Genomic DNA, 114,911 nt, shown 5'->3' on the forward strand with positions numbered 1-114,911 from the left:
GACTTCCTGGGGTGGGCCGGGGACTGCCGGTCAGGCGCGCCCGTGAGGGAGTTGCTGCTCCCTCGCGCCGACTCGCCACCATCTCCCCGGCGATGGACAGAACCTTCTCTGCCTGCGTAGGGGCACCGAGGTCCGGGCCGATCGGGAGCGCAGGCGGGCGAGTTCGTGGTCGGTGACGGCGACGTCGCGCCGGCGTAGGCGACCGGCAAACGCAGGGTCGGCCTGCGCAACAGCATGTCGAAAACGATCGTGGGTGAGAACGCGAGGAACGCTACGGCCGTCGAAGTCGATCGCGTTGAAGACGATCATCCGGGCCGGGGCAGGGAGGGCTCGATCAGGAGCGGGAGCGAGGTGCGGCAGCGGGAGCCCTGCTCTCCGGCCTTCAGGGTGCCGATGCGGTCGGCGTACAGAACGGCGCCGGTCTCGGCGGTGACCGTCGGTGCAGCTCGGGGCAGGTGCCGAAGCCGCCCCCGACGGAGGCGTCGGGGCGGACCAGCAGGGCCCGGCCGGCCGGTTCGGCGGGACCGGTGACGATCCGCGCGACCGCCGCCGCCTCCCCACGAGCGGCAGCGGCCGACGCGGCCGCGAGCACCGGGCGGACCGGCTCACCGGCCGTACCGGCGTGACGAGGACGTCGATGACGCCGCCGCAGGTCAGACCCACGGCGAAAGCGTCCTCGTCGCTGTAGCCGGAGCGCTCCACGACGGACTCGCCGTCCCGCAGCGCCTGCCGACACAGCTCGTCGACGACCCCCTCCACGCACCCCCCGGAGACCGACCCGATCACCGTGCCGTCGGCGACCACCGCGAGTGCGGCACCGGGCGGACGGGGGCGCTGCCGCCGACGGCCACGACGGTGGCCACGGCGACGTCGCGTCCCTGCTCGACCCATCGGTTCAGCTCTTCGGCGATGTCCGGCATGGTCGGTCTCCTTGCCCGGGACGATGTGGAAGGGGTTGCTCCGGGGAGCGGCTAGTGCACGCCCAGCCAGCTCTCGATCGGGTGGAGGGCGAAGAAGACGATGAAGATCACCGTCAGGGCCCACATGAACGCGCCGATCTCCCGTGCCTTGCCCTGGGCGACCTTGATGGCGACGTAGGAGATGACGCCGGCGGCGACACCGGTGGTGATGGTGTACGTGAACGGCATCAGGACGACGGTCAGGAAGACCGGGATCGCGGTGCCCCGGTCGGCCCAGTCCACGTGCCGGGCGTTCATCATCATCATCGCTCCGATGACCACCAGCGCGGCCGAGGCGACCTCCTGCGGCACGAGCGCGGTGATCGGCGTGAAGAACAGGCAGGCCGCGAAGAACAGGCCGGTGACGACGGAGGCCAGTCCGGTGCGGGCGCCTTCTCCGACGCCGGTCGCGGACTCGACGAAGACGGTCTGGCCGGAGCCGCCCGCCACACCGCCGACTGCCCCGCCCGCGCCGTCGATGAACAGTGCCTTGGACAGGCCCGGCATACGGCCCTTGTCGTCGGCGAGCTTGGCCTCGGTGCCGACGCCGATGATGGTGGCCATCGCGTCGAAGAAGCCGGCCAGCACGAGCGTGAAGACGATCATGCCGACGGCCATCGCGCCGACCCTGTCCCAGCCGCCGAACTCCAGCTCGCCGAAGAGCGAGAAGTCGGGCATGGAGACGGCACTGCCGTGCAGTTCGGGGGCTCCGTTGGCCCACTGCTTGGGGTCGATGACCCCGGCGGCGTTCAGGACGGCCGCGACGATCGTCCCGGTGACGATGCCGATCAGGATCGCGCCCGGGGTGTGGCGCGCCTGGAGCATGAAGATCAGCAGCAGGGTGCCCGCGAAGAGCAGGACGGGCCAGCCGGCGAGTTCACCGGTGGGACCGAGGGAGAGCGGGGTGGCCTTGCCCTGGTGGACGAAGCCGCCCTTGACCAGTCCGATGATGGCGATGAACAGGCCGATGCCCATGGTGATGCCGTGCTTGAGGGCGAGCGGGATCGAGTTCATGATCATCTCGCGCAGCCCGGTGACCACGAGCAGCATGATGACCACGCCGTACATCACACACATGCCCATGGCCTGCGGCCAGGTCATCTGGGGAACGACCTGTCCGGCGATCACCCCGGACACCGAGAGCCCGGCGGCCAGGGCGAGCGGCACCTTGCCGACGAAACCCATCAGGAGCGTGGTGGCCGCGGCGGCGAGCGCCGTCGCGGTGATCACGGCCTTCTGGCTGAGGGTGTTGCCCGCGACGTCCTCGCCGCCGAGCAGGATGGGGTTGAGCAGGACGATGTAGGCCATCGCCATGAAGGTGGTGATGCCGCCGCGCACCTCACGCGCCACCGTCGATCCTCGGTGGGTTATGTCGAAGTACCGGTCGAGCCATGACCGGCCGGAGGGGACGCGGGAACCTGCTCCCGCGTCCTCGGCGGTGGTCTTGGGCTCCACGGACTGCTGGGTCATGGGGCCGTCTCCCAAGGTTCATAGGGGCACCCGCGCGGGCCGCTGGGGCGGCTGCGGGATTTGGGATGTGCACGACCCGGGGGACGGCCCGAGACGAACGCATGAGTGGGTGGTGCTTCGGGGTCCGCGAGCGGGGCGGTACCCGGGGAGTGCTCCGGGCGGCGCGGAGTGTGTGACGTTCCGTTGCGCCGCCCGGAGGGTCAGCTCACGCCGTGCCGGTGAGGTGCTCCGGGCGGACCGGCGTGCGGTCGAGCTCCAGCCCGGTCGCGTCCCGGATGGCCGCGAGGACCGCCGGTGTCGACGACAGGGTGGGAGCCTCGCCGACGCCGCGCAGCCCGTACGGCGCGTGGTCGTCGGCGAGTTCGAGCACGTCGACCGGGATGGTCGGCGTGTCGAGAATCGTGGGGATCAGGTAGTCCGTGAAGGAGGGGTTCCTGACCTTGGCCGTCCTGGGGTCGACGACGATCTCCTCCATCACCGCCACGCCCAGGCCCTGGGTGGCGGAGCGTGGACTCCCCGACGCCGCCCCTGGTCCGCGACCCCGGGGTGATCTTGGTGGGTACGCCAGCAGAGGCACCGCCCTGGACGAACGTGGCGGAGCGCTCGGGGGACGGCATCGTCACACCCCCTCGGCCTGACGGGCGGCCGCGAGGCGGACCGCGTCCATGACCTTCTCGTAGCCCGTGCAGCGGCACAGGTCGCCCGAGAGCGCCTCGCGGGTGCCCGCGTCGGCCGGGTCGGGGTTGCGCTCCAGCATCTCGTCGGCGGCGACCAGCAGACCCGGCGTGCGAAAGCCGCACTGCACGACGGCTAAGTCGCCGCGCATCACGCAGCCCCCTCGGCAGCGGGCCGAGCGCCGCGGTACGCCTGCCAGACCCAGGACAGCGTGCGCCGGGCCATGACACCGACCGCGTTGCGGCGATGGCCCGCGGTGCCGCGGACGTCGTCGATCGGGTTGCAGGAGGCCGAGCACAGGCCAGCGAACCGCTTCGCAATCGACGGCTTGACGCTCTTTCCGTTGTCACAGAAGCCGCCCTCGTCGAGCGCGGCGTCCAGGAACTCTTCGGCGGCCTTGGCGCGGACCGGGGTGGGTGCCGCCGAGCCGATGCCGGTCCGCACGGTGCGGGGCGTGGGGTCCAGGGCCAGGCCGAAGGGGCAGACCGCCATCACCATGGCGTTGCGGGGGCCGACCTTGGAGAACTGCTGCGGGCCGCCCCCCTTCTCGATGTGCACGGCGCGGATCAGCTCGTCGGGCGCGAGGGCGTTGCGCTTGACGCCGGTGTGGAAGTCGCCGATCGGGATCGTCCGGGTGCTCCGGGCCGCCGGCTCCGCCTCGCCCTCCGCGCCGGTGGCGAGGAGGGCGGGGTAGGCGTCGCCGCCGGGAGAAGCCGTGCCGAGGTTGCCGCCGACGCCGCCGCGGTTACGGATGTGCGGGGAAGCGACCGTGTGCGAGGCGAGCGCGAGGCCCGGCAGCTCGGCACGGAGATTTTCCGTGATCCGGGTGTATGGGGCGGAGGTCTCCAGCCTCCCGCTGTCCTCGAGGACCTCCCACTCGCCGAGGTCACGGATGCGGTGGAGATCCATCAGGTACTCGGGCCGGTCATGGTCGAAGTTGTTCTCGACCATGACGTCGGTGCCCCCCGCGGTCGGCACCACGCCGGGGCGCTCCGCCTTGACGGCGAGCGCTTCCTTCCAGCTGGTGGGGCGAAGGAAGTCCATGACCGGCTCTCTCCTTCGTCTCGTGGTCGTGCAGATCGAGTCACTCCGTCTGCGGTGGGAGTGGCTCGTTCATGCGGTGTTCACCCGGAGCGGATTCAGTACATCGCCGACTGCTCCATGCGGGTCAGTCACGGAAACCATGAAGGAGTTGGGTGGCCAGAAGAGCCATCTTGTAGATTTGTATGAAGTGAGGTGCTCGGTCACCCCCACCGGTCGTTCACACCCTCGTAGACCGGTTGTGCCCAGCCGCTGCCGAGCGCGGAGATCCTCGGAACCTCGGTGACGGGCCCCGCCTCCCGGTCCAGTGGTGCCCGAAACGAGCATGTGCCACTGGCCAGCCGTCCGCTTCTGTCGGCTCTGGCCTTCGCCGACGGCGAGCCGGTCGCCGAAGACTCGGCATGCTGCCCGTGACTTCCTGAAAGAGGTACAGGACGTTCCTGCTCCCCGTCTTGGCCGGCGTCGTGCTGTCAACACTGCTGTCCCGCCTGACGGTTGCCCGGCCCTACACGGACCGGCTCATCCCCCGCGAAGGCCACGCGGCCGCCCTGACCGAAGCCGCCTACACCCCCGCTGGTCCCCGCCCGACCTGGAATAACCAACCTATGCCGTTCTGAACAAAGGAACGGAACACGGCATGGCACACCAGGGGTGGGGACCACAGGGGCCGAACGGGCCGCAAGGACCGTACGGTCCGCAGGGGCCATACGGTCCGCAGGGGCAGCGCTGATCGTCTCCTTCTGGGTGCGATGCGGCTCACGTACCGGGCGGCGGCCATCCTTGTGTTCGACCTGTCGTTTGGCTTCAGGTGCTCCGCCACCAGCCGGACTGACGTGGTACACCATGCGTTTCGGTTGCTTCGCTGCCATCGCGGAACCTTTCGTGATGGATGGGTGGGTCTTATCTGGTCCTGGAAGGGGTTACGACCGGGGGCAGGGAGCGGGCGTTGCAGCGACGCGCGTGCGGCAAGCGATTGCTCATGTGATCACCGGCGGTGCGGCGGTCCGCGGGGGCCCTGCCCGTCCGACGCCTGCGGCCGTCACGGCCGACGCGCTGCCACGTCCTCCCATACTCGAAACTTTTCGTTGCCGACGACCCATTGTTCCCGTGCAACAGCCCGCCCAACATTTGTCAGGCCGCTAAGCAAATTGGGGCCGAGAGCCGTGAGCGGACAGCCGAGGGAGTGGTGTCGCGATGGGGCGAGACGTCAGCCGGAGAAGGGTTCTGGGTACCAGTGCCGGTCTGGGGGCGGGACTGGCCGCGCTTCCCGCGGTGTCCGGGACCGCGCAGGCGGCGGGCCGGGACGGCGCGGGAGGGGCAGGGGCGGCCACCCGCACCGACGCCGGCGCGTACATCACGTTCCGCCCGGAGCGCGGGGCCTTCCCCCTGGTGCGGGCCCGGCGCGCCGCCCCGGTCCTGGTCGACGCGGACGACCACCCCGGTGTGGTGCGGGCGGCGGGCGACCTGCGGGCGGACATCGAACGGGTCAGCGGCGTGCTCCCGGCCGACCGGCGGGGCTCGGCCCGCGAGGTGGTCCTCGTCGGCACCGTGGGCCGCAGCGCTCTGGTCGACGGCCTGATCGCGTCCGGCAAGCTGGACGTCACCGCGATCCGCGGCAAGTGGGAGACCTCCCTGCAGGCCGTGGTCGAGCAACCGATGCCGGGCGTGGCCCGCGCCCTGGTGATCGCCGGCAGCGACCAGCGCGGCACCGTCTTCGGCGCGTACGACGTCAGTTACGGCATCGGCGTCTCGCCCTGGTACTGGTGGGACGACGTACGGCCGGTGCGCCGCCCCGAGATCTACGTCAAGGCGGGTTCCTGGACCCAGGGCACCCCGGCGGTGAAGTACCGCGGCGTGTTCATCAACGACGAGAACCCCAACCTCGGCACCTGGGCGCCCCAGTTCTTCGGCGAGGGCAAGGCGCCGGGCTACCCGGGCGGCTTCAACGCCGACTTCTACGCCAAGGTCTTCGAGGTCCTTCTGCGTCTCAAGGGCAACTACCTCTGGCCGGCCGTGTGGGGCCGGGCGTTCGCGGAGGACGACCCGGACAACCACGCCCGCGCCGCCGAGTACGGCGTGGTCATGGGCACCTCGCACGAGGCGCCGATGATGCGCGGCATCGAGGAGTGGAACCGCCACGCCGTCCCCGCCGTCCGGGACGCGAACGGCACCGTCGTCACCGCGGGCCGCGACCCGTACGGCGGCACCGGCGAGTGGTCCTTCCGCCGCAACCGCGCCGCCATCGAGGCGTACTGGCGCGAGGGCGTCGCGCGGATGCACCGGGAGGGCTTCGAGGGCGTGGTCACCCTCGGCATGCGCGGCAACGGCGACACCAGCCTGCCGGACGGCGACGCCGTCGAGCTGATGGAGGAGATCATCGCCACCCAGCGGCGGATCATCGCCGAGGTGACCGGCTCGGCGACCTCGGTGCCGCAGGTGTGGACCCTCTACAAGGAGGTCCAGCGCTACTGGAAACGCGGCCTGCGCGCGCCCGACGACGTGACCGTGGTGCTCTGCGACGACAACTGGGGCAACATCCGCATGCACCCGGACCCGGCTGAGCCGCCGCGTTCCGGCGGGTACGGCCTGTACTACCACTTCGACTACGTGGGGGCCGGCCGCAACTACAAGTGGGTGGACACCACGTCGCTGCCGAGCATGTGGGACCAGCTCCACCAGGCCTACAGCTACGGCAACCGCGGCCTGTGGGTCACCAACGTCGGCGACCTCAAGGGCAACGAGCTGCCGACCCAGTACTTCCTGGACTACGCCTGGAACCCCGGGCGGTGGGAGCTGGAGAACATACCGGAGTGGGAACGGCGGTACGCCGCACTGCACTTCGGGGAGCAGCAGGCGGAGGCGATCGCCGGGATCCTCTCCCGCTACGCGCACCTCCAGCAGCTGCGCAAGCCCGAGCTGCTCAACCGCCGCATCACCCTGGACCCCACCAAGGACCTGGCCACCGACGACGACGCGGTGGTCTACGACGACCAGGAAACGCCCTTCCACTGGGGCGAGTTGGAGCGCGCCACGCAGGCCTGGCGGGAGCTGGACAAGGACGCCGCGCGCATCGGCCGCAGGCTGCCCGCCTCCGCCCAGGACGCCTGGTTCGAACTGGTCGGCTACAACGTGGCGGCCACGGCCAATGTGTACTACCTGCGCGAGGCCGAGTTCACCAACATCCTCTACGCCCGCCAAGGCCGCGCCGCCACCAACGACCTGGCGGCCAAGGCGGAGGCCGGCCTGCGGGAGGACTTCCGCCTCCAGGACGTCTTCAACAAGGAGATCGCCGGCGGCAAGTGGAAGGACTTCCAGCTCCAGCCGCACATCGGCTACGGCGACGTGGAGCGCTACGGCCCCAACGCCGGCTGGCAGCAGCCCGAGCTGAACGACGTGGCCATCCCCGACGAGGTCTTCCCGGCGGTCCGGCGCATCGCACTGCCGGACACGGCGGAGATGGGCGTGGCGGTCTCCGGGTCGCAGGACTGGTGGCCGCAGGCCGAAGGCCAGCCGGTGCTCCCCGGGTTCAGCCCGTACCGGACCGGTGACGACCCCTGTGTCGACGTCTTCAACCGCGGCTCGCGGCCGTTCGCCTTCCGGGTGAGCTCGTCGGCGCCGTGGCTGCGGGTGGACCGCGGCCGCGGCACGGTCGGGCAGCAGGTCCGGCTCAAGGTGAGCGTGGACTGGCACCGGGCGCCGGCCGGCCGCAGCGAGGCCGAGCTGACCGTGGAGGGCGCGGGCCGCACGGTGACCGTGAAGGCGGTCGCCGACCGGATCTCACCGCGTGGCCTCAAGGGCTTCGTCGAGGCCGGAGGGTACGTCGCGATCGACGCCGAACACTACAGCCGGGCGGTCGGCACCCGTGACGTGGACTGGCTGCGGATCGACAAGGCCGGCCGGACCGCGGCCGGGATGACGCCCACCCCGGTCACCGCCCCGGCACAGACCCCGGGCGGCAATGCGCCGCGCCTGGAATACGAGGTCACCCTGCTGACCCCGGGCGAGGTCACCGTCTGGGCGTACGTCTCGCCGCGCAACCCGGCGCTGGCCCGGCCGGGCCTGCGGTACGCGGTGTCCTTCGACGACGACGCCCCGCGGACCGTCGACTTCATCGCCGCCACCGGTCCGGACGACGGCGGTCTGAACAGGCGCTGGGCACGCCACACCTCCGACAACGTCAACCGGACGTCGACGACGCACACCGTCTCCCGGGCCGGGGTGCACCGCCTGAGGTTCTGGATGGTGGACCCGACGGTCGTCCTGCAGCGGCTGATCGTCGACACCGGCGGCCTCCCTCAGACCTACCTGGGCCCGGTGGAGAGCCACCGTATCCACTGACCCGGCCTTCCTGCCGCCGGCCCGTCCGGGCCGGCGCCGTCCGCCTCACCGGCATTCCCGCACCAACGAGAGGACCGTCATGAAGCACTTCCGCACGGCCGCCGCCGTCCTGGCGAGCGGTGCCCTGCTGCTCACGGCCGTACAGTCCGCCCAGGCCGCGCCGGACGGCGCCTACCACCACCCCAAGGGCGCTCCCCTGAAGGCCCTCGCCGAGCGGTCCGACCTGCTCTTCGGCACGGCCGTCGACACCACGGCGCTGGTGGAGGACCGTACGTACCGCAAGATCACCGCCCGCGAGTTCAACTCGGTCACCGCGGAGAACGTGATGAAGTGGGAGACCCTTCAGCCGCAGCCGGGCGTCTACGACTTCACCGAGGGCGACGCGCTGGTCGCGTTCGCCCAGCGCAACGACCAGCAGGTGCGCGGGCACACGCTGCTCTGGCACAACCAACTGCCGGCCTGGCTGACCAGCGGTGTCACCGGCGGCTCGATCACCGCCGACGAGCTCCGCGAGATCCTCCGCGAGCACATCACCACGGTGGTCCAGCACTACGAGGGCGAGATCTACCAGTGGGACGTCGTCAACGAGGTCTTCGAGGAGGACGGCAGCTACCGCAACTCGCTCTGGTACCAGCACCTGGGCCCGTCCTACATCGCCGACGCCTTCCGCTGGGCGCACCAGGCCGACCCGGACGTGAAGCTGTACTTCAACGACTACAACGTCGAGGGCGTCAACGCGAAGTCCACCGCCTACTACAACCTGGCCCGTGAACTGCGCGCCGAAGGAGTGCCGGTGCACGGCTTCGGCATCCAGGGCCACCTGGGCACCCAGTACGGCTTCCCGGGTGACATCCCGGCCAACCTGAAGCGGTTCGCCGACCTGGGCATGGAGACCTCCTTCACCGAGGTCGACGTCCGCTCGGTCATGCCGGCCGACGCCACCAAGCTGGCCACCCAGGCCGACTACTTCCGCCGCATGCTGGACGCCTGCCTGGGCTCGCCGCAGTGCACCTCCTTCACCATCTGGGGCTTCGCCGACCAGTACTCCTGGGTGCCCTACACCTTCGAGGGTCAGGGTTCGGCCAACATCTACGACGAGTCGTACCGTCCCAAGCCGTCCTACTTCGCGATCCGCAAGGAGCTGGCCGAGGGCCGCTGATCCGTGCGGCCGTCCCCCGGCCCGCGCCGCCCGCCCGTCCCGGACCGGTCCGATGACTCCTGCATGGGTCCGGCCCGGGTCCAAGCGCCGGACATAGAGGACACAGAGCTGGAGTTGCGGCATTGGAAGGTGATCAGGAGATAACCGAGGCGGGCAGTCTGCCCCGTCACCGCGGCCTGCACCCGCGCGGGCTCCACCCGTGCAGCCGCTACGAGGCGGGCACCGCGTCCATCGTCCACCTGGTCCGGGTGGGCCGGGCCCTTGGTCTCGCCCGCGCCACCTTCCCGCACGCCTTGGGTATCGTCTCCCGGCCGCTCGCCGGCACCCCGCTTACCTGGCGGCTCGTCCTCGGCTGGCACGCGGCCGCCCAGCCCGTGGCCACCGTGAACCTGGTCCTCGAGCAAGCCGTGGCGGCCCACCGGGACGCCCTGAAGGGGGCGGTGGGGACAGCGACGTAGAGGCAGTCACGCGGTTGTGCTGAGGACCGCCGCCCATCATGAGATCCGGCGTCCGCGCAGCGCCTCGGCCGCCTCGTCGAAGCGGTCCCAGGGCCCTTGCCAGCCGACCTCGACGGTGAGTGCCCCCTCGGCCGCCAGTACGGCGAGAACGGCGAGGTCCGCGCTGGCTGGGCCCTCGATGAGGAAGGAGGTCAGCGACTCGGCCGGGCCGATCGTCGCGTAGGGAGTAAAGGCCTCCGGCTCCCCTGGGGCCCAGCCGACGCTCTGCGCCGTGCTGCCACCGGGAACGAGCAGGCCCCACGCCTCGGCCAGTTGCGGGCCGCCGAAGCTGTCGATGACCACGTCGAACCGGTCGCTGGAGACGTTCGAGCCCGATCAGCACCTCGTCGGCGCCGGCTTCGGCCAGCCCCTCCCCGCGGGCGGTCGAGCCCACGGACGCGATCACGTGAGCACCGGCCCGCGCCGCCAAGTGGACCGCGAACCGGCCGACCCCACTCGAGGCCCCAGCGATCAACGCCCTCTTGTCCGGGCCGAGTCCGGCTGCCCGCAGCGAGCGCAGCGCCGCCGGCCCGGCAACCGGCAGGGCAACCGCCGTGGGGGCTTCCCAAACGAGAGGACGTCCAGGACCGCTGGTGCCCAGCCGACCACCGCGTTCAGGACGACGACCCAGAACTGTGCCCAGGCGCCGCGGAGGTCCGAGGGTTGCCGGGTCCGCTGCAGCCGGGCGGTGACGATGGCCCGTCCGACCACCGCACAGAGAACGCCGGTCAGGAGCCGGTTGCCGAACTCGTTGACGCCGTGCAAACCCATCGCGGCCGTGGGCGTCAGTGTTCCGTTCGTGCAGGCCGGCCAGTCGGGACAGCCAATCCGGATCCGGCGATGCGGACGATGCCGCCGATGACGGTGATCGCGACGCTCGCCACGACCGAGGCCAGCGACGCCCGCCGGACGCCGGGCGGCTCGAGCGAGTGACGGGCGGCCGCCCAGGACAGTGGTGTCCGCATGCGCCTGCTGTCCGTCACCGGGCGTCTCCGAGTGCCTGCCGGGCGGCCTCGGGGAATCGCGCACCACGGTCCCGTCCCAAGCGGATCAGGACGATGCCGTAGGTGACGACCCAGACCACCCACAGGAGCCAGCCGGCGAGGCCGAGGAAGCCCCAAGGGCCGGTGTGGTCGATCACCAGAGGGGTGAGGGTGGCCGAGGTGAACAGCAGGGCGGCCGAGGCCAGCCCCAGGAGGTGGTGCCAGGGCCGGATGATCCCCGCGTGCCGGCCGCCGGTGGACAGACCGACGAGTGCTAGGGCCAGGAAGGTGCCGTTGAGGGTGAACAGCGCATCGTGCAGAGCCCACAGTCCGACGGACGCACCGGTGCCGTCCGCGGCCGTCGACGCCAGGGCGAGACGAATTGCGATCACTCCGGCGAACGCGGCGTTCTGCAGGATGATGCCGGCGAATCCGAGCAGCGCCCATGCCTCTGTGCCCGCCCGCTCGGAGCGCCACACCTCGCGGACCGCGCCCGCGCCGAACAGCGTGGCCAGTGCCCAGGCGGCGGGCGTGAGCAGGGAGCCGATACCGACCAGATCGCCCTGCGTGCTGAAGAACGCGTCGACGGCATCGCGGTCGGCTCCGGCGCGCGGCAGACCGGCAGGGACCACGATCACGTTGCCCATGACGATCAGGAAAGCGAAGCCCAGGGCCGCGATCCCGCTGATGCGGGGGAAGCCTGTGGCGGAGGTGCCCGGCTGAGATGGTTGACGTAACATGTATTCACTATAGGTCCCGTAAACCCAATGGGAAGGCCTGATGTGGTGAACGATGAGCCGGTCCGGCGCCGCTACGACTCGCTGCGCCGGACAGCGCAGGCCCAGCAGACCCGTGCGGACATCGCCCGTGCCGCACGGCGGCTGTTCATCTCCCGCGGGTGGGCGGCGACCACCGTCCGGGACGTGGCGCGTGAGGCTGGAGTCTCGGTACCGACCGTCTACGCGACCTACGGGAACAAGACCGGACTGACCCGGGCACTGGCCGACGCGGCCGACCTGTCGGCCGACGTGGCGCAACTGGTCGCGGAACTGGAGGACCCGACTGCCGACCCCGCTTCCCAGCTGGCGGCGATGGCCGCCTTCGACCGGCGGCTGTTCCAGCGCGCGGGCGACATCATCACCCTCGTGCGCGAGGCAGGACGCAGCGAACCGGAGCTCGCGGCCTTCTACCGGGACGGCCGCAGGCGCGCTGACGCCGTCCGGGTCCAGGTGTTCGCCACCTGGCCGGCCGATGCCTTCCAGCACGGGCTGGACGTCCGGCTCGCTGCCGACATCTACGGAGCCCTGTGCAACATCGACGTCTTCACCGAACTCACGGCCGAATGCGGCTGGTCACCCGACCGCGTTGAGCGGTGGTGGGGACAGGCGCTGGTCCGCGAACTCTTGGCCTGACCCACGACGAACTGTGCTGACCCTGGGGTGTCTGCTGCACGATGCCGGCCTCACCTCCGAAGGCAACGGCGATCAGCGCTTCGACCTCGACGAAGCCCATCTGGCCGCCCGCTTCCTCCAGCAGGGCCTGGCGTCCGAGAGCAGTGACGTCGTGTGGAATGCCGTCGCCCTGCACCTGCTGATCGCCCCGGTGGCTGGGTGACCGGGGGCAGATGCCGGGCTGCCGGAGCGCCGAGTGGAGGCAGGCTCGGGGTGCCGGAGGCCCGGATGGACGGCGGCGCGGAGGGGGCCGGAGGCCGGTATAGCCGGGCCGGACGGGCCCCGGGGCCAGCGCCGCGCGGACCGTGGGGGCGGGCGGCCCGGCACCCTCGGCGGAGTCCGTGCCGGGCGGAGCCGGCTACAGCAGGATCCGCCGTGGGACCGCCTCGTAGTCGTCGGCGGTGGGCGGGCCGTCCGTCAGCAGAGCCTGCATCAGCAGCCCGTCCATGGCACCCGCCAGCAGCCGGAGCCGTACGGGGTCGCCGGTGTAGCGGGCGCCGAACTCGCCGACGGCGCCCAGCCAGTCCTGGGTGAGGCCGCGCAGCTACGGGCGGCGGGCGGCCAGCAGATAGAGCTCGAACTCGGCGAGCAGGTGGTCGGGGCGGGTGGCCACCGCGCACATCAGCTCGGCCAGCTCGCGCAGCCCGGCCGGCGAGGCGTCTGTGCCGACGAAAGCGATCCCGCCTAGCGGGCGACAGCGCGAGCATCCAGCAGCACGTGCAGGCCGGCACAGTCGCAGAAGGTCACATCACTCAGGTCGGTCACGATGCAGTGCGGGGAGTCGGCCCAGGTGGCGCTGAGGGCGTCTGCCAGTTGACGGGCGCAGGGGAGGTCGACGTCACCGACGACACTCACATTGCACCGGCCCTCATGTGTGGTCGGGTCCGCAGCGAGCACGGCGATCACCCCTTCCGGCCTGTGGACGTTCACTGCGGTCCCAGAGCTTCCTCCACCGTGAAACCCCCGGCGGTCGGTGCCAAAGTGCGCGAACCTGGACCGGACACTGCACTACCCCGACCAGGACTCGGAAGTCTGCGCCCGGGAGGACCTGGCCCACCAGGCCGGTGCGACCCACCTGCGGCGCCGATCGGATCGATCGGCGTCAAGAGGCGAGGAGCGGACCGAAGGTCTCCCGTGCGATCTCCTCGGCCTGCGCCTGGGTGACCACGCGACCAGGGATACCTGGGTGGTCGTTGATCCAGGTCTGGGCAGAGGCGGTAGAGGTGAAGAAGTTCAGCGCGTCGCAGCACGCCGAGGCCGCGGGCCCGCCGCCGGGTCGCTGCCCGACGAACACCACCGCGTCCTCCGGCTCCCAGGTAGCCGCTCCCTCCCGGATGGTGACGGTGACCGGGGCGCCGCTCACCGGGTCCATGGAGGAGATCACCACATCCGTGTCCAGCATGGCGGGGATGCCGAGCGCGTCGATGGCGCACATCGACCACACCTCCACGCCGCCGTCGATGCGTACACGGTGGCGAGTCGGTACAGCGGAGAACGGGTACGCCGCGCGGATCTGCCCGGCCTCGTCCAGGGTCAGGAAGTCCTCGTCGGCCAGCTCGGCCAGCACCTCTCGGGCCGTCCGGCCCACCTGCGCCGCTACCGGCTCCAGTACCTCCGGACCGGGGGCCGTCCCGGTGCCGGCGAAGTGCCGCAGCACCGCTTGGTGCACCGCCCGCAGGCCCCGCTCATCGGGCGCGCGGCGTCCCCGCCCGGCCCGCCCGACGACATCGAGAGCATCCAGCTCGCAGCAGTCCCCTGGTGCGGCAGCCCCCACCCGCCCCGTACCGGTGAGAGCCTCGCGCAGTGCAGCCACGCTGGGGACACCGGCAACCGTGCCGTCGGCGTCCCGGTACAAGCGGCAGGACACACTCGGCACCGCTCCGGCCGGCGCGAAAGGGTCCACGCCGTCCAGCAGGATGGTCGGCGAGCCGGTCATCCCGCGCGCGGCGGCCTGCTCCTGGCCGTCGACCTCGACCAGCTTTACCTCCGCCGCCCGGCCCGCCAGCGCGGCGTTGACCCGCTCCAGGGCCGGCGCGGCGTTCGGACACTGCGGAACCGTCAGCACCGTGATCCGCATCCTGCTCACCCTTCCTCTCATCGTCTGGCCTCGACGCTAGACCTTCCATCGCACTGGAAGGTCAAGTCGTAGCCTGGAGGCATGCGCATCGGCGACCTCGCGGCGGCCAGCGGGCTGACCCCCAAGACCATCCGCTTCTACGAGCAGACCGGCCTGCTGCCCGCCCCGCCTCGCACCCCCGGCGGCTACCGCGACTACCCCGAGCAGACCAAGGCCCGGCTCGGCTTCATCCGCGATGCCCAGGGCGCCGGCCTCAGCCTCGCCGAAATCCGCTCCGTACTCGCCCTCCGCGACGCCGGTCAGATTCCCTGTGCACACGTCACCGCGCTCATCGACCGGCACCTCGCCGACATCGAACGCCGCCTGGCCGAACTCACCGCCACCCGGGAAGCACTGCGCGGCCTCGCCCGACGCGCCGCCGCCACGGACCCGGCTGCCTGCACCGCGGACGCCATCTGCACCATCCTCACCCCGGCGGACGACCCGCACCATGCTCGTTGAAAGATCCCCACTTCGCTGAACACCGAAGCCAGTGAGGCGAGGAGCGTCCCTGCCCTTTGGCGAGAACCCGACTGCGCTGCGACAGCTGACAGCGGGATTCGCGATGATGCCGGCCAGTGCGACCCGGTCCGGCACCGGGAGCCGCCGGGGTGGCGATGCCGTCGCGCGGGTCGTGCAGGCAGCAGCGGGGCTATCGGGTCCACAGTTCGTCGGGGACAAGGCTCGTGGGCACGACGCTGAAGACTGCCAGAGAACCCGGTTGAGCCCTCTGGGCTGGCTGACGTACTCCGCGGATGACCAGCACCGGGGCCGAAGCCGCTGAGCAAGGATGGGACGGGCCTGGTATCGCGTCCGACAGATCCGTTCCAGGCGTCGTTCCTGCCCAGCGCAGGCGAGTCTCTGGACGCCGTCTGCACCATCGACGTCGAGGTCCGGCTGGCGACGGACGGGTCACGCTGGAGCGCGACCGCGTTCACCCTTGCCGAGGTCGAACGGAGGTCGAACGCCTTATGGAGAAGGGCTTGCGAACCGGCGAGGATCTGGACGGCCGCTGCTTCTGGAGCTCCGACGGCCTCATCGTTCGAGAGCCCGGCATCGACGACATCACGCAGGTGCTGACCGGCCTGCTCGATTGCGGCGACTTCGCCCAGGTCTTTCACCGGCTCGACGACGAATGACCGTCCGCCCCCCCGCCCATTCTGAAACGATCAGTTAGTCCGGACGAACGGCCTGGGGTGGTCGTCCCAGTCCGCGAGCAAGTTTGATGTCGCGTTCGAGGGCATGGACGGGGCGGTGGACGCCATGGCGGGACCGAAAAGAGGGGGAGCCTGGCCGATGAGGGTGCGCTTGCGGTCACCGGCGTCGCGGCAAGGCGGGGTTACAGCCACCCTCGGCCAGGCTGACCATTGGCCGACAGCCCACTGGAGGGCAACGCGTCGTGAGGCGAGTCCATCGGGCCCGACGACTGAGCCGATGCGCCGGCTGAGATCCGCAACGTCCTGGTCGGCCACGACAGACCGACTCGCAACCATGCACAGAAGCCCGGCCCACGACCAGGCGAATACCCCGGGCAGCCGAACATCACCATGCGGCGCTCCCGGTATTGATGAACCACTGGCGCATGCACAGGAAGGGGGTGAACCTCATGTACAACGACGGATACGGTCTCATCCAGTGGCTGATCGACCTCATCGGCCTCAGCTGACGCACATCCGACGAAGCCGGGCCGGTGCAGGGAATTGAACGCCCGGGGCCCGGACGACAACGAGGTCGCAGCATCATTGGGATGGTGCGACCTCCGAGTCGGACCGTGAATCCACTGCCGATCGGACACGGCCGTCCAAGACGGCACGCGGCAAACCGGTCGCCCCGTCGCTGCGGGCTACAGCGGCTACCGCCTGCCGTTCGGTCCGGACCGGATCTGGCGACTGGATCAAGCCGCGGGCCGCCTCCCGACCGCCACCGGCGCCATGCACTGCACGTCGGCGACCTTCATCCCGGGCGCGGCGGCCTGCAGGTCTTCACCGTCCACGAGAACTGGCCGCCAGCGGCAGCCGGGGGCCGGCAGGCGCGACGCGCGCACCGGGGCCGTCCTGTGGTCCGTGCCGGCCGACCGGGGCACCGGCCGAGCCGTCACCGGTGACATCGACGCCGCGCACCCCGGCGCCGAGTCCTGGGCCATCACCGCGGACGGCGTGTGAAACTCCCGTGTCGGTGAGCTGAGGGCCGCCGACTCGGCCTGCTCGGCACCCGCATCCCGGCCGCGGACTTCCTCGCCTGGTGGGACGGGGATCTGCTCCGCGAGATCGTCGACCACGCCTTCGACGAGCGGACCGGCCGCGGGATCGGGGGAAACGGCCTCGGCCACGGCACGGGCACGGCTCCCGTCGCCTGCCACTTCGACGTCGAGCCCGGCACCTACGACGTCTCCGTCCCCCTCGGCGGGGGGCCGGCCGACAGCACCGCGGTCCTGGCCGAAGCCCGGCGCACCATGCCGGCCGAGACCGTCACCGCACCGGGACAGCGTCTCCGCCGCGGCTTCGCGGTCAGCGTCCGCACTCCCGGAAGGAGAGCCCACCGGACCCGCCGGCGCCCCGGCCTCGATCCCGCCTTCGCCGGAGCCGCGCCCTCCGTGACCGAGGTCGAGGTCACGCCGGGGCCGCGCGCTCGCAAGGTCCTGCTCATCGGCGACTCCACGGTGTGCGACCAGCCGGGCAGCCGTACTCCGGCCGGGGCCAGCAGCTGCCGCAGTACCTGAAACGCGGCGCGGCCGTCACCCACCACGGCGACTCCGGCGAAAGCACCGTTACCCATCTCCAGTCTCCAGAACCCCGCGCCCTTCCCGACCGACCAGCCACTCATCCACCGGGGCGACCTGGTGCTGCTCGTCCAGCTCGCCCACAACGACAAGCAGACCGACCGGGCCACCTACCGCGCCCTCTCACCGCCCTCGTCGAAGGAGTACGCGCACGCGGACGCCACCCCCTCCTCGTCACGCCCATCGTCCGCCGCTGGTTCGGCGCCGACGGCACCCTGAACCACGACACCGCTCTGCTGCTCTACGGTCTCGGCGTGGACCATCCGGCGGAGATCCGGGACCTGGCGGCCGAGCTGGGCACACCCCTGGTCGGTCTCACCGCGCTCACCACGGCACGGGTGGAGGAGCTTGACCCCGAGCCGTCCAAGGCCGTCCACCTGACCGCGGGGAAGCGCGACGACACCCACACCTCGGTGCGTGACGTGACCGAGTACGCGGGTTTCATCGTCCGCGCACTGCGCGCCCAGCGACTGCTGTCGAAGCGGGTCGTGCGCTGAGCAGCGGAAGCACGCAGAAGCGCCGCAGCACCCCGTCCTACCCGCCCGGGGCGGTCCCTCCGCCCCGACAAGCCGGTACTCGGGTCGACGCCATGGCCGCAGGAGCGGCTTCCGAGCCCGTGCTGCCCGTGGTGAGGCCGGCCCACGCCCGGTCATGGCGGCGATCCGGCTGCGCCTTGCGGAGGCGCTGGACCTCCAGGCGGAATGCGGACATCCGTTCTACATTGGATTGACCGCGACCGTTCGCCGTCACCAGCGCTCCGGGGCCTGGAGCTGGTGATCAGGCAGTGAGACAGCTCAATGGAGGGATTACGTCCAGTAGTCGCCTTGTTCGGGAGAGGCGTGCCGCTGACACGCCCGACAGCCCTGCCGAGGCGGGCCTCGTGGGACGCCAGCCTGAACGGGCCGCTCTCCTTGAAGCCGTGGCCCGCTTGAGGGCTGGGGAGGGCGGGCTGCTTCTCGTCGCAGGTGACGCCGGGGTCGGCAAGACGGCGTTGGTCGAGTCCGTCCTCCAGGCGGCGGACGTGGCGGTGCTGCGAAGCGGCGGGCGCGTAGGCGCAGTCTCGTACGGCCCGCTGCAGGCCGCGCTCCATGACCACCATCTGCGCCGCTCGGGCGGAGTGGAGGACGGCCGGCCGTCGGAGGTCGCCGGTTCGAAGGATGTCCCGTCGGCGATCAGGACAGCGTTCGAGCGCCTCGCCCGTCGGCGCCCCACCGTCCTGTTCCTCGATGACTTGCAGTGGGCCGACGCGGGGACGCTGACGGTGCTGGCCGAGTGGGCGGTACCGCCGCCCGGAGTCCCTTTGCTGGTCATCGGGGTGTACCGCAGTGACGAACTCCGGCGGCAGCATCCGGTACGAACCTTGCGATCCAGGCTGCGGCGCGCGCCGGGCGGCAGGCAGCGACATGTGCAGCTGGCGCCACTGAGCCCGGAGGACAGTGCCTTGTTGGTACGGCGCATACTGGGCGACGCGGTCTCGCCGGAGGTGTTGAACACCATTCTGCGCCGTTCCCACGGTGTGCCCTTCTACGTCGAGGAGCTTGCGGCGGCGATCGCCGAGTCTCGTACCGAGGTGGGAGAGGCGAGCTCCCCGGTCCGGTTGGTGCCCGAGTCCGTGCGGGACGCGGCTCTCCAGCGTGTCGCGAGACTCTCGGAGCCGGCCCGGGCCCTCGCGGAGCTCGCCGCCGCCGGGGCGTCGGTTCACCTGGATGTGCTTACTGAGCTGGGGACGGAGGAGGCGGTCGAGGAACTGCTCGAGTCCGGCGTGCTGGTGGAGTCTCGGGATCCGGTCAGCGGGGTGGCGGAGGCCGCGTTTCGGCAGGCCCTGGTGGGCGAGGCGCTGTACGCGACCATCCCCTGGGCACGGCGTCGACGCCTCCACGCCGCATTGGCGCAGGCGCTGGAGGGGCGTGGGCAGGCTCCCGCGATCGTGGCTGCGCACTGGGAGGAGGCGCACGAGCCGGCGCGTGTAAGGCCGCTGCTGCTGGCCGCCGCCGAAGCGGCGTGTCAGGTGCACGCCTTCCATGACGCGAAGAACGCGATCGACCGCGCGCTCGCGCTGTGGCCTGCCGGCGAGGACGACGCGGCCCGCGTGCAGGCGGTGAACCGGCTCGGTGAGTGCGCTGAGCGGTGTGGTGAGCTCGCAGAGGCGGCCCGCGCCTGGGAGGAAGTCGCGGCCGCCCACCGCGCTGCGGGGGACCACCAGGCGCTCGCGCGTGTCGAGCAGTCCCTGGCCGGTGTCTACGAGCTGGCCGACGATTGGCCGCGTGCGCTGGAGGCACGGTACCTGGCCGTCGAGGAGTTCGCCCGGGCCGGGGCGAGCACCGAGGCCGCGACCGAACGGCTGGCCGCGGCCGCGCACCTCCAGTACGCGGGGGACCTCACCGCCGCGCTGCGGCTCGTGCGCGAGGCGTGGGCGGACATCGATGCCACGGCGCACGACGTGACCGGGCTGCGGGCGCGCGCGATGGGCCTGGAGGGGTTGATCCGGACCAAACTCGGCGACGCGGCCGCCGGCACCGGGCTGACCCGCCAAGCACTGGACCTCGCCCTGAGCTCCCAGCTCGACGCTCTCACCGCCGAGGTCTACTACCTGCACGCCGACGCGCTCGAACAGCGCACCGACTACCCGGCGGCGCTGGACGCGTGGGCCGAGGCGCTGACCTTCTGCCGCGGTCGCGGCCTGGACGCCGACGCACATGTCTGCCTCGCCTGCCTGGCCCCGGCGCTCCGCCACACCGGTCGGTGGGACCGGGCACTCGACGTGGGCCGGGAAGTCCTCGCCACCGACGACGCGCCGGAAGTGGCGCACATGGTGGCTGCCGGGGAGATCGGTCTCATCCTCGCCAACCGGGGTGCGACGGCGCAGGCGCGCCGCCACCTCGTCCGGGCCGCTGCGTTCTCACGGGCCCACGAGCTGTTCGGGCTCGAGATCGACACGTCCTGGGGCCTGGCACGGGCCGACGATCTGGACGGTCGGGACGACAGCGCCGTGACCCGGCTGCGAGAACTGAATCTCCGCTGCCGCACCCGCGAAGAGCTCCACTACTCCGTGGCCGCGCTGCGCTGGTCATCGTCATACTTCGGCCGCCGGGGGTTCCGCGGCGACCTGGGGGCGTGCACGGACGATCTGGCCCGGATCGCGGCCGCCACGGGCACCGCGGAGGCGACCGGCGCGCTCGCCCACTCCCTGGGCGAGAGCGCCCTACTGGAGGGTGACACCGGCCGCGCCGCCGACCAGTTCGAGCGGGCCCTGGCACTCCTGGGGGCCCTCGTCCTCCCACCGGAAACCGCGGAAACCCAGGTCCGCGCCGGTGTGGCCCTGGCCGCCGCCGGGGAACGCGGCAGGGCGGTCGAGCGGCTCGTCGCCGCGTACCACACGGCCCGGACTCTCGGCTCCCGCCCCTTGGCCACCACCGCCCTGCGGGAGCTCGAAGCCCTGGGCGGCGACGTACGCGTCCGACTCGGCCGCCGGGCCGGACGGCACAGTGACGGCGCAGGCCTGACGCCCCGCGAACGCGAGGTCCTGCGGCTGGTCACGGCCGGGCTCACCAACTCCGAGATCGCCGCCGAGCTGTTCCTCAGCCCCCGCACCGTGGACATGCATGTGCGCAACCTGCTCGCCAAGCTCGGCTGTCACACCCGGACCGAGGCGGCACGCCGGGCCGGGGAACTGGCCCTCCTCGAAACGGTGTCCTGAATACGGCAATCCTGCCGTTCTTGGCACCTTCCACGCCTCCCTACATTCGGTACGCAACGACCTGAACCGGGAGGTGTGCCGGACATGGACACCAAGACCATCGAAGAGACGACCACCACGTGGACCAAGGAGCCGGACCGGGCTCGTAGCGCGCCGGCCGTGACCGCGCGCACCGAAGACGGCCGGGTCACGATGCAGGCCGGTGCCTTCACGATGCACGCCGACCTGCCCGCGCCGCTCGGCGGCACCAACCAGGCACCGAGCCCCACGGTGCTGCTGCTCGGCGCGCTGGCCGGCTGCGCCGCGGCCTTCGTACAGGACACCCTCGCACCGCAGCTCGGGGTGCGGGTCGGATCCGTGGAGGCATCCGCGCGCTGTGAGACGGACGCCCGCGGGCTGCTGGGCATGGACGGCGTGGAGCCGGACCTGCGCGCCGTGGCCCTGGACGTCACGGTGGACTGCCCGGACGGCGAAGACGCCGTCTCCGGGATCGCCCGGGTGTGGCAGGAGCGCTGCCCGATCTACCTCGCGCTTCAGAAGCCCACTGACGTCGCGGTCCGGTTCCGGGCGGCCTGAAAGGAGTGGAGTATCGCCATGTCACTGACAGAACCCGTCCGGACGGACATCCGTGTCCGCAAGGCCGCGGCGGCCGAATCCCGGCTCGTCGCCGAGACACTCGCGGCGGCGTTCTTCGACGACCCGGTGATCGGGTGGGCATGGGACAACCCCGCGAGGCGCCTTCGGATACTCCCGGACTTCTTCGAGCTCTGGGTCACAGGCTGCATGGAGTACGACGATGTCTATGCGACCGGCGACCTCACCGGAGCAGCCCTCTGGATGCCACCGCACGTGCAGCAAGCCTTCGACGACGAGGCCGATGCCTTCGCCGCCGCCGTCGAGCGGGTGACGCACGAGTTCGCCCCGGCCGTACTGCGCTTGCTCACGGCCCTGGACGACCACCATCCGCCCGAGCCGCACTACTACCTGCCGATCATGGGCACGCGCCCCGGTGAACAGGGGCGCGGCACGGGCTCCGCTCTCCTGCACACCGTGCTGGAGCAGTGCGACCGGAACCGGTTGCCCGCCTACCTCGAAGCCACGAGCCCACGCAACCAAGTCCTGTACGGGCGCCACGGATTCCGCGTCGCCGGCGAGATCCCGCTCCCCGATGGCCCCACCCTGCGCGCCATGTGGCGCGAGCCCCGACCGCAGCGTTGACCGACGGTACGGTCGCGGTGAGGCCGGTGGACCCCGATAACACAGCCCCGGGCCGCTGGCCTGGGGCTTCTGTGTGAAGCCGGGGGACGGAAACCGAACCCGTGCTCCGAGCTGGGGAAGCAAGCAGCACTTCAGGTGCGGTACGTCGGTTGAGCTGCGGAAATCCATTTGCGGCTCGGGGTGCCGCGCTGCCGGTCCGTACCTGTGCTGACCCCTCGTTGCCCTATGAATGGCAGGCAGTGACACGGTGGCGTGATGGCTGCCGCAGGCCGGGCGCCCAGGTGCGAGCACGGTGCGTTCGCTGGTTCGGAGTTCAGGCCGCGGATCGGACGCTGGCCGTCGCAGTCGCGATGGATCTTGATCGTGGTCTTCCGGGGCGCGGCCAGCGCGGCGATCTGCTGTTCGTCGGCGTCCCTGTGCCGCACACTGGAGTGAGTGCGCAACCCGGCGAGGTGATGCCGAAATGATCCGGGTCCTCTCCAAAAGCGCTGTTGTTCTCCTGGCAGGGGCCGTGGCGTTGGGGGGAGCCGCCGCTTGTGGCGGGTCCGGTGAGCAGGGGCCGACCGGACCAGGTCCGACCGTCACCAGTACCGAGACCATCACTGTCGAACCGACGCCCTCTCCCACTCCGACGAAGACGCCCACGAAGCCTGCGGAGTCCACGGCACCCAAGACATCCCCGATGCCCGAGCCGCCGCCCTCCCCCACACCCACCGCTGATGCCGCCACCACCGTCGAGAGGTATTTCGCGGCCATCAACGCAGGGGACTACCGTCGGGCGTGGGACCTGGGAGGCAAGAATCTTGACCGCTCCTACGCGTCCTTCGCGGCAGGATTTGCCGACACTGTCCATGACGCCGTCCAGATCACCGAGGTCCGCGGCAGCGTCGTGACCGTCACGCTCGACGCGCTGCAATCGGACGGGACCGTGCGCTCCTTCGCTGGCACGTACACGGTCAAGGGCGGGGTCATAGTCGATGCCGATATACGACGCGTGGACAGCCCGGCGCCGGAGCCCGGCCGACCCTATCCCCCAGGGCCGCCCGCAGGCGTTCCCGACATCGACTGCTCGGACCTATCCGGCCCCGTCGATGTCAGCGGCGGGGACCCTCACAACCTCGACGCCGACGATGACGGCATCGGCTGCGAGTCGAACTGAATCGTCAATGCGGCCGCATGCGACACAAGCCACCATTGGCGATCGATCGACGGCAAGACAGTGAAGACACAGGGGACCAGTACTGCTCTCCGTCCCGGGCCCTACGCCGACTGCACCCCCTCCATATCCCTCCCGGGTGGCACTCAGTTCACGTACGACTGCTATGTCTCGAACAGGCTCGGCAACACCTGGACCCACGGCACCGCCTACTACAGCTCCCGGTACCACAAGGGCTGGATCTACGACGGGAACCTTCCGGACGGCGGCAGCTTGAAGCTGTGTTGACTGTCCCGTTCTGGAACCGAGCGGCAGGAGGCCTCCACCGAGCCGTGACCGGACGCAGGGGCCAGCGCGCGTGCATGAACATCCGACTCCCCCGGGGGATACGCGTATGAGGCCCCGCACCGGCGCAGCAGCGCAGGGCGGGGCCTCACGGCATCCGGGTGGGCGCCTGCGGCAACAGGCGCGTCCGGCGCTCCGGCGGCGGCACCCTCGGCGAAGAACGGCACGCGGTCCCGGCAGACAACCTCGACACCAGGCCGTCCGGCGAGCCAGGCTGCCAGGCTGGGTCCTCCCGGTCCGGGAGGAGATCAGCCGGACCCCGATCCCGTCCTCTCCTGCCCGGCCTGCGGTGCCGAATCAGGCATCGTCGCGACAGCCATCGCGTACCGGACGCTGACCGAGGGGGCGCAGGCGAGAGCCTGCGAGTCGTGTGAACTGGTGACGATCGTCATCGAGCGCGACATGGTCTGGCTGACCTGCGAAGGGATGCACCCAGACTCAACAGCCGATTGCGCCGGCGGTTCGACAGAGTCGGCCCTGGCGATCCCGACGACGCACCGTGTGTCGGTTGCGGCAAGTACGCCACACGCCCCACTCCCCCGACTCCGCCTCTTTACCACGCCATCGCCTGCTCAGGCTGTGACGCACAGTTCTCCATAACGGAGAAGGACTTCGCCGTAGGCTTGGGCATGCATATCGCGTGCAACCGCTGCCGCGCCGTCACGGAGATCCCGGAGACGGTGTGGTGCCCGAGGTGTGGGAAGCACTTCCGTAACCGGGGCATCCAGGAACTCGTCCGCGAGGCGAATCCGCGCAGACACTGAGTCTTCCTGTACGGCGCCGTCGTCCTCGTCGCGGCCTGGAAGCACAGGCGCTCACGCCAATCCGTGCAGCCGGACCTACGCGGTGCGCCGGCGCAGGGTCGACTGGCCGGTCGCTCGTGTTGGCGAGCAACTGGCGGGCGGTCTCCGGATGCCGGTCTTCCCCGCGCTGGGGCCGGATGTCCCGGCCTCCAGGACGGCGGCAATCTCACGGAGCGACAGCGTGTCCTCGTCCGGGAGCCGGCGGGCGCGGGCCGGCCGGGGAGCGGTCTCGTAGGTCGTCATGGCCCGCCCGACGAGGCACCCGTGCGATAGGACGGCGCCACCCGTTCCGAGCGGTGTGGACGGGCCCGGCGTCACCGTGTCCGCGAGGCGCCAGGCGGGGGCGGGCCGGTGGGCTGGGCGGGGCTTCGGGCTGCGGGGCGCGGGCCCAGCCGTGGGCGTGCAGGGTCGCGGTCTCCCAGTCCTCGACGAGCTGGGGCAGGGCCTTCGGTCGCGGTCGGGGTCGCGGCGCCACTGGATGAACGCGCGGGCGGCGGGGCGGCGGGCATCGCAGGCTGGGCAGAGTTCCATCCGAGATCTCCGAGATCTCCGAGATCACCGAGGGATCGGCGGACTGTTGCCGATCTCGCGCCGGCAAAGGCCAGGGAGTCCGACGTCTCGGTGCGTGTCGGTCTCCGGTCAGGTGTCGCACCCGCTGTTACTGCCGGTCGAGGGCGGTAGCGACCTGGTCCATGACGTGCTGCCAGTGTGCCCGTTGCCGCTCGCGCTCTTCAGCGTTTGCCAGGTGCTCCTGGTGGAAGCGGAGCATCGTCCGGGCTCCGTCGGCTGCGGGGGTGAGGGCGACCTGGACCGTGGTGGTGCCGTGGGTGACGCGGATGCGGTCTGCCGGGCGGTAACCGCGCACTTCACCAGCCACTCCTTCGGTCGTCCGGTAGGGGCTGCCTCGTTCCGGGGTGAGGACCGCGCCGGGGCCGAGCCACAGGGTGATGCCTTCGGGACTGCTGATGAAGTCCCAGACGATGGCCGCGGGATGGGGCAGGGTACGGGACACGCCGATCTGCCAGCCGGCGTCCTTGGTGAGTCCTGTGGGCACGACGGTCATCCTTCCTCGGTGTGGCGGGCGCGCAGCGCCCTCACCTTGTGGCGGTTGCCGCAGTGCTCCATGGAGCACCAGCGGCGGCGGCCGGGGCGTGAGGTGTCGACGTAGACGAGGTGGCAGTCCTCGGCGGCGCAGGTGCGGATGCGGTGCGCGAAGGGGCCGGTCAGCAGCTCGACGGCATCCCGGGCGACGGTGGCCGCCAGGTGCGTTCCGGTGGGGGTTCCGGCCCACTGTCGCTTCCCGGTCGGCGTGATGGCGGGGGCCATGGCCGGACGGGCGGCTGCTTCATTGATGGCCTCCAGGTCGCGGGGCGGGTGAGGCTCGCGGCGCGTGTGGGCGATGATCACCCGGAACAGTGCGTCGCGCAGCGCTCGCATGTCGGCCACTTCCGCTTCGGAGATGTCCAGTGTGGGCGTCGGGGTCAACCGCGACCCGTCCGCCCAGACAGCCAGGTCGGCGGGCTCGTGCAGGATTTCGTACCGGCGGTAGGGACCGGGGCCGCCGGTGGTCAGCAGTTCCAGACACAGCGCGCCAGGGTCGAACCGGTAGGCGACGCCGGTACGAGAGTGCAGCGTCAGTCCCTTGGTTGCCGAGGAGTCCATGTAACCACTATAAACGGTTACATGGCATTGAGCTGGAAGCTGGTCATCGACAGCACGAACGCACCCGTCCTCGCGGACTTCTGGGCTGCGGCATTGGAGTACGAGGTGGAAGACCCCAGCGCTCTCATCGAGCAGCTGCTGGCCGCCGGACAGATCGGCGAGGAGGCTGTCACCGAGCATCGCGGTCGCAAGACCTTCCGCGGCTATGCCGCGATCCGCCACCCCGAGGACCCGTTCAACGAGACCAGCGGCGTCGGCCGCGGTCGACGACTGCTCTTCCAGGACGTGCCCGACGGCAAGAGGGGCAAGAACCGCCTGCACCTCGACATCCACAGCGAACCTGGCGGCCGTGACAAGCTGCTGGCCAGGCTGGAGGGCCTGGGGGCGACCCGCGTCCGAGAGGTGAACAAGGGGCCGGCCGGGCACTGGTGGATCATGCAGGACCCGGAGGGCAACGAGTTCTGCGTGGCGTGAGTCCGGCCCCGTTCCGCTGCGAAGCGTTGGTTCTCCGACACCGAGGACGGGTCTCATACGCTGCTCAGAACGCCGATCCGGCCGTACCGTGCGGCGTAGGCCGCAGGGCCTCCGACCCTGGCGCCGTGCGGGGGCCGGGCAACGCGAGCGCCCGGGTGAGAGCGAGCCGATTGCTCATATCGCGCTCGGACCGTCCGTAGAGGTTCACGTGGTCCGAAACAGTGGGGACAGATCCCGCCGGTCGGCGTCGTACCTGCCAGACGCAGACTGCCCCCGGCCCGGCGCGCCTGAGTGGCGATCACCGGCCGCCGGGTCCGCGCACGGCCGGCCGGCCGTGCGCGGCTGTGCCGCTAGGATCGGGCCGTGAGGAGTGCGATGCTGGCCGGGGCCTTCGATGAGCTGGCCGACGACTACGATCACCGGCACCACGAGGAGATCGCGCGGGCCCTGACCGCGTGGGTGGCACCCGGGCCGTCCGACGCGGTGGCCGACGTGGCGTGCGGGGCGGGAGCCGTCGCCCTGCACCTCGCGCGGAGCAGGCCGCGCACCGCCCCGCCCGTCCTGGCCGTCGACCTCTCCCCTCGGATGATCGCGGCGGGCAGGGCCCGTGCCGCCGGCCTGGCCCATGACACGGCGATCGACTGGCGGGTCGGGGACGCCGTGCCGCTGCCGGTTGCCGACCGCTCCCTGGACGTCGTGCTCTGCGCGTCCTCGCTGCACTTCCTGGGGCGCCGGGCGCCGGCCGACTGGCGGCGCGCCCTGAGTCCGGGTGGCCGGGTGGGATTCACCCTTCCCCTGGCGACGCACTTCCGTCCGTCGGGACGCTTCTCCCGTCTCATCGCCGCCGATGTCCCGCTGCCCCGCACCGCGGACGAGGCGAGTGCCTGGGCGGCGGCATGCGGATTCACCGAGGCGGATTCCCGCATCCACGTCCTCGGTACGCGGCGCGTCGTGCTCACTTCGGCGACGAACCCGGACCGCGCGTGAGGGTCGGGACGGGCTTGCGGGCACGTGCCGGACGGTCGAGATAGCTCGTCCGGCGCTCGTCCCAGGCACGCTTCAGCGGGTCCCGCACCGCCCGTGCGCACAGCCCCGCCGGGGTGACCACCCCGAAGTACAACGCGGCCAGGCCCAGGTGCGGCAGCCGCTCAGTCCATCGGGATCGTCGCACGCCAGTCGGCCTCCTCCCGCCACTCGGGCTGGTCCCGCTTGTCCAGCAGGTGGTTGCCGAGGACCAGCAGGTCGATCCGGGTACGCATGAAGCAGGCGTACGCCTCCTCCGGGGTGTGCACGATCGGCTCCCCGCGCACGTTGAAGGAGGTGTTCACCAGTACGGGGCAGCCCGTGCGGTTCCGGAAGGCGGTGAGCAGCGCGTGGAACCGCGCGTTGTGCCGGGCCGTCACCGTCTGCACCCGGGCCGACCCGTCGACATGGGTGACCGCCGGGATCGTGGAGCGCGGCACCCGCAGCAGGTCCGGGCCCGTCAGCTCTTGGCCCGCCGTTTCGCACTCCCGCCGACGGGCCGCGGCGACCTGCGCGGTCAGCAGCATGTACGGGCTCTCCTGCGTCAGGTCGAACCAGTCCTTGGCGTCCTCGGCGAGCACCGCGGGTGCGAACGGGCGGAAGGATTCCCGGAACTTGGTCTTGAGGTTGAGCGTGGACTGCATGGCCGGGTCGCGGGGGTCGGCGAGGATCGACCGGTTGCCCAGCGCCCGTGGCCCGAACTCCATCCGCCCCTGGTACCAGCCCACCACCCGTCCCTGCGCGAGCTCCGCCGCGACCCGCTCCACCAGCTCCCGCTCGCCCAGGCGCACGGCAGGGTATTCACACCCGGTCAGGAACTCCTCGATCTCCCGGTCGGAGTAGCCGGGGCCCAGCAACGCCCCCGACATCGCGTCGGCGCCGCGACCCACATGGGCACGGGGTGCCCCCCGGCGGTGCGACTCGGCCAGTGCCGCGCCGAGGGCCCCGCCCGCGTCCCCGGCCGCCGGCTGGACCCACACCTCGTCGCAGATCTTCTCGGCGAGGATCCTGCCGTTGGCCACGCAGTTGAGGGCCACGCCGCCGGCCAGGCACAGCCGTCGCTCTCCGGTGCGTTCCAGCGCCGTCCGGGCCAGCCGCAGCATCACCTCCTCGGTGACCTGCTGCACCGACGCCGCCAGATCGAACTCCCTGTCGGTGAGCGGACCTTCCGGTTCGCGGCGCGGCCCGTCGAACAGCTCCTCGAAAGCCCGGCCGGCCATGGTCTGCCCGTACTGGAAGGTGAAGTGGCGCAGATCCAGGCGGAACGAGCCGTCCAGCCTGACGTCGATCAGCCGCTCCCGGATGAGCGGCGCGTAACGCGGCACCCCATAGGGCGCGAGGCCCATCAGTTTGTACTCCCCCGAGTCGACCTTGAAGCCGCAGAAGTACGTGAACGCCGAGTACAGCATGCCCAGCGAGTGGGGGAAGCGCAGTTCCGCCAGCGGAACCAGGCCGGTGCCCCGGCCGTGCCACAGCGTGGTCGTAGCCCATTCCCCCACGCCGTCGACGCACAGCACCGCAGCCGACGGGTAGGGGCTTGGGAAGAACGCCGACGCGGCGTGCGAGGCGTGGTGCCGGTAGGCCACCAGCGGTGGCAGCGCCTGTCCGGGCGCCAGCTCGCGCAGCCGCGCCCGTACGTCGTCCAGTGCGCGCCGCTTCCAGCCGGCCCACTGCGGGAACGCCCGGCGGAACACCGGGAAGCCGCGCGGGGCCGTGGCGAGCCAGGTGGCCAGCACCCGGCGGAACTTCAGCGCCGGGTCCTCGTAGAACGCCACGGCCGCCAGCTCGTCGATGCGCACTCCGGCCTCGCGCAGGCAGGAGGCGACGGCATGGGAAGGGAAGCCAGGGTCGTGGCGGCGCCGAGTGAAGCGCTCCTCCTGCGCCGCCGCGAGCGGACTACCACCGGCCACGATCGCTGCGGCGCTGTCGTGGTAGTAGGCGGAGATGCCCAGGACCGGGCGGTCCGGCCCACCGGGGCCGCAGCGGCCGGCGCGCACAGCGCCCGTGTCGGTCCCCATGCCACAACCCCCAGGTCAGAACAGCGGATAGACGGAGGCGTCGTCCTCGGGCTGCGGCCGCAGCCGCGAGGGCGGTGGTGGCTCGGTGGCGGGCCGGTCGTCGGGCGAGGGGCTCGGGGAAGTCCCTGACCGACTCCGGTTACGGAGCCAGGAGGTGAGGCGGCGGACCGCTGACGCGGGCGCCGCGCTGCTGTCGTCATGCATCGAGGGGCTCCTCACGCCAAGTCGAGGCGGTCCGCCAGGTGCCGGGCCACCAGGTCGTACCCGAGGTCGGTGCAGTGCACGCGGTCGATGAACAGCCAGTCCTGCGGCCCGGCGGCCTCGCCCAGTGCCACGTTCATGTCCAGGAAGGGCACGCCGAGACGGGCGCATCCGTCGGCCAGCCGGTGCGCGTAGTCGCGGCCGACCGCCATGGTGGAGATGTCGTTGTGGAACCGGCGGAAGTTGGACACCTCGTCCAGCTCGTCGAAGAGCAGCTTCTCGCGGGGCAGCGGCTCCTCGCGCACCCACGGCGCGAGCGGCTGGAGGACGAAGGTCAGGCGCGCGCCGAGGGCGTCCGCCAGCAGCTTCCACCCGCCCAGGTGGCGGATCGTCAACTCGGTGGCGTGTGCGACCCGCTGATCGGGCGGTGGTACGACGTCGGGGGCGGGCCCGCAGTCGAAGTAGGCGCCGTGGCGGCCCTGCTTCTCCTCGGGCAGCCGGCTGAGCACCAGGTTGTTGACTCCGGACAGCAGCACGATGTCCTCGACGGGCGGCAGTGCGTGCCGGAACAGGGTGAACAGCAGCAGTTCCTGCGCCGAGTTGTGGCTCTGTCCGGCCATGTTCAGCCAGGGCAGCCGGGGTGCGTGGGTGTTCCACAGGCGCGCGGTGATCGTGGCCGCGTCGCTGGTGGCGCCGACGCCGAAGACCGCGGAACTGCCTGCGAGCACCCGCACCGGGCCGTCGGGGCGGTCGTCACCGACCGTCGCCCGCAGTCCCCCGGGGCCCGGGGTGACCCGGAAGCCGTGCCGGTCGGTGGTGTAGACGGGGGTCTTCTCGTTGCCGTACTGGAAGTACCCCAGATAGGGCTGGTCCTCCAGGACGAAGGTGTAGTGCTCCATGTGCGGGGTGAACTCGGCGCGGGGTGACGTCATCGCGAAAGGGCTCCCGTCGGTGCGCTGTGCGTGGCTGTCGTGGGGTCCGTGGTGCTCAGCGGTCCGGGGCCGGGGGCGGCGGCCCGGGCAGGGAGCCGGGGCGGTCCTCGCGGATCAGGTCGGCGTTGACGGCCATGCCGGCCAGTCCTCCGCTGGCGGCGGCCATGGCCGCCTGCTGCATGTTCCGGCCGAGGTCCCCGGCCACGTACAGGCGGGGCAGGCTGGTGCGGCCGCGGTCGTCGGTCTGTACGGACTCCAGGTCCGGGGACCGCAGCCAGGGGCGCAGCGGGGCCACCCGGGGTTCGGTGTCCAGATGCAGGAACAGCGCGCCGTAGCTCGCGGACCGGCCGTCGGCGAAGACGACCTCGACTCCCTCGGGGTGCGGCTTGAGCTCGCTGACCCCGTCGGTGCGCACGGGCACGCCGGCCGCGGTGAGCCGGTCCTGCTCGTCCTGGGGCAGCTCGCGCCGGTCGGCGAGGTAGGTGATGTCGTCGGACCACACCGTCAAGGTCGCGGCCAGGCACTCGCTGGGCACGGTCCCTCCGTACACGGCGAAGCTGCGTTCGCGCACCTCCCAGGCGTGGCAGTACGGGCACTCGAAGACGGACCTGCCCCACAGGTCCGCCAGGCCCGGGACGGGTGGCAGCACTGAGCGCACACCGGCCGCGTACAGCAGGCTGCGGGCGCGAAACGTGCCGGACCGCTCGGTGGTGACCACCACGTGGTCGCCGTCGCATGCGGCCGACACCACCTCGTCGTCGCGGAACGTCACGTCGTACGCGGCGAGTTCGGCGCGGGCGCGGGCGCGGAAGTCCGCGATCGTCGCCCCGTCGTTGGTGAGGACGTTGTGCATGACGCCGGCCGCCATGTTGCGGGCGTCGCCCGAGTCGATCAGCAGGACACGGCGGCGTGAACGGCCCAGGTAGAGCGCACCGTTGAGGCCGGCCGGGCCGCCTCCGACGATCACCGTGTCGTAGAGCTGTGCGTCCAATGGTCACCCCTTGTCGAGAAGGTCACTGCGTTTCGGGCGGGCCGGAGGGGGGTTCTCGCGCAGGGGCGCGAGCACCAGCAGGGCGCCCACGGCCAGGGCGGTCCCGCACACCAGGAACACCGCGGGCACGGAGAGGGCCTCGGCGAGCAGGCCGCCGAGTGCCGCGCCGACCGGCATGCCGCCCCACGCGCACAGCCGGGACACGCTCATGACCCGGCCCTGGAGGTCCTCCGGTGTGAGTCGCTGGCGCAGCGACATCACGGGGATGTTCCAGCCCATCATGAAGACTCCGTTGGCGGCGAGCGCCAGCGCGGCCGGCACCGGGTGGCGGCTCAGGCCCAGCGCGGCGTAGGCAATCCCGGACGCCACCAGGGACCACCGAGCCAGCCGCACGGTGGGCAGCCGGTCGGCGGCCCGGGGGATCAGCCAGCTGCCGGCCACGGCGCCCAGCGAGCCGGCGGCCAGCAGCAGTCCGTATCCGGCTCCGTCCAGTCCCAGCGTGCGGGCGCTGAGCAGAACCAGCATCGAGAAAGTGGCCGAGAACACCACGCCGTACAGGGCGCTGGCGGCCAGGGTGAGCCGCAGGGTGCGATGGCCGAGGACGAAGCGGAGCCCCGCCCGGATGTCGCGCAGCACTCCGCCGGGCGCCTCGCCCGGTGCCGTCTCACGAGGGGTGCGGGCGAGCGGGGCGAGGCCGAGCAGCAGCAGCGCGGCGAGTGCGTACAGCACCCCGCCGGTGGCCAGGGCCACGGCGGCTGCCAGGCCCACGAGCAGGCCTGCCACGGGGGGTCCGACCGTTTCGTTGAGGACGATCTGCGCAGCCGACAGCCGGCCGTTGGCGCGCTCCAGATGCCGCTCGGCGACCAGGCGCGGCAGCATCGCGGGGGCGGCGGTGTCGGCGAGGGTCTCGGCGGTGCCCAGCACGAACGCCAGCGCGTACAGCAGGACCAGCGGACGGTCGTCGGCAAGCACCAGGGCCGCGCCGAGCAGGGCCGCCGCGCGGACCAGGTTGCTGCCCAGTACGATCCGGCGCCGGTCCGTCCGGTCCACGAGGACGCCCGCGGGAAGCGCGAACAGCAGCCAGGGCAGCATGTTGACGGCGGTCAGCCCGGCGACCGTCGCCGGGTCGGGGTGGTGCGCCACCACCAGCAGCGGCAGCAGCGTACGGGTGATGCCGTCGCCTGCGTTGGAGGCGGCCGTCGAGGCCCACAGCCAGCGAAATGGGCGGCCCAGGTCCGCCCGCCCGGCCGGCCGGGCCCCGGAGCGGGAGGTGCTAGCCAAGAACGCTCCCCCCGCTCCCCCCGCTCCCCTCACGCCACGCGCGCAGTCCCAGCAGTCGCTCGCCCAGTTCCGTCAGCTTCGCCGGCCCGTACAGCTCGGCCTCTTCCTTACGCACCCCGCCCTCCGGCGGATGCGGTGGGATGCGGTCCCGCCAGAACCGCACCCGGGCCTGACGCAGGTCGGTGTTGTCCTCCCACGCGGGCGCCATGGTCAGGTACTGCGCCATGCGCACCCGGGCCTCGGAGAGGTTCGGGTGCACGCCGTGCGGCAGCAGACTGTTGAAGATGATCAGGTCGCCGGGTGCGACCTCTGGCGTGGTGACCGGGTAGCCGGTGATGTCCGGGGTGAAGGGGTCGCGGTCGGCGGGCTGGCCGCTCACCCACTTCTCCCACTCGGTGAAGATCTCCGGTACGCACTGGAAGCCGCCGATCTCCTCGTCGCCGTGGGTCAGTGAGAGCACCGCCTGGCAGCTCACCGGCAGAGGATCGGCGGAGGTGTCCACGTCCCAGTGGACGAACCCGTCGAAGGCGCGCGGTCCCCGGTTGGGCGGGTTGACGTTGGCGAAGTCGATGGTGACCCACAGGTCGGTGCGGTCCCATACGTCGGCGAAGGCCTCGTACACCCGCGGGGTCTGCCGGACGTCCCACTGGGCCTGGTGGTTGTACATCTCGACCAGCCCGCTGTGGCCCGGCAGCCGGTCGTTGCCGGTGTGCGGCGAGACCCAGGTCGAGGGATCGTCGGGGTGCATGTCGAGGAAGGAGTACAGGGCCTCGGTGAGGGAGGCGACCGTCTCCGGCGCCACGGCCTGCCGGACGATCACATAGCCTCGGTTGATCCAGTGGTTCCAGTCGGTGGGGGTCAGGACGCGCAGCGGTTGTGTCTTGTTGATGTCTCGCAGTGGGGTGGCGGCCACGGGCACTCTCCTGTGCGGGCGGGGAGCGGGTTGGGGCGGTGGACGGCGGCCGGGGTCACTCGATGATCAGGCGGTGTTCGGGCAACGCCACGGCGTCCAGCTCGGTCTGGGTGAGCAACTCCAGTGCGTCGTCCATGTGGTTGAGGATGGGGCGCCCGCCCCCGTTGGCGCTGGTGTTGATGAGCACGGGCAACCGGGTGCGGGCGGCGACCGCGTGGCAGAGCCGGTGGAGCAGGGGCTGGGTGTCGGCCCGTACGGTCTGCAGGCGGGCCGTGCCGTCGATGTGCCGTGCCTCGGCGAGCTGCCGGGCCCGGTCGGGCCGCACCCGCACCGCGAACAGCATGGTCTCGGTGTGGTCCAGGGGCCCGGTGAAGTACTGGCCGGCCACCTCCTCCGGGCAGATCGGTGCGACCGGCCGGAACCACTCCCGGTGCTTGATGGTTTGGGAGACGTACCGGCGGGCGCCGCTCCAGTGGGCCGAGACGAGCAGCGAACGATGGCCCAGTGCCCGCGGTCCGGTCTCCAGGCCGCCCTCCAGCCAGGCCACGCACCGCCGGTCGGCGAGCAGGCCGGCGACGGTGTGGAGGAACTCCTCGTCGTCGGCCGGGCGGCGCAGGGACAGCCCCAGGCCGCCCAGTCGCCCGGTCAGGCCATCGAGCGGTGGGGTGGTGCCGCGGTCCACCGTGTCCAAGCCCGCCAGCGGTGGTCCGGCGTAGGCCAGCGACGCCCATCCCGAGCGGCCCGGCAGAGCCGGGCGGTCGGCCGGATCGGCGACGGCCAGGGCGGCGCCCAGCGCGATCCCCGAGTCGTCGCAGCAGGTGGGGACAGACACCCTGGTGAACTGGCCGCACTCGGCGAGGCGGCTGTTGGCACTGATGTTGAGCGCGCAACCGCCCGCGTAGCAGAGGGTGGCGTAGCTGGGGAAGCGCCGGCTGATGCCGGTGACCAGCCGTGTCAGGTCCTGCTCCACGGAGGACTGCAAGGTGGCCGCGAGGTCCCGGCATACGCGCTCGTCGGGGGAGGTCCCGACCTGGGTGGTACGGCCGTCGGCGGTGCGGATCTCGTCGGGGAAGACGGAGCCGAAGGAGTGCACGACGTCGTCGTCCGAGGAGTCGGCCAGGCCCGCGTCCAGATATCCGCCGCTGTACGGGTCGTACTCCCACCAGGTGTCGGCGTAGCGCAGCGCGGTGCCGGCCAGCCGGCCCTCGTCGAGCTGTTCGTACAGATCCGGCGAGGCGCGCCGGGTCGACTGCGGGACGAGCATGGCGCGCAGCACGGGCAGCAGCGAGGGGGCGCTCTCTCCCGTGGCCGCCAGCCCGAGCAGCTTGCCGGTGTCGAACTGGCTGCCGTGGACGCGCCGGGCGAGTGCCTCGTAGATCAGGCCGAAGCGGGGTCCGGTGCGGTTGGTGAAGGACATCACCGGAGTGAGCTGGTCGCCGTCGCCGAGGCACACCATGCCGCACTCGGCGTAGTTGCCCGTACCGTCCAGGGCCAGCACCAGGGCCTTGCGGGCGCCGGAGGTGTAGTACGCGAGGGCGGCGTGCGCGTAGTGGTGGCGCACCGCGGTCAGGGTGATGTCGCCGAAGCCCGCGGCCAGTGGCCAGTCCAAGGGTTTGATGACCCGGGTCACCGCGTCGGCGAGGCCCGTGCCGCCGGTGGCCGCCCATCGGGCGTCCTCGTTGACGAGCTCGACCAGCGCCGGGGGCAGCACCTGGCACATCGGCGTGTACCAGTCGGCCACGGCGATCCCGGTCACCGGGCCCGCCGCCCGCTCCCGCAGCTCCGCCAGCCACTTGGCGGCGGCCTGCGGGAAGCCGCCGTTGCCGCCGCACACATGGCGCAGCCCCAGGCGGCGCTCGGCCTCGATGACGCGGTAGCCGGCCGGGTCGGTGAGCGCGGCGCCCGCGTCATGGCCGAAGTGCATGCCGATCGTTGCCATGGAATCAGTCACCCTTCCTGGGTCCGGGCGGGCCGGCGCGGCGGGTCCGGGCCGTGGCTCGATGGCCCGCGTCTCGCGGGGCGGGCCGGTGCGAAATCGTCGAGGGGCCGGAGTCAGGACAGGGTGGCGAGGCTCTGTGCGTGATGGCGCTCCAGGAGACCCTGGACCACCTCGCGCATGTAGGCGCAGTAGCCGGGCGACATCACCTGGATCGAGCCGTTCTCCTCCTCCAGTGCCCCGGCGGAGCCGCCCGAGCAGGTGCCCTGGAGTTCGCAGCCCTGGCAGCCGGGGCCGTTGGTGTAGGCCCGCATGCCGTAGTCCTGGTAGGCGGGCGAGGAGAAGATGCCGCGCCAGTCGTCGATGCTGCCCAGCTTGCGGGCGGTGGCCTTGCAGGCGAAGACGCTGCCGTTGGGCTCGATGGACAGCTGGCGGCCGACCGCCGGACAGGTCTTGTAGTCGGCCTGCTCGGCCCACTTGGCCTCGTCGATGATCATCTGGAAGGTCTGGTACCAGTAGCCGCTGAGCTGCACGCCGCGCTCGCGCCCGTAGTCGACGGCGGCCAGCAGCCGCTGCGCCACGTCGTGCGGGCTGTGCTTTTCGAAGAACTCCCGGGCCTGGAACGACACGATGACGTCCAGGGTGTCCAGGCCGGCCTCGGCGACGAAGTCGATGAGCGGGGTGCCCCACTTGTCCCAGGTGTACTGGGAGAGCACCGTGGTGATGCTGACCGGGACGCCCGCGGCCTTCATGTCGAGGATCGCCCTGCGGACCACGGCCCACGGGGTGCGCTGCTGCTGCCCGCCGCGGAACTCGCCGGTCTCCGGGACCAGGTAGTCGATGGACACGGTGGTGTCGACGCGGTGCCTGGCGAGCGCGGCCAGCAGTTCGTCATCGATGCGGGAGCCGTTGCTGGTGAGGTCGTAGGAGAGGGTGACCCCGTCGTAGCTGTCGCCGAAGGTGCGCAGCACGTGCAGGATGGTGCCGCGCGCCAGGGTGGGCTCGCCGCCGAAGAACGACACCGTCAGATGGCCGCCGCCGTTGGCTTTGCGCAGTTCGACGGCCTCCTTGATGGTCTTTTCGGCGACTTCGCGCGACATGTGCATCGACGGGTTACGGCTCTCGTCCAGGCCGTGGTTCCAGTCGCCCTTGGCGAGGGTGGGGCCCGAGTCCGGGCGGATCGGGTCGACGGCCTCGCGGGAGCGACGCAGTTCGACCAGGACCGGACCGGGTTTCACCGACTCGCCGGAGGTGTTGCGCTCCTCGACGCCGCCGTCGAAGTTGTACGCGAAACAGCCCTGACAGGAGAAGTTGCAGGCGTTGGTGAGCACAAGCTGGATGGAGGAGTGGAACACGCCGCTGCTGAGCGCGTTCTGCCGGCTCTCCAGCAGGCTGTCGATCTCCTTGACCTCGTCGTGCCCGGCCTCGACGAGGAACCGGGCCTCGACGAGGTCGCGCAGCGAGTCCTCGTCGATCCGCTCCCGCAGGCGGTCCCAGCCGATGCCCTGGGAGGCCTCCTTGAGGAGTTCGACGACATCCCGGTCGATCAGCCGCGCATTCCCGAAGAGTGAATGAAAGGCCATGGTCCGGTCGTCGCCCTCGTAGGAACCGAGCTGGCCCCCGAATGACGTGAAATCACGGTCGCCTGCGGCACGCAGGGTTCGGACGTAACGCGAGGACTGGTAGACGGAATTCTGCATGGCTGATTTTTCTCCCTGCGTCTCACGGCTTTTGATGCGGACGTACGGCGCGCTCCTGGGCACGCGACGGCGCGCGGCGTGGACACGGTGTCGATGAAAAGAACCCCGGTGCAAAACCGTTGGACACGGACCTGTCGCGGCCCTCGGACCGGCCCGCGGAACAGACCGGGGCCCGGCCTGCGGGCGGGCCCCGGGGACCTCAGCCGTTAGGCCGATGCACGCTCTTTCTGCTGCTCAGCGGGGGCCGACACGGCCTCCGCCTGCTTGCGGGCGGGTGTGATGGTCGGGGCGTTGCCCTTGTCCGGCGAGACGAACGCACAGGGACGGGACGACGCGGTGACCGCGGGGCGGACGACCTTCTTGACTTCGGCCATGTGGCCTCCTCCATAGGTGCGACACACAACGCGTCCCACTGAAGCAGAAGGGAACTCTGCTGAATAGGACGTCAACCGGTCACCGTTGGAAAGGCGCGTTCGGGCGCTTTTCTCTTGACACCCCGGAAGGAATTGATCTTTCAGTGCTCGACGTGTGCGCTCTCGTCTGCCGATCCACCTGCTATGTCGGCGTGATCCTGTTCTTCCGGGGACACCGACGGACTCCCTTGGGTCACCCCCAAGGAACGGGGTGAATTCCGGTCAGGAGCGAGTGGCGGCGGAGTTGTGGTGGCCGTCAGGCGTCCGTCGCCCGGGCTGCGGACGGACGGCGGACGGCATCGGGACCGAGCGCCCGCGGGACGGGGGCCGGTCCCGGGCCTTCGCCTGCCGATCCGCCAACGGCACCGGCCGGGGCTTCCCGTAGCGTCGGTTCCGTGATCGCCCTCGATGCCCTCGTCCGCCTCTGCCCGCCGCCCGCCGATCCGCCGCCCGCTGTGGACTGGCCGGAGGCCGAGCGTGCCCTCGGTGCGGCCCTGCCCGCCGACTACAAGCAACTCGTCGAGACGTACGGCGACGGCATATTCGACGGCACGATCTGGCTGCTCGTCCCCGTCTCCGCCTACGACGACTGCGACCTGCACACGCAGACGGCGGAACGGGACGAGCTCCTGGCCGACTTGTGGGAGTTCGAGGCGACCTCTACGAAGTGCTGAAGCCGACGGGGCACCGCTTCGCGACGGCCGACCAGACCCTCGGAAATGCCTCGGCGGTGACGCCGTCGGCCACCTCGACGACCTGGTCGGCAGCTGGCGCTCAGTGACGGCAGACGGGGCTGGTCCCGGCTGACGGGCGTCCAGGCTGTACGGCGCATAGCGGCCCGCTCCGTCACCGCGCTCCCCCACCCGGGAGCGCCGCGAGCGCTGTTCGAACAGAGGGTGGACGGCTACCGGACAGGGGTCTTCGCCCGGCCCGAGCCGTACCGCCGGCCCAGGCGTGGTACCGCTCTGGGCCGGCGTTCCCGCAGCTTTCCCGGGCCACCGCAGCCCTCGGCGTCGAGGCGGTCTTGGACGCGCTGTGCCCGCAGACCGACACCAAGGACACCGCTCTCAGCTGGCTGGATCCCGCCTGGGGTACGGCCGTCGTCGAGGGCGTGATGATCAAGGAACCGGAAGGCAGGTACCGACACTCCACCAGTCGACCCGCACGGCGGCAAAGGGGATCACCGGCGCGGTCACCGGCAGCGCGTGCGCGCACGCGCACGCGCACGCACCGAAGGGTCTCCTGGTCGTGGGCGAAACTGTCCTGCCAGGCGTCCGGCCTGCCGAGGGCAAGAACCCACCGCCGCCTCGGTGCTCGTGCGGCCTGGGCTGGGTGGAGGGCAGGTCAGGCCGGTGGGAGGAAGCGGACGGCGAGCAGGGCCCGGTCGTCGGGGAACGCCGCCTCGGGCTGGTGGTGCAGGAACCGGTCGCACAGCTCGGCGATGGCCAGGCCGCTGGTGGTGCGGGCGCACGCGGTCAGCCGTTCCATCCCTATGGCGAGGTCCTCGCGACGGCGCTCGATCAGCCCGTCGGTGTACAGCAGCAAGGTGTCGTTCTCGGTCACGGTGGTGTCGGCCTGTCGATAGCAGACGTTCCGGACGGGTCCGAGAGGTGGGGAGGTCGCGTGGTCGAGGTAGGCGCTGGTGCCGTCGGCGTGGATGAGCAGCGGCGGCAGATGGCCGGCGCTGGCGTAGGTCAGGGCTCGAGTCCGGCGGTCGAAGACCAGGTAGCAGGCGGTGGCCATGCGGTGCGGATGGTAGCGGCCCACGAAGGTGTTGAGTTCGTCCAGGACAGCGGCGGGGTCGGTGCCGCAGCGCGGCACGATGTTGCGCAGCGCGGCGGTGATCTGTGCCATGACGGTCGCTTCGTGCAGTCCGTGGCCGGCGACGTCGCCGATGCTCAGGCCGATGTGATCGGCGTCCACGTCGTAGACGTCGTACCAGTCGCCGCCGACCGAGAGCAAGTCACTGCCCGGGGCGTAGCAGGTGGCCGTCTCCAGACCGGGGAGGTGCGGCAGCTGGGGCAGCAGGCTGAGCTGCAGGCGTTCGGCGACCCGGTGCTCGTGCTCGTGCAGCCCCGCCCGGCGCAGGGCCTGGGCGATCTGCTGGGCCACAGCCGTCACATGCTCGGGAGTGGTGGAGCTGTGTGAGCCGTACACGATCAGCATGCCCAGCTGGACGCCGTCCGCCGCCAGCGCCAGCGGAACCGCGTCCGCGGCTTCACCGGGAAGCGAGCCGTCCGAGGAAGACGGCCGGTCCAGGTCGGTCCAGCCCCCCGCGTATGCCGGAAGACCGCTCTCCTCCGGCTGCAGGGGAGGCACGAGCCGCGCCGAGTGCAGGTAGAGCTCCGCCGAGGTGGCCCCCAGGGCGGCCGGTGCCACCTCGCTGACGACTCGGGAAACCTCCGCGAGCGTGATCGCACCGGCCAGAGCAGCGGTCAGGTCGTACAAGTGCTGCAACTGGGCACGGGCGGCCTGTTCAGCGGTGAGCAGCCGCACCCGGTCCACTTCGGTGGCGCGGCGGAAGGCAACTTCCCGGTTCAGCGCCTCCACCTGCTGGCTGAGCACGACGAACCGGTCGGACATCCCGGCCTCGACAAGATGCAGCTGCAGGGCCGGCTGCGGGCCGTCCCACCAGGTGGCCCGCGCCCCGTGACAGCGGAAGCGCCGCATGCGGCCGTCGGCGTCCTTGATGACCAGCGCGCCGGGCACGGGGCTGCCGCTGCGCAGCCACACGGCCAGCTGCCGGCGCAGCCACGGTGTGTCGTCAGGCCGTAGATCGAACACGCTGGCGCCCGGGCGCAGCCGGTCGTCGCAGCGGCCGGCCGCCGGGTTGGCGGCCAGTACGCGGCCGTCGGCCCCGCAGAGCAGCACCGGATGGGGCAGCGGTCTGGTGATGGCCCGGAAGAGGCCAAGGGTCATGGAGCCACAGCCGGGTCGCCGAAGTACTCGCGGCCGCTCTCCGCCTCGACATCCACGTCGGGGACGAGGTGCACCACCACGCGGCAGCCCGCGTCGCCGCGCGCGATGGTCTCCTCCAGCTCCACCCGCGCATAGCCCAGGTTGCGGGCGGCGATGGTGCCGAAGACGTTGGACGTCATCATGCACATCGACTCCCGGCCCACCACCTTCTCGGCGAACGGGCAGACCCGGTTGCCCAGTACGATCTTCTTCTCGTCATGCTCGATGACGTAGAAGTCACCGTCGATGCGGCGCTTGAGGTCCACGAGCGCCTCGGCGACCTGCTCACCTGCCAGCCGGTCGGCTCCCAGCGCCCTGAGGTACATCTCGTCGATCTGCGTGCCGACGGCCTGCCCCACGAGGCTGATGTAGCCGGACGCCTCCTCCAGACCGATCACCGACTCCAGCGACGTCGCCAACTCACGCACCAAAGTCCGCAGGAACACATCACGGTCCAGTGGAATCTCCACATCCGAAACCTGTTCCATGCCGGCTCCCTCGCCCTCGGGCCACGGTGACAGCGCGACCGGCGGCCTCATTTCGTGTAACGGGACCGATTCTGCCAGCATCCTCCAGCCCGCCACCACCAACACCGTCGACTTCTCAACGGATGTCCCTTCACAGGATCTGCCGGTCACCCGGTAGACACAGATGCTTCGTCAGGCAGGCAGGGGGTGACCCGACAGATGGCTGCCACCGGTTGTGCACAGCGCCAGTCGGCGGCGCCGCAGGGCGACCCGCGCTGGGGGAACCTCGTGAATGGCGGACCGGCCCTCTCGTCCTGCGAGTCGCGTTTCCCCGCGGTCACGGCGGGCATCACGGCCGCCCGGCACTGATCCGCGCCTGCGTCGAACGCTTCTGATCGCAGGGTGGGGCCGATGCCAATGCAACCAGGGGTGTTGCTTCGCGGTCAACTTGCAGATCACCGGCTGACCGCCGCCGATGCCGTACGTGCAGGTGCCGCCGTCATCCGACCGCGTGTCCAGCCAGTACGGATCCTTGTCCATATAGGTGCAATCACGAGCCCGGACAGGGCGAATGCACCCGCACAGGGCAGCGCTCAGCCTTCGGGGAAATGCTCCACCCGATCGGGATTCCCGTTCGGCACGGCCTCTCAAGACCGGCCAGACACGGCTACTTACGCGTGACCGTTGTAGAACGAAGAGCAGTAAGAGGTGCCTCCCTTGACTGCGGCGATCCGCATCCTCACTGTCTGGCCTTCAGGAAGGTCTCCGGTCACCCAAAGGGTCACGTATGGCGGTTCTTCGTTTTCATAATTGCCCCTCGGTGCGGCTCAGTTACCGAGATCATTTTTGTTCAGCGGCTGCACTGTAGTCCATATCGATCCGACACGGTAAGTGCTCCAGGTCGTCGAGTCCTGCGTGAGTGAACCGGCTCGAGGCGCAGGGCGGGTGACCGTGCCAGATCGGCGCCCTCGCGCCGCAGCGCGCTGATCGACTCGGTGAACTGCCCCGGGCGCAGCCCAAGGTCGTCGCCCCATGCATCCAGCACTGCACCGTGTCCGGCTTCTCGGGCCGCCGTCTCGACCAGGGTGAAGACGTGTCGTTGGTGGGATACGTCGCCCGTGGCCGCGATGCGGTCCACGGCACGGAGCAGTACGTCGGTGTCCCAGCCCGGCAGCGGGTGCCGGGCGAGTTCCCACTCCAGGTACTTGTTGCAGGGGCGTCGGTCGAGAGTGAAGAGCAGTTCCAGCAGGAACCGGATGCTGTCGGCGGCATCGAGTCGAGCAGCGAGAGGCTCTCGGGCTTGGCCTTCAGCGGCTCCAGCTGCTTGGTGTTGTTGGGCAGGATGTCCTTCTCGGCCAGCGCGGCCTGGGACTGCCGGCCGTCCCGGTGGTTCTTGACGGAGCGATAGAGCGAGTTGACATAGGCATCGAGCCAGCCACTGGCGTCCTGGAATGCCTCATCGGGACCCAGGCGGGCCTTGTCGGCGAGGATCCGGGCGATGCCTCCGCCGAGCCGGTCGAACACGATCTGGGCACGGGCGAGGGCGTAGCGTTCCCAACCGGGCATCCCGGTTCCACGGAATTCGGTGAGAGTGACGATGACAAGGTCGAGATCGGCGCTACGGTGACCCGCGAACCGGGTGAGATCGGTGCGGGCGTCGTCGGCGACGACCACGTACAGGTCGTGGTCGGAGTACGGGGTCACCATGCCGTCGTGGGCTTGGGACCCTTTGAGGACGAGGCCGACGACGGCTGGATCGGCGGAAGCGAGTTCGACAAAGGCGTCGTAGGTGAGGGGTCGCTGAGCAGCCATGGAGTGGAACTCCGGTGAGGTTTCGACGGGTATGCCTGCTGGGGCGCTCCCGTTATGAGGCACCTTGCACCGTGTGCGGCTGAACGCAGCTGCCACCCGGAAGATCAACGCACCTTTCGACTCTATCGCCCGACCGGCCGTGATGCGGTGGGTTCAGGCGATGCCGGGACGTCGGCAAGGCCCTCGGGCAGCCTCCGGCTTCGACGGACGGCCCAGCTGCGTACGCGGTCTTGACGTGCCGCCGGTGAGCCGCTCCGACATCTGCCACAGTCGGCTGCAAGCCTTCGGGTCGGAGGCCCACGGGCGCAGCTGGCCGCAGGCATGGCGCTGACGGCCTTTCACACCCTGTTGCAGCGATGGAGCGACGGCGACGGTGGCGAAGTTCCCGCCGCACTGAATGACCGGGCCTTCGCCGTCATCGCGCCGGCCCTGGACGCCGTCCCGGGGCGCGGCGCTGTCGGTGACGGCCGGGCACTCCTTTCACACAATCCGAACGAGGTGTCAGGACAAGACGTCGGCCACGGCGGCCGCTTCGCGGGTCACGTCGAACCCGGGCGCCTCGACGGTGCTGACCGGAGCTCCCCTGCGGCCGGCCAGCCGGCATCCGAGGCACTGCGCATGCCCTTGGCGTGCGGAGAGGTCCCGCACCCACATCCCCCGCAGGTCGGCCGGCCGCGCCCCCGGCGGCTTGCCCCAACCGGCGAGGTGCAGGAACCAGGTGACCAGTGCGGCCCCCGCCATGATGCCGAGGCCCAGCCAGATCCCCGGGCGCAACCGCAGATGCCCACGCCGGTCACTGCGGCCCCTGCCGTCGCGAGGAAGAAGCCCGTCCACCCCGCCGCGGTGTGTCCTTCGTCGTGCATGCGCCCGCTCACGCGTCTGATCCCCTCCACGGCCGCCTGGCCGGGCCCCCGAACGTCATGGCCCGTCGGCAGTGCTCGACGTATGATGCCTTAGTAAGTAAGGAATTTATCTTAGGCGCTAAGGGAAATGCAATGGAGGGCAAGCCGCGCCCGGCCGTCTCCTCGGAGGCCATCAATGCGCTGGACGATCTCATCGCGACGAGCATCCTCGGACACCAGGAGTTCGCCCGGAAGCTCGGGCTGAACACCACGGACCTCATCTGCTTCGCCCACGTCCTGGCGTCCCCGGATGCCGCGGTGACTGCCGGCGCCCTCGCCGCCCGCGCTCACGTCACCACCGGCGCCGTGACCGGTATCCTCAACCGCCTCGAGCGCGGCGGGTTCGTCACCCGTGAACCCGACCCCGCGGACCGGCGGCGCCTGCGCGTCGTCCCCGTCCCGGCCGCCGCCGACCGAGTGCAAGCCGTCTACGGCCCCTACTACGCGATGCTCCTGGAGCTCTTCTCGCGGTACACGCCGGAGGAGGCCGCCGTCATCACCGACTGGCTCACACGCGCCGCCACACTGGCCCGAACGTACCTGGACGAGTCGTGCGCCACCTAAGCCTGTCGTTTGGGTCATGCCGCAGACGCGGGGTTCCGGCCCGCACATCTGCCGCATTGTCGTCACTCGCCGACTCCCCCCGCTCGAGCGGGGGGACCCCGCCGCATCGGCTTCCCTCCGCCTTGCACCTGGGCGCACCTGGCTAGTGCACCCTGCCAGGGCTGGGCTGTAGTCCCGCAAAGGGCCGCCCCCAACGGGTGCCGGACAGGACAGAGTTCCGGGCGCCGTGCAACCAGGCCACGCGCTCGTAGAGGTCGTCCTCGCTGAGCGAGCGCAGCATCGCATTGCGCGCCACGGCTTCCTCGCCGGAAGACGGTAGAGCCGCTCGCCCATCTGCCGGGCGAGCAGTTGGATGCGTGCCGCCCGCTCGCACCGTGCGGCGCTGCATTCTTCCGGGCGCTGCGGGACATCGTCGGTGGCGCCCGCGAGCACATCCCCGAGGACGACGGCGTCTTCCAGCGCCTGGCACGCCCTCTGCGCGGCGTACTGGAGCGTGGCGTGGGCGGCATCGCCCATCAACGTCACGCGGCCGTCGGACCGGACGTCCACGGGATCGCGGTCGCCCACGACTCACTCGTTCACGGGAATCGGTATGGAGATCGCCCTGGGAACGGTCCCGTGCCCTCGGCCTCGAGGCCGCTCACAGCGTCTGCCGGGTGGTGTCGCCCGGCTCCACCGCCCAGGGCCCCGCGAGCAGCCCGTCGCGCCAGGCGCTGAGGAAACGGTGGTTGACGCACACGATCCCGCACTGCTCGGCGTATTCCTCGGCCGGGGCCGTGAAGTCGCTGGTGGTGACGACGGCGGCGAGGTCGGCCTCGTGCACGGTGTAGCAGGTGCCGCCGAAGCGCTGCAGTTCCTGCGAGCCGACCTTGTTCTCGTCGTCGTAGCGCTTGCACTGGATGACCAGGCGCCGGCCGTCGGGCGCCAGCGCCAGCACGTCCGCGCCCAGGTCTCCCGCCCCGCCCACGACCTCCACCTGCGAGCAGCCGTCCCGTACGCACAGGTCGGCTATGGCCTGCTCGAAGGCGTCGGCGCTGAGGGCGGCGTAGTCCAGAACCGCGGTCGTCTCGACGGCCGGTCCGCTCCGCTGCGGTGGGACCAGGGCGCGGCTCGTGTCGTCGGTCGCGTCCGTCTCCTCCAGGACGTCCAGCGCGGCGGCCGTTCCCTCCTCCAGGGCCTCGGTGGTACGGCGGGCGAGTCGGGACACGGTGACCCGGGCCCGGTTGCGCCGCCAGGCCAGGAGGAGCGCGAGAGCGCCGAGCGACAGGATCACCACCCAGACGGGCCGCCGCTCGGCCACGTCCACGGCGGCGCGGGCGAGCAGCCCCAGGATCACCAGCATCAGGGCGCTCAGGCCGAAGAACACGGCGGTCGCCCGCAGATCGAACCGGCGCTCACGGTACGGGGCACGCCTGCGGCGTTCGGGCACGGCCACCGACTCATTCCCCCTCGGGCATCGCGACGAACAGCACTGACGGGCATGTGCCCGCGATCTGATCATTTACCGCCCGAGGGAGGCTCCGGTGGCGTGCCGAGGGTCAGAACCCGGCGCCCGGCAGGTCCGGTTCGGCCGCGACGAGGTCGGTGCACGGGTCACGGCGCCGGATCAGCCTGCTGCTGTCGCCGTCGACCAGGACCTCGGCGGGGCGCGGCGCAGATCGGAGCGTCGTTCTCCCGCGGCGCCCGGTTCGGCAAGGCCTCCTTCTCCGGAAGGCCCACTTCGAGGAGGCGCAGTTTGACCTGGCTCTCGGCAGTGGGCCCCGTTGCCGTGGTCTGCCAGCCGTTGTGTGAGGTGCCGACAGAAGTCGTCGGTGCTGGCAGCATCCGCGACCAGGTTCTCGCGACCAGTGCGGTGTCCGAGACTCCTTTGAGGACTGTCGATTCCCCGCCGGCACGTCCTGGCGTGGCCACAAGCCGCTACGCGTGGCTGCTCGGCCTGACGGTTTCCCCTGCCTTTTCAGCTCGCCGCGCTGGTGGCCGTCAGAGAGCAGGATCCCGCCCGGGGCCTGCCGAGGCGTTACCCGCGGCCCGACCGTCACCAGCTTCGGCCCCGGCTCGGGCAGCGACGTCCCCCGGCGACGGGAGTGTCACCGCTCGCCCTGCGAACCGTAGGGCTGCAGGAGCTGGTCGACGGGCGCGTAATCGTCGGTGAGCGGGCGGGCGCCGTCGATCCAGGACATGAGGTCGTCGCCGGTGGCGATCTTCCAGCCGGTCTTCCGGGCGTCCAGCGCTTCCTGGATCGCGCGCGGGTCGACCGGCCGGTCCGAGGCGACCACCACCAGGTTGCCCCCCACGGGGGCGGCAGGCTCGGCGAGGCCGATGTCGGTGGGTGCGCCGAGCAGGGCAACGTTCCGGAACACCTCGTTCAGCGTGGCCGCTTCGGCACGCGCGAAGGCCAGATCACCGTGATCGATGAGGTTGGCGGCGTACAGGCCGTCCTCGTCGAGCACCCGCCGCACTTCGGTCATCGCTTCGGTCGTCGTGAGGTGCCACGGGACGCTGACGCCGCCGAAGGCGTCGCCGACGACGAGGTCACGGCTGCCGGTGTCCAGTCTCCGCAGGCCCAGGCGGCCGTCCTCGACGCGTACGTCGACACCCTCCTCCGGCCTCAGACCGAGTCGGTCGCGGTCGATGCGCACGACGCCACTGTCGATCTCCGAGACGAGACTTCGCGTTCCGGGGCGCGTGGCCGCGAGGTGACGGGGAAAGGTGAGCCCGCCGCCGCCCAGATGGTGGGCAGCGAGTGGCTGACCTTCGGGGAAGGCGGCATCGACCACGGAGGCGATGGCACGCACGTACGTGAACTTCAGGAACGTCGGGTCGTCGATGTCGACGTAGGAATGCCGGAGGCCGTCCAGGACGAGTGTGCGGCCGCTGTCCCGGTCGGGGTCGGCGACGACCCGTGCACAGTGGTACCTGGTTTCGACGTCGCAGCCACCCGGTGCGACCACGGTGGCGAGGCCACCGGCGAGGACCACCAACGTCAGGGCAGGGACGCCGCCCCACTTGCGCATCCGCCATTCAACCAGTGCCGAGCCCACCACCAGCAGTGCTCCCAGCCCGATCAGGATCCCGCTCACCGGCAACCGCGACACGAGGACGAATCCGGTCAGGACGGTACCGAAGATGGCACCGACGGTTCCGACGCCGGACAGCCGGCCGACGACCGTTCCGGTCTCGGCGAGGCTGGTGAGGCGCAACTTGGTCACCACGGGCGTCACCGCGGACAGCAGAGCGCCGGGCACGAGGATCGTCATCGACGCGATCAGCAAGAGCACTGCGGGTGCCCACTCCGCAGTACTGCGCAGCACGGCTGGGGTGAGCGCCACGACCGCTCCCGACACTCCCAGCGAAGGTCCCAGAAGCCGACGCGGATCGACCTGATCGGCCATGCACCCACCCAGCCAGGAGCCAAGAGCGATCGCGGTGAGGGCGATGCCGATCACCATCGTGCTGGTTTCGAGGGTGAGGCCCAGGTAAGGAGCCAGCAGCCGCAAGGCGACGATCTCGACCACCAGGACCGCGGCCGATGAACCGAACACGAGAACGGCAGCAACACGCGGACCCAGGCCGTAGTTACGGGGCGTGCCCTCGGCAACAGGCGAGGAAGACAATCCGGTCACGGACGACATCCTTCCATGCCATTCGTCGACCGAGTGCTGCAGCGGAAAATCCGCACATCGCACAGGGCTTGACGGGCCGGCCGCATGTTTCGCCAGGAGACCCACCACGTACTCGCGCCCGGCGGAGAAGCTCGCCGGTCCTCCAGAGGGACGACCGGCGCCTGCACGGCCGGCTCGGCGAGGTCCTGGCACTCGGCGAGTTCGGCGAGCCCGTGGGCCTGGCCCGGTCGGCCCCACGTGGCCCACGTGCCTCCGACCCCAACAGCCGCCGAGCGGCACGGCATTCCGACCGTCGCGGTCACCGACGCCGACGCCGCGTCATTGTGGTCCTGCCTGACGCGGCCGGGCCGGCGCCCGGGCGACCGGCTCGTCCCGAGGATGTCGTCCGCACGCAGCACCCGTCGATGACGACTGCCACGGAGAGATTCGTGCGGTGGTACACCGCCACCAGCAGCACCCGCTCGGCCCTCAACACCCCGGCCGTACACGGGAAATGCCCTGCCCACGGCCACCTGCAACGCCCTTCAAAGCGTGTTGCAGAACGTCGGAGCATGCGGCGAGGAGGAGGATGTGCCTGCCTGCGACGGCCTGGACCGCGTGGTGAAGGCTGTCGCCGCGCTGCCGTCAGTCGCGAAGGGACTGCCGGCAACCGTCGCATCTCAGCTCTGTGGATCCGATGGTCTCTGGCGAACTCGACCCCCAGTCGGTGCCGCCGGAGCGGGCAAAGGCACGTAGGCACCTCTCACAGCTGTGACACGGGGCGATGTGCAAATGCTTTCAGGCCCTGGAAGTGCTGTTGACGTGCTTCTCAATGGCACATGCTGATCACATGTCTGAAATCCTTTGCAGAAAGTTGCGCGAGACCATCACGTGCCTCAAGGATTCGGAGCATGACAAACCGCATGAAGCGCATATCGCGTCCCGTAGCCCTCGCCGCCGCGACCGCGGCGGGTCTCCTGACGGCCTTGGCCGCCGCCCCGTCCGCCGCAGCGGCCACCGGATCCGCTGTGGCAGAGTGCGTGGAGTACTACCAGAGCTGGCGTTACACCCACGTCCTCAACGGCTGCGGGGACGCCGTCGCCGTCACCGTCGAGTACACGGACGGCCAGTGGGCTCCGTGCCGCGTCGTCCGGCCCGGCGAGCGGGCGACCTTCGCCGGTTACGGAACGAACGGCAACTACGTCACAGGGCTGCGGACGTGCGATCCCGGCCTCGTCACCAGCAGCGGTGCCTGAGCCCTCACACTTCCGATATCCGGTGCAGCGCAGGTCGGCGGCCTGCTGTCCCATCAGCGGACCATGGACCTGAACCCGGCACGGGAGATGTGACCACGAGTCACACCGAGGCCCTGGACGCTTCACCGTCGACCGTGCACGAGCCCGTGAGCCCGGCGACGCAGAGGTGATGCCCGTCCGTTGGATGACCGGTCTGCTCGCTGCGGGACGGCGTGGGCATCCGTGGACGGGGCTGGTCGTTCAGCGCCCGGGTGGGGCAGCCGGGAGCGGCTGGGCGTCACGTCGGTGGGCCCTAGCCGATGGTGGAAGTCGGCGTCGATGTCGCCCGTGATGTCTTCGGCCGGTGGCGGCATCCTGCGTGCCGGCATCGCGACCGGCCCGGCCTCTCCCCCGCCGAAGTGCCCCGCCTGACGGCGCCACCGCACGGAGCGGTTGTGCATCGTGATGGGAGGGGTGCATGTGGTCGGGCTTCGGGGGTATTCGTGCGCCGGTAGCCAGGTTGCTCAGGACGAGGGGGACGGTATGGGATCTGTGGTGCACGAAGACGAGGATCAGTCGCTGACCAGCCGTCGCGTGCTGTCCGCGGTCGCCCTGGAGGGCGGGGAACGGATCGGTGCGGCCCGGGATGCGGCCCGCCGTTTCATGACCGAGGTCCAGGCCCTTCACGGCATCCCCGTGTCGGAGCGATCGATGGGCCTGGCGGAGCTGGTGGTCAGCGAGCTGGTGACCAACGCGCACAAGTACGCGCCCGGCCCGTGTCTGCTGGATCTGGAGGTCAGCGACGGCGCCGTGGAGATCAGCGTCTGGGACAGCGATCCGGCCCTGCCGGTGCCCCAGGAAGCCGATCCGCACCGGGTCGGCAAGCACGGCCTGGAGATCGTCATGGCCGTGTGCCGCAGCTTCGAGATCCGCCGCGAGCCGGTGGGCAAGCGCGTCAAAGCCACGATCGTACTGGCCGACGACCCCGGCGGGCACCCGACAGGCCGGCTGATGTGACCGGCCCCGTTACCGGGCCGCTTCCCAACCTCCAGTGCTGCGCCTCGGTGCCCTGATGCCGCGACGCGTGCTGACCTGATTGCCCAGGTGCCGCCGTCCAAGCCGTGCTCGTGGGGCCCGAGACTTCGCGGGTCGCCGTTTCAGGCGTGTCTGGTAGAAGAAGCCAGACTTCGGAGAAGGCGAGGCCGTGCTCCTGGGGCGCCACACCGCACCGACAGCCCAGCGAGATCAGGCGCCGGTCGCAGGTACCGTCCATGGGCAGGTCTTGCTTCCGCACGCCGGGCAGACGACGGTCTCGGCCGTCCACACTCCGAAGGCGGGCCTGCCGTAACGACGGAAGCGGCCCGCGTACCGGATCTGCCAGGGCTCGACCGGAGGTGTGAGCGGGACGGTCCCGGGCGGGCTCGCCGAGGCCAGCTCGGCGAACAGATCGGGGAGCAGGGCTTCGCCCGCCTCCGTTGGTTGCACGGTCAGACCGTCTGCCGTCCCCGCCTGAGTTCCGTATCTCGGGGCCGCCGCCGCGCGCGGTGGGGGCCGGGGTGGCGTGCCAGGGCAGGAAGGCGCGGGCGACGGCGAGCAGGAGGGCGGCTGCGGGCGGGCTGACGGCGCCTGAGTCGAGGTGGTGGAGGGCGGTCCGCAGGATGCGTTGGAGACGCCGGTCCCGGTCTGTCACCAGTGTCCGGGGGGCCGCTGCCCGCCGGACCGGAAGCGGAGCCGCGAGGCGGGCCGGGACGCGCGCGGCTGCTTCCGAGTCCGCTGCGGCAGGACGCCATTCCCCCGCGGCCAGGAGCTGCCGTGCCCGGCCGGCCTCACGGGTGAGGGCACGCGTCTGCAACGGCCGCCGACCAGAGGCCGCCCCGTGAGCCTGGTGCCCCCTCGACATGGCCCCTCCCTGCCCCTCGTTCGGGGCTGCGCCCCGTCCCCCGCCCTCTGCCGCTGCATCGCCCCCTCAGACTGACCATGCAGGGCAGGGCCTTACGGCAACACCTGGCTCCCGGTACGACCGGATTGTCCGGTGTCTTCCGGCTTGTCGAGTACGAGGGCCGTGTAGCCGACGTGGCGCCCCAGGGACCGGTGGGCATTGATGGAGGCGAGTGTGTCCTGCCAGTCCAGTGCGCTGAACTCCCGAAGGCCGGGCCAGCGCAGGCAGAGGATCCGCCGGCCCGCGCTCGTGGTTGCCAGGCGCGTCAGTACCGTGCCCAGATACATGAAACGTTCAGTGACCGGGCGGGTCCAGTCAACCGTGCGTCGTACGACGAACCCGATGTCGTTCGCATGCTCCAGATAGCGTTCCAGGGGCTCGAACTCTTCGATCTGCCATGCCGTACGCACCAGGCCTTGAGGATCGAGCTGCCGAATCATCCCCGGACTACCTGAGTTCCATGTGAAGTCGACCAGAACGAATCGTCCGCCGGGGCGCAGGACCCGAAACGCCTCGGTGAGAAAGGCACGGCGGCCGGCAGGAGAGAGATGGAAGGCAGCCTCAAGGCAGTACACGCGGTCGAAGGAACCGTCCGTCATGTCGATTCCGTCGATGTGACGGGGCAGGGCTGTCACGTCGGCCACGGCGAAGGTGGTGCGGGGAGCGTCGCCATACCGGGCGCGGGCGTCCGCGATCTGTTGCGCGGTGATGTCCACACCCACCGCATCACAGCCCGCCGCGCCCAGCCGAGCGGTGGTGTGGCCGCGTCCGCAGCATGCGTCCAGTACCCGGTGCCCCGGCCGGGCCTGCAGGAGCGCCAGGCTCCGCGTTTCGAGTCGGCGCTGGAAGAACGCCAGGCCGCCGAGGATCGCGGGCATCGTGGGCCAGGTGCAGTAACCGAGGTTGACCAGGGGGCCCCAGCCCAGGTGTCGGCACAACCGGAAGAACGGGTTGGCGTCGCTGTAGGAGACGGCCAGCCGGTCATGAGTCGTCGCTGCTCCGTCCGAGGGCACAGGCTCGTGCGGTTCCATTCTCGTGCTCCCTGTCCTCGGCCCGCTGCCGGACGCGGGCCCTGGGTGGTCTGTTGCGCTGAGTCGCTGACGTCGCCGCCGCCGCCCGCAGTAGGGCGGCGGCAACGAGCGGGTGCGGTGCTCAGGAATCTGTCGGTGTCATCTCATCCACAGCGGCGGCAGGATCCGGCTGATGAGGGAGCGCGGCGTGCTCGGCTTTCTCGTGGGCTCGCGGGAGCGGAAGGGGTGTCTGACTGTACCCGGCGCCGAGGCGCAGATGGATGAGCTGAGCCAGGTCCGCGATGGTGCCACTGGTGGCGCGCATCAGCTCCATGGGCGGGATGTCCACCCCGAAGCTCTGCTTGATCACGACCAGCAGCTCGGCCGCCATGAGGGAGTCCATGCCGTAGCTGTCCACCTTGCGGTGCACGTCCACGTCGGAGGCGTCCATCTGCAGTACGTCGGCAATCAGCGCGGCGACGTTGTCACGGAGGAAGGCAAGGGCCTCTTCGCGGGGCAGTTGGTGCAGTTGGTGCAGCAGCCCTTCCTTGTCGTCGTGTGCGTGGCTGCCTGCGGGCACCAGGCCGGCCAGCCGGGGCGTGGCCAGCAGCGGGAGCAGATTGCGGGCACGGGCCCAGTCGCAGCGTGCGACCCCAGCCACGTCCGCACCGCTTGGCAGGAGCGTCCTGGAGGCGGTGAACGCCTCGTTCGTGCTGATCATTTCCAGACCGAGGGCCGTCAGTGGGGCGGCCAGGTCGTTGCGGGCCACGTATCCGGCGTCCCCGATCGCGCCCCAGGCGATCGCCAGCCCCGGCCGGCCCTGGCGGCGACGGCTGCGGACGAGGGCTTCCAGGTACAGGTTCCCGGCCGCGTAGGGGGCTTGTGTGCCATTACCGATCACCGTGGCGCCGGATGAGTACATCAGGAACAGGTCGCACTCGCGGTCCCGGGTGAGCCGGTCCAGGACGATGGCACCGCCGATCTTCGGGCGGAGGACCGCGGCCATCCGCTCCTCGTCCAGGTCGAGCAGTGCCTCGTCGTCCAGGTGCATGGCGGCGTGCACGACCCCGCGCAGCGGATGGCCCTGCGCGTCGATCTGGGCCACGACGTCCGTCATGGCGGCCGGATCGGCGGCGTCGGCCGCGTAGGCGTCGGCCTGTACGCCCCGTTCGTGCAGTGCCGCGAGGACCGCGTCGGCCTCGGGAGCGTCGGGGCCGCGCCTGCTGACCAGGGCGAGGTGCTGGGCGCCCAGGTCCGCGAGCCACAGGGCGGTCGCCGCACCGAACCCGCCGGTACCGCCAGTCACCAGGTAGGCCCCCGAGGGGTCCAGGCGGGGCGCGCGGGCCGAGGGCTCGACCAGGGGTGGTTCGTCCAGCGGATCGAAGGCGACGACGACCTTGCCGATGTGCCGGGAGTGCTGCAGGAGGGCGAACGCCTCGTCCACCCGCGCGGCGGGGAACACAGCATGGGGCAGGGGCCGGATGACGTCGTGCAGTCCGGGGTCCTGGAACTGGGCGACGAGGTCGGCGAGCTGGGCCCCTTCGGAGAAGACCTTGGTGAGGTCGACACCGAAGAACGCGATGTTGTTCTTGAACGGCCTCAGCAGGAGTGGCTTGTTCTCGTAGAAGTCTCGCTTGCCCAGTTCGAGGAACCGGCCGCCGGGCTTGAGGAGTTCGAGGCTGCGGGTGAGGGCTTCGCCTGCCAGGGAGTTGAGCACCACGTCGACACCGCGCCCGTGGGTGAGGCACCGGATCTGGTCGGCGAAGTGCAGGGAGCGGGAGTCGAAGACGTGCCGTACGCCCAGGGACCGCAGATAGGTCCGTTTGAGGTCGCTGCCGGCGGTGGCGATGACCTCGGCGCCGCAGGCGGTGGCGTACCGCAGGGCGGCGAGGCCGACGCCGCCTGCCGCACCGTGGATGAGTACGCTCTCGCCGGGCTGCAGGCGGGCCAGGGTGCGCAGGCTGTAGAGGACGGTGCTGTAGGCCACCGGCAGGGTCGCGCCTTCGTTGAACGTCATGCCGTCCGGCAGCGGGAACATGCCCTCGGGCCTGCTCAGCGTGTAGGAGCTCAGCGACGCGGGGGCCAGGCAGGCGACGCGGTCGCCCGGCTTGTATCGCGTCACGCCCTCACCGCAAGCGACGACGACACCGGCGCATTCCATCCCGTAGCCGTCTGCCAGGGGATCGCCCTCTCCGGCCTCGGCGGGCAGCAGATCGGTGGCCCGCATCGTGTCACGGTAGTTCAGCGCGGCGGCCCTGACGTCGACGAGGACTTCACCCGGGCCGGGTGCGGGACGGGGAATCTCCTGCCAGGCCAGTTCATAGGACAGGCCCGGATTGTGGACGCGCAAGGTGAAGGGCAGGTCGCGGGTGGCGGGGCGGGCGGTGGGGCGATGCTGCTCGCGGGGAACGAACCGGCCCTGTCGGGTAAGGACGATCTCGTCCTCCTCCCCCGGCGAGCACAGTTCCCGGGCCAGTCGGCGGGTGTCGGCGTCGATGTTGCCGGAGCGGCGCAGTGACAACCGCCGGCACGGGATTTCGGGCAGTTCGTTGGCCAGGCAACGCGCCATGGCCCAGATTGCCGCATCGGCAGGCTGTTCGGCCTCCAGACCGGTCTCGACGGCCCCGCTGGGGCGGGTCACCAGCCAGAGTTCGGGACGGCTGCCCCGGCGGCGCCGTTCGTCCAGCACGGCCGCGCAGAGGCGCAGTGACTCCGCACGCCGCGCCGTCCGTGACACCACGGCGGCCGGATCGTCCTCCGTCACTTCCCCGAGAAGCAGCACCACGGCTGGTGCCCCGGCGCCGGTGTGGGAGTCGGCGCGTGCCAGGAAGGTCTCCCATTCCTCACGCGTGCGGGGTACGAGTGCGACCCTCTCTGTCTTCCCTCCCTCAGTGAGGTGGCCTGCCAGCGTTGTCGCGAAGGGCAGTTCGCCGGCGGCCTCAGCAGCCACGAGGAAGGCGGCATCGGGGCGTGCGGCAGGTGGCGGCGTGTTCGGGACGTCCTCGTCGCGGGTGGGAACGGTGGCCAGCAGCAGGGATCCGTTGTCGCGCCCAGGGGGTTGATCGTCGCCGATCTGTTCGATGTGGGTGAAACCGCACTGTGTGAGCACGTCCGGCCATTGGGCGCGTGGCAGGAGCAGGGTGTCGGGGCGCAGCGCGGTGTCGGTGTTGCCGTAGGAGCTGTCCAGCAGGCCGAAGAGGGGCAGGAGGAGTTCCGTGTTGTGCGTTTCCAGGGCGAGCAGTGCTCCGCCGGGGGCCAGCAGGCCGGCGACGTGCCGCATGGCCCGGGTGAGGTCCTTGGCGGTGTGCAGGGCGTTGCCCGCCACGACGAAGTCGAACTCACCCGATGCATAACCTTGTTCGGCCGGATCGGTGTCCAGGTCGAAGGTCCGGTAGTCGACGAAGTCGTATGCGGCGAACCGGTTGCGGGCCTTGGGGAAGAAGAACGCAGAGGTGTCGGTGAAGCAGTAGCGCGTTCGCTCCGGGGGAAGGAGCGGCAGCAGCGCGGCGGTCAGGCCGCCGGTGCCGGAGCCGACTTCCAGGATCCGCACGGGCCGCTCTGCGGGCCAGCTGCGGAGGGCCTCCTTCAGTACCACCTGGGCCAGACGGTTGTGAAACCGGCAGAACGGTGCGATGTCGTAGAACTGCTCGAGCATCTTCGTCGGGACATCGTCGGTCAGCAGTTGCATCGCATCGCGCTTTCCGCACAGGAAGTCGATCAGCTGCGAGCCGTGGTACACGGTCAGCGCATGGGCGCCGATGAACTGCGGATGCCGCGCGGCGAACGCGGTGAGCGCACCCCTGAAATCCGGATCCGTGCCTGCCAGGCGGTACCGCCCGCCGGGCTCGGTGCTCAGCAGTCCCCACCGCTCCATCATCGGCCGTGTCGCTCTCAGCAGGCGCAGATGCCGTTCCTCCACGCCGTATCCGACAAGTTCGTCCCAGGTGAAGGAGGCCGAAGGGTCGGGCAGCAGGGAGCGCAGCGCCGTGGCGACGGTGCGGGCCCACAGGTCCGCGGCGTCGGCCTCGACGAGCTCGTACCGCAGCTCTCGCCATGCCGTGCGCGTCTCGACGATCTGAGGCATACAGGCATCGATCACCTGTTCCGGAAGCGGTACGGGCGAGGTGCGGGCGCTGGGTTCGGTGCTTTGGGGAGCAGCGCGCAGCACGGTGTGCTGGGTGGTGATCGGTGTGGTGCGGGTGCCGGAGAAGCGGCGTAGGCGGCAGCCGTCGAGCTGGGCGGTGACGGTACCGTCCACGTCGGCGAGGGTGATGTCCCAGCAGACCTCGCCGGCCGTACGGGACCTTTCCCGCACGGCGATGACACCGCTGGGAGAGGGAGTGGCCCATACGCGGACGGCCTCGATTGCCGCGGGCAGATACGCCTGTCCCTGTGCCGTCAGGTCGGCGAGGAGCGGAGAACCCGCCTGCAGGGCGCCGTCGAGCAATGCCGGGTGTGCGGTGTAGGGCGGCCCGGGATCCGGGTGGGTGTAATGAGCCAGGACCTGCCCGTCGCCCACATGCAGTTCGCGCAGTACGCGGAAGGCCGGGCCGTAGTCGAGCCCGGCGTCCGCGCAGGCCCCGTAGTGGTCCTCGACGCTCAACTGCCGTGTGCACCGCTCGCGCAGCACGCTCACGTCCAGCGGGGCGGGCCTGGAGGCGAGGAGCGTGCGTACGCGGGCACGGGCGTGCGGGCGTGGCTCGTCGGCGTGCTCGGCGGTGCTGGAGATGAGCAGGAGGCCGTCTTCCGGGTTGAGCGACACCTGCGTCCGGACGGCGGAGGCGTCGGCCCAGGGCACGACGAGGGCGCTGCTGATCTCGAGGTGTTCGACTTCCACCGGTGCCTGCAGCGTGAGGCGCCCGGCGGCCAGGGCCATCTCCGCGTAGCCGGTCGCGGGCATGACGACGCTGCCGGCGACTCGGTGATCGGCCAGCCAGCGCACGAGGGCCGGTTCGACCGGGCCGGACCATGAGGGTGTGGGGACGGCGACCCTGCTTCCCAGCAGCGGGTGCAGCAGCGGCGGGTTGCCGCTCCAGTCCTCGGGGACGTTCCAGTGCCGCTCGCGCTGCCAGGGGTAGGCGGGCAGGTCGGTCACCCGGCCGGGCCGGGGGAAGTAGCGGGACCAGTCGGTGTGTGCTCCCGTGGCCAGGAGGGCCGCACGCGTAGCGGCGAGGGCGTCGGGGCCGCTGTGCCCGCGGCGCAGCGTCGGCAGGACCGTGACGGGCGTCTGCGGGTGGGCCGCGGCGATGCGCTGCAGGTACGTGCGCAGCGCCGGGTGAGGGCCGACCTCCACGAAGATGTCCGCGCCGTCGTCCAGGGCTGTCTCCACCGCCTGGGCGAATTGCACGGGGGAGCGCATGTTGTGCCACCAGTGCCTGTTGTTCAGTTCGGTTCCGGCGATCCGGGTTCCGGTGATCGTCGAGTAGAGGGGGACCTCGGCGGGGTGCGGCCGCAGCTCCTTGAGCGCGGAGGTCAGTGCCTGTTCCTGGGGGTCCATGGCACGGCTGTGGAAGGCGTAGTTCAGGCCCAGGTCACGGCAGAAGACGTTCTGCTCGGTGAGCTGCTCGACGAGGGCGGTGAGTGCGGCGGCATCGCCGGCGACGGTGACGTCCTGGGCGCTGTTGACGCCGGCGATCTCCAGTTTCCCGTCGTAGGCCCGCAGTGCCTCCGCCGCCTGCTGGGGGCCCAGTCCGACCGCTGCCATGCGCCCGCTGCCGGCGGTGGCCGCCTGGATCTGGCTGCGGATGGCGATCATTTCGGCTGCCTGCGCGAGGGACAGGGCCCCGCAGGCGTAGGCCGCGGTCACCTCGCCGATGCTGTAGCCGAGGACCGCGGCCGGTTCGACCCCCTGCCCGCGTAGTGTCTCGGTGAGGCACACCTGTAGTGCGAACAGCAGTGGCTGTGCCACTTCGGTGGCCTCCAACCGCCACTGTGCGGCCGGCGAGATCAGGTACTGGGTGACCGACCACCCCAGCAGCGGTGTCAGCTCGGCGTCCACGGTCCGCATCGCCCGCCGGAAGACGGCGTCGGTTTCGAGCAGATCCGCGCCCATTCCGGCCCACTGCGCGCCGTTGCCCGAATAGACGAAGGCCACCCGTCCGCGGTGCACCGCCTGCGTGGCCGCGCCCGTAGGGGACGCGGCCAGGGCGGTGAAGTGCTGAGCAGCTTCTGGCGCTGTGCCCGCCAGGACCGCGGCACGCTGCTCGTGCCTGCCCCGGCGCCGACAGGAGGTGTAGGCGATGTCGTAGTACTCCTCCGCATCGGCCGTGGCCAGGCGTTCGGCCATGCGCGCCGCCGCACGGCGCAGGGCCGGTTGGGTCCGGGCGCTGATCAGAACCGGCAGGCCCTCGGGCGGTGGCGCACACGTCGGCGGCTGCGGGGCGGTCGGTGCGGCGGCCAGGACGATGTGCGCGTTCGCGCCCCCGAATCCGAAGGAGTTGACGCCGACGACCGGGCGTGGCGTTTCGGCCAGGGGCCGGTTCTCGGTGACCACGTCGATGCCGAGCCCGGGGAAGTCGATGGCCGGGTTGAGTTCGCCGGCGTGCAGGGAGGCCGGGATGGTGCGGTGGCGCAGGACCAGCAGTGCCTTGCACAGCCCTGCCATCCCCGAGGCGGACTCCAGATGGCCCAGATTCGTCTTCACCGAGCCGATCGGCAGGGGCCCGGTGATCCGGCGCGTGCCCAGGGCCTGTCCGATGGCCCGGGCCTCCACCGGGTCACCCGCAGGCGTTCCCGTTCCGTGGGCTTCGAAGTACACCAACTCATTGGGCTGCACGCCCGCTTGCGCGTACAGACCGCGCAGCAGGTCCTCCTGCGCCTGGGCGCTGGGCAGTGCCAGACCCATGGTCCGGCCGTTGCAGTTGCTGGCGCTGCCCAGGATCAGGCCCAGGACGCGGTCGCCGTCGGCAACCGCGTCGGCCAAGCGCTTCAGCACCACCATGCCGCCGCCCTCGGCCCGCACGAACCCATCGGCACCGGCGGAGAACGCGGCACACCTGCCGCTCGGCGAGAGGTACGACGCCTGCGAGAAGCCGATGTAGAGACCGGCGGAGAGCATGATGTTCGCGCCCCCGCACAGGGCGGTACGGCTGGTGCCCTCGCGCAGGGTGCGGCATGCCCGGTCCAGGGCCACCAGGGACGAGGAACAGGCGGTGTCGACGGCCATGCTCGGGCCGCGCAGGTCGAAGGTGTGCGACAGCCGGTTCGCCGCGATCGAGGAAGCGCTGCCCGCCATGGAGTAGGCGTTCATGCCGCGCGGAGCGAACACGTGCACATTGGCATAGCTTGCGTCGGAGATGCCGATGTAGACGGCGGTGTCCGTGCCGGCCAGCCGCTCGGCGTCGATCGCCGCGTCGTCCAGCGCCTCCGCCGCGAGTTCCAGCAGCAGCCGGTGCTGCGGATCCATGTGGGCGGCTTCCTTGGGAGGAATGCCGAAGTAGGCGGCATCGAAGCCGGCGATGTCGTCGAGGAAACCACCTGCCGCCGTATAGGACTTTCCCCTCCGCGGCATTTCCGTGTCCACGAACCGGTCCACGTCGAACCGGTCGGCGGGCATCTCCGTGATCAGGTCGCGCCCCTGGAGCAGAGCCTCCCAGAGGCCGTCCATGCCGGTGATGCCGCCAGGCAGACGGCAGGAGACGCCGACGACGGCGATGGGGTCCTTGTCGCGGGCGTCCGGTTCCTGGGGCATGTACTGACCTGCTCTCGGCAGAGGAAGACGAGCATCGATTCAACACGCACCGTAGTGGCATGCACGGTGGAGAAGGTGAGGCACCGCCGCCCGCGGCGGCAGTCCACTCACTTTCGCTCGTTCCGGTGAACGTTCGTAGAGCAAGCCTCACCTGCACTCTTTCGAATGCCGCGCCGTAAAGGGCCAGGTCCGCCGCACCTGGCCTTCGTTGAACCCGAGTAACGTCGCTTGTTGACGCACCGTTACCATCCTGCTGCAGTCACGGAGATGCCTTGTCCGTCCTGATCACCGGCGCCACCGGCTTCGTCGGCTGCCGTCTCGTCCGTGAGTTGCTCGCCCGCCCCGGCGGCGAACCCGTGACCGTCCTCGGACGGGGCAGCCCCGAAAGCCTGCGCGTCCGCACCGAGCGCGCGATCACCTGGCTGGATGCCCCGCCCCTGCCCGACGGCGCCCTGTCCCGGCTGCGCTATGTCAGTGGCGACCTCACCCGGCCCGGCCTGGGCCTGGACGCCGAGACGCGAGCTCGGGTGACCGCCGGACTGACCCACCTCTGGCACAGTGCCGCCTTGCTCAGCCTGGCAGGCGACCCGGTGCCCCTGTACCGGTCCAACGTGCTCGGCACCCGGCACGTCCTCGACCTCGCCGACCAAGCCCCCCACGCGCAGTTGGTCTACGTCAGCACCGCCTACGTGGCAGGTCGACGCCTCACCGGCCATATCCACGAGGACGACCTGCGCGAAGACCACGGCTTCCACAACGCCTACGAGGAATCCAAGTACACCGCCGAAACCATGGTGCACGCGTGGGCGCGAGCAAGGGGCCGAACAGCGACCATCATGCGGCCCAGCCTCCTCATCACCGATCGCGCGGTGCCCTCCGCGCTGCCTGCCCAGCCCCTGGACACGCTGACCGGGATCCTCGACAACTGGTCGCGCTCCTGGCCCCTGCCCGGCAGGCAACCGCGTGGGCTTCACCCTGCCGGCCGAAGCCGCGGGGACGCCTTGCAGGTCCGTGTCACCATCGACTCCGAGGGCGCGCTGAACGTGCTCCAGGCCGACTATGCCGCCCGGGCCATGGTGTGCGCCGCCGAATCCCTCCCCGGCGCCCCCGCGGTACGGACCCTGCACATCACTCATCCGCAGAACACCCCGACAGCCTCCCTGTGCACCGCCGTTGAACAGCGTTACCCGGGCCTGTCCCTGATCCCGGTAACGGATCTGCCCGACCCGACGCGGATCGAGTCGCTCATCGCCCAGCGGGCGGGGGCCCTCACCTACGTGGCGATGCACCGCACTTATGACCGGACACACCTGAGGGCCGTGCTCGGGAACCGCCTCGGTGATCCCGAGCCCATCGACGACGCATACCTGGTACGGGCCGTCGGGCAGGCCGAGGACGCCGCACCGCGGTAACCCACATCCCGGCAGCGCCGATACCCCTGTTCTGGTGGCCTCCGCTCCTGGACGAGGGTTGCCGGCCAACGAATTCACCCCGTGGGCTGCACGGCCGGCCTCGTCCGTCTCGGCCGCCGACTCGGCTGTGACCGGCTGGCTTCGGCCTCCGGCACGGCGGTCGGCATGCGGCGGGCGCCCTCCGAACGATCTCGTCGATCAGCGGATCCACAGGCCTTGAGCGTTGCTCTCCACTTTGGCCGGGGACGCCCTGCCTCAGCACGGAGCGCCGCAGGCTTCGTCGACGTCGGCCTTCACACCGGCCGCTCCCGGCGGCTGCATGCAGGCGCCCTCGGGCGGGGAGGCCGCCACCGCCGCACCCGCATCGTGACCCGTGGGCCGGCCCTTTCGTTGCCATGGAACTATGACGAAAACCGACATTCATGGCTCTCGCCCCGTGGTCGTGGTCGGCGCCGGTCCCAGCGGCCTGGCGACGGCCGCCATGCTGCGCCGCGCCCGGGAGCCCGTCGTGGTCATCGAGCGGTCGGACCGCATCGGCGACGGGTGGCGCGCCCACTATGACCACCTGCGACTGCACACCCCCCGCCGTCTGTCCAGCCTTCCCGGCTTTGCCGTCCCTCGGAGTGCCGGCACCTGGGTCACGCGCGACGACTGGGCCGCCTATCTGGAGCGGTATGCCGCCCACCACCAGCTCGATGTGCGCACCGGTACGGACGTCCAGCGGGTGACCCTCGGCCGGGGACGGCCCGTGGCCGGTTCCACGACAGTCGAGTGGTTCGTCCACACCAGACGCGAGGTCCTGACCGCCCGCGCGGTCGTGCTCGCCACAGGCCGCAACCACACACCCCACGTACCGGACTGGCCCGGTGCCGATTCCTTCACCGGCCGACTTCTGCACTCCAAGGACTACCGTGACCCCGCGTCCTACGAAGGGCGCCGAGTCCTGGTCGTCGGAGCCGGGAACAGCGGCACGGAAATCGCTGTCGCCCTCAGCCGGGCCGGAGCAGCCCGCGTCTGGCTGTCGGTCCGCGCCGCGCCGAACATCGTCCCCAAGAACAGCAGCCGCTGGCAGGCCGCGGGGATCTGGGCGCGCCGGCTCCCTCCCGCCTGGGGAGACGGCGCCACGCGGCTCATCCGCCGTTTGCTTCTCCCGGACCTGTCCGCACATGGGCTGCCGCTGCCTGCAGAGGGCCTGTACACACGGTCAGCGCGGGACGAAACGAGTCCCGTGCATGACCGGGGCATCGTCGCCGCCGTGCTCGACGGCCATGTCCAGCCGGTCGCCGGGACGACCCGTTTCCAGGACGGCTTCGTCCACTTGTCCGACGGCACGGCCCTCGCCCCCGACGTCGTCATCGCCGCAACCGGCTACCGAACCGGTCTGGAGGATCTGCTCGGCGCCGCCGACATCCTGGGTACCGCAGGACGGCCACTGGTCACGGGCGCTCGCACCTGTCCGGACGCGCCCGGCCTGTTCTTCGCCGGCTACGGCAATCCGCTCTACGGGGCGCTCTACCAGGCGGGAGTCGACGCCCGCCAGATCGCCCGCGCGATCAGCCGCACAGACACGCAGGTCCGCTCCCCCTTCCCTCGCCCCCGCTCACGACAGGCGATGCGGCGAACATGACGTCAGCGCACTCCCACGCAGGGAACGACACCACGGAGCGAGTGGCCGTAGTGACCGGAGCCGGACGCGGGATCGGCCGCCGGATCGCCGTGTCCCTGGCCGACAGCGGGCACCGACTCGTCGTCTGTGACATCGACCCGGCGACGGCCGAGGACGTGCTCACCTCACTCGGTCCCGGGCACCGCGCAGTGGTCGGTGACGTCTCCGACGCCTCGGTGTGCCACTCCCTGGCAGAGCACGCCCTGCAACACTTCGGCCGCCTGGATGTCTGGGTCAACAACGCCGGCATCCAGCCCATCGGCCCCCTCGAGTCACAGGCCGCCGCGCTCCTGGACCGTGTCGTGGCCGTCAACCTCAACGCCGTGCTGCACGGAAGCCAAGCTGCGGTGGCGGTCATGAAGGAACGCGGCACCGGTCACCTGATCAACATCGCGAGCGCCGCCGCCGCCAAGCCCATCGCCGGCATGGCCGCGTACAGCGCCACCAAAGCGGGCGTCCTCGCACTGTCCCGGGCACTGCGCCGGGAACTACGCGGCAGCGGCGTGCAGGTGAGCGCCATCCTCGCCGGTCTCACAGCGACCCACATGGCGCACGGCCTGCGCCTGCCCTGCGGGCTGACCCCCCTGCCTCCCGCCGCCGTGGTGGCAGCGGTGGACCGGACGCTGCGCCGCCCGGCCCCCGTGAGCTATGCACCTCGGTGGCTGGGATGGGTCCTGCCCTGGATGAACCTGGTCCCGGCGCCTCTGCTCGACCGGATGGACGACCTGCTCCAGGTGGATGCCATCGTCTGCCGGTCCGTACCGGAACAGCGCACCGCGTACGAGGAAGAGATGCGGCGTTCGATCAAGCCGTCCGACACCTGAGGACACACCTACGTTACCGGCCCGGCCTCGGGACCTGTCCGCTCCGGGCAGGCCCGCGTGCCGTCGTCAGGTGCACCAAAGGCGCCGTACGGATCGGTAGCCGAGACGCTGCCTTGCCACGAGGAAGCCGAGATAGGGCATTTGCTCACGGCTCGTCGGAGTCGAAGCGCGCCGTTCGCCCTCGCGGGAGCGGACACGGCGGTGTGCGCAGGAAGACTGTCCGTTCGTCACGGCGTCCGAAGGCTGGAGATCGTGAACGGCAGTGTCCGCGGCGGCAGTCCCGCGGACCAGCGGTCGTACTGGCTGTTGACGACCAGCAGACGCCCCTTCGTGGTGAGGGCCGCGGCGCTCGGGTGCCGGAAACCACCGGGCGGGACGAGGGATGCGGTCTGCCTTCCCCGGGACAGGTCTTCGTCCAGTTCCAGGACGGCGACCCGCGATTCGGCGTCCGGGTCCGCGTAGAGGTTGCCCTGGGTGACGTAGAGGCGGCCGTCTTGCCAGACCATGCCGTCGCCGCTCAGGAGGGTACGCCCACCGAGGTCGACCTCGTCTGCGACACCGGTGGAGCGGTCGATGCGCCACAGGCGGCCGGTGTTGCTCTGGATGGTGAGCAGATGATTCCCCACGGCCACCACTCCATTGAGGTTGTGCTGGCCGTCGATCCAGTCCACGGCAGTGTCCTCGACGTCGAGCCAGCGCTCCAGCGTCCACCGTCCTTGGCGTTCTCGCGCGCGGTAGACGACGGGCACGAAGGAGTCGGTGATGTAGGCCGTGCCGTCGTCCGCGACGGTGACGTCGTTCATGAACCCGCCGCGCGCACCGCGCAGTTCGGCGAGGAGTTCACGCGTGCCCGTGTCATAGACCCGCATCGTTCCGGTGTCCGCCCCGTTGACATACAGACGCCCCTTGCGGTCCACGGTCATTCCGGCGGTGACGGAACGCCCGTCCTGCCCGTCGGGTGACCAGACCTTCGCCTCGGAGCTGCCCAGGTGGCCTCGGTACAGAGTGCCGTCCTGCGCACTGCCCACGTAGAAGTGGCCGGTGCGGGGGTCGAGGGCCAGGCCGGTCGGGAAGGCACGATCGCCGGGGACGACGTAGTGGTCCGGCAGGGAAGAAGCCCGGGCGGCCGGGGCGACGGGAGGGGCGGGAGCGGGGGTCAGGGTGAGAGCGAGCGCGGTGGCCGTGGTCAGGACGAGACGGCGCTGCCATGAGGTCACCGGCCCCGGTCCGGGCCGTTCGGCGGCCGAGCCGCGCGTGGGCTTACGCATGGGATTCCTCCGTGGCCGTTGGCTGGTCGGACGCCCATCGTCGGTCCTGCGGGCCCGGCCTCCGGTCGCACTGTGGTACCGGGGGTTCAGTTGACACACCATCAGCTCCAGGGGTCGCGCCTCCGTGTGCGCGCCGCGCCGTCAGACGGTCTTGGCCAGGACGCGCAGCGCTTGCTCCTCGGCGGAGCCCGGGGTGCCGGTGTACACGAGCAGACTCTGCTCCGGATCCTGTGGAAAGTGGGTGATCTCGTACGAGAGGGTGAGCGGCCCGAGTTCCGGGTGGTCCATGCGCTTCAGTCCATGCGCCTTGGTGCGCACCGTGTGCAGCGCCCAGTAGCGCCGGAACTCCTCGCTGGCCTCCTTGAGTTCGTCCACGAGCAGCCGCAGCTCGTGGTCCTCCGGGAAGCGGCCCGCCGCGATGCGCAGATGTCCCACGGCCTCCCGGGCGACCATGTCGAGGTCCGGATAGCGGCTGCCGATCTCCTCGTTGAGCAGATGCAGGCGGCAGAGATTGCGCTCGGCCGGGGGCAGTCGGCCGAAGTCGGTGATGAGGCCGCAGGCGGGTCGGTTCCAGGCGAGTACGTCCATGCGGCGGCCGATGACGAGCGCCGGCGCGTCGATCCAGTCGAGGAGCCGCCGCACCCCCGGCCGGACGGTTGCCTCGTGCGGTGTCTCGGTGACCGTCTTGCGCGGCCGGGCGAGCCGGAAGAGATGGGTGCGCTCGTCCTCGTCAAGCCGCAGCGCGTCCGCCACCGCGTCGAGGACGGCGTCGGAGACACTGCGGTTGCGCCCCTGCTCCAGGCGTACGTAGTAGTCGACGCTCACACCCGCCAGATGCGCCAGCTCCTCCCGTCGCAGCCCCGGGACCCGGCGCAGCCCCGAGCCCGAGGCGTAGCCGACGTCCTCCGGGCGGATGCGGGCCCGCCGCGAGCGCAGGAAGTCCCTCAACTCTCCATGCACAACCATGCGTTCATTGTGCCGGTACCTGGGACGGCTGGTCCCTGGGTACGGCGTTCCCCAGGCACGGCAGAGGGGCGAGAGCGCGGCCGGCGGCGGGTGAGCATGGGCGTACAGACGCCCCCGGAACCGCTGGAGTGGACCATGCGTATGCGCACACGGCTGGGTTCGATGACCGCGGCGGCAGCCGCGCTGCTGATGATGGCGGCGCCCGCGGACGCCTCCCCCGCTTCTGAGCCCGACCCCGCGCCGGGCGGACCGCAGCGCGCCCACGAGCCGGACGTGGAGGGGCCGCGCAACATCGACACCCTCTCCGTGTCGGTCACTTCGGACGGCGGTGCGCGCAACGGGCTGCGGGTGGGCTTCCACCGCACCAGCCGGACGGAGCCGGACGGCCCGCCCGCTGCCGCCCGCCGGTTCGTGTTTCTCTTCGACGACTCGCTCGCCTTCCGCCCGGAGGCGTTCCCGGTCTGCCCCCGGAGGGTGATCGAAAGGCGGGGAGTGACAGGCTGCCCCCCGGCCTCGCAGGTGGGCAGGGGCACCGCCCACGCGTATCCCTCGGGTGTGTCGGAGGTCTTGGCCTTCAACACCCGGCATGCCAACGGGCTGCGCGGCGCGCTCGTGGTGATTCCTTCGACCGGCGCGATCCTGGAACTGACGTGGGAAAAGGTCACGCCGTACTACCAACGGCTGGGCTACCGCTGGGCCCTGGACGAAATTCTGCCGCCGACGTCCGTCCCGCCCGGGCAGCGCGTGGGCACCTCCCGTTTCGAGCTGGTCTGGGGCGCGGTTCGCCGGTCGGGCGAGCGTGCCGTCAGCTTCGCCGAGAGCAGGGCGAGGCCCGGCGCGGAGCTGAGGTTCGGGCTCTGGAGCGAGTTCGTCACGGGCCAGGTCGTGCTGCCCCGTGCCACGGCGGTACGTCCGTGAGCGGATCGGGCCTCGCGGACCGGGGCGGAGGACGGCAACGGCGAGGGCGATGGCCGGTGCCCCGACGGCCGTCGGATGCAGGGAAGCGCCGATGCCGATCGTGGCCACCTCGTCCGAAGCGGCCACACCGGCGGACCGGATGGAGGATCCGCAGCAGGAATGGACAGCGGGGTACGAGCGTATCTACCGGCGGCCGGCCCGTGACCTCCCGGCCGCGTGGTCGTGCTGCCCGACACTCCCTGGCCGAAGGGCGGTGCCGTCGAATGCGCGGCGCGGCATCCACTGCGGCTGGACAAGTGCGAGGCGGACCGCGGCGGCGAGCATCGCCGTCCGGTGCCGGCACAAGATCGTCATCGCCGACAGATTGATGATGCCCACTGTGCCGTACGGTCGGACGTCGGGAGGTCGATGTCCGAGCCGGGGACGATCACCGAGACGTGAGTGGCGTGCTCCAGGTCGCTCCGGGCGACCAGGCCGCGGCCGCGCGGGTCATGGGCCAGGACCTGGTGGCCTGCGGAGGCATTGGCCTCGTAGCGGAGGTTCACGGGGGCGCCGTCGAGGTTGCCCACCACGGTGGGGTGATCCTCGACGAGTCGGTGCTGCTGGGTCTCGGTCAGGCCGCCGAAGAAGGCCGCCACCTCGGACGGGGTGGCCGTGGCGGGGTCCGGGAGCTGCCGGCCCAGGGCGTCGTCCGCCAGCCAGGCGGCGGTGCCGGGGAGCGCACCACTCGGTGTTTCCTCACCTCTCGCCGAAGTCCAGCCTGCCGTGCCGCCCGCCGGCAGTGTGGCCAGTACGGCGGTGGCCGGAGCCTTCGTGAAGCGGCGCATCCGTGCGTCTCCCTCTGTCTCGTCGGTGATGACGGCGAGGAAGGTAGGAAGATGCGGGCGGGTGGGGCGTCACTCCGGAGAGCCAAGTCGGGAGTGATACCGCGGTAGGGGGAGGGCGACCCCGCCTCCGTGCCCGGCGCCGAGCGCCGCCGCAGCGAGCGGTACGGGACACCGCGGGTGAATCCGATCCGGGTGGTCATCGGGATCACCGTGACGCGCGCCCTGGGTACGGTGAGGCCACCGGGCTGGCGGCGGTCCCCGCAGGCGCGGTCTCCCGGGCGTGGCCGGACCCCGTCGGCCTGCTCGCCCGCCCGAGCCTCGCCCCCCCCCAGCGGGCGGGCTCAGGTGTCCGTGTGGTCTGCCGCCCACACCGCGGGGGCCGGGCCCGGCCGGGGGCTTGCCTGTGCGGGCCGCCCGGCGAGGCGGCGGCAGGCGGTCCTGCCGCCCGTAGCCGGCGGTGCACGCGATTCGCCGTCCACCGACGGGCGTCGCCGGGGCAGGCCCGGCCGGACGCCGTTCGCCGTCCTGGGTCTCCGCGGGGTTCACGGGGGACCCGGAATGCGAGCGGCCCGGCCGGGCCGGCGTGGACTACGGGGCCATCTCGTAGGCGCCGGACAGTGCCTCGACGCGCTCCCATACGCGGCCGAAGCGGGCCTCGTCGACGACCGGGCGGCGGACGGCGCCGAGCGCCCAGTCCTGCTGCCGTTCTGTGGCGGAGTCCTTGCCGTGCAGTTCGACGGCGTGGCCCGAGAAGTCGCGGACCAGGACGGCGAACAGTTCGTCGAGCACGTCCTCGTCGAGCCCGGTGAGCCGGGCCTGTTCGAGGATCAGCTGACCGTGCACCACGAGCGCGAACAGCTGGCCGACGGCGAGCAGGAGGTCCAGGTCGTGGCTCTGCCGTTCGTCGGGGGCCGCGGTGGTGACGAAGTGGCACAGGGCGTCGGCCTGCTCGCGGAACCGGGCCACGTTGGGCACCGCGGCGTACGCGTCGAAGGCGGGGCGCCAGTCGTGGAACCGGATCGAGCCCAGTCCCCGGGCCGGGCCCTGCCGGAAGAGGAAGGTGTCGTCGGCCGCGTCGAGGCGGGTGGGCACCGCGGGGTGGTCGACCGGGTCGAGCAGGTGGTTCCGCATGAACTTCAGGATCAGTGCGAGATTGACGTGCACCGTGCCCTCGAGCTTGGGCAGGCCCCGGATCTCGATCGCGGCCTGGGCGAAGTAGTTGTCCTTCTCGAATCCCTTGGCCGCGATGACGTCCCACATCAGGTCGATGACCTTCTCGCCCTCGGTGGTGACCTTCATCTTGGTCATGGGGTTGAAGAGCAGGTAGCGGCGGTCGTCCGGGCCGGCCGAGCGGAAGTAGTCGACGGCGCGGTCGCTGAACAGCTTCATGCCGACCAGCCGTACGTAGGCGTCGACCAGCTCGCGCCGCACGTGCGGGAAGGCCGTGACGGGGCGGCCGTACAGGATGCGGTTGTGGGCGTGGGTCACGGCCTCGTACATGGCGTGCTCGCAGATGCCGATCGAGGCGGTGCACAGGTTGAACTTGCCGACGTTGACGGTGTTGAGGGCGGCGTCGAAGGCGGCGCGGCCGGTGTGCAACACGTCCTGGGGCGCCACGGGGTAGTCCTCGAGCCGGAACTCGCTGACGTACTTGGAGGAGTCGACGACGTTCTTGACCAGGTGGTACGCCGGGTGCCGGCTGTCGGCCGCGAAGAAGACGTACCCGTCGGGCCCCTCGACGTCCGTCCGGCGACCGAAGACGGAGACCAGTCCGGCGGCGTTGCCGTTGCCGATGTAGTACTTGGAGCCGGTCGCCCGGAAGCCGCCGTCGCCGTCGGGTTCCAGCAGCATGTCCGTGGAGTAGATGTCGGCGCCGTGGCTCTTCTCGGAGAGGCCGAACGCGAACACCTCGCCCTGCGTGAGGAGTTCGGCCGCGCGGGCGCGGGCCTCGGCGTTGTCGCTCTGCCAGACCGGGCCGAGACCGAGGATGGTGACCTGCCAGGCGTACCAGTAGTCGAGGCCGTAGAAGCCGAAGATCTCGTTGAGGGCGGCGATACGGGCGGTGTCCCAGCGCTGCTCCGGCCGGTCGCCGTCCGCGGCCGGGGTGAGGAAGGTGGCGAACAGGCCCTCCTTGGCGGCGAAGTCGAGGAAGTCCTGCAGCCAGGCGCGAGAGCGGTAGTCCTCGATCAGCCTGCGCTTGCCGCGGGTCTCGAACCAGTCGACCGTGGCGCGCAGCAGCCTGCGGGTCTCGGGGTCGAAGTGCGCCGGGTCGTACGTGCGCGGGTTGAACAGCAGCTGGTCGGCCATCAGGTATGCCTTCCGGGGGTCGGTTCGAGGTGCGTGGGCACGCACCGGGAGGGGTGGCTCACTGCGGCTCCGGCCGCCGGGCAGCCGGGCGGCCGGGCCGGGCGGCCGGCTCTGGCAGTGGGTCGAGGGGGGGTGGTCAGGGCTGGTGGGTGCCGGTCCACGCCGGGGCCGGCGCAGCGGACTCAGGCGGGGCCAGGCCGGTCGGCGCGGAGCCGGTGGAGGGTGTCGAGGACGTCGTCCAGCCAGGCGATGGTCATGCGCTCGAAGGCGATGCCACCGCGCAGGACGACGTGCTGGAGCTCCTGGCCGGTGTCCAGTGGCCGGGGGGCTTCGGGCCCGGTGAAGTCCCGTTGCTCTCCGTTGAGGTAACGCGTGAGCCGGTCGCTGTGCTCCTTGCGGTGGCGTTCGACCTCAGAGACCAGGGCCGCCGGGTCGTCGAAGGCGGCGCCCCGGATCTTCACGGCGAGACCGTGCCGGATGCTCTCCGGTTCGACGGGCCGGTGCAGCCAAGCGGAGAGCGCGGCCCGGCCGGGCGGCGTGACGGAGTACTCCTTCTTGTCCGGCCGGCCTTCCTGCGGCACATCACGGACCTCCAGGAGGCCGTCGCCCTCCATGCGCCCGAGCACACGGTAGATCTGCTGGTGGGTCGCGGTCCAGAAGTACCCGATCGACCTTTCGAACCGGCGAGCGAGTTCGTAACCCGAACCCGGCTTCTCCAGCAGCGAGACGAGGATCGCGTGTTCGAGCGCCATGCCTCGATCCTCTTATGCAACTCGTTGCATAGACAAGTCGCCGCCTCCGGATGAGACACGGGTCACCCGCCGCCGGACACGGCCGCCCAGCGCATAGAGCCCCCGGCGGAGTAACGGCCGCCGGCGGCAGCCCTCGGCAATGCCGGGCCTGACGGCGGTCACGGCGGCGGACGCGGCACGTCAGAGCGCTGCGGACCAGCTCGGCAAAGGCTGGCGCGACCCCCTCCCGGGGCCACGCCGGCCGTGATGGCGTCGGCGCGTCAGACGCCTTGCTGCCCGCCGTCGGCCTCTGCGGTGCGGTGGCCGGCCGGCACAGTGCCTGGCAGGCGGTACCGGCGACGTCCGGACGAGGACGCGGACGCGCGGTGGCTCCGGCCGTGTCGGGCGAGGCGGTGCGAGCGGACGGGCGAGGTCAGTCCGAGTCGCGGGGGTCGAAGGACTCGGTGTCGATCGTCAGCGGCTTGGGGAACGCGCCGGCGACGTCGTCCCAGCGGACGAACTTGAAGTTGGTGCCCTCGCGGTCGCCGTCGGCCGGAGTGGCCTCGCCGTCATGGGTGACCAGCATGCCCTTGGGGAAGGCCCGGCCGAGGGGCACATTGACGACGGTGGAGCCGTCGGAGTGCTGCACGCCGTCGGTGCCGCCGCCGGCCACGGCGAAGGAGCCGACGTAGTCGTTGTCCCCGTCGCGCTCGTACACGGCGAACGTGTCGTCGCCCTGGCTGGAGGCAAGGACGTAACCGGCGCCGTCCTCGCCGTGGTAGACGGTGACGCCCTCCGCGTCGGCGCTCAGACGCTCACCGCCGAAGCCGGGGTCATTGTCCGTGTCGAGGACGCACTCCTCCTCTTCGGCGTCGTATGCCCACGGTGTTCCGTACTCACGGACACGGTCGATCAGTTCGGGGTCCTCGAACTCCTCGTCGTCCAGGTCGATGCGCCACAGGCCGACGGTCTCCTGGGCGGCGTACAGCACGTGTTCCTCCTGGTCGACGGCCATGCCCTCGACCTGCGGGTTCTCACCGGGGTCCGCGCACGGGGTCCAGTGCGTGCCGTCGGGCAGGGTGAAGGCGGCGGGCAGGTCAAGGGTGTCCTCGGTCCGGTAACCGACGCGTCCGTCGCGGTCCTCCAACTGCAGCAGGCGCAGCCGCGTCTCCTCGCGCTGCGACACCACCACGTAGGCGGCGTCGTCGTCGCTGAAGGCCGTCAGCCCGTAGGAGGTGCGCTGCTCGTCCACCTCGGCCTCGTCCGCGGCGAAGACCGGCGAGGCGTCGGCGGCGGTGACGTCCCTCAGCGGCGGCTTGCCCGCCGCGACGGCAGCCGGGTCGATGACGTAGGCGCGGATACGGTCGCGGCCCCGGTCGCTGACCAGCGCGAGATCGGTCTCCTTGCCGTTCAGCTCGAAGCCGTAGACGATGTCGACGTTGTTGAAGCGGCCGGGCTTGGCCTCGTCGTCCGGGGCCAGGGGCGCCGCTATGTGCTGCAGCCGGCGGCCGTCGAGTCCGTAGACATCGAGGCCGGCCTCCTTCAGTGTGCCGATGACGATGCTGCGGCCGGGATTCTCGGGGTCGACCCACACGGCCGGGTCGTCGGCGTCGGCGTTGCCGCCGGCCTCGTCGTCGTACACCGTGGGAGTCTCGACGGCGGCCTTGACGGTCACCGGGACCGTGGGGCCGGTCACGAGGGTGAACGTGGTGGCGAGTGCGGTCAGGGTGCTGAGAGCGAAGGCGCTCACGTTACTCCTCAGTAGGAATGTGGTCGCCAGGAAGGCTATGGGTGCCCTGCAAAGGCAGCGGTACGCCGTCGTGAACGCCGGATAATCTTTTGGGGCCTTGCGTCCACCCCCGCTGGGCCGGCCCCAGAGCGGCACGGGGACACCCTGGCGACGGGCCTGTCAAACGAACGGTTCACCAGGGTGGTTGGTTACCGGCGGGCTGCTGAGAGCCGGCCGTCGAGGTGAAGTCGGAGGCGTGCAGCGCAGTCTTCCAGCTCATGGTCCGGCGGGCCTGGCCCTTGCCGGTGGGATCGAGCGACATCATCACCGTGTAGACGCACTTCAGCGCGGCCTGGTCGTTCGGGAAGTGCCTGCGGGCCTTGACCGGCCCGCGGCCCGCCGGATCGCGCTTCTCACGCCCGAGGTGATCGGTGATCTCGCCCTCCAGGGCGGACTGCTCCGGCAACCGCCTGGTCACCGCCGGAGCAGTCCGCCCTGGCCGGTCAGCCGGAGGCCCTCCGCCTGGACCCGGCTCACCAGCTCGTGGACCAGCCGGCCGTCCACGGCCTCCACCGACCCAGCTCGCCCTGGCCCAGGTCGGCCGCCGGGCTCGCAGGCTTGTCGCCCGGCCGCCCGTCATGACCTGGGAAGAGTCCTTGCAACCGGCAAGGCTGTCAGCCGGCCCTCCCACCACAAGGCAGGCACCAAGCCGCGGCGAACATCACAGCAGCACCGCAGTCGACGCCGTAAGTACGGGTACTCATGCGCGAATTCTGTGTACCACCTACCTTCGCGACGTGCCTACATACCCCACACGGCAGTCGTCAGCATCTGGAGGGAATGGCTGGTGCTGCTGCCTGCTGCTCGCTGTCCTGCCCGTCGTCTGGTTCATCGCCGCCCCCGTCCTACCGGAGCAGGTGTTCTGGTTCCCGTTCTGGTTGGGGGCCGTGATGTGGAACGGAACGGACGGCCAGGGCGGCATCAGCCACTTGCTCGGCTAGCGGACAGAGATCACGACTTTGGGAGCGATTGAGTTCGGAACGTGTTGGCCTGGCTGGTCGGCTGGTGCGTGATCAGCAGGTGACCTGGCGGGCGAGTACCAGTTCGGTGCCCTGCTTGCGGCGGGTCGCCCGCCGGGCGGATCGGCCGGGAGACCAGTCCGGCGATGGCCGGATGGGTCTCGGCGCAGGTCTCGCGACGGCCGGTGAACCGTCGCAGGACCGGCACTGTCCGTATTCGGCGTTGGTACCCCCACGCAGATCCGCCGGGAGGAGTGGTCGGCAGCCCCGGCCGTGGGTGCGCCAACGTGTCGTCGCAACTTGCTCGGCCCTTGCGGATTTTCGCCGCCACGGCCAGGGCGCCTGCCATGATCGTCATCATGGGGATACACATCGCACCGGCCGCGGTGGCCGACTTCCACCAGGTCCTGACTGATCACCCCCGCTACTGGGGCGAACGCGACCTTCGGTCGCTGCATCTTCTTGCCCTGGTGCAGGAGTTCGGTTCCACCTGCTTGGTTGCCCGGGCCGAGGACGGAATCCGCGGGTACATCTTCGGGTTCGTCACCCCGGACGGCACCGGGTACGTGCACCTGATCGCCACGCGGGACGATGCCCGTGGCACCGGTCTCGGGCGTCGTCTGTACACGGCGTTCGCCGAAGCAGCGGAACGCCACGGCGCGCAGAAGTTGAAGGCGATCACGTCTGTCGGGAACACCGGCTCGATCGCCTTCCACCGCAGCCTCGGCTTCGCCACGAAGATCGTCGACGACTACGACGGCCCCGGCCGGGCTATGGCCGTCTTCCACCGAGGTCTGCCGCTCAATGTCTCGCAGCCCTGACACACCAACCGTCACCGGTGATCCCTCCCCAGGTCGTTGGAGCGGCATGGGCACAGAGATGCCCAACGATCCGGCGACGGCTCACCACGGGATTTGGCAGTAGTGATCCGGCGGCAGAGTCAGCCCGAAAACCACCCCGTGTTTCCCGCGTATGCCGACCACGCTCATTACCGGAGGCTCATACACGACCCGGTAGGCGGTGGCGGGCGGTTCGGGCCCGGGGACCGGCGAGCCGAGCCTGGCCGGCCCCGGGTGAGGACGTGCCCGGCGTGAGACACCCCCTGCTGTCTGACTGGGACGGGTGGCCAGTGCTGACTGCCGCTCCTTGACTTCGTTCTGCTTCCCGGGTGAAAGGCTCGCGTGGAGCTGCTCGAACCCGGTAACCCGGTAACCCGGTCGCCGATATCCGAGCCCGCCGGACGCTGTTCCGCCAGGGCAGCAAGCTGACCCGTCCGGCACGAAGAGCAGTTGGCCTGCGGTCCTGGCGCAGATCAACTGCCTGAGCCTCATTCGTCGGCTCTGTGCCTTCGCCGACGAATGCGCCGAAGCGATATGACGGCTGCGACCCTGGTCAGGTGGCCCTGCCGGTATTGGGATGACGTCAACTCGGCATTGACCCCAGGTCTTGTCTCCCCGATCACAAAGTGGTCCTCAGGAGCGGGATGCTCCGTATGAAGCAATCAAGCGGGCCAGTTGTCGGCTCGTCGCCCGTAGTGGTTCGTCGCTGCGGTTGACCTGTGCCGTCACTTCGGCGCCTTCCAGTGCGCTGATGATGGTGGTCGCCAACTCGCGGGCGTCGTGGGCCCGGAAGCCGGAGCGCAGGAGCTTTTCGGTGACCGTCTGCTCCCAGCTGCGCAGTGCGTCGGCACATGCCTGCTGGATTTCGGAGTCGGTTCCCAAGGTTTCCAGTGCCGCTGCCGTGACCGGGCAGCCGTCGGTCCAACCCGACGCGCGCAGCCCTTCGGCGAGCTGCCGGGCGCAGGCCTCAACGCCCGCTCCCGGGTCCTCCTCGCTGTCCAGCGCGTCGCGGAGGACCTCGGCAAACTCCTGGCCGCTGTACTTGATGGCGGCGACGGCAACGGCCTCTTTGCCGCCCGGGAAGAAGTGATAGACGGAGCCCAGTGTGGCCTCCGCCTCCTTGGCGATCTGCTTGATGCCCGTGCCGACATAGCCCTGGCGCTGGAGGAGGCGCGCTGCGGCGATGACGATCCGGTCCCGGGTGCTGGTCTGTCCCATGCGCACACCCTACTGGTTAGAGCGCTCGTTTTAGAGCCGTGTTACATTACCCACCACGCCCTGGGTAGAGCGTTCGTTTTAGTCGCTTCGTCACTCGTACCGCGGAGGTCTTCCCAATGAGCAGCAAGCAGCCCGTGACCGTCATCGGACTCGGCCCCATGGGGCAGGCAATGGTCCACGCCTTACTCGGCAAGGGTCACCCCGTCACCGTCTGGAACCGCACCCTCACCCGTGCCGATTCCCTCGTCGCGCGCGGCGCCGTACTCGCGAAGAACGCCGAAGACGCCCTGACCGCCAATGAGCTGGTCATCCTGAGCCTTACCGACTACGACGCGATGTACGCCGTGCTGGAGCCGGCTTCCCACGCCCTGGCCTGCCGCGTGCTCGTCAACCTCAGCTCCGACACCCCGGAGAAGACCCGCAGCGGGGCGCGGTGGGTGTCCGAGCACGGCGCGGTCCACCTCACCGGCGGTGTCACTGTCCCGCCTTCCGGCATCGGGCAGCCCGAGTCGTCCACCTTCTACAGCGGGCCGCGCGAGGTGTTCGAGGCACACCGGTCGACCCTCGAAGTCCTGACCGGCACGGACTATCGGGGTGAGGACCCTGGCCTTGCCGCGCTCCTCTACCAGATCGGCATGGGCATGTTCTGGACATCCATGCTCAGTTACTGGCAGGCCATCGCCCTCGCCGACGCCAACGGCCTCACGGCGGCAGACGTCCTTCCGCACGCCACCGAGACCATGACCGGGATGCCGGGCTTCCTCTCCTTCTACGCCGAGCGCATCGATGCCGGCGAGCACAGCGGCGACGTGGACCGTCTGGCCATGGGCATGGCCAGCGTCGAACACGTTCTGCACACCAACGCCGACGCGGGCGTCGACACCGTGCTTCCGGCCGCCGTAGCCGCTCTGTTCCGGCGTGGCATGGACGCCGGGCATGCGGAAGACAGCTTCTCCAGCTTGGTGGAGGTGATGAAGACGGCCGGGCCGTAGTCGCAGCTCGACGAAATCTTCTGGTCTGAGCATCATCAGGCAAAACTTGACCGACGCCGAGTGGGTCGTGCTGGAGCCGCTGCTGCCTTCGACCGACAACCGGTGCGGCCGGTGGCGGGACCACCGTCAGGTGATCAACAGGATCCTCCACCGGCTCAGCACCGGGGCGCAGTGGAGAGAGTTGCCCGAACGCTTCGGCCCGTGGCCGTCCGCTGTCCTTGCTCATCACTCCGGGGCAGCGGGCCGACTGCACGCAGTTCGAGCCGGTCCTGGGCAAGATCCGTGTCCCCCGGCTGGGGCTCGGGCGTCCGCGCCGCACACCGAACAGCGTTGCTGCCGACAAGGCGTACAGCAACCGCAAGACGGGCTCCAGCTGTTCAGAGCCGTGGCCACTCGCTATGACAAGCGCGGATTTCCTTCGAACACGGTCAGCTCGGCGAGCGCACCGCGGCGGTCGTGGCCTGACCGATGGTGAAGGTGGCACCGGGCGCGGCATAGTCGACAGCACCGCCGAACCGGGCCGAGGCGCGAGCCACCGCCTGCCGGGGAGTGAGGAAGCGGCCGACATGCGTGACGATCAGCCGACCTGCCCGGGCCGCGCGGGCGGTGTCGCCGGCGTCCTCGGGGGTGTGGTGCACTTGGTCACCCTCGGCCGGTGCCTGTGCGCTCTCGGCCTCGCACAGCAGCACGTCACATCCCTCGGCCAGCTGCGTGAGGCTCGGGCACGGCGCGGTGTCCCCGGAGTACACCAACGACCTGCCGGCTGCCTCGATGCGCACGGCGAACGCCGGGATGTCGTGGACCACCGCCCGGCTGGTCAACCGCAGCGAGCCGATGGCCGCCCGGTGCCCGTCGTGCAGCTCGGTGACGGCGAAAGCGGATTCGATCGGACTGCGGGTCGATGTGTTGGTGAGGAACCCGGCCAGCCGGTCGGCGATTCCCGGCGGGCCGAAGAGGGGTATGGGCGCTGCCAGGCGGATGTCCGCGTACAGGGCGGCGTAGTAGGCGGTGAGCAGGTCCGCGCTGTGATCGGCGTGCAGGTGGGAGATCCAGATCGCGTCGAGCTCGTCCAGCCGCACATGCTGCTGCAGCGGGCCGAGCGTCCCGCTTCCCGCGTCCACCCAGATCCGGGTGTCGCCACTCGTCACCAGATAACCCGAACACGGGTTGTCCACGCTCGGGTACGGCGTCGCGCACCCCAGGACCGTAAGGCGAGGAAACTCATCACCCATCCTGGGATCCTAGTGCCGTATCAGGCAACGTTCGCCTCGTGGTTGGGGACGTGGTTCACGTCGTGGGTCTGTCGGTGTCTGCCAGCATCGGCGGATGCTGAGCATCGGAACGATCGTGATGGGGGCCGCTGATGTGCGGAGGGCCGCGGAGTTTTGGAGTCGGGCACTGGGCTACGTTCCTCGCGATGGTGAGGTGAAGGACGAACTGGGCGGTACTGGTGTCGGCTGACGGCTCCGGTACCGCACTGGCCCTCGACCTCAGTACGACGCCCGTGCAGGAACACCCGAGAATCCACCTGGACCTCTATGCCGACGACGCCGCCGATCAGGAAACCGAAGTGGCGCGACTGATTTCCCTGGGCGCTGAACGCATCGACTGGGACTTTTATCCGGACAACGCCGACTTCGTCGTGCTCGCCGATCCCGAGGGCAACCGCTTCTGCGTCATCGACACCAGTCACAGCTGACGGACCGGGGGGGCTCGGACGGTGCTGCTGTCGGCGCAGGGCATGGCGGTGGCGAAGATCGCCCAGGTCACTTTCACCAGCGCCGACCGGTCCGGGATGTGATCCGAAACCTCAACGCCGACAGCTTCGACTCCCTGTATCCGAAGTACAAGAGCGGGCGGCCGAAGACCTTCACACTGCCCGAGCGCCGCGAGATCAAGAAGATCGCGAGGTCCAAGCCGGCCGAGCACAGCCTGCCGTTCTCGACCTGGAGCCTGACCGAACTGACGGACTTCCTGGTCACCGAGGGGGTGGTCGACGGCATCAGCTACGAGGGCCTGCGCATCCTGCTCCGCGAGGAAGGCGTCTCCTTTCAACGCACAAAGACCTGGAAGACCTCCCGCGATCCGGATTACGCCACCAAGAAGGCGCGCGTGGAGACCTGTACGCGATCGCCGACGGCGAGGTCATCCGGTAGGAGGGCGAACCGGAGGCGGTGTTCTGCCTGGACGAGTTCGGCCCGCTGAACCTGCAGCCGCCCCCGGGGCGTCCGCACGGGGTGCGCACCTGTCCGCCGCCTACGACCTGGCCGAGGACAAGCTCTACGGCCATATCAAGAAGACCAAGAACCGGTCGAAGTCCCTGGAATTCTGCCGCTACCTGCGAATCCTCTACCCACCGGCGGTCCGCCTGGCGATCGTGTGTGACAACCACTCTCCGCATCAGACCACCAAGCGGTGCCGCCGGGTCGCCGACCGGGCAGAGGCCAACAACGTGGAGATCGCCTCACCCCGACCAACTCCTCGTGGCCGAACCGCATCGAGGCCCAGTTCACCGCCCTGCGCTACTTCACCCTCGACGACACCGACCACGCCAGCCACAAGGAGCAGGGCAGCATGCTCCGCCGCTACGTCATCTGGCGAAACGGCCATGCCGACGACCAGCGACCACGTGCCGTGGTCGCCAGGGCAAACGTTGCCTGATGCGGCACTGGTCGTCCGCCCGGGTCGTCGCTGTCTCCGGTGACCGCACCGCTCTGCACGTGCTGACCGGCAGGGCCAAGGGCGGCTACGCGGGGCTGGGACAGGATCGCGCCCCTCCTCGAGCCCGTCTGCACCGCACCGCCCGAGGAAGCCGCCTGGACCGGTGACGCCATGTCCGTCCGGACGGCACACGGCGGCCCCACGCGTACATCCCGGCCGGGGCGGTCGACGAGGACGGGCTGCACCGGCTCGCCCACCCCGGCCTTACGGCGAGGCCTACCGTTACCCCGCGCCGGCTGGCGACGGCGCCTCCGGCGTCGAGCAGTGGCGCTCGCTGACCTGGGCGCAGACCGCCGAGCGCGGCAGAGCGATCGCGGCCGGGCTGCTTGCCCCGTCACCCATCGGTCATGGGCCATCGGCCATCGGCGTTGAAGGATTTCCGCTCGTCCTTGAAGGATTTCTCAAGCCGGTCGTGGCAAGGTGCCGCCGGTCGGTGTCCATGCCGTCGGAGGACAGAGTTCTGGAAGAGGTGACCCAGCCGGGTCCGGAGATGACCGCGGTCCCGGTGCGCGAGTGCGGCGAGAAGCTGGTCGATCTGCGGGCGGTGCGCGCGCTGCGGCTCGCCGGCCGGCTCACGCCGTCGGCGCCGGCCCTCCTGCGGCTGGGAGTCGTGGACCGCCTGGTCACCGCGCAGACCATGCTGCCGGAGGGGCTGCGGCTGCTGGTCCTCGGCGCGTATCGGCCCGCCCTGGCGAGGACCCGGCCCGGATGCTCCGGGCACGAGACCGGTGCGGCAGCCGACCTGACCCTCTGCATGACCGACGGCGCCGAACTCTGGCCGGGATCCGTCGGGTTCTGGCCGGATACGGCGGCGGATTCCCGTACGGCATGCCCTGCGCCCGACCCCGTCGCAGCGGAGCACCTGAGTGTGCTGAGTCAAGCGTTGAGCTTCGCGGGGCTGAGTAACTACCCTGGAGCGTGGTGGCATTGGTCCCACGGTGACTGTTCCTGGGCGTATCAGCGGGGTGTCGGCCATGCGAGATACGGCCCTGTCGATCGCTGAGTGACGGCCCGCCTGTCGGCCACTGCCGCCTCACAGCGTCGTTGAGGGGGACAGCGTGCTGCACTTGAGGCTGCTCGGCCCGGTCGAGGCCGACAGCGGGGACGGCCGGATCGAACTCGGCGGGGCCAAACCACGCGCCCTGCTCGCGGCGCTGGCGCTGGACCCCGGCCAGGTGGTGCCCGTCGACCGGCTCGTCGACGTCGTGTGGTCCGAGGACCCGCCGCCCAGCGCCCGCGCCCTCATCCACTCCTACGTCTCCACCCTGCGCCGCTCCTTCGCCCGGGCGGGACATCCCGAGGTCATCGTCACCCGCGCGCCCGGCTACGTGCTGCGCCCGGAGTCGGTCACGGTGGACGCGGACCGCTTCACCGCTCTGTGGAGGCAGGCCAAGGACCGCACCGCCGCGCGGGACTTCGCCGGGGCTGCGACACTGCTGCACGAGGCCAGGGCGCTGTGGCGCGGCCCCGCCCTCTCCGGGCTGGCGGACTCGCTCCTCGGCGGGGAGGCCCGGCGCCTGGACGAGCTGCGGACCTCGGCCGCCGAGGAGTTCTACGCCGCCGAGCTGGCTCTGGGCCGGCTGGATCACCACGCGGAGCTCACAGCCCTGGTCGAGGCGCACCCGGTCGACGAAAGGCTGCGCGGCCTACTGATGGTGACCCTCTGCCGCCTGGGCCGCCAGGCGGACGCCCTGGCCTGCTACCGGGCGGGCCGCGACGCCCTCGTCGAGGAGCTCGGCATCGAGCCGGGGCCCGAACTCAACGCTCTGCACGCGGCCATCCTGCGCGGTGAGGACGACCGGCTGCCCGAGAGCCCGCTCAGCCCGCCCGTCTCCGGGGGCCACCGGCCTCCGGCCCACCTCCCGCCCGGATCAGGGGACTTCTCCGGACGGTGCGCGGAACTGCGCCTCCTCACCGAGGGTTTGACGGTCAGGGCGAGCGCGGTACAGGTGGTGGCCGGGCCCGGCGGCAGCGGCAAGTCGGCGCTGGCGGTCCACGCGGCACACCAGGTGGCGGGGCACTTCCCGGACGGCCAACTGTTCGCGGAACTACGGGGCATGTCCGACTCCCCGGCCACCACGGACGAGACCCTGGGCGGCTTTCTGCAGGCGCTGGGTGTGCCGGACGGACTGCTGCCCCCCAGCACCCAGGCCCGGGTGGAGCTCTACCGCACCCTGCTCGCGGAGCGGCGGCTGCTGATCGTGCTCGACGACGCCGCGAACGAACAGCAGGTGCGGCCCCTGCTGCCGGCGGGCAGCGACTGTGCCGTGCTGATCACCGCACGGGACCGGCTGGGCGGGCTCGCGGGGGCGCGCCTCACCGAGCTGGACGTCCTGGCGCCCGAGGAGGCGCTCTCCCTGTTCACCACGATCGTCGGTGCGGACCGGGTGCGGGCGGAACCGGACGCGGCGCTCCGCATCCTCGCCGCGTGCAGCCACCTGCCGCTGGCCATCCGTATCGCCGGAGCCCGCCTGGTGATGCGCAGCAGACTGCCGCTGGCGGTGCTGGCCGACCGGCTGGACGACGAACGCCGCCGGCTCGACGAGCTGTGCGTCGGGGACCTCGCGGTACGCACCACCATCAGCCTGAGCTTCCAGGTCCTGGACGAACAGGCCCGGACGGCGCTGGGGCGGCTCGGCCACCTGGGGCTGCCGGACTTCTCCAGCTGGGTCGTCGGCTGGCTGCTGGGAGTGGCGGAGGCCGAGGCGCAGCAGCTGCTGGAGGCGCTGGTCGACACCCAGTTGGTGGGCTTCACGGGCGTGGACACGGCGGGCGCCGACCGCTACCGCCTGCACGACCTGGTACGGCTCTTCGCCCGGGAGTACGCGGAGGAGAAGGAACCGGCCGACGTCCTGCGGGCGGCCGTGGAAGCGCCCCTGCGCGGCTGGCTGGGGCTGCTGCACGCGGTCGCGGCGAGCCGTCCACCGGCGGAGATGGTCTGGCAGCCCAGTCACATCCAGGCGGGTGCTGTGGTGGGTCGTGATTCGGCTGCGACGCCGTCGTGGCCGGACGCGCCCCGCGGCGGAGCCGCACATCGATACGGTCCCCCGCCCCTTGCGCCCCTTCGGGACGCTGCCGTACCGCCGCCGCCCGAGCCGCCCGGCGACTACATCGAGCACGTCTGGCAGCCGCACCCCGCCACCCCGGCCCCGCCGCCCGACCTGCCCCGTGTCTACACCGAGCGGGTCCTCGCCGACGTCGCCGGATGGCTGGCCGGTGAGGAGCCCGCGCTGGCGCTTGCCGTTGAGCGTGCCGCCGCGCTCGGCCTGGACCGGCTGGTGTGCGAGGTGCTGTCGGCCCACACGGCGGTCGAACTCGGCAACAACCGCTTCGAGTTCCGTGAACGGATCACCGGCCTCGCCCTTGAGGCCGCCCGGCGCGTCGGCGACCAGCGCAGCAGGGCCGCCATGCACGCCGAACTCGCCCAGATGCGCTATGCGCAGGACCGGTTCACCGAGGCCCGGGCACACTACGGGGAAGCGCTCGACGGCTTCCGCATCGAGCACGATGTCCGGAGCCAGGCCACCGCGTTGGCCGGTCTGGGCACCGCATGCCGCGAGCCCGGGCATCTGACCGAGGCTCTGCACTTCCTGGACCAGGCCGGCGTCCTGCTGCGGGCCCTGGACGACCACCGCGGCATCGCCTACGTCCACCGGATCCGCGGCTCGGTCCGGCTGGAGCAGGGGGACTACCCGGGCGCGCGGGACGACATCGACGTATCGCTGTGGGGATACCGCAAGGCCGGCAGCCGCCGCGGTGTCGCCCTGGCACTGCGCACCGAGGGCCTGTACCACCGTGCCCGCGGCGACTACGACGAGGCATTGCGTACCTGCGCCGAGTCCGCCGAGATCTTCGCCGGGCTCGGGGACGAGCTGATGCGCTCCTACGCGGTACGGGCCCACGCCAAGGTGCAGTTGCGGCTGGGCCGGGGTGCCGAGGCGCTGCCCCGGCTGGAATGGGCGCTGGGAGTGGCCGGCAGCGCGAACGACCGCTTCGGACAGGCGGTGACGCTGCGGGTGATCGGGCAGCTGCATCTGGCCGAGGGACGTCCCGCCCTCGCACTGAGCTGCCTGAACTCCGCGATGGCCCTGTGGGAGGCGATGGACGTCCAGTTGTGGCGGGCCCGTACCGAGTACGACCTGTCCCTCGTCCACGCCGCGCTGGGTGACACGACCGCCGCCCAGGCGGCCCGGACCCACGCCATGGGCGTCTTCGCGGACCGCGGCGCCCGCGAACACGCCGAGCTGACAGGCCGGTTGGAGGTCGGCGCAGATCAGTTGAAGGTCGATTAAAGGGGGCGCGCCGAGGCTGTGCGGTGCAACGACCGCTCACTCCTCTGGGGGAAAACACCATGCGCAGAACCCTGCGGCGCTTGGTGACGGCGATGACCTGCGCGCTCGCCGTCACCCTGCTCGCCCTCACCACCGCCGTCGTCAGTGAAGTCTCCGCACCCACCACCGCCCACGCCTCGTCGGTCGGCGGGTCGATCAGCCGCAACGAGGTCCTGAACCGGGCGAAGTGGTGGATCGACAACTACGGCGTCATCTACAGCCAGAGCATGGCGGACGCCAAGCCGTCCGTGACCGGCGAGAAGTACCGGCCGGACTGCTCCGGATTCGTCTCCATGGCGTGGCGGCTGCCCAAGGTGAGTGGCAATGACCGCTGGACGGGCAACCTCAACTCGTTCGGCGACACCGCCACCTTCTCCAACCTGGACAATCTCCAGCCGGGCGACGCGATCCTGGGCAAGGACGCCGGCCATGTCGCCCTGTTCCACCGGTGGACCGACTCCAGCAAGACCAGCATGCAGGTCTACGAGGAGTACGACTGGGGCAAGGCAGGCCGGCACGCCACCCACACCAAGTCGTATTACGAGAACGCAGGGTTCGCAGGCGTCCGCTACGACGAGATCGTCAACTCCACCGGCCCCGCCGTCGTCTACGGCGCCATGAGCGACGGCCGCCTCACCTACACCCGGCTCGACACGGAGACCGGCAAGCGGACCCACGGCGCGGTGACCTCCACCGCCAAGCTGGGCTTCACCCCCAAGGCCATGGCGACGCTCAACTTCAACACCGTCCTCGTGACCTCCACCGCCGGCCATCTCTACCGGGTCGACATCATCACGAACAACACCTCGCTGTCCTTCTCCAAGCCGGTCGACCTGGGCAAGGGCTGGACCCATGACCTGCTCACCTACGACGGAAGCGGCCACCTCTTCGGCATCGCCGACGGCACTCTGCGCCGCTACAACATCGGGGCCGCCAAGCCCAGCGCCTCGCACATCACCGGGAACACCATCATCGACACCGGGTTCACCCTGAAGACCCTCGGCTCCACGGGCCCCGACTGGCTGCTGGGCACCACCAGCGCCGGGAAGCTGCTCTCGTACCGGATCGACGGCGCCGGCGACTGGACCCGCTACGAGCTGAAGTCGTCCACCTGGCAGGTCATGGACGCCCTGATCACCCCGGGCGGCGGCGCCTTCTACGGCCACCGTGCCGAAGGCTCCATGCACGCTTACGTCGACACCCTCCCGTACAACGGCAGCGGCGCCGACCTGCGTGGCACGGGCACCGTGGACAGCAGCGGCTGGACGCAGACCCTGCTGTCCGCCCAGCCCCGCACCGCGGCCTAGCGGCAATGCCGTGCAGCGGCAGTCCCGCTGCACCGTTGCCGAGACCCAGAGCGACAGGTTGGACGACAATCCGGTCAGCCGGCTGATCGAACACGTCTGGCCGTCGCATCCGCTGTGGCGTTCCGGTCGGGCCCATCCGCCTGACCGGAACGCGCCGGCATGAGCGCCCCGGCTGGCCGCCTGGTCAACCGGGGCGCTCAGGTCGCGCGTCCACCGTGTGCTGCACCACCGTGACGGGACACCGTTTCCCGCCGCTGCCGTCGGGGTGCCCGGGCGAGCTCCGGCCGCTGCGGAAGCCGGCGCGCGACCGGAAGGGCAACAGCCTCTCAGCTCAGCCGTTGGCCAGGGTCCGGTCGAGGAGGGGCAGCAGGCGGTCCCAGTGGCGCTGCAGCGCGGCAGGGTCGAAGGCATCGGTGTCGGACATCGTGAAGCCGTGGACGGTGCCGGGGTAGACCTCGGAGGTGTAGCTGAGCCCCGCGGCGTCCAAGGCCTGGTTGAGTTCGCCCAGGGCCTCGGGCGACATGTCGCCTTCTGCGTGGCCGAGGTGGACCTGAGCCGTGATCTCGGTGAGACTGTCGGGCCCGTCCGCGCCCACGGGGCAGTGGAATCCGGCGACGGCGGCCACCTTGTCGGGGTGGGCCGCGGCGGTGCGCATCGCCAGGAGGCCGCCGATGCAGTAGCCGGTCACGGCGACCGGTCCGGCGCCGACCTCGGGCTGGGTGGTGAGGAACCTGAGGTAGGCGTCGGCGTCGCGCAGGACGCGTTCGGCGGTATGTGCCTCGATCAAGGGCATCAGCTGGGCGAAGAGCGCCGGCCGGACCTCTTCTCCGATGTGGTCGGGAAGTCCGATCGCCGGTGCCGGGCCGTGCCGGTAGAAGAGGTTGGGGACGAGCACGTAGTACCCGTGCCCGGCCAGTTCGCGGGCCATCGCCCGCAGCGCGGGCCGGAGGCCGAAGCCGTCCGCGTACATCAGCACCCCTGGGTGCCGCCCGCCGCCGTCGGGGAAGGCCGCGAAAGTGTCGGCCTGGCCGTCCGCGGTGGGAATCCGCAGCATCTTGGTGGGCATGAGTTCTCCTGTCGTGGTTGACGTGTCGAGCTGTGATCAACACGGCAGGAGGCGGAGCCCGCGCAGCAGCGCCAGATCCTCGATCCGGCAGTGGGCCGGCGCCGGCCCGTACGGCGCTCAAAGGAGCGCCGGGTCACCAATCTGTGTGTGGCGCAGTGCCGTCCCGGTAGTCATCGCCGGACAACCTAGCCCACCGATCAGGATCGATGCCAGCCTTCCCGGTCCCCAGCGCTGTTCACGAGAACGATCTCGGTCAGTACCCCGGGTCCCGCCCTGGACACCCCGCCGACCGGGGCGAGCACGATGCAGTCGCACGGGCACTGGTCAACGAGGCCGTCGTGCCCAGAACAGCACATGGCCCGCGTCCCCCTCCGGGACGAACTCTTCCCTCTCGACCACCAGGCCACTGACGGTGATCCAGTCCCGACTGGTGCCGGCATCGGCATGGCTCCACCACATCGCGACGCCGCTGCCCAGCCAGTCCTCGTCCGTGCCAGTCCACTCGTGCTGACCAGTGCTGCACAGGAACCAGCCGCCGGGGCGAAGCCACGAAGCGATCTTCTGCAGCAACGGACGCTGTTCGTCCAGTGGGATGTGGATCAGGGCGTAGAGGCACACCACGGCATCGAACGACTCGACCGGGAAGTCCACCGAGGTGGCGTCGGCCCTGATGAAGTCGGCTCGAGGCACGCGTTCTCGAGCTCGAAGGATCTGCGTCTCGCTGATGTCGACGCCGGTGACGTGGTGGCCCGCATGCGACAGATCACGAGCGACGGGCACTCCGCCGCCGCAGCCGAGGTCCAGCACCCGGCTGCTGCCCCGAAGCCGAGCGTTCAGGCTTTCCGTCCACATGCGGTACTTCGAGTCGGAGTCGTACGCCTCGTCATAGCGGACTGAGAGGGCGTCGTAGCCGCGTCGAACCAGATCTTTCGGGTCTCCAAGCGTCACGGTGAACGACGCTAATCCCTTGGTCCGGACCAGACGACCTCTTTTCTCAGGGGTGGGGCCCTCACTGTCGTGAGGGCCCCACTGCGCTCCGGGCGGTATGGGATCAACGCGCGCGGTGGCGAGACGGGTCGTCGGGTCGCGGCACCCGGCCGGTCGGCGCCGGCCGCCGCTGCAGACTACGGGTAGAGCTTGATGCTGTTGATCGGCGTGATGTCGGCCACGCCGACGGTGTAGCTGTTGATGATCAGGCCGGTGCAGTTGGCACCGTTGTACCCGTAGCACAGCCGGGCCTTCGCGCCGGAGTGCTGGTTGTTGAAGACCCACTTCGTGCCGTACTGGTTGTTGAGGTTGTGGGCGCCGTACTGGTACCAGCGGTGGCTGGGTCGGCCGGCGTTCCAGTCGGCCTCGTTCTGGTACATGCAGACATAGCCGACCTTGCAGCCCGCGTAGTCCCCCTGCACCCCCTGTTCACCGGCCTGCGCGGTCGCAGCCGTGCCGGCGAGAGTACCGGTGGCGAGTGCCAGTGCCACGGCGGTTCGCCTCATCTTCTTGAGCATCGCTTCCCCCTCGTGGACGAGTCCCAGCGGCACGGCGTCGCTTCTCCGCGCGCTGGTTGCGTAATCAGCATTCTCACGAGCGGTCCGTGGCGCGTGAACCTGGCATGTGTCAGGTTGACGCCTGTCCTTCACCGAGTCCGAGTCCGCGAGTGGGCAGCGCTTGAGGAGCCAGGTGACGCCGGGTGGCCCGGGCGAGGACAGAGGACGCGGTCACCGCCGCGTCCTTGTTCCGGCCGCCGCGGCCAGCTGGTCGACACCGCGCGGTAGGCGGTGCCGAGCCCCGCCGGAGGTGAGGGCGACCGCCCGCATCACGGCCTGCTCGCACGCTCAGGGCCTGCGCGCGGCCGGTGCGAACAGGCCCTCCGGGTCGTACGAGGCGCGGATCCGCTCGAGACGCTCCTCGTGCCGACCGAAGATCGCGCCCCGCAGTTCATCCGCATCCTCGCTGAGCCCGGCGAAGTTGACGTACGTCCCGCCGCTCGCGAACGGCTTCAGCGCGTCCCACGCCGAGCGCGCCCAACCTGTCCCGGTCTCGTCCAGCGCGGGGTCCTGCCAGCCCGCGTCGAAGCTCACGTTGTAGCGCGCGGACCGGTGCGCGAACGCGCTGTCGTCGCCGCCGACGCGGGCCACCGCGCCGCCCAGCGTCCGGACGACGGTCAGGCTCTCCGGAGTCGGCCGCCGGGAGTCCCAGTCGACCAGGGTCTTGATGGCCTCATCGCTCAGCTCGTCCAGGAAGAGCGACTTCATGAAGTAGCGGCCCCCGTCAGGGAACAGTTCGTCCTGCGAGCTCTGCAGTGCGACGTACGGGACGGTTTCGCTCATGTCGATGAGCGGCGGGCCGAGTTGACGCTGCGGCGCCAGCGCGGCGGTGGCGTCGGCACCCGGCGGGCCCGCGCACATGGCGGCCGCGAACACGACATTCGACCCGTGCAGGTCCTGCGGGATCGCGGGATCAGGAGGGATGCTCCAGAGGGCGAGTTCCGGTGTGACCGTCTCCGGAGTGGCGTCTGTGGCGTCGCGCCACGCCCGCAGGACGGCCTCGGCCCGCTCGTACGGGTGGAGGACCTGCACCGCGGCGACCTCGGGGCCGAGCGGGTGCAGGTCGAACTCGAAGGATACGACCACCCCGATACCCCGGCCTCCGCCACGCGCCGCCCAGAACAGGTCGGGCTCCTGGTCCCGGCTCGCCGTACGCACCACGCCGTCGGCGGTGACGATCTGGAGCGAGCGGAGAGAGTCGCAACTGAGACCGTGTGCCCGCATCACCAGCCCGAGGCCGCCGCCGAGCGTCAGCCCCGCGATCCCGGTGACCGAGACCTCCCCGCCCGGTGCGGCCAGCTCGTGCAACTGGGTCTCACGGTCGAGTTCGCCCCAGGTCACCCCCGCCTGCGCCCGCGCGGTGCGGGCGGCGGGGTCGACGTGCACGCCCTTCATCCGCGAGAGGTCGATCACCAGACCGTCGTCGCACACCGCGCTGCCCGCCACCTGGTGCCCGCCACCGCGGATGCTGACGACGGGACGGTGCCTGCGTGTGACGCGTACCGCCTCGACGACGTCCGCGGTACCGGAGCAGCGGGCGATGAGCGCGGGGCGGCGGTCGATCAGGCCGTTCCATACGGCGCGGGCCTCGTCATAGCCGGGATGCCCGCGGCCGATCACCTCACCGCGGAGCGAGGAGCGAAGCTGATCGGCGATCGCCCGCTCCGCAGCGGCTGTCGATGCGGGCCTCTGCTCGTCCGGCATCGGCGTCACCTCCCCCGGTGCGCGCTGCTGCCCGTCGCTGCCTGTCCTTCCACGCTAGGCCGGAGTCGTCGGACCCGCATGCGGGGCCCGACGACTCCCCGGGAGCACCCGGAAACACCACGGCCGGTCGTCACCAGTGGGCCCGCGGCGCTCCACGGGCGTGCCCGGCCGGGCTCAGGACGGGCGCCGCCCGAAGCTGAGACAGGCGAAGCCCTCGCCCGCGCGTGGCGCCCGGGTCCAGGACCGGGTGGTGAAGGTGCAGAGCCTGCCTCGGGTCAGCGCGAAGCGGGGAAGGGAGAGGCCCAGTTCGGTGTGCAGCGCCTGCAGGAGGCGCCGTTCGTTGTCCGGCTCGGTGTCCTCCGGGTGAAACAGCCGTGCGGGCTCCAGGGCCTCGGGTATCGTGCCGGAGCGCTGGATCTGCGTACCCCGCATGGTGAAGGCGTAGAGTTCCTCGCCGTGCTCGGCCACCGACAGGTGGAACGCGGCCGGCCGGTCCTGCAGGGACGAGATCCTCGGCTCGCGCCACACCACCACCGCGCGGCCGGACGAGGAGGCGGCCGCGGCAGGGGACAGAAACCGTTCGTTCAGGTAGTGGCGGGAGTGGCCGTCGTAGGCGAAGGCCCACCCTTCACCCGTGCGGCCGACTGCGACAACGGCCCGGTCCTCCCAGAGTTCCACGCCCTCCCGCTCATGGGGCTTGGGCGCCCGCCAGGAAGCCCTCTGCGCTTCCACCGGCGCGCTCAGTCCGGCGCCTTCCTCGCCGATCAGGGCGGGCAGGCGGGCGGGGTCGACCCCCTCAACCCAGACACAGCGGTAGCCGTCGAGCGATGGCTGGTTCGCGACCGGCTCGGCAAGCCAGGCGAGGCCCGGCGGATCGAGATCGGGCACCGGCGCGGGAGCGGGGCCCCTCTCCCCGGCCCGCGGTGTTGCGAGGATCTCCCGCCCACGCTCCGGAGTGACCAGCGGACCCAGGACCGGATCGGCGAGCAGACCGATCGGGGCGATCAGCAAGGGCCCCGGCGCCTCCCACAGCGGGAGCGCATCCCGCAATCTCCGCCACGCGGCGTCGCCCGCCCCCCAGCGGGCCGACTCCCGGGCCTCGGCTACGGCACTGCCCCATGGACCGGAAGGCGCGTAGCGATGGGTGCCGGCGCGCATCGTCCTCAGGACGGCCTCGGCGGTCTTCCGGGCCACCCCGCGGGCGGCCATCATCCCCAGCCAGTGGTCGTCCCCGCCCAGCCGCCATGCGCCGCTCGCGGGCCCCATGGCCTGCACGGGCAGAATCTCCGGCAGGTAGCAGGGGGCCGCCGCCAGGTCGCCGTAGTCGAAGGAGCTGCGCGGGGCCAGTAGATGCCGGAGCTGGTTCAGCAGGACGGCGCTTCGGGGCCTTCCGAAGGACAGCGCCTCGTCGAGCAGGGGCAGGGCCTCCTCGTACCGTCCACGCAGGGCCAGCAGGCGGGCCTCCTCCACGTGGGCGTCCTGGGCGCGCGTGGTGGCGTTCACGAAGTCGGGCGTCTGCGCCCGGTCGGCGTGGAAGCCGCGGTACATGGCCTCCATGTACGCGCGAAACGACGGGTAGCGGTCCGGCGGTTCACCGCTCCAGCCCTTGTAGACGTAGAGCGCCCACTCGCCGTCCTGGTCGCTGTCGCCCGGGTCGAGCAGGGCGTGGGACATGTCGGAGTCCGTCTCCAGCCGTAGCGCCCGTTGCCACATCCCGGCCAGCCGGACGTCCTCCTCGCGCGGGGTGCCGCCCAGGTTCTGCTCGTACAGCGGGGTCATGCCGTACGGATCCCGGAACCAGTCGATGTCCGAGGTGCCGCCGAGTTGACAGATCCCGGCCACTTGGTCGACGTGCCACCCGTCGCTCGCGGCCAGGAACTCCCGGTACGAGGGCGGCAGCCGCCGTCCCAGCCGCTCCTCGGCTGCGGCGATCGCCGCCTCGTCCGCCCCGGGCCTGCCAGGATTCTGCTCGCCTTCCTCTTCCTCGTCGGCGTCCGGACGCGGAACCCATTCCTCCTGCCACCGGCCCAGGAACTCGTGCCAGTTGGAAGACTCATTGCTCATGGCTGGATGGTGTCACCCGGCACCGACAACGGTGGCGGCCCGCTCTCACCCACCGGGACGGCCGGGCTCCCGCCGGAGGCGGTACCGGAGCCCGTCACCAGGCTCCAGCACCATGACCAGTGCTCTCCGATTTCCCTTGTGCGCGAAGGGGTCGCCGGCCTTCTGGACGGCCTCGGCGATCCAGGCCACGGCCTCGGGCACGTCGTAGTTGCCGACGTGGGGCTGATCCCGGGCGAGCTGGTGGTTCAGGTTCTTGACCTGCTTGTCGGCGGCGAGCGCCTGGTCGAGGTTGACCGAGACGGTGAACGAGGCGTCCCGGTCGCGGGCCCCGTGTCGTCGAAACCGCTGCCGCCACGAGTTTCGTGACGTTTTGCACACGGCGGCTGTATCTTGGTAACTCGCCTGGTCTGTCCGCGATTTGGCCGGTGTGCCTCACGTCACCCGACCGGTAGAGCGGGACAAATCGGGCACGTTCTGGGTTCAACAATGGTCGGCTCGGATTTTACACGGAACACTCGGAACCGTTCCCGATACGACAGTTCGGACAAAGCGAGCATGTATAGCCATGACCCACTCCCCCGAAGCTCCTGAAGTGCCCATACGCCCGTACACCGTTACCGCCGCCGAGGTCGTCCCCGGCGATCTGCTCGCCCTGTCGCGCGAGGACGCGGCGCAGCACCGGTGGCACGTCGTCACGCACACCCAGCCCGTGGCCCCGGAAGTGATCCGGGTCACGTTGCGGCCTCCGCTCGGCGGGGTGGACCACGAGGAGACGCTGCGGCGCGAGCAGCAGGTCACTGTCGCCGGGCGGCGGCTGGACGTGGCCGCGGTGCCGCTGGTGAACTCCCCCGCCCTCGATGACGTGGAGTTCCGCGACGGGGACCGGGTGACCTCCCTGCGCGCTGTCGACCCGCTGGCCGAGGACGTCACGTACGTCCGCCGCTGGGGCGCCTGGCACCGGGACACGGAAGAGGGCCCGGACGACGGCGTGACCGACGACGATGTGCGCCGGTGGGCCGCCGAGGCAGACCGGGAGGGCAACGTCGTACGGCACGAGCCGCGCCCCGTACGGGAGGCGGAGGCGGCCGGAGCGCGGCGCGTCGTCGTCACCGGACTCGGTGCCGTCACTCCGCTGGGCGTCGGTACGGACGAGTTGTGGCGAGGGCTGCTCGAAGGGCGGCACGGCATAAGGGAGTTGGCGGACGAGGAGTTCGACGGGCTGCCCGTGCGGATCGCCGGGACCGTCCCCGTCGACCCGGCCGCGCTGTTGCCCCGCCAGGCGGCGCGACGGATGAACCGCGCCGCGCAGTTCGCCGTGCTGGCCGCGCGGGAGGCGTGGGCCGACGCGGGGTACGCGGAGGGTGGTACGCGCGAGAGCGGCCTCGACCCGGAGCGGGTCGGGGTGTGCCTCGGCGCCATCCTCGGAGACGCGTCGGTGCTCGTCGGCGGGGACCGGAAACTGCGGGAGAAGGGGCCGCGTGGAGTCTCTCCGCTCACCACGCCCATGACCGTGCCCTCGCAGGCGGCCTCCCAGGTCTCGCTCGACCTGCACATCACCGGCGAGGCGCGGACCGTGACCAGCGCGTGCGCCTCCGGCACCGAGGCGATCGGGCAGGCCGTCGACCGCATCCGGTACGGCCGGGTCGACGTCGTCCTCGCGGGCGGGGCCGAGGCGGTCGTCACACCGGCGATCATGGCGTCGTTCGCCGCCATGCGGGCGCTGGCCGGCGGTGACCCGTCCACGGGCTCGCCGTCGCACCCGTTCGCCAAGGACCGTGACGGTTTCGTCAACGGAGAGGGGGCCGGGGTCCTGGTCCTGGAGTCCGAGGAACACGCGCGCGCCCGCGGGGCACGCGTCTACTGCGAGGCCGCCGGATGGGGGCTGTCCGCCGACGCCCACCACGTGGCGGCGCCCGATCCGTCCGGCGACGGCATCGCGCTCGCGCTGCGGCGGGCGGTTCGGGACGCCGGGGGCCGGTTCGCGGACGTCGTCCACGTCAACGCGCACGCCACCGCCACGGTCGACGGCGATCTCGCCGAGGCGCGGGCCCTGCGGGACGTGCTCGGGCAGCGCGACGTGCCGGTCACGGCCCTCAAGGGTCACCTGGGGCACCTGCAGGGAGCCGCGGGCGGGGTCGAGGCCATCGCCGCGGTCCTCGCGCTGCACCACAAGGTGGTGCCCCCGACGGTCGGGTGCGCGGAGGTCGACGACGCGATCGGCCTGGACGTCGTACGCGGCGAACCGCGTGTCCTCCCGGCCGCCGGCGACCTCGTCCTGAGCAACTCCTTCGGGTTCGGCGGCCACAACGCGGTACTGGCACTGCGCCGGGTCGGCTAGGACTTGTCCGGCCGATCGGGCCCGGAGCCGGGTGACGGGGCTGCCCGGCCCGAGGCGGGGGCACCGTACGAGGGTGTGGAGGTCCGGGTCCCGCACGCCGCCCGTCCTGCCCGGGGGCAACGTGAAATCGCGGAGGGCGGGCAGTAGGGAATCCTCTGACCAGGAGGATGCCATGACCATGATGGACCAGTCGGCCTCGTGCGCGCCGCAGTCGGACTGCCCCTCGTGCGGCGAGGCGGTACACGGGCGAACCGCAGAACCACAGGAGTCCGCGCGAGAACGCGTGAATCGCCGGTGGAACGAGATCCTGCAAGAGACGCGGGTGGCGCAGACCGGTGTCCAGATTCTGTTCGGCTTCCTGCTGAGCGTGGCCTTCACGCCCTATTTCCACAAGTTGGAGACCTTCGACCACGTTGTCTACGTGATCACCGTGATACTCGGAGCCTCGGGCACCGGGGCATTGATCGCGCCGGTGTCCATCCATCGGTTCCTGTCCGGGCAGCGCATGAAGGACCACATCGTCAATGTCGCGGGGCGGCTGATGGTGTGCGGCATGGTGCTTCTCGCGTTGACGATCGGCGGTACCCTCCTGCTCCTGCTCCACGTCGTCGTGCCGAGTCTCCTGGCCGAGTTGCTGGTCGGCGGGGTCATGCTCTGGTTCGGCTTGTGCTGGTACGCGTTGCCCGTCTGGCTGCGTCGACGCTCCGCTCGCCGGGACGAGGCATAGGACCACGTCGCGCTCTTCATGCGCCCGGCGGCGCGACGCGTTCCGGGGCGTGTCCCCGCTCCCGCGGGGCATACGGCAGGCACATCTCACGTCACACCGGGGAGCCTGACATGCTGATCGCCGTCATCGTCGCCGTGTGCGCCGTTCTGCTCGTTCTCGCGTTCGTCCTGCCGCGCCTGTCCCACCATCCGCAGCGCGGAGCCCAGCGCACGCTCGGAGTCGGGTCGCGTGCCGGCGGGAAGGCGCCCGGCATCCTGGGGCGGGCTTTCAGCAAGCCCTTCCGCAGCAGTTCCAGGGCTGTCGGCCGCAGCGGGTCGGTCGGTCGGCGGGCCCGTGGCCGCATGCCCTTCTGACCGGCTGCCGCGGCAGCGGCCGGCTGCCGCGGTGGCAGCCGACCCCGCTCGCGGGTTGTTCGCTGCCTGGCCGGCGGACCCCCGCGAGACGGGTGCGGGCCGGGTCATCGCCTACAGGTAGCGGCGGAGCGGCTGGACCGCGGTTTCGCGAGCCCACCGGAGCACGGAGCGCCGCTTCCAGCGGCCGGCCCGTATCAGTCGGCTGGCCGCGACATCGGCGTCGAAATGGGCGTCAAGGGTGGCGGTGAACTCCTCGTCCAGCACGGCGAGCATGACCTCCTCGTCGTGGTCCATGGAGCGCCGGTTGAAGTTGGTCGACCCTACGAGGGCTGCCGTGCGGTCCACGGTGATGACCTTGGCGTGCATCATCGTCGGCTGGTACTGGTGGATTTTCACCCCGCAGGCCAGCAGGTCCTCGTAATGGTGCTGGCCTGCCAGCCGGCAGACCCGCTTGTCGGTGTGCGGTCCGGGCAGCAGGATCTCCACCGTCACGCCGCGCCGTGCTGCCGCGCACAACAGCTGGATGAAGTAGTCGTCCGGTGAGAAGTATGCGGTGGCCAGCCGGAACCGTTCCTCGGCGGATTGGATCATCACCCGGATCAGGGTCTGCATGTCCTGCCAGCCGAAGCCGGCCGATCCACGCACCACCTGCACCACAGCATCCCCCTGCGGGCGGTGGCCGGTGAACCGGTCGCGGTCGTCGAAGAGTTCGTCGTGGCACTCGGCCCAGTTCTGCGCGAACGCCGCCGCGATGCCGTCCACGGCCGGCCCGCGCACCTGCACGTGCGTGTCGCGCCATTCACCCGGGTTGCGGGCGTCGCCGCACCACTCCTCGGCGATTCCCACGCCGCCGGTGAAGGCGGTCTGCTCGTCCACCACCAAGACCTTGCGGTGGCAACGGTGGTTCTGCTTGAGCGGTGACAGGCCCAGCGGTTTGCGGAACCACGCCACCTGCACCCCGGCCTGGTCCATCTCCGACAGCAGATCCTTGTCGATCAGCCGGCCGCCGACGCCGTCCAGCAGCAACCGCACCCGGACTCCGGCCCGCGCCCGGCCGGCGAGCGCGTGCGCGAAGTCCCGCGCGATGTCGCCCTTCCAGTACACGAACGTCATCATGTCCACCGTGTGCTCCGCGGAGCGGATGGCGCCGAGCATCGCCGGGAAGATCTCGTCCCCGTTGCGCAGGGCGACCAGGTCGTTCCCCTCGGTGGCCGCGATCCCGATCAGGCGCTCCAGCCTGCGTCTTATCCGCGAAGCCCGATCACGCCGGGGCTCATCATCCCTCTCACCCGTCGTGCGGTCGTGGTTCACGGGGTCACCCTGCCCTGTGTGCTCGTCACCGTCACCATCCTCGTCGTCCTCGTCATCCTGATAACCCTCGTCGTCCTGTCTTCCTCGCCGGCTGGTGCGCCACCGCGTGGACCGGAAGGGCCGAGGCGTCCTTCCGGTTCCGTATGACGGCGATCCGGTGCTGCGGCTACCCAGGCCTGTGCAAGTGAGGCCTGTGCGAAGCGGCACCGCCGGCAGTCGGCGATCGCCCCCGACACCCACGGCGGCACTTCGCGGCACGCTCCGGGCAGGGTCCGCCTCCTCGCGGGGTGGTCGTGACCCGGGTGCGGGGATGATGAGGTCATGAAGCCTCGAAGGGGGGCCGGGCGTGGAGACGTTGCTGCTGGTGGGGGTGGGCCTGTGTGTGCCTGCCGCCGCGTGGGTGTGGTGCGGTTCCGGCGGGGAGGACTCGCACCTCGGGGTTCGGGTCGGGGCAAGGACGGCGCGGCTCGAGCGGTACCGGCGCTTGCCGGAGCCGATGGCGGAGATGAACGCCCCGGAGTTCGGGGAGTACGTTGCCGGCCTGTGCCGCCGGGACGGACGCACCGACGTGCGGCGGATCACCGGCGTCAACGGCTTGGGCGCCGACGTGCCCGGCCGTCTGCCGGACGGCCGCACGGCTGTCGTGAAGTGCGTACCGGAGAACGGCGACCGCCCCGTGGCCGGCCATGACCTCCGGGAGTTCCACGACGGCGCTCGTACGCAGTTCGGCGCTGAAGCGACCGTCCTCGTCCTCCTCGGACCACTGTCCGAGCATGAACGCAGGGTCGCCGCTCGCCGTGGTCTGACGCTGATCGACGCCGACCGGCTGGAAGCCTGGGTGAGGGGCACCACGCTGAGCGCCCTGCTGGAACCGGCCGACGGCCGGTCGCGTACCCACCGCAGGCCCGCCCACGACGACTGACGGCGCACGGCGACCGGGCGCGGCAGAGCGCCGGCCGAGCGAGTCGATCACGCCCGGGCGCGGCTGGTGCGGATACGGGCCCGGAGGAGTCCGGCGAGGCGCGCCCGGGCGTCGTCGAGGGCGTCGAAGCCCACGGGTGCCTTCCGTCCGGACGCCGCCGCCCGGTCGGGCCGAGTTCCACGACCGCACGCTCGAACTGGCCCGGGGACTGGCCGAGGCGGGGATCGAGCGGGGTGACCGGGTCGCCGTGCTGTCCAAGGACCGGATCGAGGTCCTGGAGAGCTACTTCGCGCTGGCTCGGCTCGGCGCGCTGTTCGTGCCGCTGAACCACAGCCTGGCCGGACCCGAGGTCACCGGGATCGTCGAGCGTGTCGGAGCGGTGGCCGTCCTCGGTGAGTCGAACTGCTGGACCGGCACGCCGAGCTGCCGGCGTCGGTGCGGATCCGGCTGCCCTTCGACAAGCCCGCCTTCGCGGCACTGGGCGCCCTGGCGGCCGAGCAGGACCTGCCGGACGTCGCCGACACCGACCCGGTCGCCGTGTTGCACACGTCGGCGACCACCGGGCAGGCCAAGGGCGTCACCGTCCACAGCGCGTCGTTCCGGGCCATCGCCCTCGGCTGGCTGGTCTTGGCGCGCCCCACCGACGACATCGTCATGGTCAACTGCTGCCCCCTGTATCACGGCAGCATGGTCGTGTCCCTGACCTACCTGGCGGCCGGTGCCACGGTCGTGCTGATGCCCGGCTTCACCCCGCAGCGGGCGCTGTCGGCGGTGGAGCGGCACCGCGCGACGCACATGTGGCGGGTGCCGCAGATGCTGCGCTTCATGCTCCAGGCCCGGGCGTCCCGCCGTGGCGGCCTGTCCTCCCTGCGGGAGATCCTGTACGGGGCCGCCCCCATGCCGCTCGACGTCTACGCGGACGCGGTCGAACGGCTCGGCTGCGGCTTCCGGCAGGTGTACGGCATGACGGAGGTCGGCGGCCCGTTCGTCACGCTCGGCCCCGACGAGCACCCCTCCCCCGCGGACGTCACCGCCCGCATCCCGCGCGGACACGTCGTGCCGGGCATGTCCGCCCGCGCGGTGGACCGGGGCGGCCGGGAGCTGCCGCCCGGCGAGATCGGCGAGATCGTGGTGCGCGGGCCGGGCGTCATGCGGGGGCTACTGGAACGACCCGGAGGCCACCCGCGAGATCACCCTCGACGGCTGGATCAGGACGGGCGACCTCGGCTTCCTGGACGACGAGGGGCGCATCAGCCTGGTGGACCGCACCAAGGACGTGCTCACCCGGGTGGGCCAGAACGTCTACCCGTCGGAGATCGAGCGCGCCCTGATGACCCACCCGGCGGTCGGGGACGCGGCGGTCGTCGGCATGCCCGACGAGGACTACGGCGAGGCGACGCTGGCGTACGTCGTCCCGGAGCCGGGTACGGCCGTGCTCCTCGCGCATGTCGCGGGGCTGCTCGCGCCGTACAAGCGCCCGCAGCGGGTGGAGTACATCGCGCAGGTGCCGCGCAACCCCGCCGGGAAGATCATCAAGAGGCTGCTGCGGGTGTGAGCGCGTGCGCGGACGGACTGCGATGACCGGGCGCCCTCCGGAGACCGGGCCGGCCGCGACGGACGCGTCATGGCCGGCCCGGGCCCGTGGGGACGGCGGGCGGTGACGTGGCGGCACTGCGCCCGCTCGTGGCCGCGGCCGGGCTCGGGCTGGGCGTCGCGGCCGGCTGCGAGCCGCGTCCGGAGCCGGCCGGGCCCGCCGAGGCGGCCGCCGCCGCGTCGATGCCGGCGCGGCGGCGGCTGGAGTTCCTGGCCGGCCGGCGGGCCGCCCGGCGGGCCGTGTACGCGGTGGGGCTGGACTGCGGCGATTCCCCGTTCGGGGCGGCTTCCGGTGTTCCCTCCGGGCCGGGCCGCGTCGATCTCGCACAGTGCCGGGATCGCCGTCGCCGTGGCCCGCGCCCCCGGCCGGGGCCTGCCGCTCGGCTGCGATCTGGAGCTGCGGCCCCTCCCGCGCGCCGCGGCCCGCCTGGTCCTGTGCGCGGACGAGGCGGCGCTGCTCGACGGCGAGGTGACACCGCTCGGTGCGGGCGCGATGCCCGACGGCGAGGAGACACCGTTCGCTGTGGGCGCTGCCTGGTCGGTGACCGAGTTGTTCTCCGCCGAGGAGGCCGCTTGGAAGGCCCTCGCTCTGCCGGAGGATGTGCGCCGGACCGGACCGGCGGGGAGTCTGCGGGACCTGCGCGCGCCCCACCGGGGCGGCCTGCTGGTCTGCCCGCGCACGGATCCCGCCCATGCCGTGCGGGTGCGGGTGGCGCGCGTGGGGGCGGGGGTGTTCAGCTACGTCCTCAGCCGGGCCGGCGCCCGCGGCTGAACAGAACGCCCGGGCAGAACCCCCGGCCCCGGGGTGTCCGGGCAGAACTCCCCGTCCCCGGGGCGACCGGGGACGGGGAGGCCGTGCCGGGTCAGCGTTCCGACGTACCGCCGTCCCGGTAGGAGCGCCGCACCGTGTCGGCGGCCTTGTCGGTCTTGGCGTCGTACTTGTTGCCCGTCCGCTCGTCGACCATGCGCTCGGCGCCCGAGACGCCCTTGTCGGCCTGATCGGGGTGGCCCTTGGCCATCTGCTTGGCCTTGTTCATCATGTCGCCCAGCTTGCCCATGGTGGGTACCTCCGGGAGTGCGCGTGCGTCGTACCCCGCCGCAGGTACCCCTCCGGCCGTGCGCGAATCACCCCCGGTCGCCCACCCGTGCCGCCATGTTGCCCCGCCGGGTGACGGTTGTCGTGGATGAGCTGGTGAGCGAGGCCGACCTCGTCGGAATCGAAGGTCCGCGACAGGCATGGCTCGGGGTTCCGTCGACGTAGGGCCGCCGGCTGTCGGCCTTTCCGGGCGGCACCGCCAGGTCGGCCGGGAAGTCCGTGAGCTCCTCCCGGGCCGCTCTGAAGAAGAGACGTCGCCGTGGAAGACGCCGGGGGCGAACTGCGGTGCGATGCGCAGGTTGTTGCGCATGACGGTGGCGATGGCGGTGGCCTCGGCGCGGGTGACGGGGGAATTCGCCGGGTCGGCCGTGACCCGGGCGTCGATGCGGTCGAGGACGGTGCCGACGCCAGGGGCCCCGCGCCGGGGTCGACGGGGAGACCGGTCACCCGGGACAGCAGCGCTGCCACCTGGCGTTCGGCCGCCTCCGGGTCGTGGGCGGTGCCGTGCGGCTGGGGTGCGTCGAGCATGGCGAGGAGTTCGACGCGCTCTCCGGCCGGCACGGGCCGGTGAACCCGTCCGACATCGCGTACGTCATCCACGTGATCGTCGGCGCGGGACTCGAAGTGCTCGGCCGCGGCGGCGAAGAGCCGCACGACGTTGGCACGCGGGACGAGCACGCCCTTGGGGCGGCCGGTGGAGCCGGAGGTATACTGCCGGGCCTCGCGTTCGCCGGCCCGCCGCCGGTACCGACGTAGCCACCAGTCGCCGTAGGCCGCCCGCGGTGTTCTCACTCCCCGCACCCCCTCCCCTGCCTGCTCCCCCGCGACGCTCAATCAGGCATTCCGAGCCTCTGGGTGCGGCTCCTTACGGCGATTCCGGTCAGCCGCCGCATCAGGTACGACTGGGGCGACGGCCTCATTGCCATGGGTGCGTTCATGCCCGTTGCCGGCTACCTCGGCCCGGGAGAACCCGCGCCTGCCGCGGCCGCCGCGGCGCGGAACGTGCTGGGGCTCAGGCCCTTGTGGCGTTTGAACGCGGCGCTGAAGCCGAAAGCGTCGGCGTACCCGACGGACCTGGCGATCTGGGCGATGCCGAGGTCGGTGTCGGTCAGCAGCGCCTCGGCCTCGTCCATGCGGCATTCGGTGAGGTAGGCGAGGGGCGGGCAGCCCATCAGCCGGGTGAAGCGCTTGGCGAACAGCGCCCGGGAGACGCCGGCCCGGGCGGCCAGGGAGGCCACCGTCCAGGCTTCGGCGGGCCGGTCGTGGAAGGACTGCAGGGCGGGTGCGAGGACCGGGTCGGCGAGGCCGCGGTACCAGCTGGGCGCGTCGGCGCCCGCCTTGTCGAACCAGCTGCGCAACGTGCACACCAGGGCCCAGTCGAGGAGCCGGTCCATCAGCGCCTGCGAACCGGCCGAGTGATGGGCGGCGTCGGCTGCGGCCGTCTCCAGCCAGGCACAGACCTCGGCGTCCTCCTCGACCACCAGGACGGGCGGCAGGGCACGCAGGAGCCTCTCGTGGCGGTGGCCCGAGGCGCGGTAGGCGCCCACGATCAGCGCGGTCGCCTCCTCCGCGTCGGTGCCCCAGTGGATACCGCCGAGTTCTTCGGCGGTGCACTCGGCGTTCGCGGTGAAACAGGCGATCTCGTACGCGGCGTGGGAGCTGTGCACGGTGGCGGGATGGTCCGCGAGGTGGAACGGTTCGGGTCCGCGCACGATGGCCGTGTCGCCCGCACCGATCGCCCGGTCCGTTCCATCGGGCAGCAGCAGGGTGCCCCCGCCCCGCAGCACGCTGATCATGATGAGCGGCGCGGCGTCGGCGAAGCGGATGGTCCAGGGCACCGTCAGTACGGCGTGGCTGACGACCGACCCCTCGGCCCGGATGCCGCTCAGCAGCGAACTCAAAGGATCCATGCACGCACCGTAGACGATCTCCTATGCTTCGGAGCGTTTCTCCCATGGATCATCTACGTCGTCGAGGCTGTACTGGACTCGTTCAGGACCGACCGAGACCAGCCGGGAGACACCGTGACGCAGCACGGCAGCCATGCCAGGACAGCCCTCGTCGTCGTCGCACACCACCGCACCGATTCCCTCACCGCGCACACGGCCCGCCGTGCCGCCGCCCGGCTCGAAGCCGCCGGCTACCGCGTCGACCTGCTCGACCTGCACGCCGAGGGCTTCGACCCTCGGATGAACGTGGCGGACCAGCCGGACTGGGGGGACAGGGAGAAGAGGTACTCGGACGAAGCGCACGCCCACATGCAGCGCCTCCTCGACGCCGATGCCGTCGTCGCCGTCTTCCCGGTGTACTGGCAGAGCGTGCCCGCCATCCTCAAGGGCTGGATCGACCGCGTGTGGAACTACGGGTTCGCCTACGGCCGCAGCAAGCCCCGCCTCGCCGGCAAGCGCATCCTGTGGCTGGCCCTGGCCGGCGCCACTGCCGACGATCCGGTCGTGGAGGGGATGCAGACCGTCCTCGAGACCAATCTGAGCGAGGGCATCGCCTATTACTGCGGCTTCTCCCGTTCCACCGTCGGCCTGCTCACCGACGCGGAGGAGCGACCGCAGCGCGTCGACGCCGAAGGCAATCTCCTGGTCGGCGACGCGGTCACGGGTGCCGAGCGAGAGGCGCAGTACGCGGCTTTCGACCGCCGTGCACGGGAGTTCGTGGAAAAGTTCGTCGCCGAGGAACTCGTGGCGGCCTGACCGCCGGGGAGTCGTACGTGGCCGTGGACGACCCGCGGGCGTCGGACGGCGGAGGCCGGGCCGGAACCACCTGCTCCGAGGCGTACGCAGAAGGGCCGGGCCGCACCTCGGCAGGAGGCGCGGCCCGGTTCCTCGGCTGTCAGCCGATGCGGGGAGGCATGCGGGACGCGGAGGGACGTCGCCCGACGACGTAATCCTTCGTGCCCCGCCGCGAGCACAGCGTGACCGCGGTCACCGAGAGGATCAAGGCGGTGATGAACCCGACGAGTTGGGCTTTCGCCGATGCGGTGCCGAAGTCGGCCTGGGCGACCATGGCGCCTATCGCCACACCGGACAGACCGGCGATGGTGCGGAGCTGCATGGTCAGACGCTCAGCCCCGGCCCAGTCGGCTTTCAGGAGCAGAATCGCGTTCCGCACTATGGAAAGACCGAAGAGCAGGAGCACCAGGCAGATCATCGGGCCGAAGCCGGACTCGAAGGTCTTGATCCCGGTGTACGCCGCGTAGCAGGCCATTGTCCCACCGAGCAGCATCGCGAAGACCCCCGCGACCGTCGCGATGCCCGGCCGCCGCAGCGCGGAGGCCGGTGCCGGGGTGGGGCGGCGGTCGTAGGGGTTGCGGGGTGGGTCGGTCACGGCGTGGTGATCGCCGCGGAGGGGCGGCAGCACGATCCGCCGCCCGGCGCTCCCGAAGGCGTCCGCCGGCTCCACGAGTTGGCTGCGCGGTACGGTGCCATGACGACCTCGCGCGAGGTACAGCTCGCCACCGCGGTCGGGTACGGCAGCCTCTCCGTCCTCGCGACGCCGGAGGACGACCCCATGTACGAGGCTCGGCGTGAAGGACTGTCCCAGGCGGTGGCCCTCGCCGGGACGACCTGGCCGTTCGGGGACCTGGGTCCCGAGCGGGTCCGGTTCGCCCACCGTGTCCTCAAAGGCATCCCGTCCGACTCCCCCGACCGGCTCGTGGTCCTCAGCGGTCTGGACGTCCAGCTCCTGGAGCGCCACCGGCGGACGTACGACCCGGAAGACCTGCACGAGGCGCTCGGCATCGCGCGGGACGTAGTGGCGCAACTGCCGCCGCACAGCCCGCATCTGCCCCACTGTCTCAGCACCCTGGGGACCGCGCTGATGACGCTCCTGGAGCGAGAGGGCAGCACCCCCGAGGAGTGCGACGAGGTGGTGGAGCTGTTCCGCAGGGCCGCTCCCGGCGATCCGAAGGGACCGGCGGCCGCAGGACTCAGCCTGGGCCTCGCGCTCGTACTGCGCGCCCAGCGCACCGGCCGGGTGGACGACCTGCACGAGGCGGTCCACGTGCTGACCGAGGCGCTCCGAGCGTCCCGGGAACCCGGGCTGAGCGCCGCGATACGCCGGGCCCTGGGCAACGCGCAGCGCGCCCGCTTCACCCTGATCGGCGCTATGCCCGGTACGAGCGTGATCCGGTAGGGAACGTGGCGGATCTGGCGGAGGCTCTGCGGCTCCTGCGGCAGGCCGCCGCACTCCTGCCATCGGGCCACCCGATGCGGCCGGTGGCGCTCAGCGATCTCGGCCAGGTACTGAAGAGCAGCTACGAGCGCACGGGAGGCCCCGAGGAGCTGCACCGGGCGGTGCGAGCGCAGCGCGAGGCGGTGGCACTCACCGCCGCAGGGCACGAGATGCTCGGAGTACGTCTGGTCAACTTGGGCATGACGTTGAGTCTGCGCCACCTGCTGACCCATAGCGGCGAGGACCTGCGGGAATCCCAGGAGTGCCTGCGCCGGGCGGCGGCGCTACCAGGACTGGGCCCCGCCCACCACGCAATGCTGCTGGGCGCGACGGGGATCGCCCTGATGACGAACCTCACGCGTGCCCCCGATCCGGTCTCCCAACTCGACGAGGCCGTGAGGGTGTTCGGGGAGGCACTCGCTCTCACCTCGGAGAGCGACCCGCTGTTGCCCCGTCGGCGCCATAATCTCGCCGCCGCCCTGATGCACCGCTTCATACACACGCAACGGCTCGACGACGCCCGCGAGGCGCGCACGCTGGCCGACCTGGTGATCGCGGCGCTGCCGGCGGACTCTCCCACCCTGCCGCAGGCTCTGGGATTGGCTGCGGGCGCGCGCCTGGCGAGCCCTCGCACCCTGTGGTCGTCGGCCGTCCGGGACGAGGCGGTCACGCTGCTCCGCCGCCAGGTCGCGGCCACCCCGCCCGGTCACCGGGCACAAGCTGCGCATCCACTACACGGCCACGGGGCAGGCACCACAGTGGCGCACGGTGGACCCGATCGGCCTGGTCACCGTACGCGACCGGGGCTACTTGCCGGCCACGAGAGCCGGCGCGGACCGCACCTACCGGCTGTCGCGGGTGCTGGCCGCCGAGGAACTGCCCGAAACGGCACAGCGGTCGAACCGGGTCGATCTGGACCGTATCTGGAGGGAACGCTCCGACCGGTTCCTCTCCGGCGGCGACCACATCACCGTGCTGGTGCGGGTGAACCCGGCACGGCGGGAGGACCTTCTGGACACCGCGCTGGCCGTCCGCGGGGAAGAACCCGACACGGACGGCCGGCTGCGGCTGGAGGTGACCTTTCAGGATTCACGACACGCCGAATGGGCACTGTGGCAGCTCGGCAGGGACGCGGAGGCACTGGCCCCGCGGTCGTTGCGCAGTTCCCTGCGCAACCGCGCCGCCGATATCGCCGCCCGCTGCGGAGACTCATCCCGAGAGTGAGAAGGGCCGGCTTCAACGCCACCGAGTACGTCCGGCTCACCGGACCGGCCCGGTCGGTCGAGCAGGCCCTGGCCGGGCGCCGGGCCTCCGCTGAGCTGCCTGCCCGTCCGCGCTCTCGCCGTCGGCTCGGTCGGCCACGGCGCGTCTCCGCATGCCGCCGACGGACTGGGCGCCGACCGGCGTCCGGGTCGGGACCACGGTGTCCCCGCCGGGCCGGGAGGGGGCCAGGCCGCACCGCCGTCCTCGTCCTCATCCCCCGGCATCGTGCCGCGAGGCGTCCCTGGCGGGCATCTCGGCCGTGCCGGCCCGTGCGGACGGTACGTTCCGGAACTCGACGGTGATCTTCTGGAAGCCCTTGAACATCTGTGTCTCGGCGTACGACCGGTACGCGCGGCGGTCGGCCCGGGTGAGGCTGACCTGGTCGGTGAACGGCGTCAGCAGGCTGCGCGGCCACAGCCGGTGGGCGCGGACCGCGCCCGTCTCCACCGTGAAGACGAAGACGAGTGCGCCCAGATAGAGCCAGGCGAGCAGTCCCAGCACGATGCCGAACATCCCGTACGTGGCGCTGGCGCCGTTCAGGAAGTGCCTGACGTAGTAGGCACCGCCCCACTGCAACGCCTGCCAGGCGCAGGCGCCGCCGACCGCGGTGCGCCACAGGCCCCGCACGTCGATCTCCGCCTGGTTCAGGATCCGGACGGCCAGCACCAGCAGGACCGAGTTCAGCAGGACCACCGCGAGGGCCGAGGCCACGCGCGATGCCACCCCGAGGCGCAGACCGAAGAACGCCGCGGACGACGCGGCGGTGGACAGCGTGGTGGTGGCGACCAGTCCGGCGGCCAGCACGGCGATGAAACCCAGACCCCGCACCCGTGCGCGCAGGGGGTTGGGGCGCGCGTGCCTCGGCACCGCCCAGATCTTGTTCAGCGCGTGCTGCGCGGCCTGGGCCACGCCGAGTCCGCCGTAGACGCTGCCGAGCACTCCGGCGGCCAGGGCGACTCCGTTGGTCTCGAACGTGTGGATGTTCTCCCTGAGCTGGTCTCCCAGCACGGGGAACTTGTGCAGAGCCGAGTCGAGGACCTGCTGTCGAAGTCCGGGGTCGTTGTCCAGCAGCACGGCGAGGGTGGAGACCAGGAGCAGCAGCAGCGGGAAGAGCGAGAGGAAGCCGTAGTAGGCCAGCAGGGCAGCCAGGTACATGCCCTGGTCGTCGATGAACTTGTACACCACGGCCAGCGGCATCCCGGCCCAGGTGTGCCGTCGCTGGAAGTCGTCGATGCGCCGCAGCACCGCCATGGCCTCTCCACGTCTCGGGTCCGAAGTGGGCGGCGAACGGCTCCCGTTGCGTGTGCCGCGGAGCCCGGGACCGAACGACCGGCTTCCCCACCGCATGCCCCGGCCGGTGTCCGGCAGTCGCCCTGAACCCCGCGGCCGCATCCCGGCACCGGCACCGGCACCGGCCCACCCGAAAGGTCAGGCGGAACATCTTTGACGCGACCGCCGGCCCGGCGATGTGTCCGCCGGCCCCGGCACCACACCATGACCGTCCGGCCCTGCGCCGCCACTCGTCCCTCAAGGAGTGTCCATGTGGCGTCGCCCGTCCCCGCGTGCCGGCACTGGCAGCGCGTACGCGACCCTGCACCCCGTCGGCAAGGGGCCGTAGGACCAGCCCTGCCGTCGGCCCGTCGACCGCGTTCAGGCCTGTCCTCCCGGGGCCGACGCGGGCGCTGCGCACGGACGCCCAGTCATTTCGGGTGTGCGGTGGTGCGTTCGGGACGGCGGCCGTTGAGCGCGGCAGCCGTCCCTGAGCCGTCCCGGTGAACGGCACGGTGTCCGACGGCCGCGCTCGTGGGCGGCGCGCTCCCGCGGGTCCCGGCAGGTGAGAGTCACACCCGCCGCCGGTGGTACGCCGGTCAGCGGTAGTACGGGTACGGCGGGTAGACGTAGCCGGGGCCCCAGAACGGCGGGAAACCGTAGTGGGTGTACACGCTGTCGTAGTAGCCCGACTCGTCCGCGAGTTCGGGGTCGTACTCGGGAGCCTTGGTGACCTGCTCCTGGGACGAACCGATCTCGACGTACTCGTCGGCCACGTGGGTGACGGCGTCGACGGGGATGAACGTCTTCTTCTCCCCCATGCCGAGGAACCCGCCGTGTTCCACCAGCAGGAAGCGGACCTTGCGCTCCTCCTCGTCGATCAGGAGATCGCCGATCTTGCCGAGTTCGTCCCCGGCCCCGTTGACCACCTTTCGGCCACGGACGTCGTGTTCGGGCGCCGCGACGGCCTGGTCGGATTCGGAAATCTTCTTGAGCGTCGGGATCGGGCCTGTCGTCATGGCGAACAGCTTCCCTTCGTGGTGGGCCGTCGTCTTTCCGGAACCGGGTGCCACTCCGGGTGCGGATCATTCACCGGTCTGTGGGCCGCAGCATGCTCACACTGATCGCGCGCTCTGCCGGCGGCCGCGGGCTCGTCGGGGCTCATTGCGCCGTGTCGGATGCCCGGTCGGCGGCCTTGCGATAGAGGGCCAGGCCGGGGGACGTGGTGATGCCGTGTACGACGGTGCTGGCGGCGACGACCAGCGTTCCGGCGGCCAGTACCACGGGGTCCGCCCCGAGCCGGTGGGCCTCCATGGTCAGGTAGAACAGCGCCGAGACGCCGATCGGGCCGAACCAGCCCAGGAAGACGGCATCCCGCCAGGTCAGGGCCAGGGGCCGCTTGAGGGCGAGCAGGACCGGCAGCCGGCGCAGCAGCAGCACGCCCAGGACCAGCAGCAGCGCCCGCCACCATCCCAGCTCGCCCCACTCGCGCCAGGGAATCATCGCTCCCAGCACGGTGAACAGCGGCAGCACCATGAGACGGTTGACCGCCTCGTCGATCTTGTTCTCGGTGGCGCGTTCGCTCACCGAACTGGTCGCGTTGAAGGCCAGACCGCAGACGAAGACCGCCAGGATGCCGTCGAGACGCAGCAGCCCCGACGCGCCGAGCACGAACAGGGCCAGCAGGAGCGTGTAGATGAACAGGGGCCCGGACTCGATGGTGCGGCGTTCCTCGGCGTCACGCAGCGCCTTCCCGCCCAGCCATCCCGCCGCTGCCCCGAAGGCGACCGCGCCCAGAACCTGCCACAGGGACTCCAGCAGCGCCTCGGTTCCAGTGAGGGTGCCGGCGACGGCCACGGCGGCGAGCACCAGAGGCAGGCCCAGTCCGTCGTTGGCGCCCGATTCGAGGGAGAGGAGCTGCCTGGTCCGGGCGGCGATGCCCTTCTCGGCGGGATCGCCGGTGATCACGCTGGAGGCGAGGACGGGGTCGGTGGGTGTCAGGGCGGCGCCCAGCAGCGCCGCCGCACCGAAACCGATACCCAGTGCGCCGGCCGACACCGCCGTGGTCAGCACCAGCATCCCCAGCATCGCCACACCGAGAAGAACGGCCACCGGCCTGATCCGCGACCGAACGGCGTTCATCGGGTAGCGCAGGGCCACGGCCATCACCGAGACCGCCAGCAGGATGCGGGAGACCTCGTGCAGCTCCTTGTGTCCCTCCACCACGGTGGGCAGATCGATGACCCCCAGCACGGCCGGACCGAAGACGATTCCGGTCAGCAGGGCCAGCAGCGGCCCACTCAGCGGTAGCCGTTGGATGAGAGCGGAGAGCGCCGCCACCACGAGGGCGAGCGCACCGGCAACAGTCAGCAGAGTGTCCACCATGCCGCTCGGTTTCCCCTTTCCGGCCACAGGCATGTGACACCCGGCGCCCGATGCCTCGGACGGCCCAAGCCGGTGGCGACACCGAGGCGCACGGAACTCGGCCGGCCCGGGCCCGTGGTGGGTCCAGGGCCTCGACGGCGGAGGGTGTCCTCCTCAACTCCGCGCCGGCGTACATCATCGACCGGCGCCGAAGACCCGACTCTCCGTGTCGCAACCCTCCGTCATCGCTGCGTGGGTGTCTCCGAGGTGAAGCAGTGGCCGAGTTCGGGGGCGAGGCCCTGGTAGTGGCGGAAATTGAAGATGAGCGGGCTCCAGAGCGCGGGGTCGATGTGCTGGGTGCCGGGCACGACGATGCGTCGGTCGGCGTGGACGCGTGCGACCGCGCACTCCACGATCAGAAAGTGGCCCTCCGCGTCCGGTGAGCTGCGCCGGACCCGCGCCTCGAGCTGGAGCGGGCACTCGGCGACGCGCGGGGCCCGTACCGTCTCGGACGGTACGGGCGTGAGCCCGGCCGCGGCGAACTTGTCGGGCTCGTAGCGGTAGCCTCGTGCCCGCTTGGCGGGGGGCACGGCGGCTGCCCCGGTGAGCGGGGCGAGCCGCTCCACGGCGGCCCCAGAGGCCGGGCGACGGAAGGTTGATCACGAGTTCCGGCCGGGTGGCCAGGTTGGCTGCGGTCTGGCTGTCGGCCCTGAGGCCGAGCACCACGGTCTGTCCGAGCGCCCAGGCGGAGGAGACCGGGGCCAGGTTGGCCGAGCCGTCCTCGTTGCCGGTGGTCAGCAGGGCCACGGGGGTACCGAAATAGAGGATGCTCGGAGTGATCGCGATGTGCGAGGGCACGTGCGTCGCTGTCGTCATGGACTGGAACCCTAGGGACCGGACCCTTCGTCCGGGGCCGAACCGTCGCCGGGCGAGACTGTACGGGTGACCGGCTTCGACGGAACCCATGCAGACGGCCCCGACCTCGCCGAGTTCGCGGGGCTGCTGGCGGACCGCACCCGCGCGGCGTTCTGTCTGGCGTTGCTTGACGGCCGTGCCTGGACCGCGTCTGAGCTGGCACGCACCGCGGGTGTCGCACAGTCCACGGCCAGCGCGCACCTCGACCGGCTGGTGCGGGGCGGCATCCTCACCGAGGAGCGGCAGGGGCGGAACCGGCTGCTGCGACTGGCGACCGCGGACACCGCCGAGATGATCGAGAACCTGGCCGCCCGGGCCCCGTCCCGACCGGCCCCGGTGCGCTCGCTGACCGATTTCAACCGCCGCCGCGCCCTGGCGCACGCCCGTGTCTGTTACGACCATCTCGCGGGCACGCTGGCCGTGGCGATCACCGACGCGATGACCGATCTCGGGCTGCTGGCCTGGGACTACGGGCCGGTCCTCACCGCGGCGGGCCGGGACTGGCTGCGCGAGCTCGGTATCGCCGACGACCGCCCGGACGCCTCCTGGCGACCCCATGTCCGTACGTGCCTGGACTGGACGGAGCAGCGCCCGCACCTGGCCGGCGCAGTGGGCGCGGCGCTGTTCCGGCACGCGCTGGACTCGTCCTGGCTGGTGCACCGGAGCACGACCCGGATGGTCGCCGTGACCGATGCGGGCCATGCCGCGCTGCGCACCCGGCTCGGCCTCACCGACGACGTGCTCGTTTGTCCAGCGGCGCAGGCCGGGGCGGCGACGGACAGCGGGCTTCCCCGGGCAACCTCCGGCGGGGGCAGGTGAACAGGCGCGGTACCCGAGTCGGGCTCGCGCCTCGATCGGGAGCCCGGTCTCGGGGGCCCGGTCTCGGGGCCCCGGTGGGCCGCCGGCGGCGGGTGGGTCACAGGTCCAGTACGAGGCGCGGGCCGGCGGCGCGCGAGACGCAGATGAACATCGTGTCGTCGCGTGCCTGTTCAGCGGGGGTGAGGAGGGAGTCGCGGTGGTCCACCGCTCCGTCGAGGACCGTGGTCTCGCAGGTGCCGCAGGTGCCCTCCTGACATGAGGACAGAACCTGCACGCCGGCCTCCTCGACCGCCTGGAGGACGGTCTTGTCCGGTGGGACGGTCACCGTGGCGCCGCTCCGGGAGAGTTCCACCTCGAAGGAGGCCGAAGTGGTGGCGCCTTCGGGCGACTTCGGCGTGAACCGCTCGACATGTAGTGCGCCCTCCGGCCAGGAGGCACATCGTCGCTCCACCGCGTTGAGCAGAGGTTCGGGGCCGCAGCAGTAGACGAGGGTGCCGGGGGCGGCGGGACTGCCGAGCAGCCCGTCCAGGTCGAGGAGGCCGGTCTCGTCCTGAGGGCACAGCTCCACCCGGTGGGGGTGGTCCTCGGCGAGCTGCCCGGCGTAGGCCATGGTGGCGCGGCTGCGTCCGCCGTACACCAGCCGCCAGTCGGCCCCCCGCCGCTCGGCGGCGGCGATCATCGGCAGGAGCGGGGTGATGCCGATGCCGCCGGCGATGAACAGGTAGCGGGGGGAGTCGACCAGCGGGAAGTGGTTACGGGGGCCGCGCACCCGGACCGTGTCGCCCTCGGCCAGCGTGTCGTGCACGTAGAGGGAGCCGCCCCGGCTCTGTGGCTCGCGCAGCACGGCCACTTGGAGGCGGGAGGTGTCCCGCGGGTCGCCGCACAGCGAGTACTGCCGTACCAGGTCGGGGCCCAGCACCAGGTCGATGTGGGCGCCGGGGCCCCATGCGGGCAGCCGCTCGCCGGAGGGGTGGGCCAGACTGAGCCGGACGACGCCCTCGGCGAGGGGCTCCTTGCGCATCAGGGTCAGGTCGAGTTCGGCCCGGGTGCGTTGTGGGCTCGTGGTGGTCATGGTGGTTCTCTTTCCGGACCGGGGGCGGCTTCAGGCCGGGTTCGCGGGCCGAGGCCGGGGGGTGGATGCGGGAGCGGCCTGCGGAACAGGTCCGGGGTCGTGGCCCTCGGGATGGCGGAGCAGCCAGTCCCACAGCTCCACCGGGGCCTCGAACTCCCGCCGCGCACCGCAGTGACAGACGGCCAGCAGCCGGTCGGTGCCGGGCATCCAGTGGATGCGGTTGACGTTCTCGCCGGAGAGGGGGGGTGGGTGGAGCGAAGTCATCGCGCCTCCGCCCGGGTCCGCGTCGCGGCCCCCTCCTGCGCCAGGCGGGCGAGGATGCGGCGGGCAGCGAGTCCGCCGGTGTCGATGTTGATGCTCAGCTCCTGGTAACCGGCCTGCTCCGTGTCCAGGGCCTTCTGCAGCACGTTGAGGGCCACGACGTCCTGCATGACCACCGTGTGGTTGTTGCCGCGCAGGAATTCGGTGACGCCCTGGTCGTCGAGCGCGAAGTCGCGGGCCACGGCCCAGAAGTCGTACACCGTCTTCTCCGTCGAGGGCGTGATGCCGTAGACGACCTCCACGTGGAAGGCGTGCGGGTCGCTGCCGTCCGGGTCCGGCCCGGGAGCGCCGACGGGCGCGATGCGCGAGTGGAGCAGGTAGAGACCGGGCGCGTGGTACTCGATGTCCTGCCAGCGGGTGATCCGGCCCTCGATGCCCGTCGACTTCGCGTAGAACGGCGGGCACTCCGCGTCGTCCATGCGGCGGCTGACGTGGACGATGCCCGCTGTGTCGTCGACCTCGGTGGTGATGGGCGTCTCGGCCACCTCGGGAGTGCCGATGTAGCCGCCGTGCAGGTACGTCTCGTGGGAGAGGTCCATGAGGTTGTCGACGAGCAGGCCGTAGTCGCCGTCGATCGGTTCCATGCCCGACACGACGGTGTAGTCGGGCGAGTCCATCCACGGAGCGCGAGGCGGCAGGGTGTCCCCGGGCTCGCGGTCGCCGATCCACACCCACACGAAGGAGTCCTGCTCGGCCACCGGGTAGGTCTTCAGGCGCGCGGTGCGCGGGATGCGCTGCTGGCCGGGCACGAAGGTGCAGCCGCCGTCGGTGCCATAGGTGAAACCGTGGTAGCCGCACACCACCCGGTCGCCGTCCAGCCGGCTCGGCGCCTGCGACAGGGGAAAGCGGCGGTGCACACAGCGCTCGGACATCGCCACCGCCCGGCCGTCCTCCGTGCGGTACAGCAGGATCGGTTCGCCCAGCACGGTGCGCCCGAGCAGCTCCCGCCCGACCTCGCGGCCGTAGGCGGCGACGTACCACTGATTGCGTACGAAAGCAGTCATGATCGTTCCTTGGAGTGAGGGGTTCAGTGCGCGGTACCGGTGGCCGGAGCCGCGGCGGCGGGCTGCGGGTCCCCCGCCGGGGCGGGGCGCAGCAGCAGGAGGAGGGCCGCGGTGGCGATGAAGATCAGGCTGACGGCCAGGTAGAGGTTCTGCGGGGTCCAGCCGGCGTCGAGCATGGCGCCCGCCACGGTGGGGGCGAGGATCGCGCCGATGCGGCCGACCGCGAGGGCGCTGCCGAGTCCTGTGGCCCGGACCCCTGTGGCGTACGTGGCCGGGGTGAGGGCGTACAGGCCGGCCACGCAGCCGTTGGCGAACAGGCCGATCACCGCGCCGAGGGCGAAGGCGGCCCCCAGCGAGGACGTCGAGGCGATGAAGGCCGACAGCATCACCGCGGTGGTGATCAAGTACGTGATGAGTACGGAGCGGAGCGCGAACCGGGCGGCGAGGGCCCCGAGCGCGGCCGCACCGAAGATGCCGCCGAGGTTGAGCAGTGTCCCGCCGGTGAGGCCCTGGGTGCCGGACAGGCCGGCCTCGGTCAGCAGGGTCGGCGTCCAGCTGGTCACGAAGTAGAAGCCGGCCATGACGAGGAAGAAGGCCGACCACAGCAGCAGCGTGGGGCGGCGCAGCCCGGGTGAGAGCAACTCGCGGAATCCGGCCCCGACTCCGGACGGTCGGGCGGTGGGCTCGGGAAGGGTCTCCAGCGGCGGCCGGCCCATGCGCCGGGCCAGGGCGTTCGTCCTCGCAAGGGCGTCCTTCGGTCTGCGGGAGGCCAGGAAGTCCACGGACTCGGGCAGGCAGAAGTAGGCCAGCGGGACGGCGACGGCGGTGGCCAGACCGCCGGTCAGGAAGACCGAGCGCCAGCCGAACTGCCCGATCATGCCGACCGCGAGCAGCCCGCCCACGGTGGCGCCGACCGCGTAGCCGGTGGAGTTGAGGCTGACGGCGAGCCCGCGCCAGCGGCGGGAGGCGTACTCGCCGGCGATGACGTTGCTGCCTGCCAGGACGCCTCCGATGCCGACTCCGGTGAGCACGCGCAGTGCTCCGAGCTGGACGGGTGACTGGCTGACCGAGGAGAGCAGCATCCCGACGGCGGCCACCGTCAGGCAGCCGAGGATGACCGGCCGGCGGCCGATCCGGTCGGCCCACGGGGCGACGCACAGGGCGCCCAGAGCCATGCCGACGAGGCCCGCGCTGAGCAGCAGCCCGAGTTCGGAGGAGCTGAGTTCCCACTCCGCCGACACGGCTTTTCCGGTGAAGGCCATGACCAGTACGTCGAAGCCGTCGAGCATGTTGAGCAGTACGCACACCGCGATCACGCCCCACTGGAAGCGGCTCATCGGCCCCTCGTCGAGGGCGGTGCGCAGAGAGGGGCCGGTCACCGGACGGATCCGGGACGCCGGGAAGAGGGTGGCAGAGCCATGGCAGCACTCCGTTGTCGACTGCGTGGTGGTCGTCGACGCCCGCTGCCCGCTGGGGTCCCCACGCCGCCAGGGCGT

The 114,911-nt window shown here is 71.0% G+C and carries 92 protein-coding genes and 14 pseudogenes (1 of these 106 cut by a window edge); 49 read left to right on the forward strand and 57 right to left on the reverse strand.

The features are described from left to right. From ACLGIH_RS00975 to ACLGIH_RS00995, 5 genes and pseudogenes are all read right to left on the reverse strand, one after another. Positions 1-920, reverse strand: a pseudogene (locus ACLGIH_RS00975) (XdhC family protein) (it extends 61 nt beyond the left edge of the window). A gap of 51 nt (positions 921-971) precedes the next feature. Further along, complete coding sequence (locus ACLGIH_RS00980) at positions 972-2,429, reverse strand: NCS2 family permease (RefSeq protein ID WP_416523276.1); 1,458 nt, start codon at positions 2,427-2,429, stop codon at positions 972-974. Between the two features lie 205 nt (positions 2,430-2,634). Then, positions 2,635-2,928: pseudogene (locus tag ACLGIH_RS00985) on the reverse strand (molybdopterin cofactor-binding domain-containing protein); the annotation flags it as partial. A 120-nt stretch (positions 2,929-3,048) separates the two neighbouring features. Further along, positions 3,049-3,246, reverse strand: a pseudogene (locus ACLGIH_RS00990) (2Fe-2S iron-sulfur cluster-binding protein); the annotation flags it as partial. Between the two features lie 8 nt (positions 3,247-3,254). Further along, entirely contained in the window at positions 3,255-4,148 is an 894-nt protein-coding gene (locus tag ACLGIH_RS00995; RefSeq protein ID WP_416523277.1) for an FAD binding domain-containing protein, read from the reverse strand. Positions 4,149-5,339: 1,191 nt separating this feature from the next. Between ACLGIH_RS00995 and ACLGIH_RS01000 the strand changes: the two genes are divergently transcribed. From ACLGIH_RS01000 to ACLGIH_RS01010, 3 genes are all read left to right on the forward strand, one after another. Then, positions 5,340-8,483 carry a glycosyl hydrolase 115 family protein gene (locus ACLGIH_RS01000; RefSeq protein ID WP_416523278.1) on the forward strand — a complete coding sequence of 1,048 codons (3,144 nt, stop codon included), beginning with the start codon at positions 5,340-5,342 and terminating at the stop codon, positions 8,481-8,483. 79 nt (positions 8,484-8,562) lie between these two features. Beyond that, positions 8,563-9,642 (forward strand): endo-1,4-beta-xylanase, encoded by a 1,080-nt coding sequence (locus tag ACLGIH_RS01005; RefSeq protein ID WP_416523279.1) that lies wholly within the window; start codon positions 8,563-8,565, stop codon positions 9,640-9,642. Positions 9,643-9,764: 122 nt separating this feature from the next. Next, a complete protein-coding gene (locus ACLGIH_RS01010) occupies positions 9,765-10,100 on the forward strand; it encodes a hypothetical protein (RefSeq protein WP_416523280.1) in 336 nt (111 codons plus the stop codon). A 36-nt stretch (positions 10,101-10,136) separates the two neighbouring features. Here the strand turns inward: ACLGIH_RS01010 and ACLGIH_RS01015 are convergent. Then, a pseudogene (locus tag ACLGIH_RS01015) lies at positions 10,137-10,451 on the reverse strand (zinc-binding dehydrogenase); the annotation flags it as partial. Between the two features lie 667 nt (positions 10,452-11,118). Continuing rightward, positions 11,119-11,862 carry a 2-oxoglutarate/malate transporter gene (locus tag ACLGIH_RS01020; RefSeq protein WP_416523281.1) on the reverse strand — a complete coding sequence of 248 codons (744 nt, stop codon included), beginning with the start codon at positions 11,860-11,862 and terminating at the stop codon, positions 11,119-11,121. A gap of 45 nt (positions 11,863-11,907) precedes the next feature. Between ACLGIH_RS01020 and ACLGIH_RS01025 the strand changes: the two genes are divergently transcribed. Together ACLGIH_RS01025 and ACLGIH_RS01030 are read left to right on the forward strand one after the other, a co-directional pair. Then, on the forward strand, positions 11,908-12,534 hold the full coding sequence (locus ACLGIH_RS01025) for a TetR/AcrR family transcriptional regulator (RefSeq protein WP_416523282.1): 627 nt from the start codon (positions 11,908-11,910) through the stop codon (positions 12,532-12,534). Between the two features lie 13 nt (positions 12,535-12,547). Continuing rightward, positions 12,548-12,736 carry a hypothetical protein gene (locus ACLGIH_RS01030; RefSeq protein ID WP_416523283.1) on the forward strand — a complete coding sequence of 63 codons (189 nt, stop codon included), beginning with the start codon at positions 12,548-12,550 and terminating at the stop codon, positions 12,734-12,736. A gap of 521 nt (positions 12,737-13,257) precedes the next feature. Here the strand turns inward: ACLGIH_RS01030 and ACLGIH_RS01035 are convergent. After that, positions 13,258-13,503 carry an STAS domain-containing protein gene (locus tag ACLGIH_RS01035; protein ID WP_416523284.1) on the reverse strand — a complete coding sequence of 82 codons (246 nt, stop codon included), beginning with the start codon at positions 13,501-13,503 and terminating at the stop codon, positions 13,258-13,260. Positions 13,504-13,675: 172 nt separating this feature from the next. Beyond that, the gene (locus ACLGIH_RS01040) at positions 13,676-14,650 is read right to left on the reverse strand and encodes an alkylmercury lyase family protein (RefSeq protein WP_416529256.1); all 975 of its coding nucleotides are present in this window, start codon (positions 14,648-14,650) and stop codon (positions 13,676-13,678) included. An 81-nt stretch (positions 14,651-14,731) separates the two neighbouring features. On the opposite strand from ACLGIH_RS01040, the gene ACLGIH_RS01045 reads away from it, so the two are divergent. The 11 genes from ACLGIH_RS01045 (at position 14,732) to ACLGIH_RS01095 (ending at position 23,827) form a co-directional block, all read left to right on the forward strand. After that, positions 14,732-15,151 (forward strand): heavy metal-responsive transcriptional regulator, encoded by a 420-nt coding sequence (locus ACLGIH_RS01045; protein ID WP_416523285.1) that lies wholly within the window; start codon positions 14,732-14,734, stop codon positions 15,149-15,151. Positions 15,152-15,660: 509 nt separating this feature from the next. Continuing rightward, positions 15,661-15,828 (forward strand): hypothetical protein, encoded by a 168-nt coding sequence (locus tag ACLGIH_RS01050; protein ID WP_416523286.1) that lies wholly within the window; start codon positions 15,661-15,663, stop codon positions 15,826-15,828. 792 nt (positions 15,829-16,620) lie between these two features. Next, on the forward strand, positions 16,621-16,851 hold the full coding sequence (locus ACLGIH_RS01055) for a rhamnogalacturonan lyase family protein (RefSeq protein WP_416523287.1): 231 nt from the start codon (positions 16,621-16,623) through the stop codon (positions 16,849-16,851). A gap of 290 nt (positions 16,852-17,141) precedes the next feature. Further along, positions 17,142-17,408 (forward strand): hypothetical protein, encoded by a 267-nt coding sequence (locus ACLGIH_RS01060; protein ID WP_416523288.1) that lies wholly within the window; start codon positions 17,142-17,144, stop codon positions 17,406-17,408. A 120-nt stretch (positions 17,409-17,528) separates the two neighbouring features. Next, on the forward strand, positions 17,529-17,687 hold the full coding sequence (locus ACLGIH_RS01065) for a hypothetical protein (RefSeq protein ID WP_416523289.1): 159 nt from the start codon (positions 17,529-17,531) through the stop codon (positions 17,685-17,687). A 35-nt stretch (positions 17,688-17,722) separates the two neighbouring features. After that, entirely contained in the window at positions 17,723-17,965 is a 243-nt protein-coding gene (locus ACLGIH_RS01070; RefSeq protein ID WP_416523290.1) for an SGNH/GDSL hydrolase family protein, read from the forward strand. 383 nt (positions 17,966-18,348) lie between these two features. Beyond that, the gene (locus ACLGIH_RS01075; protein ID WP_416523291.1) at positions 18,349-21,165 is read left to right on the forward strand and encodes an ATP-binding protein; all 2,817 of its coding nucleotides are present in this window, start codon (positions 18,349-18,351) and stop codon (positions 21,163-21,165) included. 84 nt (positions 21,166-21,249) lie between these two features. After that, on the forward strand, positions 21,250-21,741 hold the full coding sequence (locus ACLGIH_RS01080) for an OsmC family protein (protein WP_416523292.1): 492 nt from the start codon (positions 21,250-21,252) through the stop codon (positions 21,739-21,741). Positions 21,742-21,759: 18 nt separating this feature from the next. Beyond that, entirely contained in the window at positions 21,760-22,383 is a 624-nt protein-coding gene (locus ACLGIH_RS01085) for a GNAT family N-acetyltransferase (RefSeq protein ID WP_416523293.1), read from the forward strand. A 682-nt stretch (positions 22,384-23,065) separates the two neighbouring features. Continuing rightward, entirely contained in the window at positions 23,066-23,542 is a 477-nt protein-coding gene (locus tag ACLGIH_RS01090) for a hypothetical protein (protein WP_416523294.1), read from the forward strand. A 60-nt stretch (positions 23,543-23,602) separates the two neighbouring features. Next, entirely contained in the window at positions 23,603-23,827 is a 225-nt protein-coding gene (locus tag ACLGIH_RS01095; RefSeq protein WP_416523295.1) for a hypothetical protein, read from the forward strand. Between the two features lie 1,518 nt (positions 23,828-25,345). Here ACLGIH_RS01095 and ACLGIH_RS01100 read toward each other — a convergent pair. Together ACLGIH_RS01100 and ACLGIH_RS01105 are read right to left on the reverse strand one after the other, a co-directional pair. Next, complete coding sequence (locus ACLGIH_RS01100; RefSeq protein ID WP_416523296.1) at positions 25,346-25,741, reverse strand: SRPBCC family protein; 396 nt, start codon at positions 25,739-25,741, stop codon at positions 25,346-25,348. A 5-nt stretch (positions 25,742-25,746) separates the two neighbouring features. Then, positions 25,747-26,349: a CGNR zinc finger domain-containing protein gene (locus ACLGIH_RS01105; RefSeq protein WP_416523297.1), complete on the reverse strand. Its 603-nt coding sequence runs from the start codon at positions 26,347-26,349 to the stop codon at positions 25,747-25,749. Between the two features lie 21 nt (positions 26,350-26,370). Between ACLGIH_RS01105 and ACLGIH_RS01110 the strand changes: the two genes are divergently transcribed. Both ACLGIH_RS01110 and ACLGIH_RS01115 read left to right on the forward strand, forming a co-directional pair. Further along, entirely contained in the window at positions 26,371-26,823 is a 453-nt protein-coding gene (locus ACLGIH_RS01110; RefSeq protein ID WP_416523298.1) for a VOC family protein, read from the forward strand. A 363-nt stretch (positions 26,824-27,186) separates the two neighbouring features. After that, positions 27,187-27,810, forward strand: a complete 624-nt coding sequence (locus ACLGIH_RS01115; protein WP_416523299.1) for a class I SAM-dependent methyltransferase — start codon at positions 27,187-27,189, stop codon at positions 27,808-27,810. On the opposite strand, the gene ACLGIH_RS01120 is transcribed toward ACLGIH_RS01115, so the two are convergent. The 10 genes from ACLGIH_RS01120 to ACLGIH_RS01165 all read right to left on the reverse strand — a co-directional run bounded on the left by ACLGIH_RS01120 (position 27,779) and on the right by ACLGIH_RS01165 (position 38,192). Beyond that, positions 27,779-27,994 carry a hypothetical protein gene (locus ACLGIH_RS01120; RefSeq protein ID WP_416523300.1) on the reverse strand — a complete coding sequence of 72 codons (216 nt, stop codon included), beginning with the start codon at positions 27,992-27,994 and terminating at the stop codon, positions 27,779-27,781. The two genes, ACLGIH_RS01115 and ACLGIH_RS01120, sit on opposite strands and share 32 nt — an antisense overlap. Next, complete coding sequence (locus ACLGIH_RS01125) at positions 27,972-29,864, reverse strand: carbamoyltransferase family protein (protein WP_416523301.1); 1,893 nt, start codon at positions 29,862-29,864, stop codon at positions 27,972-27,974. The genes ACLGIH_RS01120 and ACLGIH_RS01125 overlap by 23 nt, the downstream gene beginning before the upstream one ends. Positions 29,865-29,879: 15 nt before the next feature. Next, positions 29,880-30,068, reverse strand: a complete 189-nt coding sequence (locus ACLGIH_RS01130) for a hypothetical protein (RefSeq protein WP_416523302.1) — start codon at positions 30,066-30,068, stop codon at positions 29,880-29,882. A gap of 11 nt (positions 30,069-30,079) precedes the next feature. Further along, on the reverse strand, positions 30,080-30,997 hold the full coding sequence (locus ACLGIH_RS01135; RefSeq protein ID WP_416523303.1) for an SGNH/GDSL hydrolase family protein: 918 nt from the start codon (positions 30,995-30,997) through the stop codon (positions 30,080-30,082). 55 nt (positions 30,998-31,052) lie between these two features. Further along, positions 31,053-31,988 (reverse strand): NAD(P)/FAD-dependent oxidoreductase, encoded by a 936-nt coding sequence (locus ACLGIH_RS01140; protein ID WP_416523304.1) that lies wholly within the window; start codon positions 31,986-31,988, stop codon positions 31,053-31,055. Between the two features lie 3 nt (positions 31,989-31,991). Beyond that, the gene (locus ACLGIH_RS01145; RefSeq protein WP_416523305.1) at positions 31,992-33,269 is read right to left on the reverse strand and encodes an MFS transporter; all 1,278 of its coding nucleotides are present in this window, start codon (positions 33,267-33,269) and stop codon (positions 31,992-31,994) included. Further along, positions 33,262-34,182: a phytanoyl-CoA dioxygenase family protein gene (locus ACLGIH_RS01150; protein WP_416523306.1), complete on the reverse strand. Its 921-nt coding sequence runs from the start codon at positions 34,180-34,182 to the stop codon at positions 33,262-33,264. Before ACLGIH_RS01150 ends, ACLGIH_RS01145 begins: the two co-directional genes overlap by 8 nt. A gap of 55 nt (positions 34,183-34,237) precedes the next feature. Beyond that, positions 34,238-36,121: a carbamoyltransferase C-terminal domain-containing protein gene (locus ACLGIH_RS01155; RefSeq protein ID WP_416523307.1), complete on the reverse strand. Its 1,884-nt coding sequence runs from the start codon at positions 36,119-36,121 to the stop codon at positions 34,238-34,240. A gap of 113 nt (positions 36,122-36,234) precedes the next feature. Beyond that, complete coding sequence (locus ACLGIH_RS01160; protein ID WP_416523308.1) at positions 36,235-37,818, reverse strand: radical SAM protein; 1,584 nt, start codon at positions 37,816-37,818, stop codon at positions 36,235-36,237. A gap of 206 nt (positions 37,819-38,024) precedes the next feature. Further along, complete coding sequence (locus tag ACLGIH_RS01165) at positions 38,025-38,192, reverse strand: hypothetical protein (RefSeq protein WP_416523309.1); 168 nt, start codon at positions 38,190-38,192, stop codon at positions 38,025-38,027. 434 nt (positions 38,193-38,626) lie between these two features. Here ACLGIH_RS01165 and ACLGIH_RS01170 point away from each other — a divergent pair, with 434 nt between their 5' ends. Then, entirely contained in the window at positions 38,627-38,905 is a 279-nt protein-coding gene (locus ACLGIH_RS01170) for an SMI1/KNR4 family protein (RefSeq protein ID WP_416523310.1), read from the forward strand. A 670-nt stretch (positions 38,906-39,575) separates the two neighbouring features. Here the strand turns inward: ACLGIH_RS01170 and ACLGIH_RS01175 are convergent. From ACLGIH_RS01175 to ACLGIH_RS01190, 4 genes and pseudogenes are all read right to left on the reverse strand, one after another. Beyond that, entirely contained in the window at positions 39,576-41,150 is a 1,575-nt protein-coding gene (locus ACLGIH_RS01175) for a SpoIIE family protein phosphatase (protein WP_416523311.1), read from the reverse strand. Further along, positions 41,147-41,677, reverse strand: a complete 531-nt coding sequence (locus tag ACLGIH_RS01180; RefSeq protein WP_416523312.1) for a methanogen output domain 1-containing protein — start codon at positions 41,675-41,677, stop codon at positions 41,147-41,149. Before ACLGIH_RS01180 ends, ACLGIH_RS01175 begins: the two co-directional genes overlap by 4 nt. Positions 41,678-42,668: 991 nt before the next feature. Further along, positions 42,669-43,468: pseudogene (locus ACLGIH_RS01185) on the reverse strand (hypothetical protein); the annotation flags it as partial. Between the two features lie 501 nt (positions 43,469-43,969). Further along, positions 43,970-44,331, reverse strand: a pseudogene (locus ACLGIH_RS01190) (HGxxPAAW family protein). A 132-nt stretch (positions 44,332-44,463) separates the two neighbouring features. Here ACLGIH_RS01190 and ACLGIH_RS01195 point away from each other — a divergent pair. After that, positions 44,464-44,934, forward strand: coding sequence for a MarR family winged helix-turn-helix transcriptional regulator (locus tag ACLGIH_RS01195; RefSeq protein WP_416523313.1), 471 nt, complete (start codon positions 44,464-44,466; stop codon positions 44,932-44,934). Between the two features lie 640 nt (positions 44,935-45,574). On the opposite strand, the gene ACLGIH_RS01200 is transcribed toward ACLGIH_RS01195, so the two are convergent. Beyond that, entirely contained in the window at positions 45,575-46,369 is a 795-nt protein-coding gene (locus ACLGIH_RS01200) for a restriction endonuclease (RefSeq protein ID WP_416523314.1), read from the reverse strand. Positions 46,370-47,021: 652 nt separating this feature from the next. Beyond that, positions 47,022-48,566, reverse strand: coding sequence for a fused MFS/spermidine synthase (locus ACLGIH_RS01205; protein WP_416523315.1), 1,545 nt, complete (start codon positions 48,564-48,566; stop codon positions 47,022-47,024). An 881-nt stretch (positions 48,567-49,447) separates the two neighbouring features. Between ACLGIH_RS01205 and ACLGIH_RS01210 the strand changes: the two genes are divergently transcribed. Next, positions 49,448-49,792 carry an alpha-amylase gene (locus ACLGIH_RS01210; protein WP_416523316.1) on the forward strand — a complete coding sequence of 115 codons (345 nt, stop codon included), beginning with the start codon at positions 49,448-49,450 and terminating at the stop codon, positions 49,790-49,792. A gap of 522 nt (positions 49,793-50,314) precedes the next feature. Continuing rightward, positions 50,315-50,788, forward strand: a complete 474-nt coding sequence (locus ACLGIH_RS01215; protein WP_416523317.1) for an ATP-binding protein — start codon at positions 50,315-50,317, stop codon at positions 50,786-50,788. Positions 50,789-51,016: 228 nt separating this feature from the next. Here ACLGIH_RS01215 and ACLGIH_RS01220 read toward each other — a convergent pair whose 3' ends face one another. From ACLGIH_RS01220 to ACLGIH_RS01230, 3 genes are all read right to left on the reverse strand, one after another. Then, positions 51,017-51,256 carry a hypothetical protein gene (locus tag ACLGIH_RS01220; RefSeq protein ID WP_416523318.1) on the reverse strand — a complete coding sequence of 80 codons (240 nt, stop codon included), beginning with the start codon at positions 51,254-51,256 and terminating at the stop codon, positions 51,017-51,019. 507 nt (positions 51,257-51,763) lie between these two features. Then, positions 51,764-52,741 carry a class I SAM-dependent methyltransferase gene (locus ACLGIH_RS01225; RefSeq protein WP_416523319.1) on the reverse strand — a complete coding sequence of 326 codons (978 nt, stop codon included), beginning with the start codon at positions 52,739-52,741 and terminating at the stop codon, positions 51,764-51,766. A 121-nt stretch (positions 52,742-52,862) separates the two neighbouring features. Further along, entirely contained in the window at positions 52,863-60,410 is a 7,548-nt protein-coding gene (locus ACLGIH_RS01230; RefSeq protein WP_416523320.1) for an SDR family NAD(P)-dependent oxidoreductase, read from the reverse strand. 272 nt (positions 60,411-60,682) lie between these two features. Here ACLGIH_RS01230 and ACLGIH_RS01235 point away from each other — a divergent pair, with 272 nt between their 5' ends. The 3 genes from ACLGIH_RS01235 (at position 60,683) to ACLGIH_RS01245 (ending at position 64,312) form a co-directional block, all read left to right on the forward strand. Beyond that, complete coding sequence (locus tag ACLGIH_RS01235) at positions 60,683-61,822, forward strand: SDR family oxidoreductase (RefSeq protein WP_416523321.1); 1,140 nt, start codon at positions 60,683-60,685, stop codon at positions 61,820-61,822. Between the two features lie 403 nt (positions 61,823-62,225). Beyond that, positions 62,226-63,449, forward strand: a complete 1,224-nt coding sequence (locus ACLGIH_RS01240) for a flavin-containing monooxygenase (RefSeq protein ID WP_416523322.1) — start codon at positions 62,226-62,228, stop codon at positions 63,447-63,449. 41 nt (positions 63,450-63,490) lie between these two features. After that, entirely contained in the window at positions 63,491-64,312 is an 822-nt protein-coding gene (locus ACLGIH_RS01245; RefSeq protein ID WP_416523323.1) for an SDR family NAD(P)-dependent oxidoreductase, read from the forward strand. Positions 64,313-64,539: 227 nt separating this feature from the next. Here the strand turns inward: ACLGIH_RS01245 and ACLGIH_RS01250 are convergent, their stop codons facing one another. Beyond that, a complete protein-coding gene (locus ACLGIH_RS01250) occupies positions 64,540-65,580 on the reverse strand; it encodes an SMP-30/gluconolactonase/LRE family protein (protein ID WP_416523324.1) in 1,041 nt (346 codons plus the stop codon). A 141-nt stretch (positions 65,581-65,721) separates the two neighbouring features. Next, the gene (locus ACLGIH_RS01255; protein ID WP_416523325.1) at positions 65,722-66,546 is read right to left on the reverse strand and encodes a helix-turn-helix domain-containing protein; all 825 of its coding nucleotides are present in this window, start codon (positions 66,544-66,546) and stop codon (positions 65,722-65,724) included. 135 nt (positions 66,547-66,681) lie between these two features. Here ACLGIH_RS01255 and ACLGIH_RS01260 point away from each other — a divergent pair, with 135 nt between their 5' ends. After that, on the forward strand, positions 66,682-67,464 hold the full coding sequence (locus ACLGIH_RS01260) for a hypothetical protein (protein WP_416523326.1): 783 nt from the start codon (positions 66,682-66,684) through the stop codon (positions 67,462-67,464). Between the two features lie 350 nt (positions 67,465-67,814). Here ACLGIH_RS01260 and ACLGIH_RS01265 read toward each other — a convergent pair whose 3' ends face one another. The 5 genes and pseudogenes from ACLGIH_RS01265 to ACLGIH_RS01285 form a co-directional block, all read right to left on the reverse strand. Continuing rightward, positions 67,815-68,291, reverse strand: coding sequence for a hypothetical protein (locus tag ACLGIH_RS01265; RefSeq protein WP_416523327.1), 477 nt, complete (start codon positions 68,289-68,291; stop codon positions 67,815-67,817). Positions 68,292-68,879: 588 nt separating this feature from the next. Beyond that, on the reverse strand, positions 68,880-70,598 hold the full coding sequence (locus ACLGIH_RS01270; RefSeq protein ID WP_416523328.1) for an acyl-CoA dehydrogenase family protein: 1,719 nt from the start codon (positions 70,596-70,598) through the stop codon (positions 68,880-68,882). A 182-nt stretch (positions 70,599-70,780) separates the two neighbouring features. Then, positions 70,781-71,350, reverse strand: a complete 570-nt coding sequence (locus ACLGIH_RS01275; protein WP_416523329.1) for a PadR family transcriptional regulator — start codon at positions 71,348-71,350, stop codon at positions 70,781-70,783. Positions 71,351-71,762: 412 nt separating this feature from the next. Beyond that, the gene (locus ACLGIH_RS01280) at positions 71,763-73,079 is read right to left on the reverse strand and encodes a phytase (protein ID WP_416523330.1); all 1,317 of its coding nucleotides are present in this window, start codon (positions 73,077-73,079) and stop codon (positions 71,763-71,765) included. Between the two features lie 188 nt (positions 73,080-73,267). Continuing rightward, positions 73,268-73,452 (reverse strand): annotated as a pseudogene (locus ACLGIH_RS01285) (IS256 family transposase); the annotation flags it as partial. Between the two features lie 403 nt (positions 73,453-73,855). On the opposite strand from ACLGIH_RS01285, the gene ACLGIH_RS01290 reads away from it, so the two are divergent. Continuing rightward, positions 73,856-74,059, forward strand: a complete 204-nt coding sequence (locus tag ACLGIH_RS01290; protein WP_416523331.1) for a hypothetical protein — start codon at positions 73,856-73,858, stop codon at positions 74,057-74,059. Positions 74,060-74,424: 365 nt separating this feature from the next. Next, positions 74,425-74,898, forward strand: coding sequence for a GNAT family N-acetyltransferase (locus ACLGIH_RS01295; RefSeq protein ID WP_416523332.1), 474 nt, complete (start codon positions 74,425-74,427; stop codon positions 74,896-74,898). A gap of 651 nt (positions 74,899-75,549) precedes the next feature. On the opposite strand, the gene ACLGIH_RS01300 is transcribed toward ACLGIH_RS01295, so the two are convergent. Then, positions 75,550-76,134, reverse strand: a complete 585-nt coding sequence (locus ACLGIH_RS01300; protein WP_416523333.1) for a TetR/AcrR family transcriptional regulator — start codon at positions 76,132-76,134, stop codon at positions 75,550-75,552. A 116-nt stretch (positions 76,135-76,250) separates the two neighbouring features. On the opposite strand from ACLGIH_RS01300, the gene ACLGIH_RS01305 reads away from it, so the two are divergent. Both ACLGIH_RS01305 and ACLGIH_RS01310 read left to right on the forward strand, forming a co-directional pair. Further along, positions 76,251-77,126 (forward strand): NAD(P)-dependent oxidoreductase, encoded by an 876-nt coding sequence (locus ACLGIH_RS01305; RefSeq protein ID WP_416523334.1) that lies wholly within the window; start codon positions 76,251-76,253, stop codon positions 77,124-77,126. 31 nt (positions 77,127-77,157) lie between these two features. Further along, positions 77,158-77,485: pseudogene (locus ACLGIH_RS01310) on the forward strand (transposase); the annotation flags it as partial. A gap of 69 nt (positions 77,486-77,554) precedes the next feature. Here the strand turns inward: ACLGIH_RS01310 and ACLGIH_RS01315 are convergent. Then, the gene (locus ACLGIH_RS01315; RefSeq protein ID WP_416523335.1) at positions 77,555-78,358 is read right to left on the reverse strand and encodes an MBL fold metallo-hydrolase; all 804 of its coding nucleotides are present in this window, start codon (positions 78,356-78,358) and stop codon (positions 77,555-77,557) included. A gap of 94 nt (positions 78,359-78,452) precedes the next feature. On the opposite strand from ACLGIH_RS01315, the pseudogene ACLGIH_RS01320 reads away from it, so the two are divergent. The 6 genes and pseudogenes from ACLGIH_RS01320 (at position 78,453) to ACLGIH_RS01345 (ending at position 85,485) form a co-directional block, all read left to right on the forward strand. Further along, positions 78,453-78,825, forward strand: a pseudogene (locus tag ACLGIH_RS01320) (VOC family protein). Between the two features lie 12 nt (positions 78,826-78,837). Continuing rightward, positions 78,838-79,787 (forward strand): annotated as a pseudogene (locus tag ACLGIH_RS01325) (IS630 family transposase); the annotation flags it as partial. After that, positions 79,787-79,954 (forward strand): hypothetical protein, encoded by a 168-nt coding sequence (locus ACLGIH_RS01330; protein WP_416523336.1) that lies wholly within the window; start codon positions 79,787-79,789, stop codon positions 79,952-79,954. The pseudogene ACLGIH_RS01325 and the gene ACLGIH_RS01330, both read left to right, overlap by 1 nt. A gap of 326 nt (positions 79,955-80,280) precedes the next feature. After that, positions 80,281-80,850: a M15 family metallopeptidase domain-containing protein gene (locus ACLGIH_RS01335; RefSeq protein ID WP_416523337.1), complete on the forward strand. Its 570-nt coding sequence runs from the start codon at positions 80,281-80,283 to the stop codon at positions 80,848-80,850. Positions 80,851-80,905: 55 nt separating this feature from the next. Further along, positions 80,906-84,139 carry an AfsR/SARP family transcriptional regulator gene (locus ACLGIH_RS01340; protein ID WP_416523338.1) on the forward strand — a complete coding sequence of 1,078 codons (3,234 nt, stop codon included), beginning with the start codon at positions 80,906-80,908 and terminating at the stop codon, positions 84,137-84,139. Positions 84,140-84,198: 59 nt separating this feature from the next. Beyond that, on the forward strand, positions 84,199-85,485 hold the full coding sequence (locus ACLGIH_RS01345) for a hypothetical protein (protein WP_416523339.1): 1,287 nt from the start codon (positions 84,199-84,201) through the stop codon (positions 85,483-85,485). Positions 85,486-85,816: 331 nt separating this feature from the next. On the opposite strand, the gene ACLGIH_RS01350 is transcribed toward ACLGIH_RS01345, so the two are convergent. The 6 genes from ACLGIH_RS01350 to ACLGIH_RS01375 all read right to left on the reverse strand — a co-directional run bounded on the left by ACLGIH_RS01350 (position 85,817) and on the right by ACLGIH_RS01375 (position 92,241). Further along, on the reverse strand, positions 85,817-86,551 hold the full coding sequence (locus ACLGIH_RS01350) for a dienelactone hydrolase family protein (protein ID WP_416523340.1): 735 nt from the start codon (positions 86,549-86,551) through the stop codon (positions 85,817-85,819). A gap of 324 nt (positions 86,552-86,875) precedes the next feature. Beyond that, positions 86,876-87,499, reverse strand: a complete 624-nt coding sequence (locus tag ACLGIH_RS01355; protein WP_416523341.1) for a class I SAM-dependent methyltransferase — start codon at positions 87,497-87,499, stop codon at positions 86,876-86,878. Between the two features lie 176 nt (positions 87,500-87,675). Then, positions 87,676-88,089 (reverse strand): hypothetical protein, encoded by a 414-nt coding sequence (locus tag ACLGIH_RS01360; RefSeq protein WP_416523342.1) that lies wholly within the window; start codon positions 88,087-88,089, stop codon positions 87,676-87,678. A gap of 294 nt (positions 88,090-88,383) precedes the next feature. Further along, positions 88,384-89,799, reverse strand: a complete 1,416-nt coding sequence (locus ACLGIH_RS01365) for an FAD-binding oxidoreductase (RefSeq protein ID WP_416523343.1) — start codon at positions 89,797-89,799, stop codon at positions 88,384-88,386. A 174-nt stretch (positions 89,800-89,973) separates the two neighbouring features. After that, positions 89,974-91,863, reverse strand: coding sequence for an SMI1/KNR4 family protein (locus tag ACLGIH_RS01370; RefSeq protein WP_416523344.1), 1,890 nt, complete (start codon positions 91,861-91,863; stop codon positions 89,974-89,976). Between the two features lie 45 nt (positions 91,864-91,908). Continuing rightward, positions 91,909-92,241, reverse strand: coding sequence for a hypothetical protein (locus ACLGIH_RS01375; protein WP_416523345.1), 333 nt, complete (start codon positions 92,239-92,241; stop codon positions 91,909-91,911). A 187-nt stretch (positions 92,242-92,428) separates the two neighbouring features. On the opposite strand from ACLGIH_RS01375, the gene ACLGIH_RS01380 reads away from it, so the two are divergent. The 3 genes from ACLGIH_RS01380 (at position 92,429) to ACLGIH_RS01390 (ending at position 95,281) form a co-directional block, all read left to right on the forward strand. Beyond that, a complete protein-coding gene (locus tag ACLGIH_RS01380) occupies positions 92,429-94,201 on the forward strand; it encodes a beta-ketoacyl-[acyl-carrier-protein] synthase family protein (RefSeq protein ID WP_416523346.1) in 1,773 nt (590 codons plus the stop codon). Positions 94,202-94,373: 172 nt separating this feature from the next. Continuing rightward, a complete protein-coding gene (locus ACLGIH_RS01385; protein ID WP_416523347.1) occupies positions 94,374-94,928 on the forward strand; it encodes a DUF6328 family protein in 555 nt (184 codons plus the stop codon). A gap of 110 nt (positions 94,929-95,038) precedes the next feature. Further along, on the forward strand, positions 95,039-95,281 hold the full coding sequence (locus tag ACLGIH_RS01390; RefSeq protein WP_416523348.1) for a DUF6411 family protein: 243 nt from the start codon (positions 95,039-95,041) through the stop codon (positions 95,279-95,281). Between the two features lie 111 nt (positions 95,282-95,392). Here ACLGIH_RS01390 and ACLGIH_RS01395 read toward each other — a convergent pair whose 3' ends face one another. Next, complete coding sequence (locus ACLGIH_RS01395) at positions 95,393-96,592, reverse strand: phospholipase D-like domain-containing protein (protein WP_416523349.1); 1,200 nt, start codon at positions 96,590-96,592, stop codon at positions 95,393-95,395. 496 nt (positions 96,593-97,088) lie between these two features. Between ACLGIH_RS01395 and ACLGIH_RS01400 the strand changes: the two genes are divergently transcribed. From ACLGIH_RS01400 to ACLGIH_RS01420, 5 genes and pseudogenes are all read left to right on the forward strand, one after another. Further along, the gene (locus ACLGIH_RS01400; RefSeq protein ID WP_416523350.1) at positions 97,089-97,514 is read left to right on the forward strand and encodes a restriction endonuclease; all 426 of its coding nucleotides are present in this window, start codon (positions 97,089-97,091) and stop codon (positions 97,512-97,514) included. Positions 97,515-97,650: 136 nt separating this feature from the next. Further along, a pseudogene (locus tag ACLGIH_RS01405) lies at positions 97,651-97,896 on the forward strand (AMP-binding protein); the annotation flags it as partial. Positions 97,897-98,051: 155 nt separating this feature from the next. Beyond that, positions 98,052-98,615: pseudogene (locus ACLGIH_RS01410) on the forward strand (AMP-binding protein); the annotation flags it as partial. A gap of 157 nt (positions 98,616-98,772) precedes the next feature. Next, the gene (locus tag ACLGIH_RS01415) at positions 98,773-99,069 is read left to right on the forward strand and encodes an AMP-binding enzyme (protein ID WP_416523351.1); all 297 of its coding nucleotides are present in this window, start codon (positions 98,773-98,775) and stop codon (positions 99,067-99,069) included. A 330-nt stretch (positions 99,070-99,399) separates the two neighbouring features. Then, positions 99,400-99,879 carry a hypothetical protein gene (locus ACLGIH_RS01420; protein WP_416523352.1) on the forward strand — a complete coding sequence of 160 codons (480 nt, stop codon included), beginning with the start codon at positions 99,400-99,402 and terminating at the stop codon, positions 99,877-99,879. A 91-nt stretch (positions 99,880-99,970) separates the two neighbouring features. Here the strand turns inward: ACLGIH_RS01420 and ACLGIH_RS01425 are convergent, their stop codons facing one another. Next, positions 99,971-100,165 carry an antitoxin gene (locus ACLGIH_RS01425; protein ID WP_416523353.1) on the reverse strand — a complete coding sequence of 65 codons (195 nt, stop codon included), beginning with the start codon at positions 100,163-100,165 and terminating at the stop codon, positions 99,971-99,973. A gap of 530 nt (positions 100,166-100,695) precedes the next feature. Between ACLGIH_RS01425 and ACLGIH_RS01430 the strand changes: the two genes are divergently transcribed. Beyond that, the gene (locus ACLGIH_RS01430; protein WP_416523354.1) at positions 100,696-100,959 is read left to right on the forward strand and encodes a hypothetical protein; all 264 of its coding nucleotides are present in this window, start codon (positions 100,696-100,698) and stop codon (positions 100,957-100,959) included. A 194-nt stretch (positions 100,960-101,153) separates the two neighbouring features. On the opposite strand, the gene ACLGIH_RS01435 is transcribed toward ACLGIH_RS01430, so the two are convergent. Continuing rightward, positions 101,154-102,113, reverse strand: a complete 960-nt coding sequence (locus ACLGIH_RS01435; RefSeq protein WP_416523355.1) for an AraC family transcriptional regulator — start codon at positions 102,111-102,113, stop codon at positions 101,154-101,156. A 114-nt stretch (positions 102,114-102,227) separates the two neighbouring features. Between ACLGIH_RS01435 and ACLGIH_RS01440 the strand changes: the two genes are divergently transcribed. Beyond that, on the forward strand, positions 102,228-102,908 hold the full coding sequence (locus tag ACLGIH_RS01440; RefSeq protein ID WP_416523356.1) for an NAD(P)H oxidoreductase: 681 nt from the start codon (positions 102,228-102,230) through the stop codon (positions 102,906-102,908). Between the two features lie 139 nt (positions 102,909-103,047). Here ACLGIH_RS01440 and ACLGIH_RS01445 read toward each other — a convergent pair whose 3' ends face one another. Beyond that, positions 103,048-103,542, reverse strand: coding sequence for a hypothetical protein (locus ACLGIH_RS01445; protein WP_416523357.1), 495 nt, complete (start codon positions 103,540-103,542; stop codon positions 103,048-103,050). 99 nt (positions 103,543-103,641) lie between these two features. Between ACLGIH_RS01445 and ACLGIH_RS01450 the strand changes: the two genes are divergently transcribed. Together ACLGIH_RS01450 and ACLGIH_RS01455 are read left to right on the forward strand one after the other, a co-directional pair. Beyond that, entirely contained in the window at positions 103,642-104,349 is a 708-nt protein-coding gene (locus ACLGIH_RS01450) for a hypothetical protein (RefSeq protein WP_416523358.1), read from the forward strand. Positions 104,350-105,093: 744 nt separating this feature from the next. Beyond that, a pseudogene (locus tag ACLGIH_RS01455) lies at positions 105,094-105,612 on the forward strand (helix-turn-helix transcriptional regulator); the annotation flags it as partial. A gap of 249 nt (positions 105,613-105,861) precedes the next feature. Here ACLGIH_RS01455 and ACLGIH_RS01460 read toward each other — a convergent pair. The 4 genes and pseudogenes from ACLGIH_RS01460 to ACLGIH_RS01475 form a co-directional block, all read right to left on the reverse strand. After that, on the reverse strand, positions 105,862-106,902 hold the full coding sequence (locus tag ACLGIH_RS01460) for a YihY/virulence factor BrkB family protein (protein WP_416523359.1): 1,041 nt from the start codon (positions 106,900-106,902) through the stop codon (positions 105,862-105,864). A gap of 617 nt (positions 106,903-107,519) precedes the next feature. Further along, a complete protein-coding gene (locus ACLGIH_RS01465; RefSeq protein ID WP_416523360.1) occupies positions 107,520-107,939 on the reverse strand; it encodes a PRC-barrel domain-containing protein in 420 nt (139 codons plus the stop codon). A gap of 142 nt (positions 107,940-108,081) precedes the next feature. Further along, positions 108,082-109,305, reverse strand: coding sequence for a cation:proton antiporter domain-containing protein (locus ACLGIH_RS01470; RefSeq protein ID WP_416523361.1), 1,224 nt, complete (start codon positions 109,303-109,305; stop codon positions 108,082-108,084). A gap of 221 nt (positions 109,306-109,526) precedes the next feature. Then, positions 109,527-110,160: pseudogene (locus tag ACLGIH_RS01475) on the reverse strand (flavin reductase family protein). Between the two features lie 66 nt (positions 110,161-110,226). On the opposite strand from ACLGIH_RS01475, the gene ACLGIH_RS01480 reads away from it, so the two are divergent. Then, positions 110,227-111,018, forward strand: coding sequence for an ArsR/SmtB family transcription factor (locus ACLGIH_RS01480; protein WP_416523362.1), 792 nt, complete (start codon positions 110,227-110,229; stop codon positions 111,016-111,018). 97 nt (positions 111,019-111,115) lie between these two features. On the opposite strand, the gene ACLGIH_RS01485 is transcribed toward ACLGIH_RS01480, so the two are convergent. From ACLGIH_RS01485 to ACLGIH_RS01500, 4 genes are read right to left on the reverse strand one after another with little or no spacing between them, the layout of a single operon-like run. Then, the gene (locus ACLGIH_RS01485) at positions 111,116-112,090 is read right to left on the reverse strand and encodes a PDR/VanB family oxidoreductase (protein WP_416523363.1); all 975 of its coding nucleotides are present in this window, start codon (positions 112,088-112,090) and stop codon (positions 111,116-111,118) included. A gap of 30 nt (positions 112,091-112,120) precedes the next feature. After that, the gene (locus tag ACLGIH_RS01490) at positions 112,121-112,354 is read right to left on the reverse strand and encodes a DEAD/DEAH box helicase family protein (protein ID WP_416523364.1); all 234 of its coding nucleotides are present in this window, start codon (positions 112,352-112,354) and stop codon (positions 112,121-112,123) included. Beyond that, a complete protein-coding gene (locus tag ACLGIH_RS01495) occupies positions 112,351-113,415 on the reverse strand; it encodes a Rieske 2Fe-2S domain-containing protein (RefSeq protein WP_416523365.1) in 1,065 nt (354 codons plus the stop codon). The genes ACLGIH_RS01490 and ACLGIH_RS01495 overlap by 4 nt, the downstream gene beginning before the upstream one ends. Before the next feature lie 23 nt (positions 113,416-113,438). Beyond that, positions 113,439-114,794 carry an MFS transporter gene (locus ACLGIH_RS01500; RefSeq protein WP_416523366.1) on the reverse strand — a complete coding sequence of 452 codons (1,356 nt, stop codon included), beginning with the start codon at positions 114,792-114,794 and terminating at the stop codon, positions 113,439-113,441. Positions 114,795-114,911: the final 117 nt, after the last annotated feature.

The organism is Streptomyces hamibioticus (assembly GCF_047946815.1).
GTDB lineage: Bacteria > Actinomycetota > Actinomycetes > Streptomycetales > Streptomycetaceae > Streptomyces.

Bases quoted from the DNA above. Each gene is read 5' to 3' on its own strand.
- ACLGIH_RS00980 (WP_416523276.1), bottom strand. From the start codon at position 2,429: ATGACCCAGCAGTCCGTGGAGCCCAAGACCACCGCCGAGGACGCGGGA.
- ACLGIH_RS00995 (WP_416523277.1), bottom strand. From the start codon at position 4,148: ATGGACTTCCTTCGCCCCACCAGCTGGAAGGAAGCGCTCGCCGTCAAG.
- ACLGIH_RS01000 (WP_416523278.1), top strand. From the start codon at position 5,340: ATGGGGCGAGACGTCAGCCGGAGAAGGGTTCTGGGTACCAGTGCCGGT.
- ACLGIH_RS01005 (WP_416523279.1), top strand. From the start codon at position 8,563: ATGAAGCACTTCCGCACGGCCGCCGCCGTCCTGGCGAGCGGTGCCCTG.
- ACLGIH_RS01020 (WP_416523281.1), bottom strand. From the start codon at position 11,862: ATGTTACGTCAACCATCTCAGCCGGGCACCTCCGCCACAGGCTTCCCC.
- ACLGIH_RS01040 (WP_416529256.1), bottom strand. From the start codon at position 14,650: ATGCGGATCACGGTGCTGACGGTTCCGCAGTGTCCGAACGCCGCGCCG.
- ACLGIH_RS01045 (WP_416523285.1), top strand. From the start codon at position 14,732: ATGCGCATCGGCGACCTCGCGGCGGCCAGCGGGCTGACCCCCAAGACC.
- ACLGIH_RS01050 (WP_416523286.1), top strand. From the start codon at position 15,661: ATGGAGAAGGGCTTGCGAACCGGCGAGGATCTGGACGGCCGCTGCTTC.
- ACLGIH_RS01055 (WP_416523287.1), top strand. From the start codon at position 16,621: ATGCACTGCACGTCGGCGACCTTCATCCCGGGCGCGGCGGCCTGCAGG.
- ACLGIH_RS01060 (WP_416523288.1), top strand. From the start codon at position 17,142: ATGCCGGCCGAGACCGTCACCGCACCGGGACAGCGTCTCCGCCGCGGC.
- ACLGIH_RS01080 (WP_416523292.1), top strand. From the start codon at position 21,250: ATGGACACCAAGACCATCGAAGAGACGACCACCACGTGGACCAAGGAG.
- ACLGIH_RS01085 (WP_416523293.1), top strand. From the start codon at position 21,760: ATGTCACTGACAGAACCCGTCCGGACGGACATCCGTGTCCGCAAGGCC.
- ACLGIH_RS01090 (WP_416523294.1), top strand. From the start codon at position 23,066: ATGCCCGAGCCGCCGCCCTCCCCCACACCCACCGCTGATGCCGCCACC.
- ACLGIH_RS01105 (WP_416523297.1), bottom strand. From the start codon at position 26,349: ATGGACTCCTCGGCAACCAAGGGACTGACGCTGCACTCTCGTACCGGC.
- ACLGIH_RS01110 (WP_416523298.1), top strand. From the start codon at position 26,371: ATGGCATTGAGCTGGAAGCTGGTCATCGACAGCACGAACGCACCCGTC.
- ACLGIH_RS01125 (WP_416523301.1), bottom strand. From the start codon at position 29,864: ATGGGGACCGACACGGGCGCTGTGCGCGCCGGCCGCTGCGGCCCCGGT.
- ACLGIH_RS01130 (WP_416523302.1), bottom strand. From the start codon at position 30,068: ATGCATGACGACAGCAGCGCGGCGCCCGCGTCAGCGGTCCGCCGCCTC.
- ACLGIH_RS01135 (WP_416523303.1), bottom strand. From the start codon at position 30,997: ATGACGTCACCCCGCGCCGAGTTCACCCCGCACATGGAGCACTACACC.
- ACLGIH_RS01155 (WP_416523307.1), bottom strand. From the start codon at position 36,121: ATGGCAACGATCGGCATGCACTTCGGCCATGACGCGGGCGCCGCGCTC.
- ACLGIH_RS01160 (WP_416523308.1), bottom strand. From the start codon at position 37,818: ATGCAGAATTCCGTCTACCAGTCCTCGCGTTACGTCCGAACCCTGCGT.
- ACLGIH_RS01165 (WP_416523309.1), bottom strand. From the start codon at position 38,192: ATGGCCGAAGTCAAGAAGGTCGTCCGCCCCGCGGTCACCGCGTCGTCC.
- ACLGIH_RS01175 (WP_416523311.1), bottom strand. From the start codon at position 41,150: ATGACCCTTGGCCTCTTCCGGGCCATCACCAGACCGCTGCCCCATCCG.
- ACLGIH_RS01180 (WP_416523312.1), bottom strand. From the start codon at position 41,677: ATGGAACAGGTTTCGGATGTGGAGATTCCACTGGACCGTGATGTGTTC.
- ACLGIH_RS01195 (WP_416523313.1), top strand. From the start codon at position 44,464: ATGGAGGGCAAGCCGCGCCCGGCCGTCTCCTCGGAGGCCATCAATGCG.
- ACLGIH_RS01205 (WP_416523315.1), bottom strand. From the start codon at position 48,566: ATGTCGTCCGTGACCGGATTGTCTTCCTCGCCTGTTGCCGAGGGCACG.
- ACLGIH_RS01210 (WP_416523316.1), top strand. From the start codon at position 49,448: ATGACAAACCGCATGAAGCGCATATCGCGTCCCGTAGCCCTCGCCGCC.
- ACLGIH_RS01215 (WP_416523317.1), top strand. From the start codon at position 50,315: ATGGGATCTGTGGTGCACGAAGACGAGGATCAGTCGCTGACCAGCCGT.
- ACLGIH_RS01225 (WP_416523319.1), bottom strand. From the start codon at position 52,741: ATGGAACCGCACGAGCCTGTGCCCTCGGACGGAGCAGCGACGACTCAT.
- ACLGIH_RS01230 (WP_416523320.1), bottom strand. From the start codon at position 60,410: ATGCCCCAGGAACCGGACGCCCGCGACAAGGACCCCATCGCCGTCGTC.
- ACLGIH_RS01240 (WP_416523322.1), top strand. From the start codon at position 62,226: ATGACGAAAACCGACATTCATGGCTCTCGCCCCGTGGTCGTGGTCGGC.
- ACLGIH_RS01250 (WP_416523324.1), bottom strand. From the start codon at position 65,580: ATGCGTAAGCCCACGCGCGGCTCGGCCGCCGAACGGCCCGGACCGGGG.
- ACLGIH_RS01255 (WP_416523325.1), bottom strand. From the start codon at position 66,546: ATGGTTGTGCATGGAGAGTTGAGGGACTTCCTGCGCTCGCGGCGGGCC.
- ACLGIH_RS01260 (WP_416523326.1), top strand. From the start codon at position 66,682: ATGCGTATGCGCACACGGCTGGGTTCGATGACCGCGGCGGCAGCCGCG.
- ACLGIH_RS01265 (WP_416523327.1), bottom strand. From the start codon at position 68,291: ATGCGCCGCTTCACGAAGGCTCCGGCCACCGCCGTACTGGCCACACTG.
- ACLGIH_RS01270 (WP_416523328.1), bottom strand. From the start codon at position 70,598: ATGGCCGACCAGCTGCTGTTCAACCCGCGCACGTACGACCCGGCGCAC.
- ACLGIH_RS01275 (WP_416523329.1), bottom strand. From the start codon at position 71,350: ATGGCGCTCGAACACGCGATCCTCGTCTCGCTGCTGGAGAAGCCGGGT.
- ACLGIH_RS01295 (WP_416523332.1), top strand. From the start codon at position 74,425: ATGATCGTCATCATGGGGATACACATCGCACCGGCCGCGGTGGCCGAC.
- ACLGIH_RS01300 (WP_416523333.1), bottom strand. From the start codon at position 76,134: ATGGGACAGACCAGCACCCGGGACCGGATCGTCATCGCCGCAGCGCGC.
- ACLGIH_RS01305 (WP_416523334.1), top strand. From the start codon at position 76,251: ATGAGCAGCAAGCAGCCCGTGACCGTCATCGGACTCGGCCCCATGGGG.
- ACLGIH_RS01315 (WP_416523335.1), bottom strand. From the start codon at position 78,358: ATGGGTGATGAGTTTCCTCGCCTTACGGTCCTGGGGTGCGCGACGCCG.
- ACLGIH_RS01330 (WP_416523336.1), top strand. From the start codon at position 79,787: ATGCGGCACTGGTCGTCCGCCCGGGTCGTCGCTGTCTCCGGTGACCGC.
- ACLGIH_RS01345 (WP_416523339.1), top strand. From the start codon at position 84,199: ATGCGCAGAACCCTGCGGCGCTTGGTGACGGCGATGACCTGCGCGCTC.
- ACLGIH_RS01350 (WP_416523340.1), bottom strand. From the start codon at position 86,551: ATGCCCACCAAGATGCTGCGGATTCCCACCGCGGACGGCCAGGCCGAC.
- ACLGIH_RS01365 (WP_416523343.1), bottom strand. From the start codon at position 89,799: ATGCCGGACGAGCAGAGGCCCGCATCGACAGCCGCTGCGGAGCGGGCG.
- ACLGIH_RS01370 (WP_416523344.1), bottom strand. From the start codon at position 91,863: ATGAGCAATGAGTCTTCCAACTGGCACGAGTTCCTGGGCCGGTGGCAG.
- ACLGIH_RS01380 (WP_416523346.1), top strand. From the start codon at position 92,429: ATGACCCACTCCCCCGAAGCTCCTGAAGTGCCCATACGCCCGTACACC.
- ACLGIH_RS01385 (WP_416523347.1), top strand. From the start codon at position 94,374: ATGACCATGATGGACCAGTCGGCCTCGTGCGCGCCGCAGTCGGACTGC.
- ACLGIH_RS01390 (WP_416523348.1), top strand. From the start codon at position 95,039: ATGCTGATCGCCGTCATCGTCGCCGTGTGCGCCGTTCTGCTCGTTCTC.
- ACLGIH_RS01400 (WP_416523350.1), top strand. From the start codon at position 97,089: ATGGCGGAGATGAACGCCCCGGAGTTCGGGGAGTACGTTGCCGGCCTG.
- ACLGIH_RS01425 (WP_416523353.1), bottom strand. From the start codon at position 100,165: ATGGGCAAGCTGGGCGACATGATGAACAAGGCCAAGCAGATGGCCAAG.
- ACLGIH_RS01435 (WP_416523355.1), bottom strand. From the start codon at position 102,113: ATGGATCCTTTGAGTTCGCTGCTGAGCGGCATCCGGGCCGAGGGGTCG.
- ACLGIH_RS01450 (WP_416523358.1), top strand. From the start codon at position 103,642: ATGACGACCTCGCGCGAGGTACAGCTCGCCACCGCGGTCGGGTACGGC.
- ACLGIH_RS01460 (WP_416523359.1), bottom strand. From the start codon at position 106,902: ATGGCGGTGCTGCGGCGCATCGACGACTTCCAGCGACGGCACACCTGG.
- ACLGIH_RS01465 (WP_416523360.1), bottom strand. From the start codon at position 107,939: ATGACGACAGGCCCGATCCCGACGCTCAAGAAGATTTCCGAATCCGAC.
- ACLGIH_RS01470 (WP_416523361.1), bottom strand. From the start codon at position 109,305: ATGGTGGACACTCTGCTGACTGTTGCCGGTGCGCTCGCCCTCGTGGTG.
- ACLGIH_RS01485 (WP_416523363.1), bottom strand. From the start codon at position 112,090: ATGACCACCACGAGCCCACAACGCACCCGGGCCGAACTCGACCTGACC.
- ACLGIH_RS01490 (WP_416523364.1), bottom strand. From the start codon at position 112,354: ATGACTTCGCTCCACCCACCCCCCCTCTCCGGCGAGAACGTCAACCGC.
- ACLGIH_RS01495 (WP_416523365.1), bottom strand. From the start codon at position 113,415: ATGACTGCTTTCGTACGCAATCAGTGGTACGTCGCCGCCTACGGCCGC.